This is a genomic window from Bradyrhizobium sp. 44, assembly GCF_023073095.1.
In the GTDB taxonomy this organism is placed as follows: Bacteria; Pseudomonadota; Alphaproteobacteria; order Rhizobiales; family Xanthobacteraceae; genus Bradyrhizobium.
In genome coordinates this window covers 1-112,569 of the sequence record NZ_JADPIY010000027.1, presented here as the reverse complement: position 1 = coordinate 112,569, position 112,569 = coordinate 1, and the positions used below count along the sequence as shown (strand labels likewise).

The 112,569-nt window shown below is 63.1% G+C and carries 105 protein-coding genes and 7 pseudogenes (1 of these 112 only partly in view); 65 read left to right on the top strand and 47 right to left on the bottom strand.

Annotation, left to right across the window (positions count from 1 at the left end; translation table 11 throughout):
* Positions 1 to 480: pseudogene (locus tag IVB41_RS25510) on the top strand (IS1182 family transposase); its annotated part reaches 589 nt to the left of the window's first position; the annotation flags it as partial.
* 100 nt (positions 481 to 580) lie between these two features.
* Here the strand turns inward: IVB41_RS25510 and IVB41_RS25505 are convergent.
* A pseudogene (locus IVB41_RS25505) lies at positions 581 to 712 on the bottom strand (hypothetical protein); the annotation flags it as partial.
* A gap of 203 nt (positions 713 to 915) precedes the next feature.
* Between IVB41_RS25505 and IVB41_RS25500 the strand changes: the two are divergent.
* The 5 genes and pseudogenes from IVB41_RS25500 to IVB41_RS25480 all read left to right on the top strand — a co-directional run bounded on the left by IVB41_RS25500 (position 916) and on the right by IVB41_RS25480 (position 5,608).
* Positions 916 to 1,924: pseudogene (locus IVB41_RS25500) on the top strand (IS110 family transposase).
* Between the two features lie 446 nt (positions 1,925 to 2,370).
* Entirely contained in the window at positions 2,371 to 2,649 is a 279-nt protein-coding gene (locus tag IVB41_RS25495; RefSeq protein ID WP_027568089.1) for a hypothetical protein, read from the top strand.
* Positions 2,650 to 3,465, top strand: a pseudogene (locus IVB41_RS25490) (helix-hairpin-helix domain-containing protein); the annotation flags it as partial.
* Between the two features lie 165 nt (positions 3,466 to 3,630).
* Positions 3,631 to 5,127 carry a hypothetical protein gene (locus IVB41_RS25485; RefSeq protein WP_247436039.1) on the top strand — a complete coding sequence of 499 codons (1,497 nt, stop codon included), beginning with the start codon at positions 3,631 to 3,633 and terminating at the stop codon, positions 5,125 to 5,127.
* Between the two features lie 157 nt (positions 5,128 to 5,284).
* Complete coding sequence (locus tag IVB41_RS25480) at positions 5,285 to 5,608, top strand: hypothetical protein (RefSeq protein WP_247436037.1); 324 nt, start codon at positions 5,285 to 5,287, stop codon at positions 5,606 to 5,608.
* Positions 5,609 to 5,742: 134 nt separating this feature from the next.
* On the opposite strand, the gene IVB41_RS25475 is transcribed toward IVB41_RS25480, so the two are convergent.
* Complete coding sequence (locus IVB41_RS25475; protein ID WP_027568126.1) at positions 5,743 to 7,317, bottom strand: winged helix-turn-helix domain-containing protein; 1,575 nt, start codon at positions 7,315 to 7,317, stop codon at positions 5,743 to 5,745.
* Between the two features lie 158 nt (positions 7,318 to 7,475).
* On the opposite strand from IVB41_RS25475, the gene IVB41_RS25470 reads away from it, so the two are divergent.
* The 6 genes from IVB41_RS25470 to IVB41_RS35680 all read left to right on the top strand — a co-directional run bounded on the left by IVB41_RS25470 (position 7,476) and on the right by IVB41_RS35680 (position 15,555).
* Complete coding sequence (locus tag IVB41_RS25470; RefSeq protein WP_081747878.1) at positions 7,476 to 7,718, top strand: DUF1127 domain-containing protein; 243 nt, start codon at positions 7,476 to 7,478, stop codon at positions 7,716 to 7,718.
* A 233-nt stretch (positions 7,719 to 7,951) separates the two neighbouring features.
* Entirely contained in the window at positions 7,952 to 8,152 is a 201-nt protein-coding gene (locus tag IVB41_RS25465) for a hypothetical protein (protein ID WP_247436067.1), read from the top strand.
* A 1,463-nt stretch (positions 8,153 to 9,615) separates the two neighbouring features.
* Complete coding sequence (locus IVB41_RS25455) at positions 9,616 to 11,274, top strand: hypothetical protein (protein WP_155809780.1); 1,659 nt, start codon at positions 9,616 to 9,618, stop codon at positions 11,272 to 11,274.
* A 59-nt stretch (positions 11,275 to 11,333) separates the two neighbouring features.
* On the top strand, positions 11,334 to 12,362 hold the full coding sequence (locus IVB41_RS25450; RefSeq protein WP_247436035.1) for a TAXI family TRAP transporter solute-binding subunit: 1,029 nt from the start codon (positions 11,334 to 11,336) through the stop codon (positions 12,360 to 12,362).
* 555 nt (positions 12,363 to 12,917) lie between these two features.
* Positions 12,918 to 13,412, top strand: a complete 495-nt coding sequence (locus tag IVB41_RS25445; protein ID WP_027568129.1) for a hypothetical protein — start codon at positions 12,918 to 12,920, stop codon at positions 13,410 to 13,412.
* A 1,912-nt stretch (positions 13,413 to 15,324) separates the two neighbouring features.
* On the top strand, positions 15,325 to 15,555 hold the full coding sequence (locus tag IVB41_RS35680) for an FAD-binding protein (RefSeq protein ID WP_346770870.1): 231 nt from the start codon (positions 15,325 to 15,327) through the stop codon (positions 15,553 to 15,555).
* 759 nt (positions 15,556 to 16,314) lie between these two features.
* Here IVB41_RS35680 and IVB41_RS25435 read toward each other — a convergent pair.
* The 3 genes and pseudogenes from IVB41_RS25435 to IVB41_RS25420 all read right to left on the bottom strand — a co-directional run.
* Positions 16,315 to 16,638 (bottom strand): annotated as a pseudogene (locus IVB41_RS25435) (recombinase family protein); the annotation flags it as partial.
* Positions 16,639 to 16,714: 76 nt separating this feature from the next.
* Complete coding sequence (locus IVB41_RS25430; protein ID WP_081747880.1) at positions 16,715 to 16,903, bottom strand: hypothetical protein; 189 nt, start codon at positions 16,901 to 16,903, stop codon at positions 16,715 to 16,717.
* A gap of 1,752 nt (positions 16,904 to 18,655) precedes the next feature.
* Positions 18,656 to 18,904, bottom strand: a complete 249-nt coding sequence (locus tag IVB41_RS25420; RefSeq protein WP_247436033.1) for a hypothetical protein — start codon at positions 18,902 to 18,904, stop codon at positions 18,656 to 18,658.
* 1,596 nt (positions 18,905 to 20,500) lie between these two features.
* Between IVB41_RS25420 and IVB41_RS25415 the strand changes: the two genes are divergently transcribed.
* The 5 genes from IVB41_RS25415 (at position 20,501) to IVB41_RS25395 (ending at position 23,597) form a co-directional block, all read left to right on the top strand.
* On the top strand, positions 20,501 to 20,797 hold the full coding sequence (locus IVB41_RS25415) for a hypothetical protein (protein WP_155809782.1): 297 nt from the start codon (positions 20,501 to 20,503) through the stop codon (positions 20,795 to 20,797).
* A 158-nt stretch (positions 20,798 to 20,955) separates the two neighbouring features.
* The gene (locus tag IVB41_RS25410) at positions 20,956 to 21,177 is read left to right on the top strand and encodes a hypothetical protein (protein ID WP_027568135.1); all 222 of its coding nucleotides are present in this window, start codon (positions 20,956 to 20,958) and stop codon (positions 21,175 to 21,177) included.
* 817 nt (positions 21,178 to 21,994) lie between these two features.
* Positions 21,995 to 22,252, top strand: a complete 258-nt coding sequence (locus tag IVB41_RS25405; protein WP_081747882.1) for a helix-turn-helix domain-containing protein — start codon at positions 21,995 to 21,997, stop codon at positions 22,250 to 22,252.
* An 876-nt stretch (positions 22,253 to 23,128) separates the two neighbouring features.
* Positions 23,129 to 23,341: a hypothetical protein gene (locus tag IVB41_RS25400; RefSeq protein WP_027568137.1), complete on the top strand. Its 213-nt coding sequence runs from the start codon at positions 23,129 to 23,131 to the stop codon at positions 23,339 to 23,341.
* A gap of 67 nt (positions 23,342 to 23,408) precedes the next feature.
* A complete protein-coding gene (locus tag IVB41_RS25395) occupies positions 23,409 to 23,597 on the top strand; it encodes a hypothetical protein (RefSeq protein WP_081747883.1) in 189 nt (62 codons plus the stop codon).
* Positions 23,598 to 24,519: 922 nt separating this feature from the next.
* Here IVB41_RS25395 and IVB41_RS25390 read toward each other — a convergent pair.
* Entirely contained in the window at positions 24,520 to 24,699 is a 180-nt protein-coding gene (locus IVB41_RS25390) for a hypothetical protein (protein WP_027568138.1), read from the bottom strand.
* 220 nt (positions 24,700 to 24,919) lie between these two features.
* On the opposite strand from IVB41_RS25390, the gene IVB41_RS25385 reads away from it, so the two are divergent.
* The 3 genes from IVB41_RS25385 (at position 24,920) to IVB41_RS25375 (ending at position 26,702) form a co-directional block, all read left to right on the top strand.
* Positions 24,920 to 25,105 carry a hypothetical protein gene (locus IVB41_RS25385; RefSeq protein ID WP_155809783.1) on the top strand — a complete coding sequence of 62 codons (186 nt, stop codon included), beginning with the start codon at positions 24,920 to 24,922 and terminating at the stop codon, positions 25,103 to 25,105.
* 356 nt (positions 25,106 to 25,461) lie between these two features.
* A complete protein-coding gene (locus tag IVB41_RS25380) occupies positions 25,462 to 25,611 on the top strand; it encodes a hypothetical protein (RefSeq protein WP_155809784.1) in 150 nt (49 codons plus the stop codon).
* Between the two features lie 809 nt (positions 25,612 to 26,420).
* Positions 26,421 to 26,702 carry a hypothetical protein gene (locus tag IVB41_RS25375; protein WP_027568139.1) on the top strand — a complete coding sequence of 94 codons (282 nt, stop codon included), beginning with the start codon at positions 26,421 to 26,423 and terminating at the stop codon, positions 26,700 to 26,702.
* A gap of 11 nt (positions 26,703 to 26,713) precedes the next feature.
* Here the strand turns inward: IVB41_RS25375 and IVB41_RS25370 are convergent, their stop codons facing one another.
* Complete coding sequence (locus IVB41_RS25370) at positions 26,714 to 26,992, bottom strand: hypothetical protein (protein WP_155809785.1); 279 nt, start codon at positions 26,990 to 26,992, stop codon at positions 26,714 to 26,716.
* The gene (locus IVB41_RS25365; protein WP_155809786.1) at positions 26,977 to 27,555 is read right to left on the bottom strand and encodes a hypothetical protein; all 579 of its coding nucleotides are present in this window, start codon (positions 27,553 to 27,555) and stop codon (positions 26,977 to 26,979) included. Before IVB41_RS25365 ends, IVB41_RS25370 begins: the two co-directional genes overlap by 16 nt.
* A 509-nt stretch (positions 27,556 to 28,064) precedes the next feature.
* On the opposite strand from IVB41_RS25365, the gene IVB41_RS25360 reads away from it, so the two are divergent.
* From IVB41_RS25360 to IVB41_RS35675, 5 genes are all read left to right on the top strand, one after another.
* Positions 28,065 to 28,427, top strand: coding sequence for a hypothetical protein (locus IVB41_RS25360; RefSeq protein WP_155809787.1), 363 nt, complete (start codon positions 28,065 to 28,067; stop codon positions 28,425 to 28,427).
* Between the two features lie 970 nt (positions 28,428 to 29,397).
* On the top strand, positions 29,398 to 29,715 hold the full coding sequence (locus IVB41_RS25355) for a hypothetical protein (protein ID WP_245287809.1): 318 nt from the start codon (positions 29,398 to 29,400) through the stop codon (positions 29,713 to 29,715).
* A 22-nt stretch (positions 29,716 to 29,737) separates the two neighbouring features.
* Entirely contained in the window at positions 29,738 to 30,019 is a 282-nt protein-coding gene (locus IVB41_RS25350) for an amidohydrolase family protein (RefSeq protein WP_247436031.1), read from the top strand.
* A 168-nt stretch (positions 30,020 to 30,187) separates the two neighbouring features.
* The gene (locus tag IVB41_RS25345; protein ID WP_027568143.1) at positions 30,188 to 30,415 is read left to right on the top strand and encodes a hypothetical protein; all 228 of its coding nucleotides are present in this window, start codon (positions 30,188 to 30,190) and stop codon (positions 30,413 to 30,415) included.
* A 106-nt stretch (positions 30,416 to 30,521) separates the two neighbouring features.
* On the top strand, positions 30,522 to 30,650 hold the full coding sequence (locus tag IVB41_RS35675) for a hypothetical protein (protein WP_007600646.1): 129 nt from the start codon (positions 30,522 to 30,524) through the stop codon (positions 30,648 to 30,650).
* Positions 30,651 to 30,685: 35 nt separating this feature from the next.
* On the opposite strand, the gene IVB41_RS25340 is transcribed toward IVB41_RS35675, so the two are convergent.
* Positions 30,686 to 32,098 (bottom strand): NAD(P)/FAD-dependent oxidoreductase, encoded by a 1,413-nt coding sequence (locus tag IVB41_RS25340; RefSeq protein WP_247436029.1) that lies wholly within the window; start codon positions 32,096 to 32,098, stop codon positions 30,686 to 30,688.
* Between the two features lie 245 nt (positions 32,099 to 32,343).
* Between IVB41_RS25340 and IVB41_RS25335 the strand changes: the two genes are divergently transcribed.
* From IVB41_RS25335 to IVB41_RS25320, 4 genes are all read left to right on the top strand, one after another.
* A complete protein-coding gene (locus tag IVB41_RS25335; protein ID WP_247436027.1) occupies positions 32,344 to 32,553 on the top strand; it encodes a hypothetical protein in 210 nt (69 codons plus the stop codon).
* Between the two features lie 111 nt (positions 32,554 to 32,664).
* Positions 32,665 to 32,844 carry a hypothetical protein gene (locus IVB41_RS25330; RefSeq protein WP_027568146.1) on the top strand — a complete coding sequence of 60 codons (180 nt, stop codon included), beginning with the start codon at positions 32,665 to 32,667 and terminating at the stop codon, positions 32,842 to 32,844.
* A 242-nt stretch (positions 32,845 to 33,086) separates the two neighbouring features.
* Positions 33,087 to 33,299, top strand: coding sequence for a hypothetical protein (locus tag IVB41_RS25325; protein ID WP_245287811.1), 213 nt, complete (start codon positions 33,087 to 33,089; stop codon positions 33,297 to 33,299).
* A 101-nt stretch (positions 33,300 to 33,400) separates the two neighbouring features.
* Positions 33,401 to 33,694: a hypothetical protein gene (locus IVB41_RS25320; protein ID WP_027568148.1), complete on the top strand. Its 294-nt coding sequence runs from the start codon at positions 33,401 to 33,403 to the stop codon at positions 33,692 to 33,694.
* Positions 33,695 to 33,937: 243 nt separating this feature from the next.
* Here IVB41_RS25320 and IVB41_RS25315 read toward each other — a convergent pair whose 3' ends face one another.
* Positions 33,938 to 34,489, bottom strand: a complete 552-nt coding sequence (locus IVB41_RS25315) for a TetR/AcrR family transcriptional regulator (protein WP_027568149.1) — start codon at positions 34,487 to 34,489, stop codon at positions 33,938 to 33,940.
* A 129-nt stretch (positions 34,490 to 34,618) separates the two neighbouring features.
* Here IVB41_RS25315 and IVB41_RS25310 point away from each other — a divergent pair, with 129 nt between their 5' ends.
* Positions 34,619 to 35,476 (top strand): oxidoreductase, encoded by an 858-nt coding sequence (locus IVB41_RS25310; protein WP_027568150.1) that lies wholly within the window; start codon positions 34,619 to 34,621, stop codon positions 35,474 to 35,476.
* A gap of 7 nt (positions 35,477 to 35,483) precedes the next feature.
* Here IVB41_RS25310 and IVB41_RS25305 read toward each other — a convergent pair whose 3' ends face one another.
* On the bottom strand, positions 35,484 to 36,281 hold the full coding sequence (locus tag IVB41_RS25305) for an adenylate/guanylate cyclase domain-containing protein (RefSeq protein ID WP_247436025.1): 798 nt from the start codon (positions 36,279 to 36,281) through the stop codon (positions 35,484 to 35,486).
* Positions 36,282 to 36,397: 116 nt separating this feature from the next.
* Here IVB41_RS25305 and IVB41_RS25300 point away from each other — a divergent pair, with 116 nt between their 5' ends.
* Positions 36,398 to 36,901, top strand: a complete 504-nt coding sequence (locus tag IVB41_RS25300; RefSeq protein WP_027568152.1) for a hypothetical protein — start codon at positions 36,398 to 36,400, stop codon at positions 36,899 to 36,901.
* A gap of 21 nt (positions 36,902 to 36,922) precedes the next feature.
* Here the strand turns inward: IVB41_RS25300 and IVB41_RS25295 are convergent, their stop codons facing one another.
* The 3 genes from IVB41_RS25295 to IVB41_RS25285 form a co-directional block, all read right to left on the bottom strand.
* Complete coding sequence (locus IVB41_RS25295; protein WP_247436022.1) at positions 36,923 to 38,110, bottom strand: adenylate/guanylate cyclase domain-containing protein; 1,188 nt, start codon at positions 38,108 to 38,110, stop codon at positions 36,923 to 36,925.
* 141 nt (positions 38,111 to 38,251) lie between these two features.
* Positions 38,252 to 38,836 (bottom strand): HutD family protein, encoded by a 585-nt coding sequence (locus IVB41_RS25290; RefSeq protein WP_247436019.1) that lies wholly within the window; start codon positions 38,834 to 38,836, stop codon positions 38,252 to 38,254.
* A gap of 103 nt (positions 38,837 to 38,939) precedes the next feature.
* Positions 38,940 to 41,033, bottom strand: a complete 2,094-nt coding sequence (locus IVB41_RS25285; protein WP_247436016.1) for an adenylate/guanylate cyclase domain-containing protein — start codon at positions 41,031 to 41,033, stop codon at positions 38,940 to 38,942.
* Between the two features lie 318 nt (positions 41,034 to 41,351).
* On the opposite strand from IVB41_RS25285, the gene IVB41_RS25280 reads away from it, so the two are divergent.
* Genes IVB41_RS25280 through IVB41_RS25265 form a run of 4 tightly spaced genes read left to right on the top strand, consistent with a single transcriptional unit; the run spans position 41,352 to position 43,896 of the window.
* Positions 41,352 to 41,657, top strand: coding sequence for a DUF2282 domain-containing protein (locus IVB41_RS25280; protein ID WP_027568156.1), 306 nt, complete (start codon positions 41,352 to 41,354; stop codon positions 41,655 to 41,657).
* 46 nt (positions 41,658 to 41,703) lie between these two features.
* Entirely contained in the window at positions 41,704 to 42,618 is a 915-nt protein-coding gene (locus IVB41_RS25275) for a DUF692 domain-containing protein (RefSeq protein WP_247436013.1), read from the top strand.
* Positions 42,608 to 43,387 (top strand): DNA-binding domain-containing protein, encoded by a 780-nt coding sequence (locus tag IVB41_RS25270; RefSeq protein ID WP_027568158.1) that lies wholly within the window; start codon positions 42,608 to 42,610, stop codon positions 43,385 to 43,387. The genes IVB41_RS25275 and IVB41_RS25270 overlap by 11 nt, the downstream gene beginning before the upstream one ends.
* The gene (locus IVB41_RS25265) at positions 43,387 to 43,896 is read left to right on the top strand and encodes a DoxX family protein (RefSeq protein WP_247436010.1); all 510 of its coding nucleotides are present in this window, start codon (positions 43,387 to 43,389) and stop codon (positions 43,894 to 43,896) included. Before IVB41_RS25270 ends, IVB41_RS25265 begins: the two co-directional genes overlap by 1 nt.
* Before the next feature lie 12 nt (positions 43,897 to 43,908).
* Here IVB41_RS25265 and IVB41_RS25260 read toward each other — a convergent pair whose 3' ends face one another.
* From IVB41_RS25260 to IVB41_RS25250, 3 genes are read right to left on the bottom strand one after another with little or no spacing between them, the layout of a single operon-like run.
* Positions 43,909 to 44,757, bottom strand: a complete 849-nt coding sequence (locus tag IVB41_RS25260; RefSeq protein WP_247436007.1) for an SDR family NAD(P)-dependent oxidoreductase — start codon at positions 44,755 to 44,757, stop codon at positions 43,909 to 43,911.
* A gap of 9 nt (positions 44,758 to 44,766) precedes the next feature.
* Positions 44,767 to 45,318, bottom strand: coding sequence for a carboxymuconolactone decarboxylase family protein (locus IVB41_RS25255; protein ID WP_247398776.1), 552 nt, complete (start codon positions 45,316 to 45,318; stop codon positions 44,767 to 44,769).
* Positions 45,296 to 45,997 carry a TetR/AcrR family transcriptional regulator gene (locus tag IVB41_RS25250; RefSeq protein WP_247398778.1) on the bottom strand — a complete coding sequence of 234 codons (702 nt, stop codon included), beginning with the start codon at positions 45,995 to 45,997 and terminating at the stop codon, positions 45,296 to 45,298. Before IVB41_RS25250 ends, IVB41_RS25255 begins: the two co-directional genes overlap by 23 nt.
* Positions 45,998 to 46,101: 104 nt before the next feature.
* Between IVB41_RS25250 and IVB41_RS25245 the strand changes: the two genes are divergently transcribed.
* The 3 genes from IVB41_RS25245 (at position 46,102) to IVB41_RS25235 (ending at position 48,608) form a co-directional block, all read left to right on the top strand.
* On the top strand, positions 46,102 to 47,091 hold the full coding sequence (locus tag IVB41_RS25245) for a tripartite tricarboxylate transporter substrate binding protein (RefSeq protein ID WP_247436003.1): 990 nt from the start codon (positions 46,102 to 46,104) through the stop codon (positions 47,089 to 47,091).
* A 55-nt stretch (positions 47,092 to 47,146) separates the two neighbouring features.
* Positions 47,147 to 47,683, top strand: coding sequence for a VOC family protein (locus IVB41_RS25240; protein WP_247436000.1), 537 nt, complete (start codon positions 47,147 to 47,149; stop codon positions 47,681 to 47,683).
* A 112-nt stretch (positions 47,684 to 47,795) separates the two neighbouring features.
* A complete protein-coding gene (locus IVB41_RS25235; protein WP_247435997.1) occupies positions 47,796 to 48,608 on the top strand; it encodes a class I SAM-dependent methyltransferase in 813 nt (270 codons plus the stop codon).
* Positions 48,609 to 48,633: 25 nt separating this feature from the next.
* Here the strand turns inward: IVB41_RS25235 and IVB41_RS25230 are convergent, their stop codons facing one another.
* The 3 genes from IVB41_RS25230 to IVB41_RS25220 form a co-directional block, all read right to left on the bottom strand.
* Entirely contained in the window at positions 48,634 to 50,190 is a 1,557-nt protein-coding gene (locus IVB41_RS25230) for a L,D-transpeptidase (RefSeq protein ID WP_247435994.1), read from the bottom strand.
* Between the two features lie 358 nt (positions 50,191 to 50,548).
* Positions 50,549 to 51,574 (bottom strand): fatty acid desaturase, encoded by a 1,026-nt coding sequence (locus tag IVB41_RS25225; protein WP_247357265.1) that lies wholly within the window; start codon positions 51,572 to 51,574, stop codon positions 50,549 to 50,551.
* A gap of 167 nt (positions 51,575 to 51,741) precedes the next feature.
* Complete coding sequence (locus IVB41_RS25220) at positions 51,742 to 53,178, bottom strand: lipopolysaccharide biosynthesis protein (RefSeq protein ID WP_247282597.1); 1,437 nt, start codon at positions 53,176 to 53,178, stop codon at positions 51,742 to 51,744.
* Between the two features lie 307 nt (positions 53,179 to 53,485).
* Here IVB41_RS25220 and IVB41_RS25215 point away from each other — a divergent pair, with 307 nt between their 5' ends.
* Positions 53,486 to 54,553, top strand: coding sequence for an endo-1,4-beta-xylanase (locus IVB41_RS25215; RefSeq protein ID WP_247435991.1), 1,068 nt, complete (start codon positions 53,486 to 53,488; stop codon positions 54,551 to 54,553).
* A gap of 61 nt (positions 54,554 to 54,614) precedes the next feature.
* Here the strand turns inward: IVB41_RS25215 and IVB41_RS25210 are convergent, their stop codons facing one another.
* The 3 genes from IVB41_RS25210 to IVB41_RS25200 form a co-directional block, all read right to left on the bottom strand.
* On the bottom strand, positions 54,615 to 55,568 hold the full coding sequence (locus IVB41_RS25210; protein ID WP_027568169.1) for a DUF6492 family protein: 954 nt from the start codon (positions 55,566 to 55,568) through the stop codon (positions 54,615 to 54,617).
* Positions 55,569 to 55,663: 95 nt separating this feature from the next.
* The gene (locus IVB41_RS25205; RefSeq protein ID WP_247357219.1) at positions 55,664 to 56,458 is read right to left on the bottom strand and encodes a protein-L-isoaspartate O-methyltransferase; all 795 of its coding nucleotides are present in this window, start codon (positions 56,456 to 56,458) and stop codon (positions 55,664 to 55,666) included.
* Between the two features lies 1 nt (position 56,459).
* A complete protein-coding gene (locus IVB41_RS25200) occupies positions 56,460 to 59,924 on the bottom strand; it encodes an AAA family ATPase (protein ID WP_247435988.1) in 3,465 nt (1,154 codons plus the stop codon).
* 142 nt (positions 59,925 to 60,066) lie between these two features.
* Here IVB41_RS25200 and IVB41_RS25195 point away from each other — a divergent pair, with 142 nt between their 5' ends.
* The 4 genes from IVB41_RS25195 (at position 60,067) to IVB41_RS25180 (ending at position 68,788) form a co-directional block, all read left to right on the top strand.
* Positions 60,067 to 66,522 carry a non-ribosomal peptide synthetase gene (locus tag IVB41_RS25195; protein WP_247435986.1) on the top strand — a complete coding sequence of 2,152 codons (6,456 nt, stop codon included), beginning with the start codon at positions 60,067 to 60,069 and terminating at the stop codon, positions 66,520 to 66,522.
* Between the two features lie 141 nt (positions 66,523 to 66,663).
* Positions 66,664 to 66,834: a hypothetical protein gene (locus IVB41_RS25190; RefSeq protein ID WP_162847227.1), complete on the top strand. Its 171-nt coding sequence runs from the start codon at positions 66,664 to 66,666 to the stop codon at positions 66,832 to 66,834.
* A gap of 245 nt (positions 66,835 to 67,079) precedes the next feature.
* On the top strand, positions 67,080 to 67,811 hold the full coding sequence (locus tag IVB41_RS25185; protein ID WP_247435981.1) for a 4'-phosphopantetheinyl transferase superfamily protein: 732 nt from the start codon (positions 67,080 to 67,082) through the stop codon (positions 67,809 to 67,811).
* On the top strand, positions 67,808 to 68,788 hold the full coding sequence (locus tag IVB41_RS25180) for an LLM class flavin-dependent oxidoreductase (RefSeq protein WP_027568174.1): 981 nt from the start codon (positions 67,808 to 67,810) through the stop codon (positions 68,786 to 68,788). Before IVB41_RS25185 ends, IVB41_RS25180 begins: the two co-directional genes overlap by 4 nt.
* Positions 68,789 to 68,926: 138 nt before the next feature.
* Here IVB41_RS25180 and IVB41_RS25175 read toward each other — a convergent pair whose 3' ends face one another.
* The 3 genes from IVB41_RS25175 to IVB41_RS25165 all read right to left on the bottom strand — a co-directional run bounded on the left by IVB41_RS25175 (position 68,927) and on the right by IVB41_RS25165 (position 73,049).
* A complete protein-coding gene (locus IVB41_RS25175; protein WP_247435978.1) occupies positions 68,927 to 69,952 on the bottom strand; it encodes a histone deacetylase family protein in 1,026 nt (341 codons plus the stop codon).
* Positions 69,953 to 70,078: 126 nt separating this feature from the next.
* Entirely contained in the window at positions 70,079 to 71,020 is a 942-nt protein-coding gene (locus IVB41_RS25170; RefSeq protein ID WP_247435975.1) for an SMP-30/gluconolactonase/LRE family protein, read from the bottom strand.
* Positions 70,977 to 73,049: a PQQ-dependent sugar dehydrogenase gene (locus IVB41_RS25165; RefSeq protein ID WP_247435970.1), complete on the bottom strand. Its 2,073-nt coding sequence runs from the start codon at positions 73,047 to 73,049 to the stop codon at positions 70,977 to 70,979. The genes IVB41_RS25170 and IVB41_RS25165 overlap by 44 nt, the downstream gene beginning before the upstream one ends.
* A gap of 206 nt (positions 73,050 to 73,255) precedes the next feature.
* Here IVB41_RS25165 and IVB41_RS25160 point away from each other — a divergent pair, with 206 nt between their 5' ends.
* From IVB41_RS25160 to IVB41_RS25150, 3 genes are all read left to right on the top strand, one after another.
* Positions 73,256 to 73,489 (top strand): DUF6894 family protein, encoded by a 234-nt coding sequence (locus IVB41_RS25160; RefSeq protein WP_007606355.1) that lies wholly within the window; start codon positions 73,256 to 73,258, stop codon positions 73,487 to 73,489.
* Positions 73,490 to 73,498: 9 nt separating this feature from the next.
* Positions 73,499 to 73,675, top strand: coding sequence for a hypothetical protein (locus IVB41_RS25155; RefSeq protein ID WP_247357227.1), 177 nt, complete (start codon positions 73,499 to 73,501; stop codon positions 73,673 to 73,675).
* Positions 73,676 to 73,919: 244 nt separating this feature from the next.
* On the top strand, positions 73,920 to 75,509 hold the full coding sequence (locus IVB41_RS25150; RefSeq protein WP_247435967.1) for a gamma-glutamyltransferase family protein: 1,590 nt from the start codon (positions 73,920 to 73,922) through the stop codon (positions 75,507 to 75,509).
* Positions 75,510 to 75,511: 2 nt separating this feature from the next.
* On the opposite strand, the gene IVB41_RS25145 is transcribed toward IVB41_RS25150, so the two are convergent.
* The 4 genes from IVB41_RS25145 to IVB41_RS25130 are packed head-to-tail and all read right to left on the bottom strand — an operon-like array spanning position 75,512 to position 78,982.
* On the bottom strand, positions 75,512 to 76,798 hold the full coding sequence (locus IVB41_RS25145; protein ID WP_247435964.1) for an FAD-binding oxidoreductase: 1,287 nt from the start codon (positions 76,796 to 76,798) through the stop codon (positions 75,512 to 75,514).
* Positions 76,799 to 76,810: 12 nt separating this feature from the next.
* Positions 76,811 to 77,542, bottom strand: a complete 732-nt coding sequence (locus IVB41_RS25140; RefSeq protein WP_027516072.1) for an amino acid ABC transporter ATP-binding protein — start codon at positions 77,540 to 77,542, stop codon at positions 76,811 to 76,813.
* Positions 77,539 to 78,192, bottom strand: coding sequence for an amino acid ABC transporter permease (locus IVB41_RS25135; protein ID WP_007600584.1), 654 nt, complete (start codon positions 78,190 to 78,192; stop codon positions 77,539 to 77,541). The genes IVB41_RS25140 and IVB41_RS25135 overlap by 4 nt, the downstream gene beginning before the upstream one ends.
* A 31-nt stretch (positions 78,193 to 78,223) precedes the next feature.
* A complete protein-coding gene (locus IVB41_RS25130; protein ID WP_247282586.1) occupies positions 78,224 to 78,982 on the bottom strand; it encodes an ABC transporter substrate-binding protein in 759 nt (252 codons plus the stop codon).
* 180 nt (positions 78,983 to 79,162) lie between these two features.
* On the opposite strand from IVB41_RS25130, the gene IVB41_RS25125 reads away from it, so the two are divergent.
* Entirely contained in the window at positions 79,163 to 79,837 is a 675-nt protein-coding gene (locus IVB41_RS25125) for a helix-turn-helix domain-containing protein (protein ID WP_247435960.1), read from the top strand.
* Between the two features lie 100 nt (positions 79,838 to 79,937).
* Here the strand turns inward: IVB41_RS25125 and IVB41_RS25120 are convergent, their stop codons facing one another.
* Together IVB41_RS25120 and IVB41_RS25115 are read right to left on the bottom strand one after the other, a co-directional pair.
* Positions 79,938 to 81,203, bottom strand: a complete 1,266-nt coding sequence (locus tag IVB41_RS25120; protein ID WP_247357233.1) for a D-amino acid dehydrogenase — start codon at positions 81,201 to 81,203, stop codon at positions 79,938 to 79,940.
* 70 nt (positions 81,204 to 81,273) lie between these two features.
* A complete protein-coding gene (locus tag IVB41_RS25115) occupies positions 81,274 to 82,602 on the bottom strand; it encodes an aspartate aminotransferase family protein (protein WP_247435957.1) in 1,329 nt (442 codons plus the stop codon).
* 149 nt (positions 82,603 to 82,751) lie between these two features.
* Between IVB41_RS25115 and IVB41_RS25110 the strand changes: the two genes are divergently transcribed.
* Positions 82,752 to 83,300: a cupin domain-containing protein gene (locus IVB41_RS25110; RefSeq protein ID WP_007606338.1), complete on the top strand. Its 549-nt coding sequence runs from the start codon at positions 82,752 to 82,754 to the stop codon at positions 83,298 to 83,300.
* A 140-nt stretch (positions 83,301 to 83,440) separates the two neighbouring features.
* The gene (locus IVB41_RS25105; protein ID WP_197031157.1) at positions 83,441 to 83,593 is read left to right on the top strand and encodes a hypothetical protein; all 153 of its coding nucleotides are present in this window, start codon (positions 83,441 to 83,443) and stop codon (positions 83,591 to 83,593) included.
* A 40-nt stretch (positions 83,594 to 83,633) separates the two neighbouring features.
* Here the strand turns inward: IVB41_RS25105 and IVB41_RS25100 are convergent, their stop codons facing one another.
* Genes IVB41_RS25100 through IVB41_RS25090 form a run of 3 tightly spaced genes read right to left on the bottom strand, consistent with a single transcriptional unit; the run spans position 83,634 to position 87,431 of the window.
* Positions 83,634 to 85,889: a xanthine dehydrogenase family protein molybdopterin-binding subunit gene (locus IVB41_RS25100; protein WP_247435954.1), complete on the bottom strand. Its 2,256-nt coding sequence runs from the start codon at positions 85,887 to 85,889 to the stop codon at positions 83,634 to 83,636.
* Positions 85,876 to 86,937: a xanthine dehydrogenase family protein subunit M gene (locus tag IVB41_RS25095; RefSeq protein ID WP_247435951.1), complete on the bottom strand. Its 1,062-nt coding sequence runs from the start codon at positions 86,935 to 86,937 to the stop codon at positions 85,876 to 85,878. Before IVB41_RS25095 ends, IVB41_RS25100 begins: the two co-directional genes overlap by 14 nt.
* Positions 86,934 to 87,431, bottom strand: coding sequence for a (2Fe-2S)-binding protein (locus IVB41_RS25090; RefSeq protein WP_247282581.1), 498 nt, complete (start codon positions 87,429 to 87,431; stop codon positions 86,934 to 86,936). The genes IVB41_RS25095 and IVB41_RS25090 overlap by 4 nt, the downstream gene beginning before the upstream one ends.
* Before the next feature lie 232 nt (positions 87,432 to 87,663).
* Here IVB41_RS25090 and IVB41_RS25085 point away from each other — a divergent pair, with 232 nt between their 5' ends.
* Positions 87,664 to 88,305 carry a TetR/AcrR family transcriptional regulator gene (locus IVB41_RS25085; RefSeq protein WP_247357266.1) on the top strand — a complete coding sequence of 214 codons (642 nt, stop codon included), beginning with the start codon at positions 87,664 to 87,666 and terminating at the stop codon, positions 88,303 to 88,305.
* 2 nt (positions 88,306 to 88,307) lie between these two features.
* On the opposite strand, the gene IVB41_RS25080 is transcribed toward IVB41_RS25085, so the two are convergent.
* The gene (locus tag IVB41_RS25080; protein ID WP_247435948.1) at positions 88,308 to 89,198 is read right to left on the bottom strand and encodes a LysR family transcriptional regulator; all 891 of its coding nucleotides are present in this window, start codon (positions 89,196 to 89,198) and stop codon (positions 88,308 to 88,310) included.
* A gap of 108 nt (positions 89,199 to 89,306) precedes the next feature.
* Here IVB41_RS25080 and IVB41_RS25075 point away from each other — a divergent pair, with 108 nt between their 5' ends.
* Together IVB41_RS25075 and IVB41_RS25070 are read left to right on the top strand one after the other, a co-directional pair.
* Complete coding sequence (locus IVB41_RS25075) at positions 89,307 to 89,723, top strand: cupin domain-containing protein (RefSeq protein WP_051462822.1); 417 nt, start codon at positions 89,307 to 89,309, stop codon at positions 89,721 to 89,723.
* 66 nt (positions 89,724 to 89,789) lie between these two features.
* Complete coding sequence (locus IVB41_RS25070) at positions 89,790 to 90,191, top strand: DUF4864 domain-containing protein (protein WP_247357237.1); 402 nt, start codon at positions 89,790 to 89,792, stop codon at positions 90,189 to 90,191.
* Here IVB41_RS25070 and IVB41_RS25065 read toward each other — a convergent pair.
* On the bottom strand, positions 90,188 to 91,453 hold the full coding sequence (locus IVB41_RS25065; protein ID WP_247435945.1) for an MFS transporter: 1,266 nt from the start codon (positions 91,451 to 91,453) through the stop codon (positions 90,188 to 90,190). The genes IVB41_RS25070 and IVB41_RS25065 overlap by 4 nt on opposite strands.
* Positions 91,454 to 91,605: 152 nt before the next feature.
* Between IVB41_RS25065 and IVB41_RS25060 the strand changes: the two genes are divergently transcribed.
* The 9 genes from IVB41_RS25060 to IVB41_RS25020 all read left to right on the top strand — a co-directional run bounded on the left by IVB41_RS25060 (position 91,606) and on the right by IVB41_RS25020 (position 99,864).
* Positions 91,606 to 92,052, top strand: coding sequence for a hypothetical protein (locus tag IVB41_RS25060; RefSeq protein ID WP_346770869.1), 447 nt, complete (start codon positions 91,606 to 91,608; stop codon positions 92,050 to 92,052).
* 79 nt (positions 92,053 to 92,131) lie between these two features.
* Positions 92,132 to 92,416, top strand: a complete 285-nt coding sequence (locus IVB41_RS25055) for a hypothetical protein (RefSeq protein WP_247435939.1) — start codon at positions 92,132 to 92,134, stop codon at positions 92,414 to 92,416.
* Positions 92,417 to 92,425: 9 nt separating this feature from the next.
* Complete coding sequence (locus IVB41_RS25050; RefSeq protein ID WP_247435937.1) at positions 92,426 to 93,847, top strand: TolC family protein; 1,422 nt, start codon at positions 92,426 to 92,428, stop codon at positions 93,845 to 93,847.
* Positions 93,848 to 93,860: 13 nt separating this feature from the next.
* On the top strand, positions 93,861 to 95,198 hold the full coding sequence (locus tag IVB41_RS25045) for a copper oxidase (RefSeq protein WP_247357240.1): 1,338 nt from the start codon (positions 93,861 to 93,863) through the stop codon (positions 95,196 to 95,198).
* Between the two features lie 35 nt (positions 95,199 to 95,233).
* A complete protein-coding gene (locus tag IVB41_RS25040; RefSeq protein WP_027568196.1) occupies positions 95,234 to 95,689 on the top strand; it encodes a cupredoxin domain-containing protein in 456 nt (151 codons plus the stop codon).
* A gap of 16 nt (positions 95,690 to 95,705) precedes the next feature.
* Complete coding sequence (locus IVB41_RS25035; RefSeq protein ID WP_247282573.1) at positions 95,706 to 96,008, top strand: copper-binding protein; 303 nt, start codon at positions 95,706 to 95,708, stop codon at positions 96,006 to 96,008.
* Between the two features lie 158 nt (positions 96,009 to 96,166).
* Positions 96,167 to 96,919, top strand: coding sequence for a hypothetical protein (locus IVB41_RS25030; RefSeq protein ID WP_247435933.1), 753 nt, complete (start codon positions 96,167 to 96,169; stop codon positions 96,917 to 96,919).
* Positions 96,920 to 97,227: 308 nt separating this feature from the next.
* Positions 97,228 to 99,369, top strand: a complete 2,142-nt coding sequence (gene flhA / locus IVB41_RS25025) for a flagellar biosynthesis protein FlhA (protein WP_027568198.1) — start codon at positions 97,228 to 97,230, stop codon at positions 99,367 to 99,369.
* 294 nt (positions 99,370 to 99,663) lie between these two features.
* The gene (locus IVB41_RS25020) at positions 99,664 to 99,864 is read left to right on the top strand and encodes a hypothetical protein (RefSeq protein WP_247357243.1); all 201 of its coding nucleotides are present in this window, start codon (positions 99,664 to 99,666) and stop codon (positions 99,862 to 99,864) included.
* Between the two features lie 298 nt (positions 99,865 to 100,162).
* Here IVB41_RS25020 and IVB41_RS25015 read toward each other — a convergent pair.
* The 6 genes and pseudogenes from IVB41_RS25015 to fliI form a co-directional block, all read right to left on the bottom strand.
* Positions 100,163 to 101,383, bottom strand: a pseudogene (locus IVB41_RS25015) (NAD(P)/FAD-dependent oxidoreductase).
* 142 nt (positions 101,384 to 101,525) lie between these two features.
* Complete coding sequence (locus IVB41_RS25010; RefSeq protein ID WP_247435930.1) at positions 101,526 to 102,485, bottom strand: AraC family transcriptional regulator; 960 nt, start codon at positions 102,483 to 102,485, stop codon at positions 101,526 to 101,528.
* Between the two features lie 349 nt (positions 102,486 to 102,834).
* A complete protein-coding gene (locus IVB41_RS25005) occupies positions 102,835 to 103,887 on the bottom strand; it encodes an anti-sigma factor domain-containing protein (RefSeq protein ID WP_247435927.1) in 1,053 nt (350 codons plus the stop codon).
* A 51-nt stretch (positions 103,888 to 103,938) separates the two neighbouring features.
* On the bottom strand, positions 103,939 to 104,484 hold the full coding sequence (locus IVB41_RS25000; RefSeq protein WP_027568201.1) for a sigma-70 family RNA polymerase sigma factor: 546 nt from the start codon (positions 104,482 to 104,484) through the stop codon (positions 103,939 to 103,941).
* Between the two features lie 179 nt (positions 104,485 to 104,663).
* Positions 104,664 to 105,083: a flagellar export protein FliJ gene (fliJ, locus tag IVB41_RS24995; protein ID WP_007600546.1), complete on the bottom strand. Its 420-nt coding sequence runs from the start codon at positions 105,081 to 105,083 to the stop codon at positions 104,664 to 104,666.
* A 133-nt stretch (positions 105,084 to 105,216) separates the two neighbouring features.
* Positions 105,217 to 106,542 (bottom strand): flagellar protein export ATPase FliI, encoded by a 1,326-nt coding sequence (gene fliI / locus IVB41_RS24990; protein ID WP_247435922.1) that lies wholly within the window; start codon positions 106,540 to 106,542, stop codon positions 105,217 to 105,219.
* Between the two features lie 415 nt (positions 106,543 to 106,957).
* On the opposite strand from fliI, the gene ctrA reads away from it, so the two are divergent.
* From ctrA to IVB41_RS24970, 4 genes are all read left to right on the top strand, one after another.
* Entirely contained in the window at positions 106,958 to 107,659 is a 702-nt protein-coding gene (ctrA, locus tag IVB41_RS24985; RefSeq protein WP_007600544.1) for a response regulator transcription factor CtrA, read from the top strand.
* A 169-nt stretch (positions 107,660 to 107,828) separates the two neighbouring features.
* Positions 107,829 to 108,233: a DUF350 domain-containing protein gene (locus tag IVB41_RS24980; protein WP_027568203.1), complete on the top strand. Its 405-nt coding sequence runs from the start codon at positions 107,829 to 107,831 to the stop codon at positions 108,231 to 108,233.
* A gap of 1 nt (position 108,234) precedes the next feature.
* Positions 108,235 to 108,657, top strand: a complete 423-nt coding sequence (locus tag IVB41_RS24975; protein ID WP_247435919.1) for a hypothetical protein — start codon at positions 108,235 to 108,237, stop codon at positions 108,655 to 108,657.
* A 3-nt stretch (positions 108,658 to 108,660) separates the two neighbouring features.
* Positions 108,661 to 109,821, top strand: a complete 1,161-nt coding sequence (locus tag IVB41_RS24970) for a glutathionylspermidine synthase family protein (RefSeq protein WP_247435915.1) — start codon at positions 108,661 to 108,663, stop codon at positions 109,819 to 109,821.
* A gap of 41 nt (positions 109,822 to 109,862) precedes the next feature.
* On the opposite strand, the gene IVB41_RS24965 is transcribed toward IVB41_RS24970, so the two are convergent.
* From IVB41_RS24965 to IVB41_RS24950, 4 genes and pseudogenes are all read right to left on the bottom strand, one after another.
* Positions 109,863 to 110,735, bottom strand: coding sequence for a protein-glutamate O-methyltransferase CheR (locus IVB41_RS24965; protein ID WP_247398857.1), 873 nt, complete (start codon positions 110,733 to 110,735; stop codon positions 109,863 to 109,865).
* Positions 110,732 to 111,934: a chemotaxis response regulator protein-glutamate methylesterase gene (locus tag IVB41_RS24960; RefSeq protein ID WP_247398860.1), complete on the bottom strand. Its 1,203-nt coding sequence runs from the start codon at positions 111,932 to 111,934 to the stop codon at positions 110,732 to 110,734. The genes IVB41_RS24965 and IVB41_RS24960 overlap by 4 nt, the downstream gene beginning before the upstream one ends.
* 74 nt (positions 111,935 to 112,008) lie before the next feature.
* A complete protein-coding gene (locus IVB41_RS24955; RefSeq protein WP_007600538.1) occupies positions 112,009 to 112,374 on the bottom strand; it encodes a PleD family two-component system response regulator in 366 nt (121 codons plus the stop codon).
* Between the two features lie 72 nt (positions 112,375 to 112,446).
* Positions 112,447 to 112,569, bottom strand: a pseudogene (locus IVB41_RS24950) (chemotaxis protein CheW); the annotation flags it as partial.

Here is a 112,569-nt window from a genome sequence, read left to right as displayed (position 1 = left end):
AATGAGAAGCTCACAAAACTGAAGGACGAAATGGGCAAGCTTGCTACTTACGAAAAGCGGATGCTGGCTTCGGCCGACCAGCAAATCTCCCTGACTGATCCCGACAGCCGCTCGATGGCTACCAGCGGCCGCGGGTCCGGCGTTGTCGGATACAACGTGCAAGTCGCCGTGGATACCGAGCACCATCTGATTGTCACGCATGAGGTAACGAACAGTGGCTCGGATCGGGATCAGCTTGCCAATATGGCCAGGCAGGCGAAGGCTGTTCTAACGACCGAGACGCTCAAGGTCGTTGCCGATCGCGGTTACTTCAGCAGTCCGGAGATCCTCGCGCGCCACGAGGTCGGCATCACGGTAACTGTGCCCAAGCCGCAGACGTCTGGTGCCAAATCCGAGGGGCGCTTCGGCAAGCAGGATTTTGTCCATTTGCCGGAGGAAGACGCATATCGCTGTCCGGCTGGGGAGCAACTGCCGTACCGCCCGTCGAGCTAGTAGCTGGATGCAAAACTCCGCCAGAAGCGCAGCCGACGCGCTCGAGCACACGTTGGCGGCGCATATCTTTCCGCCATTGCTCTGGACCATGGTAGCGGTCACCGTCACACTCGACCGCCCGCCGTCGGCCGTTGGCGCCTTCAACCACCATGTCAATGCGATAACCCAACGAACCTACTTGCGGTCGAACGCTACAGCCGAGCTGGAGCAAGCGTCCCATCACGGCGCGCTCGAAATCCGAGACGCACAAAGCCAATGCATCAGCGCTCGCTTCGACATCGGGCATCGGGTTTTCGAAGTGGGCAGTCAGTCGCGCTTTCAGGTCGTTTGGATTTAGCTCGTCGCGTCGAACGGACCGCATGAGAGCGACCCGGCCGTTGAACCGTTGCTCGAAGCGCAGCATCGTAAGCGCCGTCTTGTTGATTGGATATCGCGAAGTCGGTCTTTCAAGTGCATGGGGTCGATGCAGCCGGCCAGGTGGTCATACGTCGTCAGCTCAATCGCCGTTTGGTGCTGTCCTTCTTTGAGAAGTTGCCGCCGTGCCTCGTGGGGATCGAGGCTTGCGCGTCCTCGCATTATTGGTCGCGCGAGCTGCAGGCGTTGGGGCATACGGTGCGATTGATGCCTCCGGCCTATGTGAAGCCCCTACGTTAAGCGGCAGAAGAACGACAGCACCGACGCAGAGGCTATTTGCGAGGCGGTCACAAGGCCCAACATGCGGTTCGTGCCGACCAAGACCATCGAACAACAGAGCTGTCTGATGCTTCATCGCGTGCGCCATCTCTTCATTCGCCAGCAGACTGCCGTCATCAACTCGATCCGCGCATATCTGGCCGAGTTCGGGATTGTTGCTCCCGTCGGGCGCAGGGGTGTCGAACAGCTGTTAGAAGTCGTCGCCGATCCAGCCGACCGCCGAGTTCCGGAGGTGGCCCGCGCGTGTCTGGCGGCTCTCGGCGGCCAGTTGCGGGCACTGAAGGCTCAAATCCTGGAGTTCGATAGGCGCATTATTGCCTGGCATCGATCAAACGCGACGAGCAAGCGACTGGATGCGATCCCTGGCGTCGGTCCAGCACTGGCAACGGCGCTAGTCGCGAGCGTTGCCGATGCCAAGACCTTCCGATCGGGGCGGGACTTCTCGGCTTGGGTCGGGCTCGTGCCGAAGCAGAACTCGAGTGGGGGCAAGGACAAGCTTGGCCGGATCAGCAAGCAAGGCGATCGCTATTTACGCAGCCTATTCACAGCGGGCGCACTCGCCGTGATCCGCTATGCCAAGATCCATGGCACAAGCCATCGGCCTTGGCTCACTGCGTTGTTGGCACGGCGCCCTACCAAGGTCGCAGCCATCGCACTCGCCAATAAGCTCGCCCGGATGGCATGGGCGATGATGGCCAGGAACGAACCCAACAAGGAACCCGCCGGCCTTACGGCGTGAACGAGATCACAGCCGGTCATCCGGCTGTGACGTAACGGTTGGAAGGGCGAACAGCACCAATGCAGCGCCGGTCGATCCGGCGATCAGGACAACCCACATGGGCCAGGGCATCTTCGAATGCGTGCTTTTGATCGGGACCTGATCCGCGGAGGGCATTATGGCCAGCGGTCATGAGTACCGCACAAGAAGGCCGAACACATGGCTGCTCCGACCAACGCCGCAAGTGAAGGTTCTCCTTGCCAACCCGGAGCCGTCCACACATGGCCCAAAACGGACATGCCGTAATCAGCTCCGCTGCGTCCGCTATCGGCGGTTAAGCTGACATCGGCTTTTCATACGCTGTGGCACGCCCGAAAAGTTTCGCATACCCCTCGGTTCCCACTTGGTCGCGGATTAGTCGTCCGATGCGGACGAACTATCGACGAAGACTGTCGTTTACAGACATCATGTCCGACGCATTCGACTATTTCCGCGCCTACGCCGTCCGAGCTCTCTGCAAGGCGAGATCCATGCCGCGGGGCAAGATGAAGCATCTGCAACTGGTGGCCGGTCGGATCTACAATCTCCTCAAGAAGGAGGCTGCCTACGGCCCCAATGTCCAGCACCTCGAGGACTTTCGCGCAGCCCAGAAGCTCGAGGCCTCTCTCGATCGCCGGCCAAGTGACCGCTCCGGTGGTCGCCTTGCTCCGGCGGCGCCGCAAAGCTCGGACTGGGAGGCTCGCTGAATGGCTTCGCTCGATGCCCGTTCTGTGGCAAGTCTTCTGCGAGAGTACGCGCAGCGCACCGCCTTGCGTGGCGGCAATCCCTACCGTGCAAAAGCCCATTCCCGGGCGGCGGATAGCCTGGCCGCCATTGCCGTTCCCCTCGATGTCCTCGTTGCCGAAGACCGCCTCACCGAGATCCCGGGCGTAGGCGACGCAATCGCCGACATCATCACCAAGCTCCACAGGACGGGTACTCATCCGAGTCTCGAAAAGCTCCGGAAGGAAATTCCCGCGGGTGTGCTTGAGATGCTCGCCGTGCCCGGCCTCCGCCCCGAGAAGGTGCTGCGGCTCTACAAGGACCTCGGCATCACATCGCTGGCGGAATTGGAGGCCGCCGCGAAGGACGATCGCATCAAGAAGGCCAAGGGGCTCGGTGCCCCGCTGCAGACCAAGATCCTGCAGAATCTGGCGATCGCGAAAAGCGGAGAAGGACGCCTCCACCTGCACCGTGCCGCCGCCCTGCTGGCACACGCCAAGGATTCGATCCGTAAATCCCGACCCGAGCTGAAGCGGGTCACGATCGCCGGCGACTTCCGCCGAGGCTGCGAGCTCGTCGGCGATCTCACCATCGTTGCGGAAGCACCGAAGGCCGAAAAGGCACCGAAGCCATCGCCGGGGGACGGACTGCAAATCCGTCTGTCCGACCGAAAGCACTTCGGCGCTGCCCTTCTCTTCGCGACAGGCTCCGCCGCTCATATCGAGCAACTCCAAGCCTTGGCGGCGGAGAAGGGGATGCGATTGGAGGCCGACGGCTTACACAAGGGCCGGACCCTGATTACCCGCCTCTTGTAGTTCTGGGCGCTCGTACAGCGGTTTGGCGGCGAAAAACACGGAAACCGTGCGCTAAACCGCCCCTACCCCCGTTCGCGCCGACCGCTATTTTGGACTTCGATGGTACGGCAGTGGTACATTCCCGTTCCTTGCCTGGGAAAGGAACGGAAGATGTCCTCCGTGCGGCTCGACCTTACGCCCGAGGTCGTCAAGACAGCCCTCAAGCGCGCGCTGGACGGGCAAAAGGGAATCCATGACTTCTGCGACAAGCGGCAGCCGTACCTGGTGCTGCGGGTCCGCGGCCACTCGGCCTCATGGCTGGTCAAGACGCGCGAACGGACGATAAAGATCGGCGACGCCATGCCGGCCGCGACTGCGGGCAAGGTGCCGCAGCGCCGCAAACGGGGCAGCGCCGCAGGCGAACGAATCCTTGGGTTGCGCGGGGCGCGCGAAGCCGCCAAGCGCGAATGGGCCAGGATGGGCAATCCCACGAACGCGGCCGAGCCGCCGGCGGGCTGGACCTGGGCCAGGCTGGCCGATGAATACAAGGCCCACATCGCCGGCATGCGCGAGGATTCCTCCGGCCGCCCGATCTATCCGTCGGCGGAAACCCAGAGCGACGTCCGCCAGATCTTCGGCCGCAAGGAGGTCGAAAAGCACGAGACGCGCCTGCTCGCTTCCCTCGACGAGAACTGGTTCGAAGAGGTGCAGGAAGCGCTGCACGAGGAATACGGCTACGACGCTTACCGCAAGTTCCGCGCCTACGGCCAAGCGGCTCTGAACTGGGCGGCGGCCTTCAGGCGCAAGGAGAGCGGCCTCGCCGGGCGCAAATGGTGGCTGCTCGCCGAGCGGCGCCGGCGGACCAAGGAGGAGATCGAAAAGAAGGTCGTGCGCGACAAGGCGCGGGCGAAGAAAAAGGACGATTTCAAGGTGGAGCATCTCGGCATGCTGCTGGCCGAGCACGAACGCTTTTGCGCCTCGCGCAGCGGCAACGAGCGCATCTCGCCGGGCGTGCGCTGGGGGCTGTGGTGGGACGCCTTGACGGGCCACCGCCGGAGCTCCGGGACGTGGATCGCCCAGGAGGATCTCGACTACTCCGACCCGCGGGGCGAGCCGGGCTGGGGCCTCGCGACATGGCAGCCCGAAGTCATGAAGGCGCAAAATCCCTTCACGCTACCCATTCCGCAGTTCGGGCTGCACATCGCCGGTTGCTGCAAGCGCGATTGGACCCGAGCGGCCGAGCGCGCCGGCATCTGGAATCGGAAGAGCAAGTGGGTGTTCGCCTCGCGCGTGATGCAGTCCGAGGCCGGCGACATCGCCGTCTCTGGATCCGCACTGGCCAATCATCTGCGCAACATGCGCGGCCTGCGCGAGGGCAATCATCGGGATGTGTTGCGCGGAATCCCTCTGTTCTCCATGCACATCATCCGCTCCACGATGGGGGACTACATACTCGACGAGACCGGACTTCCCCCCGGCACCGCATCGTTGATGATCGGCCATGAGATCGCGGGCGACCGCAGGAACGAGCTCGACCGCGTCGGACAGACCGGCAAACGCTGGTACTTTCAGGCACAGCGGATTCCGGAAAAAACCGCGGCGATGGCCTTGTGGAGCGATGCACTGCTCAAGGCGTTCAAGGAAGCAGGCGGCGTCTATCCTGACTAAATCAAATCAATCACGTAGACCTGGACCGTCGCGGAAGGCATTCCGCTCATCGACCGTGCGCCTTAATCAATCCTTCTTTTCCTGGACGCATTGCTCTCGACCCGGTCGAGGCGGAGTTTTTCCAAGGAGCCAGGTGTGCTCCCGTCAGTCCCGGACCTTGCTTGGCCTGATTGCGGTCGCGACACCGGTGCTCGCCCGCGATGACGGACGCTACGCCAATTCGCTGCTGAAGCCATGGTTCGAGAGCTTGCAGAGTGAGTTTGGGCAATGCTGTACGAACGCCGATGGATACATAGTCTTTGACGCCGATTGGGGATCTGACCGTGGCCATTGGCGCGTCCGCATCGAAGGCGAGTGGGTCGTGGTTCCTGAGGTCGCCGTGATAAAGGAGCCGAACCGCGCCGGCCGGACTATGGTATGGAAGCACTATATCGATGGCCATCCGCGCGTTCGCTCCTTTCTGCCCGGCAGCATGATCTGACGCCGGAATTCAATGCAGGCAAGTCGGAGGTGAGGGAATGCCATGATCATATGCAGCGGGCCAGAACCGAACGCTCAAAGTGCGCGGTCATGGGAATTGAATGAGATCAGCACTTCCCGAACAACCGTACGGAATTAGGGGGGCAGGCCCATGATACGACAGGCTCGCGCAATCTTTTCGAGGTGCTCCGGCCTGTAAATTCTAGCAAGCTTGGGAACGAGCGCGGAAACACGGACAGCCGGCCTCGCTTCCGTCAGGCGTGCTCCGATCATCCGGGCGTCCTCGACCCTGCCAGACAAAGCGTGACATGCCGCCAGAATGAATTGAGCGATGAGATAATTGGGCCGGTGCAGCACAGCCGATTTGGCCCAGGATGCCCCCTCCTCGTATCGATCTGTCAGAAAATGCCCACACGCTATTCCGGTTTGCATCAGAAAGAGGAACGGATCCATGGGACTTAAACGCACCCCGGCATGAAATTGCTTGAGCGCCTCCTCGACATTGCCGCGGCGAATGTGATCCCAGCCGATAGTATACCGTGCAACAGCCAAATTCGGATTGAGCTCGTGAGCCTGGAAAACAAGGGTTATGCCCTCGTCGAACTCATACAGTACGGCGGCGATAGCCTGCCCGACCCTCACAAGGACAGTTGGGTCTTCCTTATCGAGTTCAATTGCGCGCCTCGCCAGCCCTCGCGTCTCATCGCGTTCCTGATCCGCATCGACCGTCCAGCCGAAGACCTTTCGTTGCAGGCAGCAATAAGCCCCCAGTGCGTATGCTGCGGCCAATTCGGGATCGATCTCGACGGCAAGGCGGGTCAGTCTGAGGGCTTCAATGTTTTGTTCGCGAGTGAATTGATAGAAGCTTGAGAGTGCACGAAGATAGTAATCGTAGGCCTGAAGATTTTCGGTTGGCTTGCGTTTTGCGCGCTCTATCTCGGCCCGCTCCAATTGAGGAAAGAGTGCGCCAATCACGCTGTTGGTCACTTGGTCCTGCAGATCGAAGATATCGCTGAGTTGGCTGTCGAAGCGGTCCGCCCAAAGATGGGCCCCGGTCGTGGCCTCGATCAACTGTCCGGAAATGCGAACTCGATCGCCGAATTTGCGCACACTGCCTTCGAGCACGTACCGAACGCCTAGCTCGCGCCCGACCTGCCTAATGTCGATAGGCTTGCTCTTATAGCTAAAAGTAGATTGTCGCGCGATGACGAACAGGGATTTGGACCGAGAAAGGCCAGTGATGATGTCCTCGACCATGCCATCGGCGAAATACTCCTGCTCTGGATCCGAGCTCAGGTTGATGAATGGGATAACGGCGAGCGAGGGCTTGTCGGGAAGGGTGAGGGCAGGTTTAGCGGTCTCCCTTTGGAATGCGTTTACTGCCACCGTTAGGGCTCTGTCGGTTTCCTGCACCGTACCGATAAAGCGATAGCCCTTCCTCGGCAGCGTCTTGATCAGACGCTGGCCCTCCCCGGAATCGCCAATTGCGGATCGAGCCGCATTGAGCCGGGTCGTCAGCGCGGCATCGGACACGCACCGCCCCTTCCAAATGGCGGTGATGAGCTCGTCCTTGCTAACCACGCGCTCGCGGTTGCGGATGAGATGGTCGAGCAGGTCAAAGGTCTGTGGCGCCACGGCAACGACGTTTGTGTCGCGGTATAGCTCGCGGCGGCCGCAATCTAGTTCATAATCTTCGAAGAGATAGCGCAAGATGCGAAATCCCTGTAGCCGGTCGCCGGTTGGAGCCGGCAACAAATCGGAAGTAAAGAATAAGCTGGCTGTAAGGAAAATGTAAGCAGCACGTCAAGCGTGTTGGACAAAATCTTGGCAGCTTATCTGGGTGGAAACAAGGCACCCAGGATGCTGCAATGAACACGATTTATCAGACAACGGGCTTGGTCCAGACGACATTAGCGCAGCCGAGCAATGTGGGCCCGTCCAAGAATTGTTGGACGGCCTTTCAGGAATGGCGAAAATGGGATCGGCTGCGGCGCAATCTTTGCAACCTGAGTGATCGGGAGTTGATGGATATCGGGATTACGCATGGCGAGATCGACTACGTGACCTCAAACCGAAATACTGACCCGCGAGGCATACGATCGGCCGAATGATGTCGACGGCCGGCAGCGATGGACGGTCCTCGGGAACTGGTCAACGCGAGCCGCGTCGCGGCCCAGGCACCGACCTCCGGAATGGGTCACGGGGGACTGCGACACGCGGCCGGCTCGATGTCCGCCATGAGTATCGAAGCGGAAGCTGGCCGGCTTGGTATCTCCAGCGCTTCTGGTTCACTAGATTCCGCGCATTTTCCGCAAAGCTTAACATGCCTGAATCCCCAAACTTCATGTTCGACACGGAAACCACCGCGCTTTTGCGCGCGGTCCTCGATGAAGTCTGCGAAAGCGTTTCGCACCGCGAGATCGGAGCGCGGACTCACGTCGCGTCGAAAATCCTGGAGGCCGCCACCAGAGGCGAGGTTTCGGTCGATGGCCTCAGGCAGGTCGGCCGCGACGACCTATCCCACGCACCCACGATGTGGCGCTGATTGATCCGGAGGGAGAGTGTCCAGGTAACTGTCCCCAAGATCCTGGTAAGCCATCCGGGTGGCTTTGCCCTTATGAGGACCTCAAGCGCGACTTGGCCATCCTGGCGACGAGTGGCCTCGAATGGGCGGACCGGACCAAGCGCCTTGCCGCGCGGCTGCCTGATGTCGACATCTTTTCCCACGGCCTGGTCGTACGCAGCAGCGGCGAATGGCAGATCACGGCCAAGGGACGGGCGGCGCTCGAGTTCATTGAAGCTCGCCCCCTGCGCCCGAACCGATCCAGGCGCCTTTGGTCGAGGAGGCTCCGGCTGCGATAGTCGCTGCGACGCAGGTTCCTCCGCTGCGGCAGCCCCCTGACCGTGCAAAGCGGCGGCGCGAACGCCGCGAACGGCTGCGCAAAGCGCGAACGCTCGAGGGCGAACGCCTCCTGAAGTCTCCTACAGAGCCGGCGAGGCGCGAAAAGAGGAGGATGAGAGCCCTATCGCCAGCCGCGACCGCTCCGCCGGCCTTGACCACGCCCAGCACCCCGCATTTGAATGAGGGCCCGTTGCCCGTGGATGTCCTTTCGGTGGAACGACGCTGCTATCGAGGTTACAGGCGATGCCGCCCGCTGCCGTCACATCGCTTTGCCCTCAATGCCGAGGAGCAACGGCCATAAAAAGAGTTTGGCTGCCTGCCTTCCGCAGTGCTCCCCGGTTTCAGCCGTCCAGCACAATCGCAAGGAGGCGCCGGTTCCAAGACACACGCCGGTTCGGGGCCGCGCGCTAGACGGCCCCAGCTTGATCGAATTGCAGATGAAACCAGAATCCACGGATAGCCCCACATCAAAAGAGTTGACGAGGTCAGCTTGTCATAATTCGGACCCCCGAAGCAAAGCCGGTCTTGACCGACGCCACAGGCCGGCCATTCCATTCCATGAAGTAGCTCTTTGCAATGCCGAGCCGGGCCCACCTTCTAAGGCGAAGCAGCCTGGCCGGCAACGGAACTGGCGTCTGAAGCAACGCTTGCCGTTTTGATGAGCGAACCAGCCGCCGCTGGAATTGTGTTTACCGAACGCGACGTTGAATTTCGGAAGTGGCCAGCGAAGGCGTACGTCCCTACTTGGATGAAACCAGGGGAATTGACGGTCAAAGGTTGGAAGATTGGGAACTGACGTGAAGTTCGATAGCGAAGGCGGGGTAAGAACTCCGACCAGTACTCCTCAGCAGTTCCGACCTGGGAACTGTCGTTGAGAACTCCGTCTCCCGAGCAAGATCCCTTGATTGTCGATCGAGATCGCCGACCCACCGGTCAATTGGTTTGCAATCTCAGCTTAAAGAGGGATATGATTTAATTTATTAAATTATGAGCCTGAGGCTCCTCGCCAAAATAAGTCATAGATTAATCCATTCTTGCAAACTACCCCCAACCTCTGCTGGAAAATTGGAGAAGAAACGCAACTATAAATTTTGGATGAGTCTTTCATGCGCAACGCAATTGGGACTGCACCTAAGAACCAAGAACCAATTATTATTGAAGACGAAGTGACGGAGGCTTTCGAAAAAGTCTCTTGGTCCTCTGCCGGTTACTGGGCCAACGAAAGTGGAGAGCCAACCGAAATCACGCCGACACATTGGCGGGCCTTACCCTTATATCTACGTGTCCAGAACCCTGATCTCGACACCAACTTGGATGCGGATCGAACCAGACTTGATTTCTTGGTTGGTCAAGTTTCGACACGCCTCCATCCTGCCGAGCGATGTTCGCGACGACCGCGACGATGGATCTTTCTGGCGATAGCGATAGGTGTAGGGGGCATCGCCCTTGGCGCCCATCCGGACATCCGATCTTCTCCGTACGTTCAACATTCAGCAGCGCGACTATCCGATTGGCGCCTCACTTTCCAGAAGGCTTTAGCAAGCCTATTCCAGCGAGACGGCCGCAAGCCACTGCCCCTTGAAACGCCTCAGCAGAGCACAACGTCGCAAGACTCAATCAGGCGGTCTGCACTTGAGGACGACGGGATCGCGAAATCAAGTACGCACCTCACGATGGCTTCCGACTTCCAACGACAACAGCACGAAATCGCCGCCCTGAAAGAGCAGCTCGATGCCGCCCGCCGCGACGTTAAAGTAATGGCAGCCCAGGCGAGCGAGCCCAAGCAACGCGTCGATCAACTCAACAAGGCAATCGAAGCGGCTCTTGCTCAACTGCAACAGCAACGTCAGGCTGCAGATGCGTTGACAACCGAATTGAATGTTGCTCACCGCAATCTACAGACTAACGTCGAGCAATTAGCCGACTCCAAGAAAAACGCCGAAACAACAGCGTCAGAGCTTCGACGAGAGCAGGGAAAGGCAAAAGCGCTTTCAGCCGAGCTCTCAAATGCACGCAGTGAGTTAGAAGGTATATCAGCGCAAGCACGCAGGGCGAATGAAGAGACAGATTTCCTTAAAAGCGCAAAGGAGTCGATAACGACCGATCTGCAACAGGAGCGCCAAAGAACTGTGGCGCTGACAAATGATGTTGTCGAAAATCTGGGAAAGTACGAGAGAGCCAACTCGGAGGCAACCGAAGCGCAAAATACAATAACGAAGCTTGCCGCCGAGCTTAAGACAGAGCGACAAAAATCTGCTGCGTTAGAAACTCAAATAAATACCGCTCGAAAGGACGCGGCAGCGCAATCTAGGAAAACAGGGGAAGCCCCTTCCGCAAACAATTACTCAGATCGAAAAGCAACGCAAGTTATCGACTCCGAGAATGTCCCTCCAACGACATCCTCATTCCCTTCCAGCGCAGAAGCAGGCGAGGCGACTTCGGCGGGCTCGAAAGCTATCCCAACGCAACCGCGCGCCCCGGCCCAACCAAACGTCAACCCCGAGGCCTCGCGATTGCTAGCACGCGCTAATGGCCTGCTCTTACAAGGCAGCATTACTGAAGCCCGGATTGTTCTTGACCGAGCCGCCGAAATGGGGAGCGCTCAGGCTAGCTTCGTGATCGCGGAAACCTACGACCCGCATATTTTATCAAACTGGAAAACGGTTGGCACTCGGCCAAATGTTGCAGCAGCACGCGAGTTTTACTTGAAGGCGGCCGCTGGCGGCGTCGTGGAGGCGAAGAACCGGTTGGAATCGCTGCGATAGCGACGCACATGCAAGTTTGGCCGCTTGCATGTTTTGCAGATAAATTTCGGGAGATACTAGTGCGTAAGTTTGGTTTTTCAGCATCGCGCGGCACCTGCTTCATGGGAGGCGTTTTGCTGGCAATTGCGGCGCTTTTTCCCAATCGCAGTGAGACACAAACTGCAACAGCCCCTTCGAAACTCAATTCGCCACAGTCATTGAGTGACAGAATGAACACGTGGTCAGTTGGTCTCGCCGGCGGCCAGCTCGAAGGCGCGCCAATAAGGTTTGCAGCGGAAATTGCCCGAGTCGTGGATGACGGACCGAATATGCTTGTGTTGCCGATTGTCACGCGAGGACCCGTAGAAAACCTAAATGCACTCCTAAAACTTCGAGGCGTCGATCTCGCGATTGTAAATTCCGATGCACTTGAAGAATACAAGGCCCAAGTTCCCGATATCGCTAAGCGCGTCGTTTACGTTTTAAACTTATTTCCTTCGGAGCTTCATATCTTTGTCCGACCGGAAATAAAGAGTCTCCAGGATCTCGCGGGCAAGAAAGTCAATTTCAATACGTTCGGAACAGCTGCAGCTTATACCGGGCCCCTCGTGCTCAGTCGGCTCGGCATTGATGTTGAAAAGACTTTCATTCCCCATCCCGTCGCGCTCGAACAGATGCGCAAAGGAGAGCTGGCTGCAGTGGTCTTTATCACGTCCAAACCGATCGACGCATTCGTTCGAGGACGCTGGGATCCCGGCTTTAAATTTCTGCCGGTTCCCTACGATAGCAAGTTCGAAGACTACTACCTACCATCCGCACTAACCGCCGCGGATTATCCCAACCTAATCAAGCAAGACGAAAGCGTCTCTACTATCGCAGTCCCGGCCGTCTTGCTTTCCTTCAATTGGCCCGCCAACTCAAACCGCTATCAACGTGTCTCTCGGTTCGTGGATTACCTCTTCTCCCGGATCGATCGATTGCAGGCACCTGGATTCGATCCAAAATGGAAATCGATCAATCTCGCAGCAAGTGTTCCAGGAATGACTCGATCGCCCTCGGCGCAAATGTGGCTTGATCGACAATCGCGCTCCCAGCGTACACCGCAATGAACACGCGGAACGCATCTTCAGTTCTAATGGTTCTCGTCCTCACGGGCGGAAGCCTGCGTGCAGAGGAAATAGGATTGCAATCCATTGGCAATTGGGTCGTCAGCGAAACCAACTCGCCGCTGGACTACACGCCACTCATTGCCGCAATAAACCGCCCCAGAGATGGAGCGACAGATTCGGCTCAGCTCTTGCTCCGTTGTCGGACTGGACGAACATCGCTCGCTTGGAACCTGTTCAAGCTTTCGGAAAACGACCGAGACTACACAATTTTCTATAGCGTTAACAACTCCGGGCTCTTAGTCGCAGGAAAAGGCACACGGGCCGCCGGCAATGAAGTTTTGCTCCAAGGCGATGCCGAGCGAATTCTTCGGTCGCTTCCCGATGAGGGCGACCTAAACTTTAGGCTCGTAACGCGCTCAGGCTTGGCGGTTGAAAGTACGTTCGCCCTTCATGGGTGGGCAATCGTGAAAACAAAGCTGGCGGCAGCCTGCCGTTGGCTTCCGGTATCAACGCATCCCCGCAATTGATCAGACGATTTGTGACCTGGAGTTAAAGATGACAAAGCTTGTGAAGTTTGCGTCCTCAATTTTGTTGGTGGCACTAATGACCGTGACATCCGCGGTCGCCAAGGAACAGAGATCAACGTCTGTCCTGACCCCCAAGAGCAGTGCTTTGGCAAAGAAGCAGCATCGACTTATCTTGCAAGTTAATAGTAACGATCCAGCGATGATGAACTTGGTCCTCAATAACGCCACGAATGTCGTCCAGTACTACAAAGACGCAGGGCAGACCGTGGCCATCGAGATCGTTACGTTTGGGCCAGGCCTGCATATGCTCCGGGACGACACATCACCGGTAAAAGGACGAATTGAGGTCCTAGCATTGAGCTCGCCCGAAATTTCCTTTAAGGCGTGCGGTAACACTCAGGAGAATATGAAGAAGGCGGAGCTAAAGGACATCCCCCTAATACCGCAAGCACAGACGGTGAGTTCCGGCGTCGTAAGAGTTATTGAATTACAAGAGCAGGGGTGGTCGTACGTAAAGCCGTAGGCGGCATTTCTTAAGCTTGGATCGCACATTCTCTTTCGCGAACCTCGTGGTTGACCCGCTGTGCTGAGGCCGCTGACGCCTCGGCAATGTCGTTGAAAATCTCCGCAACCCAGTCCCCCAGCGCCGCGCACACTTTCGAGATTGCGGCCCCTTACCGCATGGGTCAATACCTCGCTAAGATCTCGAAATGGAGATTTCAGCGCTATCGCGTGGCTTTTTGCAGCCGAACGCCTCCTACATTGATCATTCGAAGTATACCCCCGTCCCCGGGGTCGTTCCACAGCTTGCATTGGAGTTGTCGCCCCTGTGGTGAGCCTCAAGTATCCGGCTCGGGCAGCCTGTTCGGGAGTTGGAAAGCAACTTGGATCGAAGCGGCGCGATCGAGCGACGAGAGAGACATGCACCTTGTTATCAAGTGTGATTGCGAACGTGGGCAGACCTGCTGACGAGAATGTCGCCTCCAAGGTCTCAGGCCCCTCACGCGATAAGAAAACGCCAATCTCAGCGCAGCACCCGACTTCGATGCCAAGGACTGCAGTATTCCTGCGCGATCTGTCATCGAGTGGACCTGCGCTACAATAGTGGCCGGTAGTAGAAGTGAGGCGGCGTGAACAGACCCTAAGGACTGTTCCTGAGCAAAGCATGGCCCGAAGGAAAACAGGATAATAAGTGCTGCGGTAGTCGAATAATTGGGCATCTGGTCACTTGGAAAAATCAGGCACGAGCCAGACCACATCAGGATGGAAAGCGCAACGGTCCGTAGAGTGAGCCATTGGAGTGCGAGCCAGCCCAGGCGGCACTCTCCCTCAGCACATATGGTTCAGATTAATGACTAATTGCTTTGTAATTTGGATCATATTGCCGTTGCTCAATGGCCCGCTATGATGCCTTCACCGGGGCTGGCTCCATATTTTACTTAGACCTTTTCCACCCGGTTTTTTTGACCGCGCTGGGTCGCAGCAGTCCCCCCTGCTGCGACCTACGCTCGCCGGGGGCGCCCATGGATTTCTCAAACAGCGATCGCGACACGCTTCGTCTGGTCAGTGCTTTCAAACAGATCAAGAGCCGAGGCACACGTCGCGCAGTTCTCCTGCTCCTGGAGGAGCTGGTCCAGAAGGATGGCGTAACCTCAAATGCCGATCGCAAAGGCCATTAGCAGCGATGTGGTGGTGGTTAGCTGCATTCGTTCTGCTGCTCGTTTCGGGAGCAGTCGCGCTGATATATTCTGCCTTCACTGCTCTGCCCGAGGATGATCAGGTGTTTCCCTTCGACGAGTGAATCAAAAGCCCCGCCGACCTTGGCGGGAGTTTGAGACTTGAAGACCGGCGACCGGGGCTGCCAATCGCCACTGGAGATGCTAACATGACTGGTTAGCGGCGTTGTAAATGCCCCTAGGCGCGCAAGCGAGCCCACCTGAGCCGCTGGAGTGCCCATAGAGCCTGGATCAGGCGCATCAGGTTGTCACCACGTCGTCATGATGATGAGGCCGGTGATGGCCGCTCCACGACCTGTCGGCGCTTCATGCCGCTCGGCCCGTGCAGAAAGCGCCGGTAGTGTTCAACCCGACCGATGAGGCGCTCGGGCGGAGCTTCGTCCGTAAGCACTGAGAACGGGCGTCGATCGCGTCGAACTCCGACCGGCGCGCGCAACTCTCTAGCCGGAGCGTGAGCGCAACGAGATTGTCGGCTAAAGCGAGGCTTTGTGCGACCGCGCGATTACCGACCGGAGTCCGGCCGCCGATCTCACAAAGTTACGTTTGCCTGCATCAGCCTCAGCTCCAAATTGTCACCTTCGCTTACTCTTTGGGGAAGAGCCGAAAATCACCGAGGGCACAAGGAACGCACTTTAACATGTGTAGTTTTGTGCCGATTGATGTCGTGAAACGATCTCATCTTTGGCCGGGATTCTGCTAGTGATTGCATATGGCCTTGATGGCCTCACCTCAAACAACGCTGACGTGACGGTGATCGGGGCAGGTCCCGCCGGCATCACGCTCGCACTCGAGTGTGCTCGGCTTGGGAGGTCGGTCCTGTTGCTTGAAAGCGGCGCGAAGAGCCGATCGTACGAAACGCAACAACCAACTCTCCTCCGCGAGGATAATCGAAACAAGCAGTCACCACGACATGGCGGCTTGCATTGCTAGACGCTTTAGCGGGACCTCAAACCTTTGGGGCGCGAGGTGCCAGCGACTCGATCCTATCGACTTTACAGCACGGCCAGGGATCGACCCGAAATGGCCTATCGCGTTCAATGAACTCCTTCCATTTTACGAAGCCAGCTGTACGTACGCTTCGTGTGGTGAGCCGGCCTTCACCGCTGCCGTAACGAATGACGTGCTTCACGACCGCACGCTGGTCGATTCTCATCGGCTAGAGCGATTTTCCGACAAACCGAGATTTCAAAGAGCCCACTGAAGGTCGCTATCATCTTCGCACATCGATGTCCGTCTCAATGCGACGGTAGTTGAGTTCGTCCTTCGAGAGAATGGATCGATTGGAGAAATCGTCTTGGCCGGACCTCGTCCGGCATAGCCTGCGGAGGACTCGAAAGCGCTAGGCTACTACTAACGATTCAGCGCAAACAACCGGCCATAGCATGCCACATCCGCGTCCTCTCACCACATCAAAGGTTAAGGGGGACGCGGCAGCACTATCTGCCGCAAGGTCGCGGCCACCCACAGCAGGTTCTCCCAGTCGTCGGATTGCTGCGCAAGGGCAGCCGGTGCTCGATCCGATCAGCACGATCTTCGCCCAAAGCCCCGCCGCAATCTGCGGCGGCTTCAGTTCGTCTGCCGCCGGGCTCGCCAAGCCGGTCTTGCCGTGATTGATACGGTACCTGTCAACTTCACGCCTTCTCCGTTCATCGCGGAGTGTATCCAATCTCTATTCCTTGAACGTGCAGCTATCCCTGCCTGACGGCAGGTGAACTCACAATAGGCGCTTTCATCGACGTCCTGAAATCGCCCCCATCGGCTCACGTCATAGACGAGAATGTGATCGAACTCGGCCCGGCCGCTACGCACGTCGTCAATTAGCTCGATCAACTCGCGAAGCTCGATCCGAAGACCACTTCGGCCTTCGTCCGTATAAGTGCGAACGATTGTGAGGTCATGCTGCGCGGCATAGACAGCAATGGCGGCAGCCTGGTTCTGAGTGGAGAAATGCTGGTGGTCCGTTGACATCCGGACGTATTGGGCCGCCCGCCCCGCATTTGTCGGCGACAGCAGATCATGCGCACCTCCGCTACAAAGCCGCTCCCCTTCCGTTGGCGCGATCACCAGGGAAATGAAAAGCCGTGCTTGCTCAGCCACCCAAGCACGGCTGAGCAGGAGAGGGAAACAGTCCGCCCCACAGCCACGAGCGCCAGCGCGCCGCGCTGATGGAGCGAAGATACAGGAGCGCTCCAAGCAAGGTTCCGTAGTTTCTTCTGAAGTCGCCGTTGAGCTTGGCAATCTTCGACAGATCGCAAGAAGTCTCGACCTCGTCGGCCAATCGCTGGCCTCCCAATGGTTAGAGCCAGCACCCTATAACACCTGCTTTGCCCGACGGCTCAAGTCAAAATTCGGCAATATCGAATTTAATGTTTTGAGGCAGAAGTCTCTCTTGACCAAGCCGGGGCGCACATTCTCCAATACCTCCAGCTCTATGCAGACGTTCTAGCGACGGAGAAAAGGCCCGACAGCGTGAACCGACCGGCTCTGAGTTGTTGACAGCCAGACACCTAGGCACGAAGCTTGCTCCCATTAGACGTCGCCAATCTTGCTTTTCTACTCTAGATTTCTTGTATCCATATGGAGGCACCGTGACCGACGAGAAAATCGCCCGTCTGCGCGCTCATGACAGTAACATCAGTCGATATCGACGACTGCTTAAAACTAATCTCTCAGACCCTGAGCGCCGGTTTTTGGAACAGCGCCTGAGCGAGGAAAGGTCGGCAGTCGAGAGCTTGGCTCATCCTGCTCCCACCTCACGGGCTGAGCACGGCCAGTCAGTCTGAGTTCGGCGCTTTCGTTTGGGCCCCGTTTGTCACCCCGCGATGGGCAGTATCTCGCGCGTATTTAGAGCTACTAGCAATGGATAATTTGCGACGTACTTACGATGCCGCTTTGATGACGGCATGCGCAGTCAACGTCTATACACGAAATGGGCCGGATATTATCCGCCCCGCAGCCCCGCTGAGTGGTTGGCTGACGGGCATGTGACATGCGGCATAGTGTCTGAACGGGCCGCTACGATCCCATGGTCGACGTACGGCTTGATACGCTCCCGCACAGGATCAGCGGTGGTCGTGCGTAGGCTTGCGCCTGGTCTGCTCAGCACGCGGCACCGCAGGATCTGTGCATATCGTCCCGAACTGGCATGACAGTCGCGGGCAAGTCAGGCCAAGCATGGGCGCTTGAGTTTTGATTCCAGCGATGAAGCACGTCACCGATCGCCCTTTTGCCGCTCCACAAGCAGCAGCCCGTAAGCTGATCGAGCTCGCCGCCAGCATCGATCCGGAGTAGGATGGCCGCATCATCCAAATTGAGAAGATCAACAACCCCTTCCTCTCGACGCTGAAGGGGAGCGGCACGGAGTTCGGCGCCGGCATCAGGTGCGCTGTCGAAAAGAGCTGGCTCGAGCTCCACGAAAGCGGGACCTATGTGCGCCTGCTGACAACTGGCGATGGTCCGTTCGGTCAATAGATCAGCGTTAAGGAGAACCACGCCGCGAGTGACGCGCAGACACAAATTCCAAGATAAGGCAATGCAAGGCACATCGGGCTTATCCCTCCGAAACGCAAATATGAGTCATTATGTCATGTTTGGACGACGAATGCTACTGGCTGGCTGGCGGAGCGTCCCCGGCCTAACCTACCCAAGACCCTCCAGACGGGCCGTCTCTCCTTCGATGGAGGCCGCGTCTAGCTTTGCTCGGTGGATCGTGCGGCTAATTCCCGGCCCAGCTCCTTCAAGCGGCTGCCGATCCAATTGCGAGTACCGGCCTAGGCCGCGCGCGATGCAGCGGGAACATCGCATCCACCGAACCGTTGATGCCTGCTGGTTCCCCTCCGCAACAGCCATCCGCATGCAAAACCTGATTTCGGTGTCGATCCTATTAGTGGGTTTAGCGCTCGCTCTCCTGGGCGCGTGGCTTCTTTGGGGGCCACTGAGCGTGCTCGTTGTTTCTGGCGCAGCACTCTTCGCATATGGCCTGGCCTCGATCGATTAGGAGAGGCCGAAGAGGCCTCCCACTGAGGGCGCGTTAATGCTCCTTACGGAGCTTTTTGATGAGTTCCTTCTGGTCCTCGATGTGCTCTTGCACGGCCTGCCGGGCTTCATCCTCCCGGGTGGGCTGGGGCTTGGGCTGCGGCGGTTCATTGTTACTCACGCATAGAGCCTTAGAACAAGACAGGCCGCTGCGAAAATCAACTTGGGCTATCATGGATAGGAACAGGCCAGCACCCGGAACGCCAGCAAACAGGGAAAAGCCGCAGCGTGGTTCCAGCGCCACTGCGGCATTCCCGGACAACTTGAAATCGGATGGTATTTAAATCGCGCCGGTGTTCTCACAGTAGAACACCCCGTTCCGAAATGGAGTCGGTAGAACTACCGGAGTCCGCTGTTCTACCGATTGTCGTTAAAGGGCGGAGATGACATCGCTCGCTCTCCAACCCCCAATGCTGCCGGCTGCCGGCTGCCGATCCAATTGCGGATTGGAGCGCCGAGAGTGCCAGGCCGGAAGAAAAACCCGCCGACCTTGTGAGCCGACGGGGAGTTGGAGATAGCGAGAGGCGGACACCTATCGCTTCGCCATGTGTAGCACAGCAGCCCATCCACACGCCGGCGCACTCAACTCAACCTTAACGACTTAAGAATAATCTCGGTCGCTGGGACGGGGCCGTGGGGGACATACGCGGCCTTGTGCTTGTGGTTGAGGGCCTGCCAGCTCAGCCAGCCCCGGCGGGCCCTCCCACACCTTGATGCACGTTAAGCCTGCCGCCGATTGTGAACTAGATCATATTGCAACGGAGGAATGTGCGGTACGATTATTTTACCGGGGTTGGCTCCATATTTTACTTAGACCTTTTCCACCCGGATTTTTTTGACCGCGCTGGGCCGCAGCAGTATCCCCCTGCTGCGGCCTTCGCCGTGCCGGCTGCGGCCCTCTGGATAACGGCATGGTGAACGAAACCGTTTGCCGCCTCGCGCGAAGCACTCCCGAAATGGTCCGGGTCTAACCTCCATTCATTGACGAGGGGCTTTCAAAATGATCACGCTCAAAGCAATTGCGCTTCTTGTCGGTGCCGGGTGTATCCTCGCAGTTTATTCGGGTGAGTTGGGTGCTGACGTGGTTCTCGCCATCGTCTCTTGCTTCTCGTAGCGAAAAGGCCCGCCAGCGTAAGCCAGCGGCCCGTGTCGGTCGGGTCTACCAGGCGGCGAAGCGCTTGCCGCAGGTCGTCTGCTTCTTTGCCGCCCATAAATTCGAGGAGCAGATGACGGGCCATCATTGTATCCCAGTCGGCATCCTTGTCGGTATCTATGCAACACGCAACGAGCACTTCAAATTTCGCTCGTCTGCCGTCTGCTGTGCGCGTTCACCAGCTCTTCAATTTCGTCATGGTAGGGCTCGGTGAGCTTAACCAGACGCTCGTGCTCTTTGCTTTCAGCGTCTGGGTGATGAAGTTCCAGTGCTGCTTGCTGTCCATGTCTGGCCGAGTCAGGCTGAGGGCCTTGTTGGGTTACCGCTGGCGGTCTGCGGCGTGGTCCGGAACGTGCAGGCCAACAATTCTTATGATGCATCTCTAGCCACCGACAAGGACTGCTTGGCCCGCTTAGGCGCAACCGGCCGTGAGGAGGCTCAGAGGTCGGCGATGGATACTGATGTCGAACCTTCAGCGCACAATCAAACGTACAATCAACTCGCGGCATCGCCAGCCTGACATCGAGTCAGTCTGTCGCACGTTGCCGGCCGAGACTAAAGATCTGGTAGAGCGTGCAGCGCTGCTTAAGATCGCCGACAATTACAGGCGTCGCTCGGAAACGTAGGCAGTAGCGAGCGGGCAGCCCTTGGTTCCAAGCGCGCTGCCTCGGCTCTGGCCTGAGCTCAATGAAAAACCCCAGTGCCTTGGAGCGCGCACTGGGGTGTTCGAAAAAGGAACTGGTCAAGCAATGGTCTTTGATAGCAGCAAGCACGCTCATCACCTGTGAGCTAGTTCGTACGTGGCCGATTTCATCACCCACGACGCGCACCGCTGAGCTTCAGGAACGCATGGCGTCAATCGCGTGGGCAATCAGGATTGCAACGCTGAGCCCGATTACGATTACTATCAGCCAAGTGATCACGTTCGTCTCCAGTTATGGAGTGAACGCGCTCAACCGCGCACAGTCAAAAACAACTCGCTGAAAAGCTCAATTCGGCGCTGCGCTGAGGATTCCTGACAATCTTGCGCCCGCAGTCAGCCCTATCGGCGGAAGGCCAGCAAAAGAAGGACACCAACAACGCACGCTGCGAGTAACAGTAGCAAAGTACTCACGGCCTCCCCCGAATCATCAGGGATTTGCATGGGGACTTACATCTTCCGCGAGCGGGCCCAAGCTCCTCACGACAAACCCGAGGCCCAGAAGGCGACTATCCAGACGATGGCACCCGATCCCGTCCGCATCCGTAAGCACGAGGCTGCACCCCAAACCGGCAGCTACGAAGTCTGCTTCGCCGATGGTCGGCCGTGCGTTTGCATCTATTGGACGATCTCGCCGGACGGCGCCTCGGGGCTGATCGGCTGACCGGAGCAGAAGCGCTACAGAAGGCCCGCGCACTCGCACGAGCGGAGTTGCCCGCTATCGAAAGACGAAATGAACAAAGGCTGGGGGCGGCCGTTCGGAGATCCGATCGAAGTGGCCGGCACAAAGCTGGTGACGCTGCTCGACGCAGCCAAGTACATCACAGCGCTACCGAGGAAAGAGCACTCCGCGCCGGAATGGCAAGCTGCGATGGGAGCGCTATCCTGGTTGCAGAACGCGGCGGCCCGGCGATGTTCGCCCGTATCAGGGTCATGCGGGCCTTGAACCGGCACTACTTCGCCGAATTGAATCCGAAAAGCAACGAGCGGCATTGGAGCCGCCGCAAGCTGAAGAGGGACAAATGAAAAAGGCCGCCAACTGAGGCGGCCCAACGCTCGTCCTATTGGACTAATCTAGCCGATGTTATTCCAAGTACCTGAACTGCCTTGCGATCCGCGTTGCCAAATGGGATCGCTCCCTGGCTAGCTCACTTCGATACTCGGACACGTCATGTCCATCCTGCTCAAGAACCTCGATCAGAAGTGTCTGATCGTGCACATAAGTCGCCTTGTCAGCGAACTCTCGCGTCAAAAGAGTGAGCTCATCATCTGCGGTCACGGCAATCTCATTGTACAATGGTGCGGCGCTGAAGGGCCTTTATCTTGCATCCATAGTACTTACAGAGAGTTACGCGCGTCCCGTGGACCGCCCTACCTTGGGACGGCCGGCGCGGCAACGAAACAAGCTCGGTCCGCAAAGCAAGTCCGGACACGTTCACTCCTGAACACCTTGAACGCGTCATTTACCATCTTGATGTAGCATGATGGTCCGCAGCGCTTTTGCTGGCTTGAAATCAATGTCCAACAATCGACAAGAAGTCCGTCCGTGGTCACATGAAGAAGAGGCACAACTGCTTGCGCTGCTCGATCAAGGGAAGACTGCAACCGAGATCGGCGAGCGGCTTGGTCGGTCGCGTCAGGCCGTCTATGGTCGACTGCAACGTTTCCACAAGCAGCGAGGTCGAGTAAGCCGCACCAGCGGACGTGCGTTCGCCCAATGGATCGGTCAGCCCATCTAGGAAGCGCCGTGCAGTCGGGCATGGCGACGCGGGCTGACCTGGAGGACGCAACGCTACGAACGGCAATCTCGGCGCGACCGGGGTCGGCTTAACCCTACTGCTCTAGCTTAATTCCAGAGTTCGGTTGCGCGGTTCGATCGCCCTATTGCGGTGCTGCTACCGGACAATTGCCCCCGATAGCCCCTGTCCGGGTCTACCATGCGAAGTCGGCGCGCCATCATATCCGGCGCGTCGGCCTCGTTTCTCTGAACACGGTTGCTCGGCATGGAATTGGAGCAGTTGAGCGATACTAGCCTTCTCGCACGAGATCGCGCAGGCGCTCGGCAGAACAGAGAAGGCGGTACGAGGCCGCGTCCAGCTACACAACATCCCGTCAACTGTTGACTTTGAAGAGAAGAAGCTAGGCTTCCGATTCAAAGAGGCCAGTGCCCAGATCGCCCAAACAGGGAAAAGCCGTTCCACACAGACGCCGCGGCCAACTCAGCAGGTGGCGCACCAGCCATCAGGAAATGGTAACAGAGGCCAGACGTCCGTGTTGTCATTCGCAGCCTTGGGCTCGGCGTCGATTGGCCGAGTTAGTGAACGACGCCGCGCAGGAGACGCACCCAGCCCCCCAAAAAAGCGCTTGTCGGAAGGCCCTGTGCTGAAGTGCGGGAACTCTATCGCTTTTAAATAGCCACATCAAATAGATTAAATATTTGACTTGCGCATTCACGAAATGGTTGAATGGCTCCGTCCTGCCGCCATGCGCGGTATTTAGGGCAGACGATTGTCCTTTGAATTTTCCCAGTGGCTGATGATCGCAGGGGATCTGTCGGCTTTGCCGCTCCTCGACTCCCATGATCCGCAATTGCTTGCGCGAAGCGAGGGTTAGTGATGGCTGTCAAACTCGAATGGGGGCTGCTTGAGGCCATGACGAACGTCCGCAACGAAGCGAGCAAGGCCCGAGACTTTATCATCCAATCCCATGATGGATACGTGCAGGGGCAGATCGTCGTGCCTGACGACGCCGATCAGTTCGTCATGGTAGCATGTGAAATCCGGCTTCTCGAGCTGTTAAAGGATGCCATCAAGGAACTGGAACGGTGAAAGCGTCGAGGGTCCGCTACGTCACGCGTCCGTTAATTTCATCGAGTCTTCGAGACGCTTTGTCGGCATGAGTTTTGAGAAACTGAGCGATGCCAGCGTTCTTCATCTTTATGAAAACATCAGGCAGCAACTAGATTCCGACATCAGAAATGGTCGTTACCGATTCATGGGTGAAGCGGCTAAACGGCGAGCCGAGGATCTACGCGCGGAGATCGATCGCCGGCAACTGTATGCGCCGCCGATCGATTGGCCGTAATGCGCGAAATTACGGAAAGGATGAAATTCATTCATGCGCTGGTCACGATCTGAGGATGAGCAATTTCAGTCACTCGTTGAATCAGGCGCGTCAATTGACGACATAGCTAATTCATTGATGAGGACGGCCGCGCAGCTCCGTGCGCGAGCTTACCATTTGGGATTCCCGCTCAAGTGGTTTAGGCGGACGACCGCCTCAAAATAGTCAGTTAACCGGCGGTGTCGAAGAATGGATCTTGAACTGACAAACTTGCACCGGGCACTTGGATATCTCAGCGAAACACCAGCGTTGCGAGAGTGCGATGTTCACGACATACGTAGGCTTTGTCGTCGGCGCCATGTGCCGCCGGGGCGCTGTTGCGCTGTCCTCGCCACTGTTCGCAAACCGAGGATGCTTTGTTCTCTCCTCATTGGAGTGTGAGCCATGTGCAAAAAATGCGCAAAGATCCATGATAAGATTGCCCAGTTTCGCACACTCGGAGTGATCCTTAGTACTCAACAGCAAAAAGAAGCAGCGACCCAAAAGGCAAAGGATCTTGAGATACTAAAATTAGCGCTCCACAAGACATTACCCTTTGAAGCGAGGTAACTTTCCAAGATCGATCCGGCCGGAGCTTCGAGACGGAGAAAGTCGAGACCAACCGATCCCTTTCGGGCGTAACACTCGCACGTTAGAGCGTCGAAGTTCAGTCTCGAGTTCAGTCACCGCGACCTCAAGGCGCAAACTTCGAAGCTCGTCCATAGTCTTGCGAATTTCTTCTTCCGACAGTCGCGTGGGCTTTGAAAAAAAGGGTAGCCACATGAAATCGCCTCTCTTTGTCGAAAGACGCCGGGCGGCTCATTTAGTTGCTCTTAGGTCCAAAAAAAGAAGTGGAACCTGGAAACTTGATTCGAGTTTGGAGTTAGCAAACGGTCTCCATGCTTCATTCAAAAAGCTGGACGTAGAGGTATCCCAAGGGCTGCCAGATCAACCATCCGATGGTGGCAAGCCAAACCAGCGTGACAACGCCCGCTCCCGCGGTGAATGCGAGGGCGATCCAAAAGTCGACCGCCTTCCGATGGTCATTCGGAGCGTCGACTCGCCCTTGTGTTTTTTCCAGCATGTAAAAGTCCTATTTCGACGACTTCCAGTGCGCGGCGCAGGTCAACAGACGCCGCCTGAAATATACGTCATTACTCAACGTTAAGGGCCGCTGGCCGCCCCTCTCATAGGAGCGGGACTGAACGGACTACCGCCTCCGCATAAACCGTGCAGCCGTCGTGCCGAGATCGCCGCGCGCAGCCGTAGCCGCACAGCCCGCTGGCAAGAATGCGCGGAGCGCGATGGCGACATTCGAATTGAGATCGATCAAAAGCCGTCCCTTTGCCAAGTTTCCCCTACGCCGTGCTGGCCGTAAGCGTTCCTCCATGCGGCATTCTCTTTGCCGCCTCGGCGGCTTTATGCTGTTCGGCCAGCCGGTCTACTCCTCCGCCAATCCATGGCAGATGACGTTCGGCATTGAGGTCTGATCCGTGACACTCGTCCGTACCGCGCTGCGCGTCGCCGTTTCTCCACAAGGCTTGACTCTCCGAAGCTGGCGCCCCGTAATTATGGTTTTGGAGTGCTGGTTATGGACAACCGCTTTTTGCTCTCGGCATTCGTTGGTGTCTTTTTCTTCGTTCTTATCGTGGCATCGATCACAACTTACCGGCACATTTCGCATCGGTGGGAGCCAGTGATTTCTCGGCCGAGTTGACGATCGCGACAAAACAAAGAGACCAGCGAAGGCGTTCCCTGAGAGAGTCGGCCCCGAGCTCCAGGCTAAGATGGTCAAGGCCATCCCTGCGAAGATGCTGGGGCGCCTGCTGACGCAGGACGTCTCGGCATGGTCCTGCTCCAGATCGCGCCGACCTCCTGCTGCCCATCCTGCTTGGCTGTGGTGGTGGTCGAGGCTTCCGAGGGACGGCTCGTCGTCGAGGTCATTCTCTGCGGGGTCGTCGTCCCCGCCTGGGTTGTCGTCCTCCCGGTCGGCTGAAACGTCGTCCTCCAGCTCGGTCATGACGTAAGGGTCTGATTGATCAAGGAAGGATATCAGGCCGGTCGATCTCCGCCTCTGCCTTCTTCCTGAGTCTGCGGAGGCGCCTGAGGGCTGTTTCTCTGGTGCGCTGTTGGATAGCCGAGGCGTGCCATAATCTCGCCGGAGGAGTCCTCTGGCCGTTGTAGGGTTATAATCATGGTGGATGCTCACTGGATTGGCTTTCAAGGGCCATTGTCGGGGTCAGACCGGCAGCCGGGGGCTAGAAACCTGCCAGTGAGACAGACCCGGCGCTTTTGGGCCTTGCGGCCTTGGACATAACGGCGGCCCCCCGGCCAAAGGCCGGACAGCACATGGCACACGGGCATTTGCCGCCGGGATAGCGGTTAAGATTCAGCATGTGACACGGGCAGCACTGGTTTGGGTTTCTAGGCCCACCCGAATCATGCACTTACTGCGTCTGATTTTTAAGGACTACTTTCGAGCGAGGCTTCACATGGGAAGGCCTGCCGTAGTTCGGACCATTACAATCACAATCGATGGTGTTGCGCATCACGGGACATATTTCGTCCAGAACTGCGCCGTGTACGTGCAATCGGTTCTCGGAAGCAAGGCAACCCACGTAGGCGGGTCGCCCCCGGAATCTGTTGCGAAGCTGCTCCTCTCGGAAATCATTCGCAGCCGTATTGAGGCAGTAGGGCGCGCCTGAGTCGCGGCGGGCGGGTGGCAGGAGCTTGCCTTTGAGTGCTTCCGATTGAGTCCCCCTCCGCAGGATCTTACGGCTTAAACGCTGTGGAAATGGGGGCGCCGTGACAGAACGCGATGTACTTGCCGAACTCGACGAGCAGGTAATAAAGATTTCGGCCGAAACCCTTGCGATGCAGTTCGTCTTAACTTGCCTGCTTCAGAGGCTTGGCGCACTCAACGTGGGCTTCACCATTTTGCAAGCGTTCGATGATGCCGCGAACCACTCTGAGCAATTCAGTATTGGCGCTGGGAAGAAAGCCGGTCACCTGCCGGAAACGCTCCGCATCATCGAGCAAATGAGGTTGATGCTGGTAGGCGAAGGCAAGCCTCGCCGCGAGGTTTAGGTCACTCGGCGTCATTTAAGCCAACCCCATCGTCGGGTAGACCAGCGGCCGGTTGAAGTTGCTGTTTGCGACCACGGGCGCGCCGCCGGGTTCGCTGAGCACAGTGCCACCGCATCCCCTTCGTCCGGGCTCGGCATGCCCCGTTTCTTCATGTCGTCCTTGCTCTCCAGCACAAGCCGGCCATCACTCATGTAGCGGTAGCCAGGGCCGCAGATGTCGGTTTGCAGGCTGTCGCTATCCGGCAGGGAGAAGCTGGAGCCCTCCAGAGCGCTCTTCAGATGCGACCACATCTCGGCCCTGCGGTTGGCAGGGCCGCCAGACGGCTTGCCGCTTTCATCCAAGGGCGGAGACTGGGGGGCTTTGAACCGAAGTTGACGGCATTGAGCAAGCCGCTGCCGAACGAGCCGCCATAGCCTTGCTCCACCATCCGGTCATAGATGCCGGCGCCAAGGCCGCCCACGTCGATATTCACCTTGGCGGGCTTGCCGTCCCGCATGATCTGAGCAACCCAGCCGGCAACCTGCATCGCGTCGAGGTGCTTTCGCTTCTCGATCCCGCTCGATACGCTGCCGCGATGCCACGCAATGGCCGTGCTGTCAGCACCGAACGGGGCTGAATTGACGCCAACGATCAGCGGTCCGGTTCCCTTGTGCTCGCGCTTCCGAGCCCGCAGCACCAGCTCGTGCGGAATGAAGCTGTCGAAGCTGGAGGCCAGGAAGGCCTCATCCGGGGTCGGCGATATCCCTGCGAGCGCCATTAGGTCAGGGCGTGACCGTTCAGCGCCGAGCCCCACAGCTAGGCGATCCCTTTGTGCCGGCGAGCCGGCCAGACATTCAAAGGCCAGTTCCAGCACATGGCAGCTCCAGGGGTTACGGAGAAGCAACGCTAACAGCCCGTCTTAGAACAGTGTCTCGTCCAGGACACCGACAGGCTGTCACCTCGCGCTCCGACATCCTCCCGATTTTCCGCGCATTGAAGTCAACGCTCTGCATTTACCCTACCCCTCAAGCTTAATTTCGGAGTTCGGTTGCGCTGATAGCAGCACAGACTAGGGTTGAATTCACCGGACATTGCCCCCTTACCCGTCCGGGCCTGCCCCAACGAAGCCGGTGAGCCATCATATTCGGCTGACCGGCTTTGGCTCTTAAAAGCAGAGCAGTGCGCAGGAAGGACGAATCGAGGCAACACGTGATCGCTCAATAGCGCCGCGCGCTTGTCTTGCGTGTCGAGCACCGAAAGAGGACGATCCGCCCGAGCCGCCGAAGAAACCCATCTGACAGCTATCGAGCAGAGCCCGACCAGTCATCTAAATTCGCCATAACACACCCGCGAGCGCGGATTGCCAAAAAGAGTTTTGAGAAGTTGAGCGACGCCAGCCTTCTGTATCTCTACGAGAACATCCGACAGCAGGCCGCAGCCGACATACGCAACGGTCCATACCATTTTTTGGGTGAAGCGGCCAAAGAGCGAGCCGAGGAAATCCGCAGGGAGAATGATCGCCGGGATCTCTTTGCGCTGCCATCAACTGGCCATCTCGGTCGGAGTAGTCAATTCAGCCTTGCAGAGACCATTTGCCAAGGCTTAATCCACATCAAGTTCCCGGCTCCGCTTTTTTTTGACCTGGAGCAACCAAACAAGCCACCCGGCGTCTTTTGGAGAGTGAGGCGACTTCGATGTGACTATCTTTTTCTCAAAGCCGGCGCGGCTGTCGGAAGAAGAGATTAGCAAGGCTATGGATGAGCATCGGAACTTGCGGCTTGAGGTCGCGGTGACGGAACTCCAGTCTGCAATTTGGCATGTTAAGGTGCGAGTGTTACTCCCGAGAGGAGTCAACGGGTCCCGCGCTTGCCCGTTGTCAACCTACGGCCGATCGCATCGGTAGGTGAGTGGCGTCGCAACCGGACCAGTAACGTGAAGTTTGATTTCCCAACGATCACCACGGCGAATGAATTTAAACGCACGCGAACAGGCGAGGACGGGTTGCGTGGCGGATGCGGTGAACATTGAGCGGCAGCGCACAAGCCGACGCCGCTCGCATGTCCAGATCACTTGGGCCGTCGCAGTTGTCGTAGCAATGTTAGGATGGATCAGCGCGATCGGCTGGGCATTCTGGAACACGGTGCAGTGGCTTTTTAGATAAAAACGGCAGCCGGCTTTAGAACCAAATCTGCGCCAGCTTGACGGCCGCGCAGATGATCATTCCCCATAGCGCAATGTTGATCTGTATCGTTCGGGCCATGAACCACCTGACGCGTTGGTGAATACGTGTGCTTTGACGATGGCAAGAGAATGTCAACGATTCGCTAAGTTCCACATTTGAGCACCAGTGTGATGCAACCACCAGCATCTTTCATTTCGCTCTTGCGAAGTCGCGCGACATTGGAGCTGGCAGACTCTGTTCGACGGTATGATTTCTCAGAATTCGATGTCGCGGCTGTCCACCCCCAAACGATTGACCTGACCTCCGCGGCGAACTGGATACCGCGGGTCCCTTCGCTGCGGCCCGCGATCAAAAAGGCCGGGTTCAAGATGTACAAGAGCTAGCCGGCCCCGCCCGCAAATTTGGCGGAACCGAAAGCTGCTTATCGCGCATTGCGTTCGGAATTGGGAGGCGCGGCTAGCAGTGTTTTAGATCCTGTCATCCAGCGGCAGCCGCTTGGCTACCTCCGCGACCGATGCGCGGCTACAGCCCGTCATGTCCTGTATAAAGCTCCATGAGCGCCCCTCGGCGATCAGGCTGGCAATCCCCCGGGACGAGGTCAACAAGGAGACGCCGCTCGCGCCGTTGCGCTGGTCCATCGCCCATCTCGACAACACCTCGCCCCAAACGCTGGCGCGCATGAAAGCCCTTGGTGTCGGCTGGACCATGCAGGACGCGATGTATCTCGGAGGCGACCGTATCGTGGCGCAGGCCGGCGAAGCCGCGCGCAGCATGCCGCCCATCGTCACGGCGTTACGCATTGGGGTCCATGTCGGGGCCGGCACGGATGCCGCATCGGGTCGCATCCTATAATCCGTTCGTGGCGCTGCAATGGATGCTCGACGGCAAGACCGTCGGCGGACTGTCGACGCGCGGCCCGGACGAAACACCTGGCCGAGAAGACGCCTTGCGGCTGTATACCGTTGGAAGCGCGTGGTTCTGCTTCAACGAGACGCGGCCCGGCACGCTGGACACCGGCAAGCTCGCCGACTTCGCGATTCTCGATCGGGATTTCATGTCCGTCCGCGTCGAGCAGATTGGCGCCACGGCGTCCCTGCTGACGGTCGTGGGCGGCAAGGTCGTCTACGCGGCGGATGCTTTCGCGAGCGCGAAATGAGAGCTGGAGGCCTGAAGGCGAGCATCTGAGCCCTGCGAGCTTCGCGTGGCGCAGCCGCGCGGAGAACGAGGGGCGACGCGTGGTGTGCGGCGCAGCCTGAACCAGGTGAGAGCAACTAAATCCCCGATCCGGCATTATCCTCGCGAGCCGTTTCGCGGAGGTCTCACGATGGAAGACCAGAATCGGATGACCCTGGTTTTGAGTGCTGTCGCCCTCGCCGTTGCCATCGTGGCCACGATCACGATGGAGCGCGTCAACATGCCTGCGCTCAGCAACGACGCAGCTCCCGGAACAGTCGGCCTAGCCAGGCCGCACCCACCACTGGACCGCGCGGCCGGTGAGCCGATCCAGACGGTCGGCGGCCCCTCCAGCGCGAGTATTCGCGGACGTCCCTGATCGAACGCCGGTATTACGGCACAGCACTCTTGATGATTTCTGCCGCTTTCGCGGGTTCAATATCCTATACAAGGCGCCCGTCCCCCTACCGCGGCAGGAGCCATCCATGACCAGTGAAAAAGGCCCGAACATCAAGAAAAAGCAGAAATGCAAGAACTGCGAGGGCAAAGGCCTGCTCAAGAAGGGCGACAAGGTGGTGAAGTGCCAGCGCTGCAAGGGCACGGGCGTGCGGTGATGATGGGGTGATGGGGTGATGACCTCCTCGCCCCGCTATGCCGCGCGGACGCCGCCGGCAAAATGCTTCTCGACGATATATTTCGAGTAGACGACGATCGGCTCGACCAGCTCGAAGTCGGTCGCGCCGCCGACATAGAATGTGCGGTCGGCGCCCTGCATACGAGCGAGGTCGGCGTAGATGCCGGTCTTGATCTGGTCCGGGGTGAAGTGCTGGAAGTAGGTGAACTCGTCGAACGTGTGCCAGCGCGGCTGGCTGGTGTCGATCGTGCCGCCGAGCAGCTTGGTCAGGCGCTTGACCTCCGCGATGGCCTCATCGCCGGTCTGCTTGTCCCTGGGGCGCGTGTAGAACTGCGTGAACATGTTGCCGCTGTCCTGAAACTGCCGCGCGACCGCCCACGGCGTGCCCTGTTCGGTGAGCGGCAGCACCGGCGCGACCGGCGCCTTCATCGTCATGTCGATCCAGAACGTCGTGATGCAATACGGATTGAACTTGATCTCGTGATTCACTTTCTGCTCCGCGTCATTGGGAGCAAGGCCGAGCTGCGTGAACACATCCTTCGTCAACGGACAGGCGAGCACCAGATAATCATAGAGCTTGCTGTCCTTGACGATCTTGAGGTCGTTCAGATCCTGTTCGGGATACTCCATGTCGATCCGGACACCGGCGGCCGTGCGCTCGATTTTGGTGATGTTGACATTGAGCCGGACGTTGAGGCGCCAGGACACCCGTTCCCACAGCCGCTGAAACCCGTCGGTGAAGCGCCGCGGCCAGCTCCCGATGATCCAGTTGACCGGGCCGAGCCCGAACACCATCGGAAAGAACGTCCGAACCGACATGTAGCGTAGCGCATAGGGCGTCGCGATGTCGTCGAGCTGGCCGTAGCCCATGATCGTGATCGGAAACTGGAACAGGGTGGCGAGCGGCATCAGATCCTGTTTTGCGAGCCAGGACTTGAAGTCGACGCAGAGCTCGGGGCGCTCGTGGATCTTGTCGAGATAGTCAGGTGCATCGATGACGCCGCTCAGCTGCCAGCGGATATAGAGATATCGAACCGCCGCCCAGAGGAAGGTCCACACCGAGATCGTGGACTTGGTGTAGGGGTCGTTTAGCACAGCCTCCATGAGCGATCGGTACGTAAAGCTGTTGCCATCAGGCGCGATGTCGATCGAGGTATAGGGCTCTTCGGCATAGGTGGTCGCGCCGACCTCCTCCGCGATCTCCAGCGTCTCCTGGTAGGCCCAGGTGACGTAATTGGCGCCGAGGTCATAGCTCATGCCGTCGACGGTGAGACTCTTGCAGAGCCCGCCGATCTGGCCGAGCTTCTCCAGCACCGTGACATTGTGAAACCCGTTCTTCGACAGGAACCATGCGGTCGACAGGCCCGCCGGGCCCGCGCCGATGACGGCAATGGTCGCGTGGCAGTCGACGGCGTCGATGCGGGTCATGGTTTTTCCAGGGTGAAGCGCGGATGTGTCGGGCCGATCCCGACGATGACGCCGTGACGCGGTGGTATCGTTCAACTTGAGATCGGTCATGAGCCGGCATGCATACTGCTGGTTTTTCCGCGGCCGCGCAAGCTGTGGTTGTGATCGATTCCGCCATCCCGCAATGGGAGCCGTCCCGGCGTGTGCAACCTCGATTGGCACTTCCGGCGGCAAGGCGCGTTGCGGTCTTTTCGAGGGAGATGCAGATGACCAAGACCGACGCGCAAGGCGCCAAGACCGGGACATCGCCGACGGATTCGCCGGTGCTCAACCCCGGCGATGAAGCCGCACCGGGGACGACGGGCACCGGCGAAGACGTGTGCCCCGATTGCCATGGCAAGGGGCGGATCGACGGCGCTCCCTGCGCGACGTGCGGCGGCAGCGGCACCGTGATCCGGGCCGTCGGCGGGGCCTGAGCAGCTCGGGGCGCTTGCGCCCGGCTGTGACTCTCGATCGCAGCTTCATTGTTCCAGCAACGAACAGCCTGCATCCGTGTTTTCGGGATGCGAGACACAATGAGGCGCGCCATGACCAGGGATCCCGGACTGAAGCCCGACGATTTTCCCATCGAAGCCGACAAGGACAAGCTCAGGACCCACAAGGGCGAGCCGGTGGCCTCGGCCGAGTCGGAGAAGATCGCGGATCAGATCGCCGAACGGCTGAACGAGCATGCCCACCGGGAAGAGCAGGATCGTTGGTCGGCCTAGGCGCTTCGCCTTGCCCGGCATCCATCCGGGAAGAGCAATGCCGATAGGAACGGCTTTGTAGGAACGACCTGGGGCCGTTGCGTATTGGGCCGCGCCGGGTCCTTGCGATTCCGGCACTGGCGGCCTCGGCTCGAAGCCCCGCCCCCGGGCCACAGGCCGGGGCCGCCTGATGGGGATCAGCCCGTCATCTCAACCCATCATGGAGCGCTGCGCGAAAGACCATGGAGGCGCCCACACCAGGGATGCAAAACCCGCTTCGACAGGCGCGGCTCTACGGCTACCTGATCGAACGCGAGGGCGCGCTGTTTCATCCCGGCGGCGGCCACCCGCTGTGCAGCGCAGGCATGACGCGACGCATGATCGAGGCTGGCTGGCTGGTGAAAGCCGGCGACCACTATGAGCTGACGCCGCAAGCGCAGGAAATGATCGCCTCGCGCGCGATGAGTTCGGGGTGAGTCGTCGGCGCTGGTGCGGCATTTCCGCGCCCGCGCAGGAACGGGTGCGTGCCGAGATCTTTGCCTCGACACGACATGCGACGTCAAGCAAAGGAGCGCACATGAAAAAGCTGGTTCTCGCAGGGCTCGTTGCGGCTCTCGCATTGCCTCCTTCCGCATTCGCGCAAGGCGCGGGTGCCTCCAGGACCGGGTCGAGCATCGACTCGCCGGGCACCGGCGGCACGACGGGAGCGGGAGCCTCCAGCCTCAACACGTCATCGGACAACAACGGCGGCGGCGCGAACGCACCGGCCAAGTCATCGACGACGCGGCCAGGCGACAACGACACAAGGCAAACGCAAGGAGGCCAGCAGGCCATCCCAGGCTCCGGCTCCACGGGAGCGAACCGCAAATAGGCGCGCCGCGAACGATTGACCGATTGCCCTCACGCTAAAGGCCCGGATGATGATCCGGGCCTTGTCTCGTCACCACCAGGGATCCCAATAGGGCGGCGGAGCGTAGGCGTAAGGCACATAATAGGCCCGCCGCACGACGCGCGGTCCATAATAGCCGTAGGGCGGGCCATAGTAGCGCGGGCCATAATAGGCATCGGCCGGAATTTTATTCCGACCTTTCGGCGCCCCCGCCGTGGCGCGCCATCACCCCGCCAGCGACTTCCTCGTCGCGCGAAGAATATCATCCGACAGCTTGGGATCGTCCACGGCGCGGGCGAGCACGAGGGCTCCCACCATTGAAGCGGCCGCCGCGAGCGCCTTGTCCTCACGCTGCCGCGGCTTCAGCGTGGCGGCCATCCGGCTGCTCAGCAGGGCGATCGTGCCGCGCACGCCGGCGGTGAAGCGCGCCCTCAGGCCGCTGCCTTGACGTGACACTTCACAGGCGAGCGCAGCGAAGGGACAGCCGGCGGCGGGATCGTCGCGATGCCCCGGCGAGAGATATTGCGAAACATAGTCCTCGAGTTCGAAGGCCTCGGGCAATTCCTGGCCTTTGGCCTCGATCGCATGGGCCACGGCTTCCTCGACCAGCCGCTCCTTGGAGCCGAACTGACTGTACAGGCTGCCGTGGGTCATCCCGGCCGCCTCGGCGAGCGCGTCGACACCGACACCGGCGATGCCGCGCTCCCGCAGCAGGCGCGAGGCGGTCTCGAGAATATGCTCGCGATTTTTGGCGGCCTGTTCCTTTGAGACGCGCATGGGACTGATCCTTGGATGCCGGGATTGGGCACTCGGGCTTGACTTTTATGATTACGATCGTCATGTATATCAATAGTTACGATCGTAATCAAACGATTTCAAGCCCGGTAGTGGCGTCGGAGAGGCATTATGAACAGGATTACACCGAAGATCGCCCTGGTGACCGGCGCCTCCTCAGGCATCGGCCAGGCCACGGCGGAGCGGCTCGCGAACGCCGGCTACAAGGTGTTCGGCACCAGCAGGCGGGGCGCGCAGCCGGGCAAGCAGGCCTTCGAGATGCTGGCCCTCGACGTCACCAGCGATGCATCGGTGGAAGCTGCCGTCGGCGAAGTGATCCGGCGCGAGGGCCGCATCGACCTGCTCGTCAACAACGCCGGTTTCGGCGTTGCCCCTGCCGGCGCGGAAGAGAGCTCGATGGAGCAGGCGCGCGCGATTTTCGAGACGAACTTTTTCGGCCTGATCCGGATGACGCGCGCCGTGGTGCCGCACATGCGCCGCCAGGGAAATGGCCGCATCATCAATATCGGCTCGGTGCTCGGCTTCCTGCCGATGCCTTATGGCGCGCTCTATGCCGCGACCAAGCATGCGGTGGCGGGCTATTCGGAATCGCTCGACCATGAACTGCGCACGCGGGGCATCCGGGTCTCCGTGGTCGAGCCCGCCTATACCAAGACGCCGTTCGACGCGAACTTCATGGAGCCCGACGCCACGCTCGACGAATATCGCGAGGCGCGCGCCGGCGTGACCAAGCGGGTGAACGAGGTGATGGCGACGGCCGAACAGCCTGGCGTCGTGGCCGAGACGGTGCTGAAGGCCGCGAGCGCGGCGCGCCCGCAACTCAAATACGCGGCCGGCAGCCTTGCGAAGCGCCTGCGATTGCTACGCAGGTTTGCGCCCGCAGCCCTGGTGGATGCCGGGATCCGAAAGGATTTGCGGCTCGATGCGACGGCGGCGCCGCAGCCCGCCCGCACCGCGCGGGCTTTCTGAGGGCGACTCAGCCCTCCACCCGCCACAGCCGCCAGCGCTCCGGCACGCCCTTGAGCTGGTGTACGCCGTGATCGGCGAAGCGGATCTCGGACTTCGGCGCCAGCAGCTCCTTCACCGCGCTGGAGACCAAGACCTCGCCGGCGCGTGCCTTGGCGGCGACGCGGGTGCCGATGTGAAAGGCGAGGCCGACCGCCTCGGTGCCGCTCACGGTGTATTCGCCCGCATGCAGGCCGACCCTGATCTCGAGGCCGAGCGTACGCACCGCCTTCTGGATCGCGGCCGCGCAACCGATGCCGGCAGCCGGCGTCTTGAACGTCGCCAGCACGCCGTCGCCCGTTGTCGTGACTTCCTTGCCGCGCGAATTCTTCAGCTCCTTGCGGACCGCCGCGTAATAATGGCCCATGATCTTGGTCCAGCGGACATCGCCGAGCTTTGCAGCCTTCGCGGTGGAGCCGACGATATCGACGATCAGGATCGTGGCGAGCGCCCGCTTGAGCTCGCTGTTGCCCGCGGCCGGTCGGCGACGGAGCACGATCGCGCCGGCCAGCGGTTCATAGCGATGGTTGCGTCGCCGCGCGATCGCGGCCTTGGCGTAATCCTGGGCACGCTGCGCGCTGCCGCAGCGAATGGTCTTCTCCTGCGGCAGACGGGTCCAGTAAACCTTGCGTCCGTCACCGGCGCCCTGGACCTCCACGGCGCCCCATTTCAGGAGGATCGCCGCGCCAACGCGCCGGACACACCACGCCTTCGACGTGTAACCCGATACGTTCGACTGATGGACTCCGATGCGGAGGAATTTTGGCATGAACGTGCGGCCGATCGAAGCAACGTTTGGGCGACCCAGGGTCAAGGGTAGTGACACACTCCGGCATTGGCAATACGATCCGCGGTCTAGACCTGTTCATTTCAAACCAGTGCAATATGCAAAACTATTTCCGCGCTTCTTATGAAGCCGCCCTGTTGTCGGCCGCGCTCGCAATCGTCGCCTTGCCCGACATGGCGCGTGCGCAGTCGGGAAGCGCCGGCGGCAGCATCGGCAATGACGAAAAATCGCTGTCCGGTTCGCGCGAGACGCCGCGGACGGCCGAGCCTTCGAAGCCGGCACGGCGCAGCAAGCCCGCGGACGACGAGCCGCGCCGCGCGCCGCAAAAGAGCGGCGGAGGCAGCAATCTCGACGGAGCATGGGTTCTGACCAGTGTCGGCACGCCCTGCGGCACCTCCTCCGACTCGGTGGTCATCACCGGCGGCAAGTTGGTCGGACAGTACGGCACCGCTCAAGTCAGTCCGAACGGCTCCACCTCCGGGGTCGGTGCCGCCGGAAGCCTGACCTGGACCATGTCCGGGCGGTTCTCAGGCCGCAGCGGCTCCGGGTCGTTCCGGCGATCCGATGGATGCGTCGGAAGCTGGACCGGATCGAAACAGTGATCGTCGCATATCGGCTTTGCCTCACCCCTGATACGCAAACAGCTCGATCGGCTCGCTGAAGCCGCGCACACCGTGCTCGCCAACGCGCTCCAGATCGAACTGGCCGCCGACGAGATCGGCGAAGTCGCGTGACAGCAGCACCGTCTTTCCCAATTGCTTGGTCAAGGCTTCGAGGCGCGAGGCCATGTTGACGGCGGGACCGATCACGGTGAAGTCGAGCCGGGTGGACGATCCGATATTGCCGTACATGACGTCGCCGACATGGACGCCGATGCCGTAGTTCAGCGGCGCGCGGCCGGTGCCGTCGTTGCGCGCGTTCAACGCGATCATGGCCTGACGGGCTTCGGTCACGGCATGCAGCAGGTTTGCGCCGGCCTCGGGCTCGCTCAGCGGAAAGATGGCGAGCAGGCCGTCACCGATGAATTTCAGGATCTCGCCGCCATGCCGCGCGATCGGCTCCGACATCGCGTCGAAATAGTCGTTGAGCAGATCGATGACGTCGTCGCGCGGCCAATTGTCGGAAATCTTGGTGAACTCGCGCAGATCGCAGATCATGATCGCGGCGCGCACCGTCGTGCCGGTGCCGCGCCGCGTGGCGCCGGCCAGGATGAGCTCGCCGGCATGGGAGCCAACATAGGTCTCGAGCAGCGTTCGCGCCAGCCGGTTCTTGATGCGAATCTCGCTGACCAGCGCCAGCACAGGCAATATATTCTTCAGGGCGGCGACATGGGCGTCGTCGAAACCGTCGGGCCGGTCGGTCGCGAAGGTGACGAGATGGCGCTTGCCGAGCGTATGATAGAGCGGCCAAGCCACATAGTCGGTCAGGCCCTGCGCGCGCATCTCGCGATAGAGCGCGTGCTTGCGGCCGAGCGCTGGGTCCTGCTCGAGATTCTCGCGCACCTCGGTTGCGCCGTCGAACATTTCGTTGGCGGGACTGCCGATGTATTCGGACCGCTCGCGGACGTCGTAGTCGACCCGCGCAATCTCCGCCTCGCGCATGCCGTCGGCCCACATGAAGCGAGCGCCCAGCCATTGCGGATGCTGGATCAGCACGTGAACCGTCGACCGCGCCAGCGGAATGCCGGCCTGCTGAAGCCGGATGCACATCTCGGCAAAGATCTTGTCGATGAAGCGCTCGTCGCGCGTGCCGTTGATCAGCCAATCGACGACACCGTCGGATAGCGTGGCGTTCTTGTCTCGCGCGGTCATATCTGCCCGTTCATATCGTGGCTGCCCATATCGTGCTCTGGGCAGCGGCTGCATCAGGGCAGATATCGTGCTCCGGCGCGACGGCGTCAACCTAGCCAGTTGCACGGATTGTGCGCACCGCTCCGGCGGCGGGAACGCGGTTCAGCCGACGATCTGAATAGAGCTCAGCACGGCCAGCCCCGACACAAGCGCAAGCGTCGACGCCCCCGTCAGTTCGACCTTCAACGTGTTTTCGTGCGAAATCGAAAAATCCGTGCCGTCGAGACGGATGCCGCAGTCGCCGCGCGCCGCATAGATCAGATGCGTGCCGGCGGACAATCGCCGCTCACCGGGCGCCTTAAGCGCTTCGAGCTCAAGCGCCACCGCACCGCGCCGGCCCATCAAATTCACCACCTCGACTGGCCCTTCCTCGAGCCTGGTCACGATCTCGAGTTCGCCGGTGAATCGCACCGTCGTGAACGGCTCGCGCTCGTGGAATTCCTGGGTGGGCGATTTCAGCACCAGCCCGCGGCCGCCGACCACCATTTGCAAACGGTCGATGCCGGGCATATGGGAGAACGGCCCGGGTGCCACGATTGGCGTGGCCGCGAAGCGCCACAGCAGGCTGTCCCAATCCTTCACATTGGACTCAGCGCGATGGGCATCCGCGATATCGGTAAAGATGCCGCCGCCGTTCTTCCAGGGCGAGCGGGCATAGTCTTCGGATTTCAGCAGTGTGGTTTTCATGAATTGAGGTGGTCCGGGAGCGCGAGAGGGCGGGTGTCAGTTACGTATCATGCAGGCAGAATCGTCGCCAGCTCTCGTCCGTCAGCACGCCAATCTTTCGCGACTACTTCGTCGTCAGTGCCGCGACCGGGCGCCACGCAACATCAGGCGCGCTCTCAACCAACTGCCGGCAGCGGTCGCGCATCAGTTCAGCAGGGCGATCCGGGCCGCGCATATTCAGCACGGCTTCGAAATCAGCGAGTGCAGCCGCAAACCGGCGCGCGCGGTAGCTGGCGAGCCCCTGCTCGTAGCGCCCGATCCAGCAGGCCGTCTCGTCGCCGCCGCTCTCCCCGGCAAGTCCGATCAATTCGTAGACCGCAAAGCCCTCCTCACGTCCATACACGGCGATGCTGTCGATCTCGCGCGTGACGATGACGCCGCGCGCGAGACGTTCGGTCGCTTCGCCAATGAGGATTTGCGTGCCGTAGGATTTGTTGGCGCCCTCGAGGCGGCTCGCGACGTTCACGGCATCGCCGATCACGGTATAGTTCAGGCGCAGCTCGGAACCGATATTGCCGACCAACATGCGGCCGGAATTGATACCGATCCGGATCTGGAGCGGCTGGCCAAGATCGTCGGCAAGGCCCGAGGCCGCGATCGCCCTGCAACAGCCGAGCGCCGCACGGCAGCAGCGTAGCGCGTGGTCGGCCTGCGGCTGCGGCGCACCCCAGAACGCCATGACGGCGTCGCCGATGAACTTGTCGATGGTGCCGCCATTGGCGACGACGGCCGCGGAGGCGAGGTCGAGATAGCGCGACAACAACGGCACCACGCGATCGCCCAGCCGCTCGGACAGCCCGGTGAAGCCGGCGATGTCGACGAACATCACGCTGAGCTCCTGCATGCTGCCACCTGGCCTTGCCTCGACGCCCTGGCGCAACAGCGAGCGGACCAGATCGGCCGGGATGAACTTGCGAAACGCGGAAAGGCCGGCCGCCATCTCGGCGATCGCGCCGGACAGGCTCGCGATCTCCTTGAGCCGCGACGGATGGCGGCGGACCTGCTCCAGTGCGAAGGCTTCGACATGGCGGAGCTCGCCGACGACGCGCGACAGCGGTGCGGCGATGACGGAACGCGCCAGCATCGCCGAGGCCAACGCTGCGAGCACGGCGCCGATGCCAAGGCCGATGATCAGGCGGCGCAATGTCGTCTCGACCGGACCGAGGAACTCGGCCTCGGGGATCACGGTTGCGAGCGACCAGCCGGGAAACGGCAGCGGCGTGAGCGCCACTTCGTAAGCGCCGCCAGCCGATGTCAGCCGACTTCGCCAGGCTGCCTTGCGGCCATCCTCGCCCGCCTTCACGAGTGCCATCCGCGCCAGCGGTAGCAGCGTCGTATCGCCCTTCGCAGCGTGCAGCTCGTCGGCGTCCTTGTCGGGCGCCGCGATCAGCTCGCCGCTGCCGTCGATGATGAAAGCCGTTCCGGTGCGCCCGACCTCGAGCTGCGACAGGAAGCGCGCGAGCCTGGTGTATTCGATGACGATGGCGAGGACGCCTTGCCGCTCCTGGTAGACATCGATCGGACCGGCAAAGGCAATCGATGGCCGCTCGCCGGTCGGATGGTCCATGACCTTGAACCACTCCGGCTCCCCGGCCGCCAGCCCGGTCTTGAACCAGGCGCGATCGGCGACGCGAAAATCGGTCGGCTCGAAACGGCGATTGGCGAATTCGATATCGCCGGGCACCACCTCGTATTCGTCGATGCGGCGCTGGCCGGCATGATCGGTCAGCGAGATCTCCATCATCTCCAGGCGGCGGTCGCCGAGCTTGTGCGCGGCGAAGAAGGTCCCGTCGGGCCAGCCAAAGGCGACCCAGGAGATCGTCGCCTGCGACTGCAGTTGCGACAGGAACACGAATTCGCGCTTGTCGGCCTCGCGGGTGTCGAGCACGTTCTGCAAGAACAGCGTTCGAATGGCGGTGTGGGCCGCACGCGCCTCGTCCACAATCGCGGCGACTTCCTTGCGGACAGCGGCCACGATCTGCTCGTTGATGGTCGATGCGAGCTGCCGGCTCGCCGCCTCCGCCGTGCGCCACCACAACAGGCTGGAGAGGGCGGCGGTCAAAAGGATCGCGGTCAGGACCAACGCCGAGATGGCGAGGCGGATGCTGACCGTCAGCTTCGCGATCGCGCGCAGGTGCCGTCCGGGATCAACATTCATAGCTGTTTCCGTTCTCCGGCAAAGCGGCGACCGACCATCTCCTGTTACCGCTCTACGTGGCACGCGTGCATTCGTTACCTGTGGCAGGCGCCGCGCGTCGCCGCCAATGCTCTCCGGCTAAGGTCTCGATAGAGACTAGGCATTGGATTGACCGGCCCGTCACCCGCTAATCCGATCCAAGCGCACAGCCCGTGCGCTCATCTGACGGCCTCACGAACTCGTGACCTGCTCGATCGGTAACGCGAGCGGCTGCGGGGCGAACCGAAGAAGGCGCTCTTCGCCTGCCAGGCGATGCCATCTCGAACAGGAGAAACTTCGATGTCTGCCAAACTTGCCGTGACCACGCTCGTTCTCGCCGGCGCCATGTCGACCGCACTTGCCACGCTGGCCACTGCTGCTCCGCTGACCAAGGCCGAGGGCGACGCGGCCGTCGCCGCCAAGAAGGAAAAATGCTTCGGCGTCGCGCTGAAGGGCCAGAACGATTGCGCGGCCGGACCGGGTACGACCTGCCAGGGCACCTCGACCGCCGACTTCCAGGGCAATGCATGGAAATTCGTCCAGGGCGGCACCTGCACCAGCATCGACCTGCCGGGTGGCAAGAAGGGCTCGCTGAAGCCGGTCTGACGCGCTGCGTCGCGACCATCACAACACGGAAGAGCGGAGAGAAACCATGACGACGGCAATCGCGCCTGACATGTCTGCGGTGCCCCTCCGCTATTCCGCGCCGATCGGCGGCGTCGCCGGGACCAGCTTCAAGCCCGAACATCTTCAGGCGATCCTGGGCGCGAAACCACAGCGCGGCTTCTTCGAAGTCCACGCCGAGAACTACATGGGCGCAGGCGGACCGCCGCACCGCGCGCTCGAAGCGATCCGCCGCGACCATCCCATCTCACTGCATGGCGTGTGCATGTCGATCGGCGGACCACAGCCGCTCGACAAGGCGCATCTGGCCCGCTTTCGCGGGCTGGTGGCGCGTTACCAGCCCGCGCTGGTATCCGAGCATCTCGCCTGGTCGACGCATGAGACCAGCTTCTTCAACGATCTGTTGCCGCTGCCCTATACCGCGGCAACGCTCCGGAACGTCTGCGATCACATCGATCAGGTGCAGGACGCGATCCGCCGCCCGCTGCTGCTGGAAAACCCGTCGACCTATGTCGCTTTTCGCGAATCGTCGATGAGCGAGACCGATTTCATCCGCACTGTTGCCGAACGGACCGGCTGCGGGCTGCTGCTCGACATCAACAATGTATTCGTATCAGCGACCAATCACGGCTTCTCGGCACTCGACTACCTCGCGGACTTTCCGCTGCCGCGCGTCGGGGAGATCCATCTCGCCGGCCATGCCAAGCAGGTCGACGACGAAGGCGATCTGCTGCTGATCGACAGCCATGACGGCCCGGTCGCGGACGCCGTGTGGAAGCTGTACGAGATCGTCGTCCGGCGCCGCGGCGGCGTGCCGACGCTGATCGAGTGGGACAGCAAGATCCCGGACTGGCCGGTCCTACGAGCGGAGGCGGCCGCTGCGCAGGCGATCCTCGACCGTTGCCGCCCGGTCGGGCTGACGGGAGATCGTCATGCCGCCTGAGCCTGACCTTTGCTTTGCCGCAGCCTTTGCACCGGCGCTGCTGGACCCGGTGCGCCCTGCGCCCGAGATCGTGACCGGTCCGAACGGCAAGGCACCTGGCAAGCGCTACGATGTCTACCGCAACAACGTCACGGTCAGCCTGATCGACGCGCTCGCCGCGATCTATCCGGCGGTGCAGCGCATCGCCGGCGCCGACTTCTTCCGTGCCATGGCGCGCTTCCATGTTCGCCAGACGCCACCGATCTCACCCCTGCTGTTCGACTACGGCCGCGACTTTCCCGCCTTCATCGCGCAATATGAACATGCGCAGATGATGCCATGGCTCGCAGATGTCGCACGCATCGAGCGAGCCTGGCTCGATGCCTATCACGCCGCCGACGCCGCACCGCTGTCGCCGGCGCAGCTTGCCGCGGTTGCGCCGGATCGGCTGGGCGATCTCGTTCTCCTACCGCACCCGGCGGTGGGAATCGTGCGGTCGCAATTCGCGGCGGTGACGATATTCGCCGCCAACCGCGACACGTCGCCGGTCGGGCGCATCGACGCTGCGACACCGGAAGACGCGTTGGTCACGCGCGCCGAATTCGATGTCGTGGTCCGGCACCTGCCGCCGGGCGGAGCGGCATTCGCGAGCAGCCTGATGTCGGGTCGGCCGCTCGGCGAGGCCGCCGCACGCGCGCTGGACGCGGCGGCCGACTTCGACATCGCTTCGAACATCACCGGCCTGATCGAGGCGGGCGCCTTCACCTCATTCGCTTTCGGAGACGTCTGATGATCACGGACCAACGCATGCAGGCGGGCGGCGGCCTGCCCTCACTCGGACTCCTCGTCGACAAGGCCAATCATCTCGTGGAGAACATCGCCTCGCCGTCAGTCGTTCAGCTCGTGCTCCGCATCGCGCTGGCGGTGCCGTTCTGGCGTTCCGGCATGCTCAAATGGGCAGGCTTCCTCAGGCTCAACGACACCGCGGTGACGTTGTTCAGCGACGAGTTCATGCTGCATCTGCCGGGCGGGCCCTATCACTATCCGGCGCCGACCGTCATGGCCTTTCTCTCCGGATGCGGGGAAATCATGTTCCCGATCCTCCTCCTGCTCGGCCTCGGCACGCGGTTTGCGGCGCTCGGACTGCTGTTCATGACGGTCATCGTCGAGCTGACCGTGCCTGACGGCTGGCCGATCCACATCACCTGGGCAGCGATGGCGCTCGGCATCATGGCCTACGGGCCGGGCAGGGTCTCGCTGGACCACCTCATCTGCCGAGCGCGTGCGAACGGGCCATAGGCGCGAGCCGCCTCACATCCCGCTCAGGCCGCTATCGACCGCGAGCGTCTGCGCGGTGACGTAGACGCTCTCGTCCGAGAGGAAGAACAGCACGGCATAGGCGATTTCCCAGGCGGTGGCCTGGCGGCCGAACGGGACGTGGCCCTTGCCGCGCGAGGGGCGGCCGGCGCCGGCCTCGCGGCCATTCGGCGTGTCGACGAGGCCGGGATAGACCAGGTTGGCGCGGATGCCGCGGCGCGAGCCGAAATGGGCGATGTTGCGCATGAGGCCGCCGAGCGCGGCTTTCGAGGAATCATACACCGCCATTTGCGAGCCGGCTTTCAGCGCGGCGATGGAAGAGATGAACACGATCGATCCGCCGCTGTCGAATTTCGGCAGGCCTGCGCGGCAGCACAGCATCGGGCCGCGAACGTTGACGTCGTAGATCGCATTCCACTCCTCGGGGCTGACGGCATCGAGCCCGACTTTGCCGAAGGTGCCGATGTTGAGCACCATGCCGTCGAGCCCGCCCATGGCGCGATGCGCCTCGTCGATCATGCGCAGGACGTCGGCCTCCGCCGTGACGTCGGCGGCAATCGCAAAGGCTTCACCGCCTTCGTCGGTGATGCGCTTGACGGTGTGCTCGGCCGAGGTTCGGTTGAGATCGGCGACCGCGACCTTCGCACCCTCGCGCGCGCAAAGAATGCTCATGGCGCGGCCGTTGCCGATCGGATCGGTGGCGGCGTCGAACACACGCTGGCCACCGCCGACGATCAGGATGCGGCGGCACTCGAGACGTCCCCTGCCCGGCGCTTCGCCCAGCGACTCCGCGCTTGGCGGACGGACATAGCGCTCCGGCCTGGTCTCGGAATTCTCACGCATGCGACCCGCCTATTTCCTGCCGCCGTCATAGACCTTCATGCCGGCTGCCGGATCGAGATCGGTCTCGGTCGCCTCGGTGACACGCGCCATCATCATGTAGAAGCCGAGCGCGACGATGGATTCGACGATCTCCTGGTCGCTGAAATGCTCGCGCATGGCGGCGAAGGTCGGCGCGGGAACGCGGACGTTCTCGACCACTTCGCGGCCGAATTTCAGCAGCGCGCGCTCGGCCTCGCTCAAGCCGGCGGCATCATAGTCGGTGCGCTCGACCGCATCGATCTGGGCTTGCGTGCAGCCGATTCCGAGCGCGATTGGCACATGCTGGCGCCATTCATAGGCGCCGCCTTCGAGCTGGGCGGCCTGGAGGATCAGGAGCTCGCGGTTGACCGCACTGAGCTTCTGCTTGTGCAGGATCGAATTGCCGAGCCGCATCGCCGGGATCATGTTGGCCTCGGCATGGGCCATCATGCGGAAAATATTCAGCTTGACCGGCATGCGGTCGAACGAGGCGCGGATGTCGCCGCTGGTCGTCTCCGGATCAATCAGGGGCAGCCTTGCCACGATTCTCTCCCTTGGCTTTTCGTTTCTTGTTGTCTCGCGTCCCGCCATCCGCCGCGATCAGCGACAGGAAGAAGGCGAGATAGCGGTCGATCGCCTCGATCACCTTCGGCCGCGGCGACGGTTCCGCGCCCATCACGTAATGCTCGAGACGGATGTAGATCAGCCCGGCGGCGAACAGCCGCGCGGTCTCGCGCGGGTCCGGCGTCGAGACCAGGCCGGCGAGCGCAAAACCGCGGAAATAATCCGTCATCATGCTCTGCTCGCGCGCGTAGAAATGATCGGCGAATTTGGCGCGGATGCCGGGCACGCGGTTGCGCTCGGCGGTGATGACTTTCTGGAACTGGTGCTCGCGCGGATCGGACCATTGCTCGACGAGGTCCAGTGCAAACTGCCGGCAGAACGCGGCGGGCTGGCGCGCGAGCTGCTTGTAGCGAGGCTCTTCCAGCCGGCTCGCCGAACTGGCCGGACCGTGCTCGCTGACGATCGCCTCGAGGATCGCGGCCTTGCCGGCGAAGTGATTGTAGAGGCTGCTCTCGCGAATGCCGACGCGACGCGCGAGCTCGCGCATCGAGGCGCCGCCATAGCCGCTCTGCGCGAACAGATCGAGCGCCTCGGCGAGGATGCGCGCGCGGGTCGTGGGCGCAGCTGCTTCCGCCGCGCTGGTGGTGTGGACAGCCATGCAACTTGACTAACGAACGATCGTTCGCTAGTCAATCGTACGAACGATCGTTCGTTTCAACTCCGCTGTCAAAGAAGCGGAGAGCAATCTGGGGAGACTGGGTCATGGCGCGCTTCGTCCATTTTCGTCTGCTGCGCGCCGCGACATTGTCATTGGTCGTAACGTCCTCGGCAATGCTGCCTGCGCGCGCCGAGGACCCGGCCGCCTATCCCACTCACAAGATCAGGATGCTGCTGCCTTATGCGGCCGGTGGCGGCGGCGACGTGATCGGGCGGCTGCTCGGCGACAGGATGGGCAAGACGCTCGGACAGAGCGTCTATATCGAGAACCACACCGGGGCTGCCGGCACGCTCGGCACCCAGATGGTCGCGGCGTCGGCGAACGACGGCTACACCATCACCGTCGGCGGCATGACCACCCATGTGCTGGCGCCGGCGATCTATCCAAAACTGCCCTACGATTCGGTCAAGGACTTCACCACGATCGGGCGCATCGGTACGTCCTCGATCATGCTGGTGGCGACCAAGGATTTTGCCGCCAACGACATCAAGGGCCTGATCGCGCTGGCCAAGAAGGGCGAGCCGATCCAGTACGGTAGCTGGGGCGTGGGCTCGACCAGACAATTCTGCGCGGAAATCCTGATGCAGCAGACCGGAATCAAGATGGACCACGTGCCGTTCAACGGCATCGCCAAACTGGCCGGCGATCTGCTCGGCGGCCACATCTCGCTGGCGACACTCGACATGGCGACCGCGACGCCGCTGGTGAAGGACGGTTCGATCAAGGCGCTGGCCGCCTGCGGCGAGCGCTCGCCGAGCCTGCCGGATGTCGCCAGCTACAAGGAACAAGGCGTGCCGTTCGACCGCAGCCTGTCCTGGGCGATGTATGCGCCTGCGGGCGTTGCCGAACCGATCGCAAGAAAGCTGTCGGCGGCGCTGAAGGACGCGCTCGCCGATGCCGAGGTGAAGGAGAAGCTGCTGGGGCTCGGCATCACGCCGCAATTCGTGCCGGGCGACGAGCAGCGTGACATCAACGCGCGCGACATCGCGGCCTGGAAGCAGGTTGCCAAGGACGCGGGCATTGAAGTGAAGTGAAGTGAAGTGAAGTGAATCGAGATCAGGTGAACGAGGTGACAACGGGGGCGCCGATATGAGCCGCATCTTCGGCGCGGTTCGCCAGAACGGATATGTGGTGCGGGACATCCACGCCGCGATGAAGCACTGGATCGAGGTGATGGGCGTCGGTCCGTGGTACTACATGGACCGCGTCAAGACCGACTGGTTTCGCCATCGCGGCGAAAACTCTGCCGTCGAGATGAGCATCGCGCTGGCCAATTCCGGCGATCTCCAGATCGAGCTGATCCAGCAGCGCAACGACGCGCCCTCGCTGTACAGGGAGTTCCTCGAGTCCGGCCACGAAGGCCTTCAGCACATGTCCTACTGGAGCCACGACTACCAGGCGCTCTACGACAGGGCGCTCGGGCTCGGCTACAGGATCGGCCACGAGGGCCAGATCGGCGGCGACAAGGGGCGCTTTGCCTATTTCGACACCCAGGCCCATCCGGGCACCGTGATCGAGATCTCCGACATCAGCGGCACCAAGGGGCCGTTCTTCGACAAGATCCGGCAGGCTGCTTTGAGCTGGGACGGCACGCGGCCGATCCGCGAGGTCGGTGGGAGCCGATGACGCCAGCCCGCAAGGCGATGCAGGAACCGGCCGGGTTCACCGCGCTGCTGGCGCGGTAGACTGCAATCCGTGGTAACGTGAGCCTCGTGTCCGAACCTTCAGCGAGGCAAGCATGTCCAACACTGACAAGGTTTTCGCCGGCTCGATCCCAAAGCTCTACGACGAATATCTGGTGCCGATGATCTTCGCCGTCTACGCCGACGACATCGCAAGACGTGTCGCGGCCCGGTCCCCCTCCGTGCTGCTCGAGATCGCGGCAGGCACCGGCGCCGTGACGCGCGCGGTCGCGGCGGCGCTGCCGCGCGGCGTCCGTTATGTCGCCACCGACCTCAACGAGCCGATGCTCGCCGTCGCGGCGCAGCGTCAGGCAGACGACGATCGCATCTCGTGGCGCCAGGCCGATGGATCGGCCCTGCCCTTCGACGATGCCGCCTTCGACGTGGTCTGCTGCCAATTCGGCGCCATGTTCTTTCCGGACCGCGTCAAGGCCTACGGCGAAGTGAAGCGCGTCCTGAAGGATGGCGGCACGTTCGTGTTCAACGTCTGGGATCGCATCGAGGACAATGTGCTGACGCATGAAGCAACCGTCGCACTCGAAAAGCTGTTTCCCGACGACCCGCCCCGTTTCATGGCCCGGACGCCGCACGGCTATCACGACAAGGCGGTCATCAGAACCGACCTCGAACGCGCAGGCTTCCGTGACATATCAATCGAAACGCGAGCTGAAATAAGCCGCGCGCCGTCGCCCGAGCACGTCGCGATCGCACTCTGCCAGGGCACGCCGCTGCGCAGCGAGATCGAGGCACGCGATGCCAGCAAGCTTCAGGCTGCGACCGAGATTGTTGCCGAGGCGATCCGGACGCGCCATGGGTCCGGACCGATCGAGGGCAAGATCCAGGCTATCGTGATCGAGGCGCGGCGATAGTGGCGGGCTTCGATCTGTCCGCCTCCTACCAGAAGCCCCGCTGCATCGGCTGTGCCGGCTGATAGTATTGATACTGGCCACGCCGGCGCGGATTGACGGGCTGCGGGTTCGGATCGCGCTGGAAGAAGAAGCCGAAACCGTTGCCGCCATTGTCCCAGCCGTCGTCGCTCGCCATGGCCATCGGAGGCGCGGTCGGCTTGCGCGTGATGAAACCGCCCTGGGGCTGGTTGCTCAGCACCGCGACGAACTCGGTGCGGTAGTTGGTCTCGCTGCTCAGCGGCTCGTCCGAGATGATGATCGAGGACCGCGGCAACGCGGTCGGCGCGATGCGATCGAGCACCTCCTGCGGAATGGTGATGCGGTCGAGTGCGTTCCTGGCGTTGTCGCCGTCTTCGATCGTGACCACGCTCCAGCGCAGGCCGGTGTCGTTCTTCGCCATCGCGGTGAAGATATGCGTGCCGAGCGGCTGATCCGGATTGCGGATCGTGACGGGAACCTCGATGCTGGTGTCGAACACCTCGCCGCCGCCGTCAGGTGCCGGCTTGTGCGTGTTCCGCCGCACATAGAGCTTCTGCGTCGCGCGGCTGATGTAGACCGAGACCGGTTCGAGCGCGAGCTTTGCGTCGGTCGCAGCCTTCACGGCGTCGGCCTTCCTGGCCGCTGCCGCCTTGGCGGCCTCTTTCGTGGCAGCCACCGCGTCGCGCTTCGGCTGTGCGGCGGCCTTGGCGGCATCGAGCTGCGCCGCCGCGTCGGCGGCCTTGGTGGCGGCCTTCTGCTTCAGCTCCTCGGCCTTGGCGCGGGCTTGATCGGTCTTGGCGGCCGCGAGCTGCTTGTCGGCGAAGGCGAACTCGGCGTCGGCGCGGGTCTTCTGCTGTTCCAGCTTGCGCAGCGAGGCGGGCAGCGAGGCCGCCTCTTTCGCGGCCAAAGTCGCAGCCTTCTTGGCCTCGTCGGCCGCCCTTGTGGCCTCCTCGGCCTCGCCGGAGAGCTTGCCGATCTGGCCCGGCGCCGCCGCAATGGCGTCCCGCTTCGGCATGAACAATGCGGGATGAACGATGTCGATCGGAGCCGCGTCGTTCGGCGAGATGATCACGCGCATCCCGATGTTGGTCTTGTCAAACAGGCCCTCCGCGAAGCCGAACGGCATCCGCACGCAGCCATGCGAAGCGGCGTAGCCGGGCAGCGGCCCGCCATGCAGCGCGATGCCGTTCCAGGTGATGCGCTGCATGTTCGGCATCCAGGCGTCGTCATACATGGTCGAGTGGTGGTCCTTGTCCTTCTCGACGATCGCGAAGACGCCGGCCGGCGTCTCGCGTCCCGTCGTGCCGGTGGATACCGGCGCGCGAAAAATCCAGCCCTCGGCGTCGTAGAAGGTGACCTGCTGGCTCTTGATCGAGACGATCGCCATGATCGGTTCGCCGGCCTCGCGCGGCGCCACCGCCTCGGCCGGCTGACGCGCCTGCTTGGCCGCGGTCGCCGGGCCCACGGCCGCAAAGGCGAGCATCGCCGCCAAGGTCACAATTCCGGGAGGCCCCCAACGCCGCATCGCCACGGTGGATTGCGCCGTTGTCATCAGGTTTCTCATGCCATCCTCGGTCGAAATGCCAGTCCGCCGGTCATTGATCAGATTGCGATCATTGAATTAAGAAATCGCAGCCGCCTTACGTTCCGTCTGTGGCGACATTCGGCACGTTCCGGCGATAAATCTCATATACGACGGTTGACGCAGGCGGAAGGGCGGCGCGCGGCCGAAGCTCGCGCTCTATCGCTGCGACAGAATGACCGGGGGTCGGTGACACGGCTGCCAGCGCCTGACGTCGGACGGCGAGGCCACCTTGAACGGGCGCTGAACGCCCATCGCCTTTCCGATCGCGCGGATTCACGCCATTCGGCGGCCGCGCGGGGGTGGCGTAAGCGAAATCGCGGGGACCAAGGCTGCCTTTTCAAACAAGCTTGGCTCCCTTTCCAAACAAGGCCGCCTCTCCAAAAGAGACGAGCCGCTGCCGCTCCTCATCCCACAAGGTCAGCCGCACGGTCCGCAAACTCTGGAGCAGCGTAATCCGCCCGACACCAGCGAACTGCGGATTGTCGCGCAAGACGTCCTGCAAGCGATAGTAGGGAATTCGACTGGACAAATGATGGATGTGGTGGACGCCGATATTGGCCGTGAACCATCGCAAGACAGCCGGCAGTTGGTAGTGAGAGCTGCCGTGCAGCGCGGCGTCGTGAAAATTCCAGGTCTCGTCATGGGCCCAGTGCGTGTGCTCGAACTGATGCTGGACGTAGAACAGCCAGACGCCGATCGACGCCGCCAGAACAATGATCGGCAGATGCACGAGCAGGAACGGCCCATAGCCGACCAGCTGGATCATCGTGACGACGAGAACCGCGAGGGCCATGTTCGTGCCCATCGTGCTCAGCCAGGGTTTCCAGCCGCGACGCATCATCCCGACCGGCAATCGGTGCTTCAAGATGAACAAATACGAGGGGCCGACGCCAAACATCACCAGGGGATGTCGATACAAGCGATACAGCGTCCGACGCCATCGGGACCGCCCGAGAAATTCACGCGTGGTCAGCGTATCGATGTCGCCCAAGCCCCTTTGATCGAGATTGCCGGAGTTCGCATGATGGCCTGCATGGTTACGCCGCCAGTAGCCGTATGGCGTCAGTGTCATCACGCCGAGGGCACGGCCGACCCAATCGTTGGCAACGCGGCCGCGGAAGAACGAGCCGTGTCCGCAATCATGTTGGATCATGAAGAGGCGGACCAGCAAACCCGCCGCGGGCACCTCCAGCAGGAGGGCAAACCAATAGCCCTGGTCCAGAGCGGCCCAGATCAGAGCCCAGATGACGACGAACGGTATCGCCGTAATCGCCAGTTCGAGGACACCCCGTGCATTGTCGGGCTCGCGATAGCGGGCGAGCAACTGCGCCGATGCGCGGATTTCCGGTATTCCCTGGGTCATAGTCTGCTCTGCTCCCGACATTCGGCCCAAGAAGCACGGTTATGGCCAAGGATGCAACAAAATCACCCACCACCTGGACCGCTTCCGGCCGAAACCGAGCCATCGCCAAGTCAAGCGGCGCTTTCAGGGCTTCAGACGGTGAGGACGAGCCTCGTCAGACGCCGCGGCTAAACGCCTAACGCCTTCCGATTGAAGGTTCGCAGGAAACGCAACGACAGCGTCCGGACATTTGCGACGTTCAGCAACCACGCTGCGGCGGCATAAGCGAGGCCGCCCGCAAGGCTCACAACCATGAGCGGGACGAGGCCGATGCCATTGACCTGGGATCGTGCAACGAGAATCGCAGCCGCCATCGCCGCGGCGGAGACGGCAACGCCGGCGAGGCGGTGGAGGTCGAACGGAACCGGATGGGCGCGATGCATCAGGGCGACGGCAACGAGGAAGCCGATCGCCTCGGTCGCAAGCGTTGCCAGCGCCGCGCCGTAGAGGCCATGGCCGGCCACCAGCACGAACATCAACGCCACGCTGACGACCAGCGTCAGGAACGACTGCGCCGCCAGCATGAACGGCCGCTCGGCAAGCTGGAAGCTGATCTGCACGTAGAATTGATTGGCGATGCCGAACAACCGGGCGAGCACCAGGGTCGGCAGCAGCGCCGATACGCCGGCGCGGAAGTCGACGCCGACGAGTGTGCCGGCGACCTGGTCGGCTGCGAGCGCGAGCCAGACGGCGACGGGCGCGACCACGACGAGCAGAAGTTCGAGGCTCTCAGTCAGCCGCTCTCGCGTCGTCTCGTTGTTTTTCTCCGACAATGACCGGAACACCAGCGGCACTGTTGCCGCGGCGACGCTGGAGGCGATCATGACCATGAACTGTCGCGGCAGATCGGCAGCGACGCCAAAGATGCCTGCGGCGTCCTTGCCGAGCAAATATGCCACGATGAGGCGGTCGCAGGCCGAGTAGACCGCGACGGACAATCCGGCCAGCGTCAGCGGCAGGCCGTAGCGCGCGAGCTGCACGAACTGGCTGCGCTGAAAACGCGCGATCCTGGTGCGGTCACCGACGAGGTTCAGGATAATCCCTGCAAGCGAACCCAGGCCGAATGCGGCGAGCAGTCCCAGTCCACCCCAGCCGAGCCAGATGCCGAGCAGGCCGAAACCGACGCTCGACACGCTGCGCACGATCGAGATCGCCGCGAATCTGTAAGGGCGCAATTTTGCGCGCTCGAACTCCTGGCCGACATCGACGGCATTCGCCATGATCGCGACGAACATGCTGGCAAGCAGCAGCCCAACGCTGAGATCACTGCGGAACAGGAAGACCAGCGGCGTGGTGGCGCAGAGGACGGCGACGGTAAGCGCGAAGGCGACCATTGCGGTGCCGCGGAAATCCACCTCGGCCGACATCGCCTGATAGCGCGACACCGACAGCTTGATCCAGGCGAAGAAGATCGCACCCAGAATGCCGGCCAGGCTGATGCCGACGACATAGACGCCGTACTCCGCCGGCGTGAGCAGCCGCGTGTAGGCCGTGACGGCGAAGAAGCCCACCGCCGCAGGCAGGATGTAGGCGACGAGATAAATCGAGAAATGGCGGTTCAGCATGCGAGCACGGGACCGGCAACATTGTTGCGAGTGTGACGGCCGTTCATCAATTGGACCATGGCGGGGCGAACGAATTGCGCCGCAGCATCCCTCAAGAGTGTCACATAAGTCTGGAGATCGGGCGGCGAAGGCGGCTTTGAGGCCGCTTTCGCGGGTTAGCGTTAAATTTGCCCTTCCCTGACGGGGCGTGGCCACCGAAAGGAACCGTGATTTCGCAGATGGCAAAGTTAACCGAACGAGGGGAAAACCCCGGCGTTGCAAGGCGTCGCTTGGTACGATGGCGCGTTGGCTCCGATTAAGGAATGCCGTGACCAGGCTCGACAGACGCGAATTTCTCCTCGGCAGCGCCGCCGCACTTGCGGCGGGCGCATCGGCGTCCGCAGCGCCGGCATCGAAACTCGCCCAGCGCCATCAGGGATTTGGTGCCGCGGCCACGCTCTGGGATCTGCAAGCCGATCCCAGGCTCGGCGAAGCCATCAGCACGTATTGCACGCAGGTGGTTCCGGTGCTCGAGCTGAAATGGCCGATGCTGCGTCCGGACGCGCACACCTTTGCCTTTGAACGCGCCGACGCGATACTGGATTTCGCCCGGCAGAACGACCTGACGATGCGCGGGCACGCGCTCGCTTGGTATCACGATATTCCGGACTGGACCAAGCAGATCAAGGATGCCAAGGGCGTCGAGCGCGCCTATGTCGACCACATCGGCACGGTCGTCTCCTATTACAAGGACAAGCTGACGTCGTGGGACGTCGTCAACGAGCCGATCCCCGACAATCCGCGCAGTCCAAAAGACCGGCGCGACTCGTTCTGGACGCAGCATCTGGGCAATCGCTGGATTCCGCTGGCGTTTCGCACGGCGGCCGCGGCCGACCCCTTCGTCAAGCTCGCGATCAACGAATATGACATCGAGTCGGCCAAGGACACGTTCATTGCGAAGCGCGCGGCCTACCGCCAACTCATCATGGAGCTGCTCGACCAGGGCGTGCCGCTGCACGCCGTGGGACTGCAATCGCATCTGCATGCCGAGCTCGAGATCGACACCCATGGGCTCGCCGAATTCGTCACCGAGCTGCGCGCCTTGGGCCTCGAGGTGTATGTCACCGAGCTTGATGTCGACGACCAGAAGCTGACGGGGACGCCGGCGGAGCGCGATGCCATCGTCGCCAAGCGCGTCGACGATCTCCTGACCGCGATCTCGACCAGCGGACCGGTGCGCTCGATCCTGACCTGGGGTCTCTCGGACCGCTATAGCTGGATCAACGGCACCTTTGCCCGCGCCGACAAGCAGCCGAACCGTCCTCTGCCGCTCGACGGCGAGTTCAAGCCGAAGCCGTTCATGAACGTGATCAACAAGTTCACGAGGGACGCTTAAACGGCTTTATTTTGAGCATGATCTTTTCGGAAAACCGCTGCACACTTTTCCGGATCATGCCCTAGCGCGTCTTCGTCGGTGCTTCGAACTCAACCGCATCGCCCATGTGATCGGGCGAAAGGCTCGGACTACGACGGTCGCGCGAGCTGAGGCGGAACACGTCGCGGATGTCGTCGATCGAGGTCGACGAATAGGACTGGATGCACAGCGCCACCTGGTCGGGCGAAGCGGCGCGCATCATCGCTTCGATGGCCGGGCGGTCGAGGCGCGTGTCATCCCAGTGCGAGACCGCGATGCTATCCTCGGTGACCCGATGAGTGGCCAGATGCGCGGGCGCGTTCGCGACGAAATGGCCGTACATGAGATATTCCGAGAACTTCTTTTTCCGGCACAGCGCCAGAACCCAGTTCAATCCCGTCGCCGACTTGATCGCGTCGGTCATCGCGCGCGCGGTGTCCTTGTCCCACACCAGTGCGTTGCCGACATAGTCGTCCGCGGGGAAGGACCTTTCCTTGATGCCAAGGAGCTGATCGACGGTGCGGAGCCACAGGACATGCAAGGGGTGGGCGGCGTCGATCCCGTTGCGCGTGACGAACAGCGGCGTCTTCTCGCCGCCGGCATACTGGCCGACGTCGAATTCGCGGAAGAACAGATTGTCCGAATCCAGGATGCAGACGCGCTGCTCGGGCGCGTTGAGGACGCCGGCGATCTTGAGGATCTGCTGGATGTGCCAGCCATGAACGGGTGACGACAGCAGCGACAGCCAGACGCGCCGTTTGCTGATGAACTGCAGAGCCGGCGGCAGCGCCCACAGCCATTTCGGCAAGTAGCGCGAGGCCGGAACGATGACACGCTTGTCGGAAGCGAACCGCGCGAACAGCGGCAGATCCTCATCGTTAACGAGAACATAATGCCGCGTGTAGCCCGTCAACCAGGTGTCGATGCTCTCGCTGAGCAGCGAAAAACGCTCGATATCCTTGGCGTAGCTGGCGGTCAGCAGGGCAACGGAATGCATGGCGCGCGCTCGTATGGCGATCAGGCCGTACTCATAGCGGCGCCGAGGCGCGTTGAATACTTACATTCGCAATCAAGGTAAAATGAAACGAAGCATTAGCCATCCGACGGCAGCCCCTGCTCGATGCCGCGAAAGCGCAGCGGCGCCAGCGCGGAGGCGCGCTGCCACCAGTCGGCGACGCGGTCGTCGAGCGCGGTCACGCCTCGACCCTGACCGGGGAAGATCCGGATCTGCTGCACCGCCTCGGCTTCGAACCCCTTGCCCTTGCGGGTGATCTTGAGCGCGGCGCCTTCGCGGTCCCGCTGGGTCAGCGGCACCAGAAGCCGGCCGCGCGGACGAATCGACCGAAGCCAGAGCGGATGCGGCTGCGAGAAGCCGGCATGAACGATGATCACGTCGGCGGGTTCGCCGATGTCCTCGCATCCGTCGCCATGGACGACCGCGACGTTGCGATAGGCGCCAAGATAGGTCGCGGCGCGCGCCGCAAGCCGCTCGTCGCATTCGATTGCCTGCACCCTGCCCTTGGGGCCCACGATCTTCGACAGCACGGCCGAGAAATAGCCGAGCCCGCAGCCGATCTGGACCACACGGTCTTTCTCCCCGACGTCGAGCACATCGATGAAGTGCGCCCACAGGCTCGGCAGTCCGGTGTCGAGCTTGCGGCGCGCATCGATCGCGACCAGCACATTGTCCTGGAGATGAACGGGATCGGCATCCGGCGTCAGCCGATAGAAGCGCGCCGCCTCGCTCTTGATGCGCCAGGGTCCCTTCGCCAGAAACTTTTCGCGCGGAACGGTGGCGAGGGCTTCTAGCAGGCGCATTGAGGAGATCTGCTCGCGCTTTGCGATCAGCTCCACGTAACGCGCACGCGCGGCGGCAAGATCACTCATCTCACGGGATCGACTGTGCACGAACAGGCGCGTCCGCGCCGAGCTCGTCGATCAGTTGCATCGCCTGTTTCAGGTCCGGCGTGGAAAAGCCCTCGCTGAACCTGCCGACGATCGGTACGAGCAGGAGACGAGCGTGCTCGCGCTTGCCGGCTTGGTGCGACAGGCGCGCGAGGCTGACGGCGGTGCGAAGCTCCCACGACAGCGCGCCCTGCTTGCGCGCGATCTCCAGCGACAGGTTGAACAGGTCCTCGGCCTCCTGCACCGAGGCCGGATCCCCGTCCAAGAGCGTGATCTCGCCTTGCAGGCGGTAGACTTCGGCGAGGTAGGAGTGATCGCCGGTCCGTCTTGCGGTCGCGAGCGCACCGTCCAGCGCGCGCAAGGCGGCATCGCGCATCCCGACCTTGGCGTAGGCCTCCGCGAGCAGGCAGCGGAACCAGCAGCCGGCGAGCCAGGAATCCATCGCTTCGTATTCGTCGAGACCGAACCGCATCTGACTGAGGCCTTCGTCGGCCTCGCCGAGCTGCGCCAGCGCCCAGCCGCGCAGGATCGCGGCCTGCTGCTTCCAGTGCAGGAAATTGTGCTCGGTGGCGATGATCATGGCGCGGTTGGCGTGGTCGCGCGTGCCCTCGACATCGCGCAAATGCTGACAGAGATAGGCGCCGAACACGAGCGCGAAGGCTAGCGTGAAGGGGTGGCGGATCTTCTCGGCGTTCGCGATCGCCTGCTCGCTGTGCTGCCGCGCCGCGTCGGGCCGGCCGAGGAACCACAAGAGGTAGCCGAGATAGGACAGCGAGACGACGCCGGGATCGGTGCCGTGCCGCTCCATCAGATCGGAGTGCAGATCGGGGCTGTAGAGGTTGATGCAGCGATGCAGATGGTGCTGGGACACAGCAAAGCGCCCGCGATAGAGCATGGTCATCGCGATCGAGCGATGCGCCTCGATCAGATAGCCGGTCTGCTGTGCCGGCAGCGTTCCCTCGTTCAGCCGCTCGCGCTTGGCGAACTTCAACAGCTCGACGCTGAGATCGTGCGCGCGGGTCAGATCGGCGCGGATGAAATGACAGACCCAGAGCCCGCGCGTGGCGGCGAAGGCCTTTTCGTCGTCGTCGAGCTGCTGGCCGAGCTCGAGGGCGCGGACGTAGTTCTCCTCGACCTCCTGCACGGCATAGCCCTTGGCGGCGATCAGCGCGTTGCCGAGCGCGATGCGCAGCTCCAGCTCCATCTCGTCGGCGCCCTGCATGCGCGCATTGGCCTGCACGACGCTGAGGCCGCGGCGCAGATGGCCAATCGCCTCCAGATTGGCGCCGCTCTTGGCCGCCTGCTTGCCGGCCTTGAGCCAGAAGCTGGCAGCGCCCTCGCTCTGGCCGGATTCGGTCAAATGATGGGCAAGCAGCTCCGGTTCGCGCTCGGTCTTCTCGGGATACATCTCGGCGAGCACCTGGGCGATCCGGGAATGCAGCTTGCGTCGCTCGCTGTGCAGCAAGCTCGCATGCGCTGCGTTCTGGATCATCACGTGCTTGAAGGAGTAGAGCGCGTCGGGCGGGTGGCCGCGGCGCATGATCAGCCCGGCCTCCTCCAGGTGATTGAGCGCGGCCTCGATCTGTTCGGCGGGCGTGTTGGCGACCGCGTGCAGAGTCTCGTAGGAGAATTCGCGGCCGATGGTGGCGCCGATCTGCGCGATCCGCTTGAACGGCCCCATCCGGTCCAGCCGCGCCATCAGCGAGTCCGTCAGCGTCGCCGGGATCGCGAGCTGCCGCCACGGGCCCGACAGCACGTAGCGCCCGTGCCGTTCGGTCAGGAGGTTGGATTCGAGCACCGTCTTGGTCAGCTCCTCCAGGAACAACGGCACGCCGTCGGTCTTGACGATGATTTCCTCGATGACTTCCTTGGGAAGCTCGCGTCCCGCCACGCGTTCGACCAGCGTCGCGCGCAACTGCCGGCTCAACCGGCTCAGGACCAGGGTCGTGATATGCGAGTGGGCGTTCCAGCTCGGCTGGAATTCGGTCCGCGCGGTGATGATGACCAGGATTGCCCGGTTCTGTGCCCGGTCTACCAGGAGATCGATCACCTCACGGGACGTCGGGTCGATCCAGTGCAGATCCTCGAATGCGATCACCAGCGGCTGCTCGCGCGCAAGGCCGAGGAAATGATTGACCAGCGCCGCGACGGTCGCATCCTTTTGCTGCTGCGGCGACAGCTCCAGCGGCGGATAGTGGTCACCGGTCGGAATGGACAACAGCGCGGCAAGCAGCGGAGCAACCTGCTCGATGTCGCCATGAGCGGCAGCGATCGCGGTCTCCAGGCTCGCCAGCGACTGCACGGACGCATCCTCGCGATCGAGACCGAGAGAGAATTTGAGCTGCTCGGCGAACGGATAGAACGCCGTGGAGGTGTAATAGGGCGAGCACTGGAACGAGACCTGTCCATGGCGGTCGCCCGCGATCCGCTCGAAGATTTCCTGGATGATGCGCGACTTGCCGATGCCGGGCTCGCCGAACTTGACCACGACCTGGCCCTCGCCGTCCTTGGCCTGCTGCCAGCGCCCCATCAGCAGCGCAATCTCCTCCTCGCGGTTGACGAGCGGGGTCAGCCGCGTGCCCATCGCGGCGGCGAAGCGGGTCTCCACCCGCGAGGCGCGCATCACATGCCAGGCCTGGGCTTTCTCCGAGATGCCCTTGAGCGCGTGGACGCCGAGATCGCGGTAGTCGAACTTCCCCTTCAACAGCGACTGGGTCGACGTGGAAATCACCACACCGTTGGGCGGCGCCAGGCCTTGCAGGCGCGCGGCGAGATTGACGGTTTCTCCGACCGCGGAGTCGCGCTCTTCGGTGCCCTGTCCGACGAGGTCGCCAACCACGACGAGACCGGTCGCGATGCCGATGCGGACGGCGGGTGAGTGGCTGAGCGCACCACGCGGCTCGATCGCGCGGGCGGTCGACAACACCCGGACGATTTCCAGCCCCGCTCGCACGGCGCGCTCGGCGTCGTCCTCATGTGCGGTCGGATAGCCGAAATAGACCAAAATACCGTCCCCGACGAAGCGGGCGGCAAAACCTTCGTAATGCTTCACCACGCGGACACAGGTTTCGCGGAAGCTCGCGATCATGTCGCGCACGTCTTCCGGATCGAACTGCACCGAGAGCGAGGTGGAATCCACCATGTCGCAGAACATGGTGGTGAGCTGACGCCGCTCCGCGCCGACCTCCTTCCGGATTTGCGGGCGCGCCGTCCCGTCGGGCTTCTCCGCGGTTTCGGCCCGGAACAACGCGGTCATGGCCCGCTGGAGCCGCTTCCGATCGCCGAGTGGCAATCCGAGCTCGACCAGATCGGATTCGGTCAGGTCTCCCATGACATCGAGATCGAGACGGTGCTCCGCGAAGAGATCGGTATAATGGCTAAGACCGATACCATCGAGCCAGCGCTTCAGCCCGCCTTCCGTTCCCGTGCCCGGCTCATTCTCCAGCATGGTGATTCCGCCCGACCAATCACTCCGTCGAAGGGCTCAGGGCCCCGCAACCACAGATTTTGGGGCCAAAACTTCACCTCAGACTGGACGCGTTCCCTAACTTCTTGGAAGAATAGCCCAATCGGATCAAAAGGGAACGGAATTGTCGGACGTCACACGCCCAACGCCGCAGGAATTGGCCAGCGCGACGGCCGAAACGAGGATATTCGCGGATATCGGCGGCCTTCTTGATTTCCATGCCCGCAAGAGGCCGGCAGCCCCGGCCCTCCTCGCCCCTGGCCGGCCGGTCCTCAACTACGGCGGGATTGGCGCGCGGACGCAGGATCTCGTCCGGACGCTGCGCGGGCTTGGCATTACCCCTGCCGACCGTATTGCGGTTGCGCTGCCGCGCGGTGCCGACAGCGCACTGGCGTTGATCGCGGTCGCCTCGAGCTGCGCTTGCGTGCCCGTCAATCCCGATCTGACGGCGGACGAGCTGCAACGCTATTTCAGCGAATTGAAGCTGAGCGCGCTCGTCACCCGGGCCGACACGAACTCGGCGGCCCGCGATGTCGCCAAGGCGCTCAATATTGCCGTGATCGATTTCGTGCCGGGGTCGCAAGACGATCTCGGCGGCTGCACGTTTGTCGGGCCGGCGCTTGGACCGGCGAGCAGCAGCGGCGCCTCGCGCGGCGACGACGACGCGTTCATCCTGCTGACCTCGGGCACGGCGGCGCGACCGAAGATGGTGCCGCTGACGCATCGCAATGTGTGCCTCTCCGCCTACAACGCCGGCCGCGCGCTGTCGCTCGCGTCCCACGATCGTCTGCTTAACGTCCTGCCGCTGTTTCACGCCCATGGTTTGATTTCCGGCCTGCTGACGGCGCTGGCCGCGGGCTCCAGCGTGATCTGTACGGAAAGTTTCGACGCAGCCTCCTTCTTCGGCTGGATGCGGCAGCTGCAACCGACCTTGTACACGGCAGTGCCGACCATCCATCGCGCGCTGCTGACGGCGGCGGAAGCCAACCCGGATCTTGCCCGATCGTCCTCGCTGCGCGTGATCCGCTCCGCCTCGGCGTCGCTTGCGCCTGCGATCCTCGACGGGCTGGAGGCGACGTTCGGCGTTCCCGTGCTCGAAACCTACGGCATGACGGAGGCGGCCTCGCAGATCGCGGCCAACCCGTTCGAGCTGCGCAAGGTCGGATCGGTCGGCCGCGCCGCGGGCCCGGAGATCGCCGTCATGGACGAGACGGGCCGCGCGCTCGCCAGCGGCGAGCACGGCGAGATCATGCTGCGCGGACCGAACATGAGCCGCGGCTACTATAATGACGAGGCGGCGACGCAGGCTGCCTTCCGCAACGGCTGGTTCCGGACCGGCGATCTCGGCTATCTCGATGCCGACGGCTATCTCTTCATCGTCGGCCGTATCAAGGACGTCATCAACCGCGGCGGACAGAAGATCTCGCCTCTGGAGGTGGAAGATGTCCTGCTCAGCCATCCGGCGGTGCTGGAGGCCGGCGTGTTTGCCGTCCCGCACCCGAAGCTCGGCGAGAACGTCGCCGCAATCGTGGTGCTGCGGCCGAATTCCGAGGCGACCTCGGACCAGTTGCGCCAGTTCGCCCGGAAACGGCTCGCGGCCTACAAGGTGCCGAGCCTGATCCGCAGCGTGGCGACGCTGCCGAAAGGCGCCAGCGGCAAGGTCAAGCGCAATGCGCTGGCCGAGCTGATCGCAACGGTGGGCGGCGGCGAGGAGGAGGCGCGTCTGCCGCGCAACGCACTGGAGACCGAGCTCGCCGGGATCTGGGCCAATTTGCTGGAGCTGCCGCAGGTCGGGAGCGATCAGGACGTTTTCGCGCTCGGCGCCGACTCGCTCGCGGTGACGCAGATACGCTCGCGCCTGCGCGAACGCTTCAACGTCGATTTCTCGTTCGAGGACGTTTTTGATTGCGCCACGGCCGCCGCGCTTGCGGCCCGGATCGAGACCGCCGCAATTCATCGCGAAACGATGTTGCCGGCCTGGCGCCAGGCCATGAAAGCAGACGCGCCGCTGTCGTTCCAGCAGCAGCGGATGTACGTGCTCTCGCGACTGGACCCCACGCGCTACAATTATAACGTCGTCGAAGTCGCGCTCCTCAAGGGTGGGCTCGATGTCGCCGCACTTTCTGCTGGCCTCGCTGCGGTGTCGGCGCGCCATGAGGCGTTGCGGTCGGTCATCGTTGAACATGAGGGCGAGCCGGTGCAGCTTGTGCTGCAATCGCCGCCGCAGTTCGAGCGGATCAAGCTCAAGGCCTGCCCTGCGGACAAGCGGGCCGCTGTGGTCAGGCGCGAAGCGCTCCGGCTCGCGCAACATCCGTTCGACCTCGCGCACGAGGCGCCGCTGAAGGTCACGTTGCTCTCGTTCGACAAGAGCAGCCACGCGCTCGTGGTCAACGTCCATCATCTCGTCACCGACGGCTGGTCGCAGCGGCTGTTCTGGGAAGAACTCGCCGCCCATTATTCGGCAGCGCGCAAGAAGGACGTGGCGGCACTGCCTTCGCCAGCCTTCCAGTACCGCGACTTTGCGCTCTGGCAGCAGAGCTGGGCGCAGACGCCGGCCGCCAAGGAGCAGCTCGATTACTGGCGGACGCAGCTCGACGGCGTCACCACACTGCCGCTGCGAACCGACCGACCAAGGCCGGAGGTCTGGAGCGGCCATGGTGCCCGTCACTATCTCGAATTCTCCAAAACTCTGTCGGCCGACCTGCGTGCGCTGAGCCAGAACCAGGGCGTCACGCCCTTCATGACCTTGCTCGCAGTGTTCCAGTGCCTGCTGTTCCGCCACACCGGACACGAGGATGTCGCGACTGGATCGCTGATCGCCAACCGCAACCAGATCGAGAGCGAGCGCCTGATCGGATTGTTCGCCAACACCCTGATCCTGCGCAATGATTTTGGCGGCGATCCGAGCTTCGGCGACATGTTGCGCCGGGTACGGCAGGTCACGCTCGATGCCTATCGCAACCAGGACCTCCCGATCGAAGAGGTCCTGCGCGCGCTTCAAATCGCGCGAAGGACCGACGGCAATCCGCTGTTCCGGATCATGTTCATCCTCCAGAATGCCTCGATCGAGGCGGCGTCTTTCCCCGGTCTGTCGACGCGGCGGATCGAGATCGATCCAAAAGTGGCGCGATTCGACATCACGCTCGAACTGGTCGAGGCCGACGGCCGTTTCACCGGCTTCTTCGAATACGCCACCGATCTGTTCGACGCGGCGACGATCGAGGGCATAGCCGCTCAGTTCAAAACCCTGCTCAAATCCGTCATCGCCGATCCCGAGCAGCGCATCTCTCACTTGGCACTCCTGACCGAGACCGAACGCCGGCAGCTGGTGGCGCAGGGCCGGGGCGTGCCGGCCAATTTCGCCACGCGCGGCAGTCCGAGCGAACGTTTCGACCGCCAGGTCAAGAAGACGCCGAACGCGATCGCCGTGTCGGACGGCCGCACATCCGTGAGCTACCGCGAGCTGGCGCGCCGCAGCCAGGCGGCCGCGCGCTGGCTGGCCCGCGAAGGCGTCGGCGCCGAGGCCGTGGTCGCCTTGCTTGCGGAGCGCGGGCCCGACCTGCTCGCGGCGATGATCGCCGTGCAACGCGTGGGCGCTGCCTTCCTCAATCTCGATCCCGACCAGCCGCCGGCACGGCTCGCAACCATCCTCGGATCGAGCGGCGCCCGCATGCTGCTCAACGGACGGGCGCAGTCGTCCATGGCGGAGGCGCTGCTCGAACCGCTGGTCGAGCGCATCCAAATGGCCGAGCTCGAAGACGCGATCGCGCCAGCGTCGACCAAGCCGGCCCGCGCGGCGCGGCGCGCGGCCTCAAGCCTTGCCTATCTCATCTACACCTCCGGGTCCTCCGGCGCGCCCAAGGGCGTCATGATCGAGCAGCGCGGGCTTTCGAACCATCTGGCCTCGCTCATCTCCGAGCTGAACCTCTCGTCCCGGGATGTGATCGCGCAGACTGCGCCGCAGAGTTTTGTCATCTCGGTGTGGCAGTTCCTCGCGGGGCCCATGGTGGGCGCGCGCGTCCATGTCTGCGGTACCGCGATCGTGCGGGACCCGATTTTGCTCGCGCGGGAGATCGAGCGCGAGGGCATCACGGTGCTGGAGATCGTCCCGTCGCTGCTGCGCGTGATCCTCGATCGCATGGACGAGGCACAGGTCCGACGCGCCTTTGCGAGGCTGCGCCTTCTGATCTCGACGGGCGAGCCACTGCCGGTCGATCTCTGCAACGCCTGGTTCGCGCGCTGCCCGAAAGTGCCGCTGATCAACGCCTACGGTGCGTCGGAATGTTCCGACGACGCCTCGCTGCATCGCCTGACCAAGGCGCCGGCGACCACGACGAGCAACGTCCCCGTCGGCGCGCCGCTGCCGAACATGCAGCTCTACGTGCTCGACGCAAGCCTGCAGCCGCAGCCGGTCGGCGTGACCGGCGAGCTCTGCATCGGCGGCGCCGGTGTCGGCCGCGGCTATGTCAACGATCCCGCACAGAACCGGCAGCCCTTCCTGCCCGATCCGTTCTCGCGCAAAGCAAGCAGCCGGCTGTACCGGACCGGCGACCTCGCCCGCCGCCGTGCCGACGGCACGATCGAATGCCTCGGTCGCGCCGACCATCAGGTCAAGGTCCGCGGCTACCGGATCGAGCTCAAGGAGATCGAGAACGCGCTTGCCGACCATCCGGATGTGCACGCCGGCATCGTCGAACCGCGCCGCGAAGCGAGCGGCGATGTCAGGCTGATTGCCCACATCGTCGCGAGATCCGGCAGCCGGAGCAGCGCCAGCGAGCTGCGCGACTTCCTGAAGAGCCGGCTGCCGGGCCATGCCATCCCGTCCGCGTTCCTGTTCCTGGATCAGGTGCCGCTCAATGCCCATGGCAAAATCGACCGGAGCGCGCTGCTGGCGCCGGCGCAGCAGGAAAGCTCCGGACCGGATGCGACTGTGCCGGCGCGGCGCTTCACCGAAAAGGTGCTGTCCGACATCTGGATCGACCTGCTGAAGGTCGAGAGCCTCGGCGTGACCGACAATTTCTTCGACCTCGGCGGTCATTCGCTGCTGGCGGGCCAAGTCATGGCGCGCGTCGCCCGGGCGCTTGGCGTGTCGCTGCCGATCAAGACCATCTTCGAGGCACCGACGATCGACGAGCTTGCCCGGCGGGTCGACGAGGCCGTGGCGGCAAAGCCGCGCAAGCCGGCCGCAAGTTTAGCAAGGCTGGTTGGAGCGAGCCTGGCCGAAGGCAGCCCTCCCACGCTCTCGATCGCGCAGGACCAGATGCTGCGGATCGAGCAGAATCTTTCGGGTTTGCCGCTGTTCAACCTGCCTTTCGCCTTCCGTCTTCAGGGGCCGCTGAATCTGGTCGCTCTGGCGCAGGCGATCGACGACATCGTGCGTCGACACGAATCGCTGCGGACCCATTTCGGCTGGAGCGGCGGGGAGCCCGTCAGCCACGTCGCCGCGCCCGGCGCCCTCGGCCGTGTCCTGACCATCGAGACGATCGGCGACGGTCAGCCCCACAACAACAAGCGGCGCAAGGCGCTGGAGCTCCGCAAGATCAATCTCCTGATCGAACAGGAGACCTATGCCCCGATCGACACCACGCGCGCGCCGCTGCTGCGCGCCCGGCTGTTGCGGCTCCACGATGACGATCACGTGTTGCTGCTGACTTTGCACCACGCCGTCGTCGACGGCTGGTCGATCGGCGTGCTGTTCGAGGAATTGTCCAACCGCTATGCCACGCTGGCTGGCTATCCGTCGGTGCCGCTGCCGAAACAGCCGCCGGCCTTTTCGGACGTGGCGCGCTGGCAGCGCTGGTGGTGCGGGACCGATGCCGCCCGCCGTCAGGCCGCTGAATGGACGGAGAATTTGCGCGGGGCGGCTCCCCTCTTCGAGGGCGAATCAAGGCCGGGCTCGTCCAGGGGGCACCATCCGGTCAGTTTCGAGCGTGAGCTGATCGGCCGGCTCGCGGCCTTCGCCGGCCAGCACAATTGCACGCTGTTCATGTGCCTGCTGACCGGCTTGAAAGCCCTGCTGCTGGCGCGGACCGGCCGCCACGACATCTCGATCGCCACTGCCATGGCCAATCGCGCCCAGCCGGACACCGACCGGATCGTCGGCCCGTTCGAGAACACAGTGATCGTTCGCACCAAAATCACGCCGGAGCTGTCGTTCGCGCAGGCCGTGGCCCTGGTCCGCCAGAGCGTGCTTGACGCGCATGCGCGCCAGGAGCTGCCGTTCAACATCCTGGCCGACCATCTGGAGCAGGAGGGGGACAATCCAGCCTCGCTGCTCCAGGTCTATTTCACCCTGCAAAATCCGCTGCGCCAACCGCTCGATCTGCCTGATCTCACGACAGGATCGATCGGCAACATCGCCCGCGAAGGCCAGCCGGTGCTGCCGATCGACCAGACCTGGCTGTCGCTAATGCTCAAGGAGCGGCCGACGGGAATCACCGGTTCATGCAATTACAAGAGCGAGCTGCTCGACGGCGCTACGGTCGGCCAGTGGATGGAGGATCTCGTCGCGCTGCTCGGGGCTGCTCTCGTCCAACCCAATGCGCCACTCGGCCGGCTGCTCAATCGCAGGGCGGCATGACCGACCGCAGAGCACGGGCGAATACGGGGTCACTCGTCAAAGCTGTGAATGACCAAGTTGCATCTTGATTATTTGGCGCCATCGCGCAAGATTATTCTCGCGTTTTGATTTGGACGATTATTTTCAACCGGGGAGTTCGTTATGGGTTTCATCAAATTTACCAAAGGCACCTCCCTGAGCGACAAGGACCGCAAGGCCCTGCAGAAGTTGCTCGGCGCCGAGAAGAAGAAGCTGCAGTCCGCGCTGAAGGACGTCGACGCCAGCATTTCGATGCTGGGCGGCTCCAAGAAGTCCAAGAAGAAGAAGACGTAAGACTCGTCGGCCGGGACGCCGCACGAGCCTTCAGGCTTCAGTTTTCGGGCTTCAGTTTTCAGATTTGGCCGCTCGCGTGTCGAGTTGGGGTCTCGCACAAGCTTGCGCCCGTAAACCGGCCAGCAATCGACAAGGATTCGCCCGAGTGGACCGCTAGAAGCGGTCCGCTCACCTGATTCTTGCTCAGTTGATTCTTCCGTCATGGCAGGGGATTTGGCCCCGGCCTGACGCCATGGGCCCAATTGATGGCAGACGACAGAATTGAACTGTTTGTCGGACTGATCGAGACTTTTGACGCGCCGGATGGGGTTGATGCGTGCCGGCGCTTGCTCTCGGTCGACGAACGGGTACGAGCCGACCGCTTCATGTTCGAGCGGCACCAGCGGCAATATATTTTCGCGCACGCGATGTTGCGCCTCGCGCTCTCGCACGCCGCACCTGATGTCGCCCCCACAGACTGGTCATTTGCGGCCGGGCGTTACGGGCGGCCGTTTGTCGCATCGCCCAAGACCTCGAGCACGCTGCATTTCAGCCTGTCGCACGCCGACGGCTGCGTCGCCTGCGTCGTATCGGGGCATGAGACCGTCGGCGTCGACGTCGAGACCGTGTCGCGTCGGGTGGCGCCACTGTCGACCGCGCTTCGGTTCTTCGCGCCGGAAGAGGTCGAAACGCTGCGCGGACTGCCGGAGCCCGCTGCGACCGAGCGCTTCTTCGACTACTGGACGCTGAAGGAAGCCTATCTGAAGGCCAGAGGTTTCGGCCTCAATTTGCCGCTCGACGCCTTCGCGATGCAGGTATCGCGCGAGGCCATCGAGATCAGCTTCAAGCCCGATATCGCCGACGATCCGGAAGGCTGGCGATTCCAGCTGATCTCGCCGTCGCCCTCGCATCGTCTCGCGATCGCCGACGGCTCCCGCGCCACCGGCGGCCTTCCCATCACCCGCAATGCATGGCCGCTGCAGGAGGCGGCTGAATGACACTGCCGCGGCTGCGCGTCTTTCCCGCGATTTCGCGCAACCGCGACCCTAAGAAATATGCCGGCGAGCTGATGCGAGTGGCGCAGTTCGCCGACCGCAACGGCTTCGAAGGCATCCTGCTGTTCGAAGGCAACGACGTGTTCGTCGAGCCTTGGGCGATGGCCCAGCACATCATCGGCGAGACGACCCGATCCTCGCCGCTGATCGCCGTCAATCCCGTCTACATGCACCCGTTCACGGCGGCAAAATTCGTCTCGTCCTTTGCGCAGCTCCACGGCCGCAAGGTCTATCTCAACATGATCACGGGGACGGCGGTCAGCGATCTGCAGGGGCTCGGCGACGAGCAGTCGCATGCCGATCGTTATGTCCGGCTCGGCGAATTCGTTGCGCTGATGCGCCAGCTGCTGGCAAGCCCGCGGCCGGCGACTTTCGAGGGCCGGTTCTACCGCGCGAGCAACCTGCAACTGCGACCGCGCCTGCCGCCGGAGCTGATGCCGGAATTTCTGGTCGCAGGCCAGTCCGAGCCGGCACAGCGCGTCGCAAAGGAGACCGGCTGCATCAAGATGCAGATGCTGCCGCCCGATCTCGATCTCGGCCTCGATGTATCAGGCGTGAATTTTGGAATTTTCGCCCGCGAGGGACGCGAGGAGGCACGGCAAGCGGCAAAGGCGCGTTTCCGCGATAATGCCGACGATCGCGAGCTGCTCGTGCTCACGGTGGAGAACAGCGATTCCGTGTGGAAACGGCGCCTCTACGAGGGCCAGAGCGGCGAACTCGCGGACAATGGCTATTGGCTGCTGCCGTTCCTGACCTTCCAGGCCGACTGCCCCTACCTCGTCGGCAGCTACGCGGAGATCGGCGCGAAGCTGAAGGAGTTTTCCGCCAAGGGGCTGACCACGATCATGCTCGACATGGTCGCGGACGAGACCGAGATGCAGCACGTCTGCAAGGCGCTCGCGGCGAGCGGGATGTTTTGAGTTGTTGATGAAGTCGACCTAACCATCCACATCGTCATTGCGAGCATAGCGAAGCAACCCAGAGTCCCTCCGCGGAAAGATTCTGGATTGCTTCGCTACGCTCGCAATGACGGAGAATGATGGGCTACTCAGCGAGCATCACCGCGCCTCTTCGAATCCGGCCAGCACCGAGGTCAAATTCGCGCCGAGAATATCCGAGAGATAGCCGCCCTCCTGCACGAACACCGTCGGCAAGCCCATCTTCGCGATGGCCTGTCCGATGCGGCGGAAGCCGGGCGTGGTGACGGCGAGACCCTTCAGCGGATCGTGCTCGGAGGCGTCGAGGCCGAGTGCGATGACGAGGGCACCGGGCGCAAAGGACTCGATCGCCTTGCGTGCGACGTTCATTGCCTGGATGTAGCCGTCATCGCCGGTGCCGATCGCCAGGGGAATGTTGAAGTTGGCGCCGAGGCCGGGACCTTCGCCGCGCTCATGCGCGTAGCCCCACACGTAAGGATAATAGGCGACGGGATCGGCATGGATCGAGACCGTGTAGACGTCCGGCCGCGCATAGAAGATTCCTTGCGTGCCGTTGCCGTGATGGACGTCGACGTCGAGGATCACGACACGCTCGTGCCTCTGCCGCAGATGCGCAGCCGCGATCGCGCTGTTGTTGAGGAAGCAGAAGCCGCCGGCCATGTCGCGATAGGCGTGATGGCCGGGCGGCCGGCAAAGCGCATAGGTCGCATCCTCGCCGTCCATCACCATCTGTGCCGCGGTGACCGCGACGTCGGTCGCAGCGCAGGCCGCGGCCCAGGTGCCGGGGCCGATCGGCGCCGCGGTATCGGCGGTGTGCCAGCCGAGCTTGCCGATGATATGGGTGGGATAGGTCGCGGCATGGCGCACCGGATGGATATTGCCGATCATCTCCGGGCCGGAATCGCCGAGCGCGGTCCAGGCCTCCCAGGCCTCGCTCAGGAACGACAGATATTCCGGACTATGGATGCGCGCACGCGGCTCCTGCCCGAATGTGTTGGGCTCGACCAGTTGATGCTTGCCGTCCTTCAATCCCTTGAGCAGGCGGTCGGCACGCTCGGGCTGCTCGGTGGTGCGCTTGACCACGCCGCGAACCAGGAAGAATTGCGGATCGTGGCTGCGGTGCAGTTCGGTATGGACGGCTTTCACTCGAACACTCCGTGGTCGCTTTGACGGTGCCACAGATGTCTAAATCCCCGCGGCGGAGAGATGCAAGCAAGAAGAATGCCGCCCCTGTCGCACCGCCCTGCGCCGCAAGCAGATCGCTCGTGAAGCTCAGCAGCGCCCGCGCTGAAGGCAGTGCTCGCGGCCCTCCTGGTCGGTGCGGAAAGCCTCGACGAAGCCGCCCTGACGCTGGGTGACGAAGATCGTCTTGCCGTCTCGGCCGCCGAAGGCAAGATTGGTCGGCTCCTTCGCCCTCAGCGCGATCTCCCGCTCGACCGCGCCATTGGCCTTCATCAACGTGATCGTGCCCTTGAGGATGCGCGCGACGTAGAGGCGGCCGGCCATGTCGGTGCGCAGGCCGTCGACGGTGTCGGGCTGAAACGCCTTGACGAGTCTTGGACTGGTGAGCTCGTTGCCGCCGACCGTGTAGGACCAGATCTGGCCGCTGCTGGATTCCCCGACATAGAGCGTCTTGTCATCAGGGCTGAGGTCGATGCCGTTGGTCGTGCCCATCGCGCGCGGCGCCGACATGAGCTGTCCCTGCACCGTTCCGTCGGCACCCTTCGCGATGCGCCAGATGTGGCCTTCGCGACCTTTCCAGTTCGGATCGCTCGCGTAGATCGTGCCGTCGCGGGCGATGGTGATGTCGTTGGGCTGGTTCATCTCGTCGGAGTGAAACCAGATGGCGGGCTCGGTCGATCCCTTCGGGATCGCGAAGATGTTGTGCTTCTTGTAGTCGGCGATGAACATGGTGCCGTCGCGGGCGAAGCGGATGGCATTGCCGACGCTGCCCTCGGGCAAAGCCGTGAACGGCTCGGACGCCGCGCCGCCGACAGGCAGCTTGCCGATGGTGCCGGGCTTGCCGAAATTGACGACGAAGAGATTGCCGTCGAGATCGGCGGCCGGCCCTTCGATTCCGAAGGTGTATTCGCCTGATGGCGTCACCTGCACGCTTTCGAACAGTTTCGTTTCCGCTCGGACCGGTGCCATCGCAAGGACGAGAACAACGCTACTGCACAGGCACCAGAAATTCCTGCCGGATGTAATAGCCATCGCCGTCGCTGCACTCGCCATTCAGATAGGGATCGGCCGGCCGGAAGAAGCGGCTGAAGCCGGGTTTGTCTACAGCGTTCCTTTGTGTCACGACGACGACCTTGGCGGCCGGTATTTCGCCGCATTCCTTGTTGGTTTTGCCAAAGAACTTGCGCTGCGGCGGGCCGGACCTGATCCGCATCCGGATGCCTGGAACCATTTTTGACGCCAGCAGATCCGCCGTGTCGAGCAGGCGCGTGTAACCAGGCTCGGCCTTCGGCAGGCCTTCGCCACCCGGCGGCATCAGCTTCTCCGCGCCTAACCCGCGAAGCCGCGTGCGCAACTTGCCGGAGCCGGGATCACCAGGATAGATCCAGCCATCCTGCGCCAGCATGAAGCGAAGCACCGTCGCGTCCTTCTGAGCGTCAGATTGGCCCGGCTTCAGGCCGAAATCCGAGTGACAGCCGACGCAATGCTTTTCGACGAGGCCCTTGCGCAAATTGGTGAGCCGGACGCTGTTCGGCGCGTCCCTGGCCACGAAGACCGCCAGTTGATCGATCAGCGCCTGGCTCCGCATGTCGCAGGGCAACGGCGGCGGCGCATCGCCCGCGGCGCGGTCGATCCGGATCACGGTCTGGTTCTTGTCCTCGACCAGCCAGATGGCGCCGTCCTCCGCGACCGTCATGCCGACCGGGGCGCCTTGCGGCCGGGCGCCGTTGACGCGGTGCCAGCCTGCGATCAGTTCCTCGAACGGCGCGGCGGCGACGTCGCCGCCTTCGGTCTGAAAGCTGTGGGCCGGATCGGCCGCGCAGCTGACATGATAAGACACCGGCGCCGGGACGGGCTTCGGGAAGCCGTGGTCGTCGACGTCATAGACGATGACGCGGCTGCCGGTCGGGCGATAGCCATGCAGGCCAACCACCAGCTTGCCTTCGAGCTCCGGAAATTTCGCCCCGTGATAATAGAGCATCGCGAGCGGCGCGCCGTGCGGTGGAAGCAGCGAGAACGGCGCCTTGTAGAGAGCGTTGGCGGTGCACAGCGCTTTGTAGACCCCCGACTGCAACACGATCCTGAATTCGGGACTGGGCGTCGACAGATCGTAGCAATAAGGCCAGCCGTAATGCCTGCCCGGCTCGATCGCGTTGATCTCCTCGTTCGGCTTGAAAATATCGGGCAGGTCGCGGCCGTTCTCGCCTTGCAGGAAAGCATAGCCCGCATCGGGGAAGTTCGGATGCAGTGCCAGCGCCATCGAGTTGCGCAGGCCGCGCGCATAGACGCTGTGCGGCGGGTCGGTCTCGCCAGGCTTCAACGCCGGAAAGATACCGCCCGGGGGCGGCGTGAACAGCCAGATCGATGCCATCGCGGAAGCGCCCTCGGCCGCCGCGCAAGATCTCGTGATCGGCGCCGGCGTGATGCAGTCGTCGCTGTGCGAGCCGACATTGACGAACAGCCGGCCGTTCTTATCAAAGACAAACTGCTTGAGTGGATGCGCGCTCTCGTCGAGCCTGCCGCCGTCGGGCAATGTGATCCGGCGGCCGGGCATGTGACGGACGATGGCCTCGACCGTGTCGCGCGGATTGTCGGCGAGCGGATCGAACCGGAATATCGTCTCCGCGCTCGAGGCATAGAGCTTCTTGTCCGGGCCGATCACCAGGCCGAACGGATACTCGATTGCAGTCAGCAGCTCCTTGAACCGCTGTCCCTGGGGCGCGCGCGGGTCGAGCAACAGCAGCCGGCCATCGGTATGGCCCCAGCCTGCCATATCGGCGACCACGAACAGGTCACGACCGGGCACCTGGATGATCGAGCGCGGGAATTTCAGCCGATCCTCCTCGCTGGCGACGAGGCCGGCGCAAAATCCCGCCTTCATGTCGATCTGGATTCTGGGAAAAGCCAGATCGGCACTGCCACAGGTCTCCGTGCCGATCGCATAGCCGCTCTTGCGGACCGGTTCTGATGAGCCTACCGAGGTGAGGGTCAGGAGGACCACCAAGGCGACCGCGCATGCGCGCAGGCTTCGGCTTTCACGCCAAAATGTGAGGTGGTTCACGGCGCCTCCCGGACTTTCCGTCCAGGGTTGTTCCATGCCGTGGGAATGCCGTCCAGTTGATCAACACCCCCTTGTGATCAAACCGGCAGGGGGCTTGGCGCCGACCAATCTCCGTAGATTCCCTTACCGGGCTCGACCCGAATGTTTCGCGAAGGCTTGGAATGGTATCGGTTTGCCGTCCCAATCGCTCCCAATAGGAGACGCATATGGTCCAGGTCTATTTTCACTGCTCCAACTTGGACGGCACGCTGATCGATCGCAGCGGCACAGCCGTGACCAACCTGACCGAGGCGCGCGACCGTGCCGCCCAGATCATGAACGCGATGATCCTGACGCCCGGCGCTGAGGATTGGCGCGACTGGGTGATCCATGTCAGCGGCTCCGATGGCGAGGAGATCTTCGATCTCCCCTTCACTGCCATGCTCGGCAAGCCGCACTGAGGTGATGCCATGTTGCTCGCGTCACTGACCCTGCTCCGCCAGCCCCTGAACTTCATCGCCAGCAAATGGCAGACGCTGATGCGGGTCGCGGGCAATCCCTACCGCCCCGAGCTTCACTACATGCGCGGGCCTGGCCCGAAATGGCACGCCAAGTATCAGGCCAGCCGGCTGGATCGCGCGCGCTGAGCCCTGCGGCTCCTGCTTCCCACTGATCGGTCTCTCAATGCGTCATGCCCGGGCCTGTCCCGGGCATTCTCGTCTTGGCATCTACGTCTTGCCGACTGCGCCTCCCCCGCCTGTTTCACACCAGCCATGCCACGCCGCCCTTTCGATGTTCTCGGTGGGGGCGATGTGCCATTCTTCGCGCGTTCCGCCGAATGCGGAGCTCAGCGCAACGAAGCCAAACCGAAGACAGCACACAGACATCATCATGCCTCACCAGTTCAGCCACGCCCAAACCGTCCGCAAGCCCGCCATCACATCCAAAGGCGGCATCGTCGCCACGCAATCGCGGCGGGCGGCCGAAGTGGGGGCGCAAGTGCTGGCAGCGGGCGGCGACTGCGTGGATGCGATCGTCGCCACCACCTTCGCGCTCAACGTGCTGGAGCCCTGGAACAGCGGCATGGGCGGCGGCGGCGCGATGGTGCTCTACCGTGCCGCGGAAAATCGCTATGAGGTGATCGACTACGGCATGTGCGCGCCGCAAAGCCTGCGCACCGCCGACTATCCGCTCAGCGGCGAAGGTGCGGCTTCCGACCTGTTTCCCTGGCAGCGGGTCAAGGGCGACCGCAATATCCACGGCCCCGGCTCCATCGCCGTGCCCGGGGTCGTCGCCGGCATGGACGAGGCGCATCGCCGCCACGCCAGGCTGCCATGGAAAGATCTCGTCGCGCCGGCCGTCGCCCTCGCCGGTGAAGGCCTGCTGGTCGACTGGTGGACTACGCTGACGATCGCGGCATCGGCGGCCGATCTTCGGCGCTATCCGGGAAGCGCGGCCACGTTCCTGAAGGATGGCCTGCCTCCGAGCGCGCCATGGGGTATCAAGTCCGAGACGCGGCTGCCGCTGGACGCGCTGAAGGCGACACTGGCGCACCTCGCCGACGCCGGTCCGCGCGATTTCTACCAGGGCGACCTCGCCAGAAGCATCGCGTCCGACATCAAGGCAGACGGCGGCGCCCTATCGGTGGAGGACCTCGCCGCGTTCCGAGCCCATCTGCGCGATCCGCTGGCGATCCCCTATCGCGGCGGCAAGGTGTTTGCGACGCCGGAGCTGACGGCCGGACCGACCATGGCGCATGCGCTGCGCCTGTTGCAGCAGAACCTGAAGCCGGGAAGCGCGCCCGATGCGGCCGCCTACGCCGAATATGCTGCCGCGCTGCAATCGGCTTATCGCGAGCGGCTCAAGGATATGGGGGATGCCGACGGCAAGCGCTCGCTCGGCGCGGACTATCTGGCGCCCTCCTGCACCACGCACTTCTCCGTGGTCGACCGCCACGGCAACATCGCGGCGGTGACGCAGACGCTGCTGTCGTCCTTCGGCTCGAAATACGTCACGCCGCACACCGGCATCGCCATGAACAACGGCATCATGTGGTTCGACCCGATGCCGGGCACCACCAACTCGCTCGCCCCAGGCAAGCGCTGTCTCACCAACTACACGCCTGTCATCGCCGAGGCCAAGGACGGCAGACGGCTCGCGGTCGGCGCCTCCGGCGGTCGCCGCATCCTGCCGTCGGTGATGCAGATCGTGTCGTTTGCGATGGATTTCGGCATGGATCTCGATGCCGCGATCCACCAACCGCGCATCGACGCCAGCGAAGGCGCGATCGTGATCGGCGATACCAGGTTGCCGGCGGACACACGTGAGACGCTCGCGGCGCGATTCGACTATGAGGAAGCACGGGTGCAGTCCTTGCCGCAGAAGTTCGCCTGCCCGAGCGTCGTGATGCGCGACGGCGACACCAATTCCGGCGCGGTCGAGATCTTCCAGCCCTGGGCCGACGCGGTGGCGGAGGGCTGAGCCTAGATCCCCAGCCGGTCGCGCACGCGACCAGCGATCACTGCCGTCGTCACGCCGACCGGCCAGAAGGCATGCATCGGGATCGGCTTGATGCCGGTGACGGGCATGTCGATCTCGGCCTTGGCGCCGCCGATCAGACGCCGCGCCAGCTGCGCGCCCATCGCGGTCGAGAGCGCGACGCCGCGGCCATTGCAGCCGAGCGAGATCAGGATGTTGTCCGCGGGCTCGTGCACATGCGGGTAATGATCCGCGGTGATGGCGAGCCGGCTGTTCCAGCCATGGGTCCAGGCAACGCCCTTGAGCTGCGGCCATAGCCGCTCGGCGTATCGCATGAGATAGGCGACGTCGCGCGGCGAACTGATCCAGCGCATCGGCCCGCGGCCGCCCATCAAGAGGCGGTTCTGCTGATCGATGCGGTAATAGACGGTGATGTGGCCGCTCTCGTAAAGGACGGGACGCGTCGGCATGATCGAACGGGCCACGTCGTCAGACAGCGGGGCCGTGGCCGCGATCGAGGAAAACACCGGCACGATGGTGCGGCGAAGCGCCGGCCAGAGATCGTCGGTAAAACCGTTGGTCGCGAGCAGCACCTTGTCGGCATGCACCACCGCGCGCGGCGTCTCGATGCGCCAGCGGCTGCCTTCGCGACGGAGTGATAGTGCGGGTGTTTCGCCATACACCTTCGCGCCCGCGGAGATCGCGGCGCGCGCGAGGCCGCGGGCATAGCTGAGCGGATGCAGATCGCCGCCGCGGGTATCGAGCATGGCGCCGATGTAGCGATCCGTGCCCGTCATCTCGCGCAATTGCTCGCGATTGAGGTACGACACCGGCATGCCACGGGCGATGCACTGCTGTGCGGTTGTCTCGATCGCGGCGGCGCTCGCCTCGTTATAGGCCGCGCGCAGCGTGCCGTTCTGCCGTGCTTCGCACGGGATCTGGTAGCGGCGGATCAAATCGTGGGTGAAGTTCGTCGTGCCGTAGGAGAACGCGACCATGCGGCGGCCGAGCTCTGCGCCGAAATCGGCCTCGATCTGATCGGGGTCGTGCTTCAGTCCCGGATTGGTGTGACCGCCATTGTTGCCGGATGCGCCCCAGCCCGGCTCCTGCGCCTCCAGCACCAGTGCCTCGACACCCTGCTCCGCCAGATGCAACGCGGTGGACAGGCCGGTGTAGCCGCCGCCGATGATGGCGACCGAGACCCTCTTGTCGATCTCGAGCGGCGGCGTGGCCACCGGCGCAACGGCGGTGTCGGCATAGAGAGACGGCGGCAGAGTCAGGCGCGTGGTCATGGCGAAGACCGATCAGAGCGGATGCAGCACGCGGCGCAGAAAATCCTGCGTCCGCGCATGCTGCGGTTGGTTGAGCACCGATTTCGCCGGTCCCTGCTCGACGATGACGCCGCCGTCGATGAACAGCACGCGGTCGGCGACGTCGCGGGCAAAGCCCATCTCGTGGGTGACGACGACCATGGTCATGCCGTCGTCGGCGAGCTTGCGCATCACGCCGAGAACGTCGCCGACCAATTCAGGATCGAGCGCCGAGGTCGGTTCGTCGAACAGGATGGCCTTGGGCTGCATCGCCAGCGCCCGCGCGATCGCGACGCGTTGCTGCTGGCCGCCGGAGAGCTGCGGCGGATGTTCGTTGGCTTTCTCGGCAAGGCCCACCTGGGCGAGCAGCGCGCGGCCACGCTCGAATGCCTGCGCACGCGGCTCCTTCTTCACATAGAGCGGACCTTCGACCACGTTTTCCAGCACGGTCCGATGCGGAAACAGGTTGAAGCGCTGGAACACCATCGAGACCTGGGTACGGACTTGCACGATCGACGGCGCGTCGCGGTCGACCTTCAATCCCTCGACGCTGATCTCGCCGCGGTCGTAGCTTTCGAGACCGTTGATACAGCGCAAGATGGTGGACTTGCCGGAGCCGGAGGGGCCGACGATGCAGACCACCTCGCCCTTCTGGACGGACGCCGTGATGCCCTTGAGCACCTCGTTCTCGCCAAAGCTCTTGTGGACGTCGGTCAGCTCGATCATTTCTTGCCGGCCCGCTTCTCGAAGTGACGGACCAGCAGGATCAGCGGAATGCTCATGGTGAGATACATCAGCGCAACCATCGTAAACACGTTGGTGTTCTTGAAGGTCGAGGACGCGATCAGCTTGCCCTGAAGGGCGAGCTCGGCGACCGTGATGGTCGAGGCCTGCGAGGAATCCTTCAGCATCATGATCATGACGTTGCCGTAGGGCGGCAGCACGATGCGCACCGCCTGCGGCAGCACGACCCGGCGCATGGTCAGCCACCAGCCCATGCCGATCGATTGCGCCGCCTCGATCTGCCCCTTGTCGATGGCCTCGATGCCGGCGCGGAAATTTTCCGCCTGATAGGCCGAGTAGGCGATGCCAAGCCCGAGGATCGCGGCCTGCAACGCGCTGAGCGTGACGCCGAGATCAGGCATCACGAAGTAGAGGTAGAACAACAGCACGATGATCGGAATGCCGCGGATCACGTTGATCAGGCTGGCGCTGAGCAGCGACAGGACGCGGATGCCGGAGACCCGCATCATCGCCCAGACGAGGCCAAGCACCGTCGAGAGCAGCAGCGAGCCGATGGTGACGACGATCGTCAGCACGACGCCGCTCATCAGGATCGGGAAGAATTCGGCCGCGTCGTGCCAGAAGCCTTTCATCGATCAGCTTTCATCGATTGGCCGCTGGCGATCAACCCTGTGCTTTCAGACCCCATTTATCAAGGATCTTGTCGATGGTGCCGTTGGCCTTCAGCTTGGCGAGCGAGGCATTGATCTTGCCGAGCAGCGCGGCTTCGCCCTTGCGCACGCCGATGCCGACCGAGCCGACGGTGACGGGCTTGTAGCCGTCGACCAGGCGCACCTCGGGGAAGCCGCCCTGCTTCAGATTGTAGGCGAGGATTGGATAGTCGGCGTAACCGGCCTTGAGGCGGCCGGTGTTCACGTCGCGCAGGATGTCGGGGATGGTGTCGTAGGCCTTGACGTCGGCGAACAGGCCGGACTTCTTGAGCGCGTCGACGAAGGCGGTGCCGACCTGGGCGCCGACCGTCTCACCCTTCAGATCGTCCTGGGTGGCGTAGGCCTTGGTGTCGCTCTTCGGGACCACGAGGCCTTCGCCATAGGTGTAGATCGGGTCGGAGAAGTCGACGACCTCCTTGCGCGGCGCCGTGATGAACATCGCGGCCGCAATGATGTCGATCTTGCTCGATGTCAGCGACGGGATCAGCGCCGAGAACTGCATCGGCTCGATCTGCACGTTGAAGCCGGCATCCTTGCCCACTTCAGTGACGAGATCGACCATGATGCCCTGAATGCTATTGGTCTTGGTGTCGAGGAAGGTGAAGGGAATGCCTGTCGGCGTCGAGCCGACCTTCAGCACTTGCTGCGCCGAAGCCGGCGCTGCTGCGGCAATCGCGAGTGCCGCGACCGCGGCCAGACCAAAACGCTTCATCGCATCCCCCTTGGGCCCGGCCGATGGCGGCGCTCGCAGATCTCGTCATCGCAGACGTTGCGGGCCAAGCCGTTTCGGCCTATTTTCACCAATATGAAAATTTGGTCACACTTTCGCGGCCGTTGCAAGCGGTTTTCATACACATGAAGGAAGCGGTTTGACGTGAGCGGTGGCAAGAGAATGCGCAGGCCGGCCGGCGCAAAGCCGGCGAAGAAGGTGCAGATAAAGGTGAAGGTGAAAGCCAAGGCCAGCACCAGCGCTTTCGCCAAATCGGCCGAGCCGGCGATGGATGTCGCGGTCGGCCGCCGCATCCGCGATCTCAGGCGGATCAGGCAATTCTCGCTCGAGACGGTCGCCTCGCGCACGGAGCTTTCGATCGGCTTCCTCAGCCAGATCGAGCGCGGCCTGTCGTCGCCGTCGCTGCGCGTGCTGGCCACGCTCGCCGACGTGCTCGGCGTCGGCATCGCCGCGCTGTTCGGCGCGAGCCCGAACGCCGACGGTGCATCCGACCAAATCGTCACGCGCGGGCCGCAACGGCCCGAACTGAAGCTCTGGCGCACCGGCGTGTCGAAGCAATTGCTGAGCCCGGCCAGCGCCGACAACCGGCTCAATCTATTCCTGGTACATCTGGAGCCCGGCGGCTCCACCGGCGACGAACTCTACACCCATGACGGCGAAGAAGCCGGCCTCGTGCTCGAAGGCGAGATGATGCTGACGGTGGACAGCGAGACATGGTCGCTGAAGACGGGCGACAGTTTTCGGTTTGCAAGCCGGAGGCCGCACCGATTTTCAAATCCGGCCGAGGATGCCAAGGCGGTGGTGCTGTGGGTAAATTGCGTGACGGGGACGGGGTAGCGGCAGCGGTCATTGCGAGCGAAGCGAAGCAATCCAGGGTCTTTCCGAGGAGGCAGTCTGGATTGCTTCGCTTCGCTCGCAATGACGGGAGGATAGAGTCTTAACCGAACCGGTACTTGTACCGGTCCACCGTCAGCGCACTCACATCAATGTCCGGCTTCTTGCCCGACAGCATGTCGGCGAGCACGCGGCCGGAGCCGCAGGACATGGTCCAGCCGAGCGTGCCGTGGCCGGTGTTGAGGTGAAGGTTGGCGTACTGCGTCGAGCCGATCACGGGCGGGCCGTCGGGCGTCATCGGGCGCAGGCCGCTCCAGAACGTTGCCTTGGAGAGATCGCCGCCGCGCGGAAACAGATCGGTCAGCGAGTGATCGAGCGTGGCGCGCCGCGCCTCGTAGAGCTGGCTCGAGAAGCCCGAGATTTCGGCGGTGCCGCCGACGCGGATGCGATTGCCGAGGCGCGTGATGGCGACCTTGTAGCTCTCGTCCATCACGGTCGATTCCGGCGCGCCGGAAGCGTCCTTGATCGGCACCGTGATTGAATAGCCCTTCACGGGATAGACCGGCAGCGAAATATCGAGCGGCGCGACCAGCCGCGACGACCAGCTTCCGAGCGCGAGCACGTAAGCGTCGGCCTGCAACATACCGGCGCTGGTCACGACGCCGCTGACGCGCCCGCCGTCGGTGACGATGCGGTCGATGCTGGTGTTGAACATGAAGCGCACGCCGAGCGCTTCGGCATGCTTGGCCAGCGCCTGCGTGAACATGTGGCAGTCGCCGGTCTCGTCCTGCGGCAAACGCAGTCCGCCCGCGAACTTCTCCTTCACGCCCGCCAGAGCCGGCTCGGCCGCGATGCAGCCCTCACGGCTGAGCACCTCGAACGGCACACCGTATTGCTTGAGCACGGCGATGTCCTCACCGGTGCCGTCGAGCTGGGCCTGATAGCGGAACAGCTGCAGCGTGCCCTGCGAGCGCTCGTCATATTGAATGCCGATGTCGCGGCGCAGGTCGCGCAGGCAATCGCGACTATATTCCGCGATCGGGATCATCCGGCTCTTGTTGATCGCGTAGCGTTCGCTGGTGCAATTGCGCAGCATCTTGAGCAGCCAGACCCACATCACGGGATCGAGCTTCGGCCGGATCACCAGCGGGCCGTGCTTCATCAGCAGCCATTTGACCGCCTTCACCGGTACGCCGGGACCGGCCCAGGGCGAGGAATAGCCGGGCGACACCTCGCCGGCATTGGCAAAGGAGGTCTCGAGCGCCGGTTCGGGCTGACGGTCGACGACCGTCACCTCATGGCCGGCACGTGCGAGGTAGTAGGCAGAGGTGACACCGATGACACCGCTGCCGAGGATCAGAACTTTCACGCTTGGTCAAACTCCCGCGGCATCACGCTCGCCGCTGCAAGAGGGAACTCCGCAACGGCGAGAGCAATTATCAGGCCACCCGCTTGATGGCATCGCCGAGGATCGACACGATATCGTCGATGTGGCTCTTCTCGACGATGAGCGGAGGCGACAGCGCAAAGCTATCGCCGCTCATGCGGAAGTACAGCCCGCGATTGAAGCAGTCGACCATGACGTCGTAGCCACGCACGCCGACCGTACCGTCACGCGGCGACAACTCGACCGCGCCCATCAGGCCGCAATTGCGGATGTCGACGACATTGGGCAAGCCTTTCAGCGAATGCAGCGCATCGCGCCAATATTCGGAGATCGACGCACCGCGGGTCAGCAGGCCTTCGTCCTTGTAGATGTCGAGCGTGGCGATGCCCGCGGCGCAGGCGACCGGATGCGCCGAATAGGTGTAGCCGTGGAACAGCTCCATCGCGTTCTCCGGGCCGACCATCAGGCCGTCGTGAACCTTGCGGCTCGCGAACACGGCGCCGCAGGGAATGGTGCCGTTGGTGATGCCCTTGGCCGTCGTCATCATGTCAGGCGTGGCGCCGAAGAAATTGGCGGCGAACGGCGTGCCGAGCCGGCCGAAGCCGGTGATGACCTCGTCGAAGATCAGGAGGATGCCGTGCTTGTCGCAGATCTCGCGCAGGCGCTGGAGATAGCCCTTCGGCGGCGGCAACACCGCAGTCGAGCCCGGCACCGGCTCGACGATGACGGCAGCAATGGTCTCGGCGCCGTGCAGGGCCACCAGCCGCTCGAGATCATCGGCGAGCTCGGCGCCATGCTCGGGCTGATCCTTGGCGAAGGCGTTGCGGGTGAGATCGTGGGTGTGGCGGATGTGGTCGACGCCCGGCAGCAGGGTGGCGAAGGCGCGGCGGTTGGCGACCATGCCGCCGACCGAGGTGCCGCCGAATCCGACGCCGTGATAGCCGCGCTCGCGGCCGATCAGGCGGGTGCGGCTCGCCTGGCCGTTGGCGCGATGATAGGCGAGCGCGATCTTCAGCGCGGTGTCGACCGACTCGGAGCCGGAATTGGTGAAGAAGATGCGATCGAGGCCCTTCGGCGCGATCTCGGCCAGACGCTCGGCGAAGTCGAATGCCAGCGGATGGCCCATCTGGAACGACGGTGCGAAATCCAGCGTCATCAGCTGGCGCTCGACGGCGGCGGCGATCTGCTTGCGGCCGTGGCCGGCATTGACGCACCAGAGGCCGGCGGAGGCATCGATCACCTTGCGGCCGTCGACAGTGGTGTAGTGCATGCCTTCGGCCGAGGAGAACAGGCGGGGCGCCTTCTTGAACTGCCGGTTGGCCGTGAACGGCATCCAGAACGAGTCGGTCTTGATCGTGTTCGGAATCTGATGAAGGGTCACGGGCCACGCTCCTTTGCTGACCTGGTACCAGAGGCACGGCTTGAAAAGCGCAACAAGTCCTTTTCTGATGAGCTGCAAGCCATTGATTTGACTAGGCCCGCCGGTCCATATTTGCGCGATCCGCAACACTTGCAACACGGGCCAGGGACATGAGCGTCGATATCGGTGGACGGCTGCGATTCATCCGGGCGCGCCAGAAGCTGTCGCAGCGCGAACTCGCCAAACGCGCCGGCGTCACCAATTCGACGATCTCGCTGATCGAATCCAACCAGATGAACCCGTCGGTGGGGGCGCTGAAGCGCATCCTCGACGGCATTCCGATGGGGCTCGCCGAATTCTTCGCGCTGGAGCCGGAGAGCCGGCGCAAGATCTTCTACCGCGGCGAAGAGCTGACCGAGGTCGGCAAGAAGCCGATCTCCTATCGGCAAGTCGGCGACAATCTATTCGGTCGCAGCCTGCAAATCCTGAAGGAGCGCTACGAGCCCGGCAGCGACACCGGACGCGTTCACCTCGTCCATGACGGCGAAGAAGGCGGCATTGTGATTTCAGGAAAGCTCGAAGTCACCGTCGAGGACGAGCGCCGCATCCTCAATCCGGGCGATGCCTACTACTTCGAAAGCCGTCGCCCGCATCGCTTCCGCTGTGTCGGCGGCAAGCCGTGCGAGGTGATCTCGGCCTGCACACCGCCGACGTTTTGAAGTTGTCCGCAATCCTACGGAGCCACCGGTATCTTACGGAGGTTGAGCCATCTCAATTTCCGCAGCCTGATCCTCTATATGTTTCGAGCCATAGCCAAGCAGCCTCCGCTTTCCGGAGCCGCTTCGTAACAGGGCTCGCTATGAAGATCACGCTCGCAAATGCAGAGGCCGCACTCGATGAAGTGCAGCGCGACAGCGACAAGCTCCATTCGGAGGAGCTGCGCAAGACCATCGCGAATTACATCGAGTCGCAGCGAGAGGCGCTCAAGGCTCTTCGCAAGAAGCTGCACTAGCAGGCGGGGAGGGACGGGCCCGCCCGCCGCTGCTTGAAGGCTACGTCAGCAACTCCTCGATCCGGATCGGGAAGCGGCGGACACGCACGCCCGTCGCATGCCAGACGGCGTTAGCGACTGCCCCTGCACTGCCGGTGATGCCGATCTCGCCGACACCCTTGATGCCGAGCGCGTTCACGTGCGGATCGTGCTCATCGACCGTGATCACGTCGAGCGGCGGCACGTCGGCATTCACCGGGATATGGTACTCGCCGAGATTGGCGTTCATGATCCGGCCGGTGCGGCGGTCGGTGATGGCTTCCTCGTGCAAGGCGAAGGACAGGCCCCAGATCATGCCACCGAACAGCTGGCTCTGCACCATGCGCGGGTTGATGATCCGTCCCGCGCCGAAAGCGCCGACCATGCGGGTGACGCGGACCTGGCCGAGTTCGGGATCGACCTTCACCTCCGCGAACACCGCGCCATGGGCGTGCATCGCATACTCCTCCATCGCCGTCGGATTCGGCGCGCCGGTGCCGCGCGCCTCGACCTCGGCCATGCCTGCGCGGGCAAGAATCTCGGAGTAGCTTTCGCCGCAGCTCTCGTCGTCGCGCCGGATCAACCTGCCATCGCGCGCGATCACGCCGGCGTTGCCGGCGCCGAACAGCGGCGAGTGCTCGTCACTCGTGGCGAGATCGGCGAGTTTCGCAATCACGGCCGCGCCTGCGCTGTGGATCGCGGCACCCGCGGTCGCGGTATGCGCGGAGCCGCCGGCAATGCCGGCGTCGGGCAGGTCGGACGACCCCGCCTTGAACTCGACGCGGTCGATATCAAGCCCGAGTTCGTCGGCCGCAATCTGCGCCAGCGCCGTCCAGGCACCCTGCCCCATGTCATGCGCGCCGATCTCCATGGCACCGGAACCGTCGCGGCGAAGCACGGCACGTGCCTCGGCCTGGAACATCAGCGCCGGGAACGTCGCGGTACCCATGCCCCAGCCGACCAGAAGACCATCGTCGTCGCGCATCTGCCGCGGCTGGAGCGGTCGCTTCGCCCAGCCGAAGCGCGCAGCGCCTTGCTCGTAGCAGGCGCGCAGCGCCTTGGACGAGAACGGTTTGCCGGTGATGGGCTCGACCTCGGCATAGTTCTTCAGACGAAAGGCGAGCGGATCGATGCCGCAGTCCCAGGCCATCTCGTCGATCGCGCTCTCCAGCGCGATCGAGCCGGTCGCCTCGCCGGGCGCGCGCATGAACAAAGGCGTACCCGTGTTGACACGCACGGCGTCATGCGAGGTGCGGATCGCAGGTGCCGCATAGAGCGTGTGCGAGGCATCGGCCGCGGGCTCGTAGAAATCGTCGAACGTGCTCGACACGGTGCGCGCGTGGTGATCGAGCGCGGTCAGGCGCCCCTCGCCATCGGTGCCGATGCGCAGCCGCTGCCGCGTCGGCGCGCGATGGCCGACCGGGCCGTACATCTGCTCACGGCGCAGCACCAGCTTGACCGGTTTGCCGACGAGCTTTGCCGCCATGATGCCGAGGACCGGCGGGCCGGCCATGAGTCCCTTCGAGCCAAACCCGCCGCCGAGGAACGGGCTGCGGATGTGGATCTTGTCGTGCGCGATGCCGAACAATTCGGCAACACGCGCCAGCGACAGCATGAGACCCTGCGTCGGCATGTCGATCTGCAGGTTGTCGCCATCCCAGGCAGCCACGATCGCATGCGGCTCCATTGCATTGTGATACTGCGGCGGCGTTTCGTAGACCGCGTCGATACGCTTCTCGGCCGACGCAAGTCCCGCCTCCACATCGCCGCGATGATTTTCCGTGGGGTTGCCGACGCCGACGACCGGCGGCACGAAGCTTTCACCCGCATCGAGCCCAATGAGCGCAGGCAGCGTCTCGTAGCGCGGCGCCAGCAGCGCGGCGCCTTCCGTGGCCGCCTCGAGCGTTTCGGCGATCACGACGGCGATCGGCTGGTTGGCGTAGCGGACCTCGTTGCTCTGCAACACCTCCATCCGGAACACGAAAGGATTGGTCTTGATCTCGGGGTCGATCGCGAGCTCAGGCTTGTGGTCTGACGTCATGACATCGACGACGCCGGGGTGGCGCTTGGCAGCGCTGACATCGAGCGAGGTCACGCGGCCGCGCGAAATGCTGGCGACGGCCATTACCGCAAACAGCATGCCGGGCGGATGATTGTCGGCGGCGTAGGTCGCCTGGCCCTTGACCTTGAGGACCCCGTCGCGGCGGGTCAACGGCTGGCCGATGTTCGAGCCGTGACGCAGATGAGCGGGCGCGCTGGTGAGATTAAGTTCGGGCATGAATGGCTCCGGACGTCGAGGCAAAGGGAGAGGCCGGCAGCGCGGGGATGCGCACGGGCGTACCGGCGGCAGCGAGGCTCAGCGCGCGCACGATGATGCGGCGCGCGAGCTCGATCTTGAAGGCGTTGTCGCCGGACGGTTTTGCGTCGGCGAGCGCGCGCGAGGCGGCTTCCTGGAAAGCGTCCACCGTGGGCGCGACGTTCCTGAGCACGTCCTCCCCAGCGCGGGCGCGCCAGGGCTTTGCGGCGACACCGCCGAGCGCAAGCCGCGCCTCCGCGATCTTGCCGTTCTCGATCCGCAGCGCGGCCGCAGCCGAGACGACGGCAAACGCGTAGGACGTTCGATCGCGGACCTTGAGATAGCGCACATGCGCGGCAAAGCCCTGCGCAGCGGGCGGCAGACGCACCGCCACGATCAGATCCCCCGGTTCAAGCGCCGATTCACGCTCGGGCGTATCTCCGGGCAAGCGATGAAGTTCGTCGAGCGCGATCTCGCGCCGCCCGCTCCTGCCTTCGATCTCGACGATGGCGTCAAGCGCGACCAAGGGTACGCAGAAGTCGGATGGGTGCGTTGCGATGCAGTTTTCGCTCCAGCCGAGCACGGCGTGGGTGCGGTTCTCGCCGTCACGCGCGTCGCAACCGCTGCCGGCCTCGCGCTTGTTGCAGCGGCTGGCGGTGTCGTAGAAATACGCGCAGCGGGTCCGTTGCAGCAAATTGCCGCCGACGGTCGCGGCATTGCGCAATTGCGCCGATGCGCCGGAGAGCAGCGCTTCGGCGACGGCCGGATAGGACTTTGCGAAGTCGGCGTCATGCGCAAGATCGGCGTTGCTCACCAGTGCGCCGATACGCATACCACCGTCGGCGAGACGCTCGATCCGATCGAGGCCGTCGAGATGGGTGACGTCGACCAGACGATCCGGACGGCTGACGCCGCCCTTCATCAGATCGAGCAGATTAGTGCCGGCGGCGAGATAGGCGGCGCCCGGCTGCGCGGCGGCGGCGACGGCCTCGGCGACCGTGGCCGGCCTGACGTAATCAAACTGCTTCATGCGGAGCGCCTCTGGTTGGATTCGTCCATGCCGGCCTGCGCGTCGAGCACGGCATCGACGATGCCGGCATAGGCGCCGCAGCGGCACAGATTGCCGCTCATGCATTCGCGAATGCGCTCGGGATCGTTGCCGGCCTGCGCCTCGCTCATCATGCCGATCGCGCTCATGATCTGGCCGGGCGTGCAGAAGCCGCACTGAAATCCGTCATGGGCGATGAAGGCGGCCTGCACGGGGTGAAGTTGGTCGCCGCGCGCGATGCCTTCGATTGTGAGGATGTCGGCGCCGTCATGACTGATCGCGAGCGCGAGGCAGGAGTTGATGCGCTTGCCGTCGACGAGAATGGTGCAGGCGCCGCATTGGCCGCGGTCGCATCCCTTCTTGGTTCCGGTCAGATGGAGGCGCTCACGCAGGAGATCGAGCAGCGTGACGCGCGGATCGTCGAGGACGAAGTCGCGCCGCGCACCGTTCACGGTGAGGCTGATGGAGTGGTTCATATAAGGCTCCGATCAGATATGGACATGAGTGATCGCGCAGCGCGCCACCGCCGTGGCCGCCGTCGACATGCGCTCCGAACATCGGCAACGACTTCAGCGAAGATACGGAGGCAGCCTCCGCTTAACAAGGGCCGGCGGGAAATATTTGGAATTCGTCAAAAGCCCGTGCGCATCAACGCGATGCAGCCCCGTAAGGGTTCAATCTAACCAATTCGTGATCTACATTGCGTGGATGGACGACCACACCACCGACCAGACCCGGAAGCCCCGCGCCGATGCCGTGCGCAATCGCGAGCGCGTGCTTGAGGCGGCAAAGGCCGTGTTCAACGCGGGTGGTCCCGAGGCGAGCCTGGAGGCGGTGGCAAAACGTGCCGGCGTCGGCATCGGCACGCTCTATCGGCATTTCCCGACGCGCGAGGATTTGTTCGAGGCGGTGTACCGGCGCGAGGTCGAACAGCTCAGCGAGCTCGCCGAGCAGTTGAAGAACGGGGACCCGGTCGATGCGCTCAGGCGCTGGCTGCACTCAGGCGTCGAGTTCGTTGCCACCAAAAAGGGCATGGTCGCAGCCTTGGCACTCGCGGTGCAGAGCGGGTCGGAGTTGCATGCCTTTTCCTTTGAGCGCCTGACCAAGGCGATCGGCTCGCTGCTCGATCGCGCAGCCGCGGCCGGCGCGATGCGCGCAGACATAAGTCCTGAGGACTTGCTGCGCGCGTTCTTCGGCATGTGCTACATGCACGACCAGCCCGGCTGGCAATCCTCGGTGCTGCGGATGCTCGACGTGTTCGTCGACGGGTTGCGGGTGCAGCCTGTCGTGAAGGCTAAGGTCCGCGCGGCCGCAAAGCCCGCGAAGCCGGCTGCAAAGCGGAACCGATAGCGTCACCCTGTCAGGATCGGCCTCAGTGCCTCGCGGTGATGCACGATGAAGTCGAAGAAGGCCGCGATCCGCGGTACACGCCGGAGATCGGGATGCGTCAGGATGCGCCAGCTTCGCGTCAATTCCGGAATCGGGCCAAGGACGCACACGAGATCGGCTTCGGCATCGCCGAGCGCGACGGGAAGCGGACCGATGCCGACGCCGGACTTGATCGCGGAAACGAGGCCAAGCACGCTGTTGACGCGCGCAGCCATCTGAGCATTGGGCGCGACCTCCTTCAGCCATGTGACGGCGCGGTGCTTGGAGAGGGATTCGTCCAGCCCGACCAGCAAATGAGACGTGAGGTCCTCGACACGATCCGGGCTGCTGTGCCGGTGAAGATAGTCGCGGCTGGCGTAAACCGCCCAGATCGACTCGGCGATCTTGCGTCCGACCAGCTCGTCGTCGGTATCGCCCGAGCGAAAAGCGATATCGACCTCGCCCTTCGACAGATCGAGATAGCCATCGCTCATCACGAATTCGACCCGCAGCGAGGGATGCAGCGTGTGAAAGTCGCCGACGAGGCCGGACTGGATGAGCCGGGCGACAATCGGCTCGGGACAGGTGACGCGGATCACACCCTTCATGTCCTGCTCGGCGTCAGCCGTCCGACGCTGGAAGTCGCCAATGGTGGCTTCGACCCGTTCGGCATAGGGCAGCATGATGTGACCGAATTCGGTGAGGCGGTAGCCGCTCGGCTGACGCATCACCAGTGCGCGGCCGACCCGCCGCTCCAGCTCCTCAAGCCGCCGCTGCACGGTCGACTGGCTGAGGCCGAGCGCCTTGCCGGCGGCAATGGTGCTGCCATGCCGCGCGACCGCCAGGAAATATTTGAGGTCGTTCCAGTCGAACATGGAGCGATTATGCACTTCTGCGGCCGCCGGCCGCAATGTTGCGGCTGCCGGGCCCGAACCGCGGCACCTAGGTTGGTGTCTTCAGCGACTTTAGAATGGAGACTTTGGATGCGCCCCCATTTCACTTTCGGCGCCGTAATCGTTCTGGGATGGTCGACCGCAGCCACTGCGCAGGACCATCGGACACAGGACATCGCCAAACCGAATCTGGTGCTTCAACAAGTGGTTGAGGGCTTGCCGAAGGACGAGAAGCAGTCCGTGCGGGTGATGACCGCGTCGTTCAAGCCGGGCGACAAGACGGTCCATCATACCCACCGCTTCCCGGTGACCGTCTACGTGCTGGAAGGCGCCTTCACACTCGAACTCGAGGGCAAGCCGCCGCTGACGGTCAAGGCCGGCGAGGCAATGGTGGAACCGCCGAACGTGGCGATGACCGGCTACAATCGGACGACGGGCGAGACCAGGGTCGTGATCTTCTATGTCAGCGCGGTCGACACGCCTTTCCTCGACCCGCTGTCGCATTAGGCTGTTTGCCCGAACATCCGCGTGGCGATATCCTCGCTGACCGGGATGACCAAGCGAGGTTTTGCCATGCGTGTGCTCCTTGTCCTGATTTTTGCGCTGCTGGCTGGCGCTTCAGCACGCGCCGACGATGTCGCGACGGCACAGGATATCATCCGCGCCCAGGAGCAGGCATTCGGCCGCGACGACGCGCGCGCGGCCTACTCCTACGCCGCGCCGGCGATCCGGGAGATCTTCCCCGCGCCCGACATCTTCATGTCCATGGTGCAAAACGGCTACCCGCCGGTCTATCGGCACAAGAGCTTTGAATTTGGCGACAGCAAGAGCGAGGGCAGCCGCATTGCCCAGCACGTCCATATCATCGATGCCAATGGCGAAGCCTGGGAAGCGCTCTACACGCTCGAGCAGCAGGCGGACGGCAGCTACAAGATCACGGGTTGTTCGCTGCTGAAGGCGGGACAGGCAGTCTAGGTCGCAAAACCCGGGCCGGTCCTGACGGCATTCATCCGCGAGCGGATCAGCAGCGTCAACACGATGCCGATATTGAGTGCGTTCCACGCCACGCCGTTGGTGAACGCCGCTGCGTAGGAGCCCGTGGCGTCGAAGATGACGCCCGAGACCCAGCCGCCGAACGACATGCCGAACACGGACGCGAAGATCACGATGCCGACTCGGGTTGCGGCCTCGCTCGCAGGCATCGCCTCGCGCACGATGATGGCATAGCTCGGCACGATGCCGCCCTGGAACAGGCCGAACATCGCGGAGATCAGATAGAGCGAGGTCAGGCTGTCAAAGAACAGGTAGAATACGAGCGCGAAGCCCTGCGCCAGCGCACCGATCAGAAGCGTCGGGATGCCGCCGATCTTGTCGGCGAGATAGCCCGAGCCGATCCGGCTGACGATGCCGCAGGCCATCATCAGCGACAGCATCTCGGCGCCGCGCGCCACGCCATATCCGAGATCGCCGCAATAGGCGACGATATGCACTTGCGGCATTGCCATGGCGACGCAACAGGAAATGCTGGCGATCGAGAGCAGCACCGTCAGCGTGTTGGTCGAGAGCTTGAGGTCGACCCGCGGCGGCGCTGCATTGGCATGATCGTGGACCTTGTCGTGGCCCATCTGCGCGCGCAGGACCAGCACCAGGATGGTCATCAGGCTGACGCAGACGAGGCCGATGCCGATATGAGTGAAGCGCCAGCCGATCGTCTGCATCCCCGTGCTCACGAGCGGCGGCCACATCGTGCCGGCGACATAATTGCCGCTCGCGACGATGGTCACGGCCAGGCCGCGATAGCGCTCGAACCAGTGCGAGGCCTCCGCCATCAGCGGCGCGAAGGTCGCGGAGGTGCCGAGCCCGATCAGGAAATACGCCGCCACGAACTGCCAGAGCTGGGTGGACAGACCCGCCAGCACATTGGCGACCCCGAGGAAGGCGATGCTGATCGCCATCGCCGCCACGATACCGAACCGGTCGGTGATCCTGCCGGCGATGACGCCGCCAAGCCCGAAGCCGAACATCATCAGGGTGAAAGCCAGCGACACCGCACCGCGCGTCGCGGAGAATTCGGCCTGCACCGCAGGAATCATGACGACGATCGCCCACATGCCGACGCCGCCGATCGAGCCGATCAGAAGCGCAATGACGAGGCGCACCCAGGCCTGACGCGAATCAGGGGTGAATGCTTCGGGTGTTTGTCCTGATTGATTTGGTGCGTGCACGGGCGGGACCATGGCCCGCGGATCACCACAGGGTCAACCATTGTGGCGCGATATTGGGCATGCACGGTGCACTGCGGTAAGATGGAGCTTGGCGAACGCGCGTTTTGTCATTATTTTGCAAATCAGCGCGTGCAACATTGCCGCGCGAAGAGCATGTCGGCGGAATGTTGCTGCGATTGACACGATCGATGCGGATCAGGGTGGGGCGCGTTATTGCCCTCGCCTATCTGTTCTGCGTGCTCGCGCCGGCCGCAAGCCTCGCCTGGGGTAGCGCTCCAGCACCGTGCCTCGACGACGCGCTTGTCGCCGACCGCGTGCCGGTGCATCACCAGATGCAGGCCGGCCACACGCATGACGGCGCCTCGCATGACCACGCCGGGCCGCATGCGCATCACCAGGCCGCCGCGCAGGACGTGCCCCCGGCCCCTCATCATCACGGCGGCAAGGGTATGGCGGGACCGTGCTGCGCGATGATGTGCGTGAGCGCGTTGCCGGCCGACCTGCCCAGCGTCGCAAAGCCGCTTCAGCCGGTTTCCGCCTGCTCGCCCGAGATCGTGGCCAGCCTGCACAGCGCGGCGCCGCCCCTGCACTACCGCCCTCCCATCGCCTGATCTGACACGCGACGACGTCAGGCCGAGCGCGCATCCGCGCGCGCGAGCCTGTGGTCTCCAGACAGATCAGGGATGACTCATGCTTACGCTTTCCGGGGCGAAGTCCGCCGCTGCATTCGCGGCGCGGGGACGACACTTTCCATTCGATTGGCCGCTGCTGGCCGCGACTGCATTGGCGTTATCCGGCTGCATGCCGGCAACGATACAAGTCGCCGGCGCTGATCCTGCCGATCCCACGGCCAAGGTCGCGCGCGCCGGCTATCGTTCGATGATTGCGCCCTACACCAGCCTGCGGCCCGCGACGCCGGCATCCTGGCGCGAGCGCAACGAGAGCGTCGCGCCGCAACCCAAACAAGACCGGTAGGAGCGCGCCATGACACACCGTCTCGCGCCAAGCCTGCTCGTTCTTGCCTCGCTCGGCTTGTCGGGCTGTGCGGCCTTCTCGCCCGACAGCGGCATGAATGCCGTCTCGGAGCTGACGAGCCAGACCATCAAAAAGGATGTCGCCTTCGTGCGGACGGCCGAGGGAGCCGGCGCGGTCGACGCGCGCGTTCGCCAGCTGCTGTCGCGAACACTCAGCGTCGAGACCGCCGTGCAGATCGCACTGCTCAACAACAAGGGGCTTCAAGCCGCCTATAACGAGCTCGCGCTGGCCGAGACCGATCTCGTCGAGCAGAGCCTGCCGCCCAACCCCGTGTTCTCGGTCTCGCGGATCTCGGGCAATGGCGCCAGCGAAATCGAACGTCAAGTTGTCGGCGACATCCTCGCGCTCGCCAGCCTGCCGTTCCGCTCGGAGATCGCCCGCGACCGTTTCCGCCAGGCGCAATTGCGAGCTAGCCTCGCGACGTTGCGGCTTGCCGCCGATGTCCGCCGCGTCTATTGGCGCGCCGTTGGCGGCAACGAGATGGTGGCGTTGCTGACGGATGCGAAGGCGACGGCGGAATCGACCGCACAGCTCGCGGTCAAGCTCGGTGAAACCGGCTCGATCAACAAGCTCGATCAGGCCCGTGAACAGGTGTTTTACGCCGAAACCACCGCCGACCTCGCCACCGCGCGACAGACGGCGACGAGCGCGCGCGAAAAGCTGGCGCGCCTGATGGGGCTGTGGGACGGCGGCCTCGACTTCCGGCTGCCCAATCAACTGCCGCCGCTGCCGCGCCGGCCGCAGGCTTTGCCGTCGATTGAAGCCGACGCGGTCGCCCATCGCATCGACCTGCAGATCGCGCGGCTCGAGCTGACGGCGCTGGCGAAGTCGCTGAACCTCACCGAGGCGACGCGCTTCGTGACACTGCTCGATCTCGCCGGCATCTCCCGCCGCACCCGGGATCCGGAAGGCGCGCCGTTCCGCGAGCGCGGCTTCGACGTGCAGTTTCAGATCCCCATCTTCGACGGCGGCGAGGTGCGGGTGCGGCAGGCGGCGGAGACCTACAATTTCGCCTTCAACCGGCTGACCGAACGCGCCGTGAATGTACGCTCCGAGGCGCGCGATGCTTATCGGGTCTATCGCTCCGGCTACGACATCGCCAGCCACTATCAGCGCGAGATCATCCCCTTGCGAAAGATCATCACCGAGGAGATGCAGCTCCGTTTCTCCAGCATGCAGGTCGACATTTTCGCGCTGCTCACCGAGGCGCGACAGCGGCTCGCGTCGCTGCGCGGCGCAATCGATGCCAGGCAAAGATTTTTCCTTGCCCAATCCGACTTGCAGACCGCCGTGAACGGCGGCGGCGCGCCCGCTGACGGCGACAATTCAACCACTCTCGCCGCGGCAGCGCCTGCCGATGGCGGTCACTGACATGGAGGCCAACATGTTTTCCCGCCGAGGATTTTTGGGTAGCGCCGCGCTCGCCGGCGCATCCGTCGTCAGCGGCCGCACACAGGCCGCCTCCATTCCGGAAGCCCCGCACATGGACAAGGTGGTGATGCAGCCGCCGCTGCACCCGATCAGTGGGCCGGACTATCGCCCCGTCGTCACGCTGAACGGCTGGTCGCTGCCGTTCCGGATGAACGGCGACTGGAAGGAATTTCATCTCGTCGCCGAGCCCGTGGTGCGCGAATTCGCCGAGGGCATGAAGGTGAATCTGTGGGGCTATAACGGCCAGTCGCCGGGCCCGACGATCGAGGCCGTCGAGGGCGACAAGGTCCGCATCTTCGTGACCAACAGACTGCCCGAATACACCACCGTGCACTGGCACGGCATGATCATTCCCAGCGGCATGGACGGTGTCGGCGGATTGACGCAGCCGCACATCCAGCCGGGGAAAACCTTCGTCTACGAGTTCGAGATGAGGAAGAGCGGGACCTTCATGTACCACCCGCATTCCGACGAGATGGTGCAGATGGCGATGGGCATGATGGGCATGGTCGTCGTGCATCCGCGCGACCCGAGCTTTCGCCCGGTCGACCGCGACTTCGTCTTCGTCATGAGCACCTATCGCGTCGATCCCGGCACTTATCTGCCGCGCGTCAACGAGATGACTGACTTCAACATGTGGACCTGGAATGCGCGGGTGTTTCCCGGCATCGATCCGCTGCCGGTCAGGCTCGGCGACAAGGTGCGCGTGCGCATCGGCAATCTCAGCATGACCAACCATCCGATCCATTTGCACGGCCACAGCTTTGCGGTGACCTGCACCGACGGCGGCTGGATTCCGGAGAGCGCGCAATATCCGGAGACGACGACGGACGTACCGGTCGGCGCTGTCAGAGTGTTCGACGTGCTCGCCGACAACCCCGGCGACTGGGCGTTTCACTGCCACAAGTCGCATCACACCATGAATGCGATGGGACACGACATGCGCAACATGATCGGGGTGTCGCGCAAGGATCTCGCCAAGGCCGTCGGCAAGCTCGCGCCTGACGGCATGGCGATGGGCTCGACCGGCATGGCGATGGGCAACATGGAGATGCCCGCGCCCGACAACACGCTGCCGATGATGACCGGCACCGGTCAGTTCGGCCCGATCGAGATGGGCGGCATGTTCACCGTGATGAAAATCCGCGAGGGCCTCGCTCGCGACGATTATCGCGATCCGGGCCCCTACCAATTCCCGCAGGGCACCGTCGCCTACGAAGTCACGCCGCCGGCCCCGGAGCCCGTGCGGCAACAACCAGGCGGACCGCCGATGAAGAACATGAAGATGTGAGCGTTTCGATGAACCACCACCAACTGGAGACACCAATGAAGACGACGATCAAGCTCGGTCTCGCGCTGGCCGCGCTTTCCACCGCGCCGGCCTTTGCCCACGACCAGCACGGGCACGGCACCTTTTCGGCCGGCGAGCCCGGCGATCCCAAGAAGCCCGCGCGCACGATCGAGATCCTGCTGAACGAGATGGACTATGCCCCCGCCAGGATCGAGGTCAAACGCGGCGAGCAGATCCGCTTCGTGCTGCGCAACGTCGGCAAGGAGGACCATGAATTCCTGCTCGCCACCACCAAAGAGAATCTCGCGCATGCGGTGGAGATGAAGAAGCATCCGCACATGGAGCACGACGATCCCAACGGTGTCAGGCTCGCACCGAGCAAGACAGCCGAGATCCTCTGGAAGTTCAGCAAGGCCGGCACGTTCGAATTTTCCTGCCTGATACCCGACCACCGCGACTACGGCATGGTCGGCCACGTCACCGTGAAATAACGCAAGGGAGGTCACCATGAATCGCATCATCCGCATCGCCGCCGCACTGTCGCTGGCCGTCGGCCTTGCCACAGGTGCCCTGGCAGCCCAGGGCGCCGCCATCAGCGGCGAGGTCAAGAAGATCGACGAGGGCGCCGGCAAGATCACGCTCAAGCACGGGGCCGCGAAGAACCTCGGCATGGATGAACCCATGACCATGGTCTACCGCGTCAAGGACCCGGCCGTGCTCAAGCAGGTGAAGGTCGGCGACAAGGTGACCTTCGAAGCCGAGGAGGCGACTTCGGGATACATGGTGACGAAGATGCAGAAGGCGAAGTAGGCGGTCCTCGTCCTTCAAGGGCGATGCGCTGCATCGCCCTTCGGAATCTCGGGGTTCGCCACCACGACTAGAATGGCGACGCCCCAAGCGATATCTCTCCCTTTTCCACAACTTTAAATAATGCCAAGATGACCCTTATTTGAGTCATGGAGCGCATCATGGAACAGGATCATATCGACAAGGCTATTGTTGAAAACTACAGGAAGTTGCGAACCCGAATGGGCGCGCTGACCGCGGCTTTCCCTGTCGTCGTTATCGTGACCGGGCTTCTTTGGGAAATTCGCCTCCAGCCTTCATTGAGCGATTACTATTTTGCCCAAACCCCTGCTCAAGGCGTGGCGGATCTCTATCCCGTCCGGCTTTGGTTCTGCGGTCTCCTCTTCGCCGTCGGCGTGTTCCTCTACCGCTACACGGGTTTCTCGAAAAATGAAGACCGCTGGCTCAGCCTGACCGGCGCATTCGTCTTGGGCGTTGCGATCTTTCCGATGGGGGTCTCCGGCAAGACGAGTCCATTCACCCTCGCATCTTTCGGCCTTCCCAACGTCACGCTGCACGGCATCAGCGCGGTGCTGGCATTCATATGTATCGGCATCATCATATTTTGGTACTCGGACTCGACGCTGTCGAAGCTCAAGAAAGACGGTGCGGCTCGCAAATGGTTCAGGAGAGCCTACTTCCTGATTGGCGCCTACATGTTGCTGGCGATGGCAGGCTCGGTCATCATGCATTTCCTGCATACGGATCGGGAGAACGATTCCTACATCCTGTATGTCGAGTGGTCCGGGCTGTGGGCCTTTGCGATCTACTGGTTCGTGAAGAACTGGGAGCTTCGCTACGTCGCGGAGTCGATCAGGAAGGGGACGACCGCTGCTTCTCCCATGGGCCATGCCGACGTCGTGGACGCGCTCTAGATCTGGCGCGTGATGTCACAGTCCGCCTAGGGCGTGAGACTGGGCAGCTATCGGCAGCCGCTCAGACGGTTTCCGCCTGGAATGAAGTCTTAGGGACCCGACGCCCCCATGCCCCACCCTCTGTTAACCGTTTGCTAACCATACACCCGGCAAGAATTGCCCAGTGGAGTCGAGTGTCGTCAGCCGCGTAGAACGGGGATTGCCCTGTGGACGCCAGTGCGGTGCCTCACTTTCGGAACGGCGGCCCTTCGGCCGTCGGGCAGACGTTTGGGGCGCGCGGACGGCAGTCGCGCGGAGGGGCAGCTACCATGGTCGACGTCACCGCGGGACAGGGCGTAGGCGGCACAAACGCCGGTTTCCCCACCCTTGCCGAGATCGGCAACATCCTCAAGCGCGGCGATATCGCGCTCGCGCTCGGCGTCCTCACCATCCTGGTGGTACTGATCCTTCCGCTGCCCGCGATCGTGCTGGACCTGTTCCTGGCGATTTCGATCACGCTCTCGATCCTGATCCTGATGACGTCGCTGTTCATCCAGGCGCCGCTGGAATTCTCCGCTTTCCCGACCGTCCTGCTGATCTCGACCATGCTGCGGCTGTCGCTGAACATGGCCTCGACCCGGCTGATCCTGTCGCACGGGCACGAGGGCACGGATGCCGCCGGTCACGTCATCGAGGCCTTCGGCAGCTTCGTGATGGGCGGCAATTTCGTCATCGGCATCATCGTTTTCGCCATCCTGATCATCGTCAACTTCGTCGTCATCACCAAGGGTTCGGGCCGTATCGCCGAAGTCGCGGCGCGCTTCCACCTCGACGCCATGCCCGGCAAGCAGATGGCGATCGACGCCGACCTCTCCGCCGGACTGATCGACGAGGCGGTCGCCAAGCAGCGGCGCAAGGATTTGGAGGACGAGAGCGGCTTCTTCGGCGCCATGGACGGTGCCTCCAAATTCGTCCGCGGCGACGCCATCGCCGGCCTCCTGATCGTCTTCATCAACGTCGTCGGCGGCATGATCATCGGCGTGGCGCAGCAGGGCCTGTCCTTTGCCGACGCCGGCCGCAGCTACACGCTGCTGACCGTGGGTGACGGCCTCGTCACCCAGGTGCCGGCGCTGATCGTTTCGACCGCGGCCGGCCTGCTCGTCTCCAAGGCCGGCGTGTCCGGCGCCGCCGACAAGGCGCTGATGAAGCAGTTCTCCGGATATCCGCAGGCGCTGGCGATGTCCGCGGCGGTCATGCTGGTGCTGGCGGCCCTGCCGGGCATCCCGACCCTCCCCTTCCTGGCGCTCGGCTCCGGCGCCGGTGCGCTCGCCTGGCACGCCCGCAACCGCAACCGGGCAACTGCCAGGGCTGAGGAAGTTGCGAAGACCGCACCTGCGCCGGGAACGCCGGGTGCAGCCGGCTCCGCTGCGGCGGAGGAGCCGATCTCCGCGGCGTTGAAGATCGACGACCTCAAAATCGAGCTCGGCTATGCCCTGCTGCCGCTGGTCAACGGTCCCGACGGCACCGATCGCCTCACCGAGCAGATCAAGGCGCTGCGCCGCTCGCTCGCGATCGAGATGGGTTTCGTGATGCCCGCCGTGCGCATCCTCGACAACGTCCAGCTCGAAGCCAACACCTACATCATCAAGATCAAGGAGGTCGACGCCGGCACCGGCAAGATCTGGCCGAGCCAGTTCATGGTCATGGACCCCGGCGGCAGCCAGGTGCAGGTGCCCGGCATCCACACCACCGAGCCGACCTTCGGCCTGCCCGCGACCTGGGTCGATGCCAGCCTCAAGGAGGAGGCCTCGCTCAAGGGCTATACCGTCGTCGACGCCGCGACCGTGCTCTCGACCCACCTCACCGAGCTGCTCAAGGCCAACATGTCGGACCTGCTCTCCTATGGCGAGGTGCAGAAGCTGCTCAAGGAGCTGCCGAAGGAGCAGGGCGAGCTGGTCAAGGACATCGTGCCGGGACAGGTCACCGTCTCCGGCATCCAGCGTGTGCTGCAGCTGCTGCTCGCCGAGCGCATCTCGATCCGCGACCTCTCGACCATCCTCGAAGGCATCGCCGACTCGCTCGCCTTCTCGCGCAATCCGGCCACCATGGTCGAGCACGTCCGCGCCCGCCTGGCACGGCAGATCTGTGCGCAGAACACCTCTTACAGCGGCTACCTGCCGCTGATCGCGCTGTCGGCGCGGTGGGAACAAGCCTTCGCCGAATCCATTATCGGCCAGGGCGAGGAGCGCAGCCTCGCGATGCAGCCCTCGAAGCTGTCGGAGTTCATGACCGGCGTGCGCGAGGCCTTCGAGCGCGCCGCCCGCGAAGGCGAGGCCCCGGTGCTGGTCACCTCTGCGGCAATTCGTCCCTTCGTGCGTTCCCTGGTCGAGCGGTTCCGGGCCCAGACGACCGTGCTGTCGCAGGCTGAAATCCATCCCAGGGCGAGACTGAAAACGGTCGGAAGCATCTGATTTGCCTTAAGAAGCCGTGTGTTTTTTGGCCACATGCAAATGGTTTTTAAGCTTTTGGCGCCTTGCCGATCAACGGTCGGGAAGGCGCCTGACAGACACATTACAGCTTTGAAATAATTGCAAAATTGCACGATCTAGAGTCGTTTTTGATCGCGGCTTCTCACGTCCTGTCACGCTCTTGTGATCACCTCTTGGGAACGAATCCTCCCAATACTAGGTTGTTGGGCACCGGAAGCTTGAACCTGCCCAAACACGCAGGCGACTACTTCGGGTAGATGGCGGCAGGAGCCTTCCATGAACCACTCGATTTACAGCGCAGATCGCTCGACCCACCTCAAGATCGTGGTTGTCGCGCTCGTTGCCGGCATCGCGGTGGCGGGTCTCGGGATCACCGCGCGTACGAGTTCAGATGAAGGCCTGACCCAGACCGCTCGCGTCATGAAGGCCGGCAAGCCGATCGCCATCACCAGTGCGAACGTGTCCCTCGTTCGCTAAGGAGATTTGAGTTTCAGGAATTCACGCGGCTCTTTATCAGCCCCCCAAAGTCGCCACGTGGATATGTAGACGACCCCAACCCCAAGTCGACTACAGAAAGCGCCCGCCCCCCACGGGCGCTTTCTCATGTCCGGGGTATGCCGTCATCGTGAGCGCACGCGCGTCCAGCTCCGTCATTGCGAGGAGCTCTTGCGATGAAGCAATCCAAAACCCCTCCGCAGAGACATTCTGGATTGCTTCGCTACGTCTCGCAAGACGAAGGAAAACGTACCGCCGTCACCCCCTAACAAGCACGATACTACCGCGCCCCATAAGTCGGCGGCGGCGCCTGCACGGTTGGCGCAGCAGCCGCGAACAGCTCGTCCTTGCTCCCGCTGAGTGGCGGATAAATGCGCTTGCGGTTGATGGTCTGCTTGGTCGCCTTCGCGGCGGCGCCAGTGGCGCGGACTTCGCGGTCCCACCCTTCCGTATAGAGCGCGCCCCATCAGCCGGGATCGAGCACGGTCACGTACCAGTCGATCCGTAGCGGCAGCATCGGCAGGCCCGCGAGATCGGCGACCACATTGTGGCCGGCGAAGCGGCCCATGGGACGCGCGAACTGGCAGGACATCACGGTCGGATGCAAGCCGTCGACCACGCTCGAGGCGACGTCGCCGGCCGCGAATACGCCGCCGACATCCGCGACCCGCATCATGGGATCGACCAGAAGCCGTCCAAGGCGATCGCGTGCGTCCGGGAAGCTCGCGGCCAAAGGGCTCGCGCGCATCCCCGCACACCAGATCACCGTCCGCGTCGGAATGAACTCGCCCGAGCTCAGGCGCAGGCCGGCGGCCTCGACGGAGACGACGCGGACGCCAAGCCGTGTCTCGACGTCGAGCGAGGCCAGCGCCGTCTCGATGACGGGACGCGCATGCGCACCGATGGTAGCGCCAACAGCCGGATTGGGATCGACCAGGATGATGCGGCGGCTGCCCGTGATGCCGGCGCGCGCCAGCCTGTCGGGCATCTCGGCCGCGACCTCGATGCCGGTGAAGCCGGCGCCGACCACGACGATCGTCGAGCGCCCCGGTGCGGGCACGCTGCGTCCGAGCGAGGTGAGATGATCCTCGAGGTGCAGCGCTGCTGCATAAGTGTCGACATCGAAAGCATGCTCGGCAAGGCCGGGAATGTCCGGACGCATCACTTCGCTGCCGAGCGCCAGCACCAGCCCGTCATAAGCCAGCGTCTCGTCGCCGCCACCCGTGACCAGCGAAATCTCGCGCCGTGCCGGATCGATGGCTTCGACCTCGCCGATCCCGTGACTGACGCCGATCGGATCGAGCAGTTGCGGCAGCGGAAGCGCGACCTCGCTGAGATCGGCCTCGTAATTGCGGACGCGGATGTCGTGATACGGATTGCGATCGATGACACGAATCTCGAAGTCACCGCCGGCCGCCCCGATCTCCTCGCGCTTGCGTGCGGCACCGATGGCCGCCCACAGACCCGCAAACCCGGCGCCAAGCACGACGATACGCGCCATGTCCGTTGACTGCATTTCCCAAGAGAGCGACGACGAAGCGACGAACGATCAAGCCGTCTGACCGCGCAGACAGATATAACTCATCCGGCCGGGCGGACCAACTGCGGCGCCAGCGGCGCGCCGCACAAATTCTCGGCGCGGCTCAGGTCTCGCGCAGTTCCGACGGCGTCGCGGCAAAGCGCTTGCGGAAAGCGCGGTTGAAATAGGACAGATCGGAGAAGCCTGACGAATGCGCGATGTCGCTGATCTTGCGGGTCCTGGCGCGAGGGTCGCCGAGCAGCTTGCGCGCCTGCAGCAGGCGCTGCTCCAGCACGAACTCGGTGAAGGTCGTTCCGGCCTGCTCGAACAGGCGCTGTGCCTGGCGCGGGCTCAGGCCGGAGCGCGTGGCAATTTCAGACAGGCAGAGATCGTTGCGGCCAAGCGCAGCCATCACGTCGGCCCGCATGAGATCGAGACGGGCCGCCGCATGACCTCGCCCGCGCGCAAGACTCGCATGCTCGGCGTCGGTGCCGAGCAGCAGGCCGACGAGATCGACCATGTGCTGCGCCGTGAGGCGCTGGCCGACGGCGTCGAGATGCGGCGCGTGATGGGCGGCAAGCGAGTGGTAGCGCAAGATCGTCTCGGCGACCGCGCCGTCCGAGAGCACTTGCGACAGCTTGTCCTCGGCGCGCGGATTGATGTCGAGCAGCGCGCGGCGCGGCATGCGGATGGTGGTGAAGCGATCTTCCTCGGTGTGACCGACGGTGCCGGTGATGCCCATGTCGACGAGCACCATCTGCGCCGGCGCAAGCTCCACCGCATGGCCGTTCTGCCCGACGCGGACGAGACCCGCATGCGCCGCGATCAGGACGAGATCGTCGCTGCCGTCGGCAAGGTGGCTTTGGGTGCGTGAATATTGCGCGGAGGCGCCTTCGGGAATGGCAAGCGCGATATTGTCGACCACGCTGACCTGGAGCCGGCAATCGATGCTGTCGCCCCGGCTCGGCCCAATATCCAGGCCGCAGGCCCCGAAAGTCCGCTCGCGCCAATGTTCGAAGGCCGGGCCGTGTGGCAATCCCGCGTATTGGTGAATGAAGATGCCCGACGTTTTCGCTGCATCCATCTGATTTCTCGCCCCTCTCCGGCACCATGATTGGGGGCGCCGACTGCAAATTCCGGGCATTTGACGCCGCGAAACGCGGAGAGGTTCAAATCGGGGGGCGGATTTGGCGGGATTTGTCGGAAGACGACGGTGGGACGGACCGTGGCGACAGAAACCGATCAGGCATTGCTACGACGATGTTGAAGCGTCCAATGCCCCCGATGTCGTCCTGGACAAGCGAGCAGAGCGAGCGCCGATCCAGGACCCATTACGCCAGATTGAGTGGTTGCCCACCCGTGTGGCCACCGCTCACTCTTGCAACAAGCTCTTGGGGTAAGGTCCCGGCTTTCGCCAGGACGACAATGGAAACCTACTTCTTGGCGGGCGGCTGTGACGGCGGCACGGTTTCGATCAGCTTGCCGGAAAACACCGGCGCCGAGGTCGGCTGGCCGTTGGGCGAACCGCCCGCCTGCTCGACGGTGACGGCGTAGGTCGCGCCGTTGACGACGTCGGCATCGTACGAACCGAGCACCGGTCGTGCGGTGAAATCGCCGGCGCCGATCACGCCGAGCGAGCGCGGACGCGGCAGCTTGTCGGAGATCAGCCAGAGCTCGAAGCTCTTGCCGGGCTCCGGTGTCGCGCCGACCTTGCGCACCGTAAAGTTCTTGGTCGCACCGTCGATGGTGAGGATGAAGGCGGGACCTCCGCCCTGGCCCTGCAACAGCGCGACATATTGCGACGATACCGGGAGCGGCGCCGGTGTCTTCACCTCGACCGTCTGGATGCGCGCTGGCGGTCGCAAGCCGCCCGGCAGCGCGTCGGGCAGGAAGATCTGAAGCGACAGCGTCACGAGCAGCGCGGCCGCGAGCGCGCCGACGGCGGATGCGATGGTGCGCCAGCGCTTCACGCGGCCCTCGAGCCGGATCACGTTGCTGTTGTCGGCAACCGGCGGCGGTGGCGCACGCACGACATCCGGGTTCGGCGCGTGGACCTGCGGCATGAAGATCGGCACGACGTCGGGTATCGCATCGGACTCAAGTCGCGCCGCGGCGGGCTGCTCCACTTCGGGAGGCTGCGGCGGCGGTTGCTGCATAGTCTCCGCCGGCACCTGCGGAGGCATGGTGTCGGGCGAGGAAAACTCCGGCACGGGTGGCGGCGGTGCTGCGTCCGGCAGTGCTGGCGGATCCTGCGCAAAGCCCGTCCGCGCGAGCTCGGACCTGATGTTCTCCCACACGATCGGACGCGGCTCGATCGAGCCGACCATCTGGTTGAGGACGCCGAGGCGGAATGCCCACGCCTGCACGACATCGGCGAACGCCTTGTCCACCGCCATCATGGTCTCGACCTGCGCGCGCTCGCCGGCGTCGAGCGTGCCGAGCGCATATTCCGCGGCGAGCGCGATATGGTCCTCCGTATAGGCCATCACTTGCGGTCCAGACCCACCCTCACCGTATGAGCTCTCATAGTCCGAATCTCATAACCCGAGACATTCGCGAATATCCAACATGCTGCGCCGAAGCCACGTCTTCACCGTGTTGACGGGCGCCGCGAATTTCTCCGCCAGTTGCTCGCGGCTCCAGCCGTTGTAATAGGCGAGAAGCACGAGCCTCTGACGATCCGGCTCGAGCCGGCCGATACATTCGAGCAGCCGTCTCAATTCCTCAGTCATCTCCCGCCGCGCCAGCGGATCGGGGCTGTCGCTTGCGACTTCCATCGCCTGCGGCTCTTCCTCGATGGAGACTTCCGTCTTCTTGCGCACGATGTCGATGGCGCGGTTGCGCGCGATCGACGCCATCCAAGTGATCGGGGACGCGAGAGCGGGATTGAACTGGCCGGCGCTGTTCCAGATCTTGACGTAGGTCTCCTGAATGACCTCCTCTGCGAGATCCTGTCGGCGCAAGATACGGAGCACGACGCCGTAGAGTTTCGCGCGCGTGGCGACGTAGAGGCGCTCGAACGCGGCCTGATCGCCCTGCGCCACCGCCCCAATCAGCCCGACCAGCTCTGCTGGCGTCAGCATTCAGCCCCCCAATGCGCAGCCCGTCGCGTTCCGCGCAGGCCCTGGCACTCCGCCACCATAGCGCGCGACAAAGCCGACCACCAAGGGGGCGCGGCGGCACACTGTGGACAGCACATGCGAAAACCCGGACCCATGGGGTCCGGGTTCTGCAAATTCTCGCAGGTCTGGCGGCTAGCGTCTCAGGCGACGGCGCCCATGCGGGCACGCATCAGGCCGATGCTGTCGAGATCGGCCTGCTCGCGGGCGTTTTCCTCGGCGCGTTCGCGGGCTTGATCGCGCTCGTCGAGGAGCTCGACCTTCTTCAGCTCCTCGAAGGCTTCGGCCAGTGCAGCCTTGGCTTCGTCGAGCTGGCCCTTTAGCTCGTCGGCCGAGCGGGTCAGGTTCTCGCGACGCTGGATGGCAGCCTTGGCATAGGTCGGATAGGCGAAGTGCGAGGGATCGTTGATCCCGGCGCGCTCCTGCTCGGTCGAGATCTCGCGTTCAAGATCGGTCGACATCCGCTGGAAGTCGGCGATCATGGTCTCGATCTGGCTGACCCGGCGGCGCTTCTCGTCGACCTGAAACTTCTTCAGGCGGATGAGGGTATCACGTGACTTCATCGACTCGTACTCCCCAGAAGTCCCTTGGCTGCAAGAAACACACACATTGGGACAACACCGGTCTCCCCACAGGCCCGACGGGGACCAAGACCGGCTCTGCTACTCTGTGGGATGGGATGATGACGGGACAAAGTTAGCGTTCCGTTTCCAAATTGCCGAGGATTTGCGCCAACTGGCGGTAGCCGTCCGCCAGCGATGCATTTTCGTCCTTGCGTTGGCGCAGGAAGGCTTCCAGCGGCTCGTGCAGGCGGATCGCCTCGTCGACCTCGGGGCTGGAGCCGGCGCGGTAGGCGCCCAGACGGATCAATTCCTCCATGTCGGCATAGGTCGCCATCACCGTCCGCGCCTTCTGGATGGTCGGCCAGAACTGCGGGTCGGCCGATTTCGGCATGGTGCGGGAGACGGATTTGAGGATGTTGATGGCGGGGTAGCGGCCGCGCTCGGCGATCGAGCGCTGCATCACGATGTGGCCGTCAAGGATGCCGCGGACGGCATCCGCGATCGGCTCGTTATGGTCGTCGCCATCGACCAGCACCGTGAAGATCGCGGTGATGGCGCCCTCGCCCAAGCCCGGGCCGGCGCGCTCCAGAAGCTTCGGCAGCTCGGTGAACACGGTCGGCGTGTAACCCTTGGCGGTCGGCGGCTCGCCTGCGGACAGGCCGATCTCGCGCTGGGCCATGGCAAAGCGCGTCACCGAATCCATCAGGCAAAGGACGTCTTGCTCTTCGTCGCGAAAATATTCGGCGACCGCGAGCGTCAGATACGCGGCCTGGCGGCGCATCAGCGCCGGCTCGTCGGAGGTCGCGACCACGACCACGGAACGCGCGAGGCCCTCCTCGCCGAGGTCGTCCTGCAAGAATTCCTGCACCTCGCGGCCGCGTTCGCCGATCAGCCCGATGACGCTGACGGCGGCATCGACGTTGCGCGCAAGCATCGACAGCAGCACCGACTTGCCGACGCCGGAGCCTGCGAAGATGCCCATGCGCTGGCCGCGGCAGCAGGTCAGGAAGGTGTTCATCGCGCGCACGCCGAGATCGAGCGGCGCGCCGACGCGCTTGCGCGAGTGCGCCGGCGGCGGCGAATTGCGGTACGGCATCGGCGCCGGGCCCTGCGGCAGCGGCCCCTTGCCGTCGATCGGCTCACCCAGCGCATTGACGACGCGGCCAAGCCAGGCCGCGCAAGGCCGCACCTGATTTGCGGCATTGGCGATGACGGCCTTGCAGCCGCGCCGCACGCCGTCGAGGCCGGCGAACGGCATCACGACGGCGTTGTTGCCGGAGAAGCCGATCACCTCGCAGGGGATGGAACGGTTGCCGCCGGTCTCGATCACGAGCCGCGCGCCGACCGACATCGCGTGGATCGGTCCGGCCACCTCGACCATCAGGCCGCGCACGCCGACGACACGGCCATAAATATTGATGCCGTCAATATCGCCGATCTGTTCGGCAAGAGCCTTCATTAGAGGGCCTTCATGAGGTGATCGCCTTCATAATCCGGGGCTTCGTGGCGAAAACCTTAAGTTTCGCCATATTTCTGAACGGCGCTTAACTTCGTGTTTACCCGCATCGTTAATCATTGCGTCACTGTCTTTGTGACTGAGCGTGGCTCCCCTTCAGAAGAAGGCTGAGTCGCGGGAGTCGGTTAGGCCCGTCTCTTAAAGTGGAACTTGAACGCAACCGGATAACGAAAGCTGCTTCGCACACAAGACCTTAGGGCGATTCGACGAAAATTGCATCTACAGGGCTTGCGTTCCAGAATCAGAATTTGTTAACCATCTGTTGTCAGGATCCGAATCAGTTGTTCAAAGGCGTTTTGTTGTGTGCCGCGAATGCGGCCGACCTGACGCCCAGGAGCGGCGACTATGGGGAACTGGCATGCGCGTTTTGCTGATTGAAGATGACAGCGCCGTCGCGCAGTCGATCGAGCTGATGTTGAAGTCTGAGAGCTTCAACGTCTACACGACCGATTTGGGGGAAGAAGGCGTCGATCTCGGTAAATTATACGATTACGACATTATCCTTCTCGACCTCAACCTGCCCGACATGTCCGGCTACGACGTGCTCAAGCAGCTCCGGGTCTCCAAGATCAAGACACCCATTCTGATCCTCTCCGGCCTCGCCGGCATCGAGGACAAGGTCAAGGGTCTCGGCGTCGGCGCCGACGACTACATGACCAAGCCCTTCCACAAGGACGAGCTGGTTGCCCGCATCCACGCGATCGTGCGCCGCTCCAAGGGTCATGCCCAGTCGGTCATCCAGACCGGTGACCTCGTCGTCAACCTCGACACCAAGACGGTGGAAGTCGGCGGCCAGCGCGTGCATCTGACCGGCAAGGAATACCAGATGCTGGAGCTGCTCTCGCTCCGCAAGGGCACGACCCTCACCAAGGAAATGTTCCTTAACCACCTCTATGGCGGCATGGACGAGCCCGAGCTGAAGATCATCGACGTCTTCATCTGCAAGCTCCGCAAGAAGCTCGCGAATGCCTCGGAAGGCCGCAACTTCATCGAGACCGTTTGGGGCCGTGGCTACGTGCTGCGCGAGCCGCACGAGGTCGAAGAGCGCATTCCCGCCTGATCCTGGGTTTACCCGCGAGCCCTTCGGGGCTTGCTCCTCCCAGCCTGGACCCCGCCGCGAATGGCGGGGTTTTGTTTTTTGGGGACACGAACGCGGCCTCATCGTCCTGCCGCCGTTGAACCGCTATCCTTCCCCCGCCGACGAATGGTCGCTGCACGATGGGGGAACGATGATCCTGCAATCACTCGCCGGCCTGCCCGCCTTCCTGGTCTATTTCTGCACCGGGCTGATCGCGATCGTGACGTATCTGTTCGTCTACACCCGCATCACGCCCTACAACGAATTCCAGCTGATCCGGGACAACGAGCCGGCCGCGGCGATCGCACTCGGCCTCAGCCTGCTCGGCTTCGTGGCGCCGCTGGTCAGCGCCATCGCGCATTCGGCCAATGTGCTGGATTGCCTGATCTGGGCGGTCATCGCGCTGATCGTGCAGATCATCGTGCTCTTTCTGGTGAGGGTGCCGGTGCCGAATCTGCCGGCGCGGATCGCGGCCGGCGAGCTTGCACCCGCGATCTGGCTCGGCCTGTCCTCGCTCGCCGCGGGCCTGCTCAACGCCGCCTGCATGATCTACTGACATGGCCGACAAGCCCTCCAAAAAGGAGTTCGGCAAGCGCCGGCCGGCGGCCGGACCGCCGCCTGCACAACAGCCGGTGAAGCGCTCCCGCCATGTCGCGCTGCTGGTGATGGGCACGATTGCGGTCGGCACCACCGCCTACACGCTGATGCCGCGGCACAATTGCGAGCCCTCCGCAACCGGTGCGATAGTCCCCGGCGCCACGGTCCCCGGAGCCGCGCCGGTGCAGGCGAGCACCGCCTGCAGCAGCAGAAGCAGCTCGTCGGGCGGCGGCGGCAGCTCGCGCTGGTCGTCGCGATCGAGTTTCTTCAGCAGCGACTCCTCGAGCCATTCCTCGTCCGGAACGTCATCCGATTCAGGCTCCGGCGGCGTGAGCCGCGGTGGCTTCGGCTCGTTTGGCCATGGCTTCTCTGGCGGCGGCTGACCCATGCAACGCATCGTCTGCCCCGAGCGCGACGACTGGCGACAGACCGCCGAACAATGCGGCTTCGCCTTCCACACCATCGACGGCGAGCGCTATTGGGACGAGCGCGCCTACTACGCCTTCACGCTCGACGAGATCGAGCGCGGCATCGAGACGCCGACCGGCGAGATCGACGCGATGTGCCTGGAGCTCGCCGGCCGGGTCATCGGCGACGAGCGCCATCTGCAGCGCTTGAAGATACCGGACGCGTTCTGGAGCCTGATTGCCGAGAGCTGGGCACGAGACGACCGCAGCCTCTATGGCCGGCTCGATCTGAAATTCGACGGCAAGGGACCGGCAAAGCTGCTCGAATACAACGCCGACACGCCGACCTCGATTTTCGAAGCCGCTGTGTTTCAATGGACCTGGCTCGAACAAGCGATTGAACGGCGCATCATTCCGTCGCGCGCCGACCAGTTCAACTCCATCCACGAACGGCTGATCGAAGCCTGGAAGCAGATTGCAGCTAGCCGCCATGTCCATCTCACCGGCACCACGGGCAATGAGGAGGACGCCGGCACGCTCGCTTATCTCGAAGACACAGCGCGCCAAGCCGGACTGGCGACCACGCTGCTCGACATCGAGGCGATCGGCTGGCGCAATGACGCCGGCGGCTTCGTCGATCTCGACGACCGCGATATCGGGCTCGCCTTCAAGCTCTATCCCTGGGAATGGATGTTCCACGACAGCTTCGGCGCAAAGCTCAAGGACGCATCGACACGCTGGATCGAACCGCCGTGGAAGGCGGTGCTCTCCAACAAGGGAATCCTGCCGCTGCTCTGGGAGATGTTTCCGAACCATCCCAATCTGCTGCCGGCGTTCTTCGAGGACGATCCGCGGGCAGCCGAGCTCGGCAGCTCCTATGTGCGCAAGCCACTGCTGTCGCGCGAAGGCGCCAACGTCACGCTGGTATCAGGCGGAATGCCGCTCGACGAGCAGGCAGGCCCCTACGGCGCCGAAGGATTCGTGCGGCAAGCGCTCGCGCCGCTGCCGAACTTCTCAGACTTCTATCCGGTGGTGGGAAGCTGGCTGGTCGATCACGAACCCTGCGGCCTGTCGATCCGCGAGGACGAGAGCCCGATCACCGGCAACGGCTCGCGGTTTCTGCCCCATGCGATTCTGTGAGGTGCGCTCTTCTTCCCTTCTCCCCTGGGGAAGAACGCATCTCACCGCGCCGCGGCGACCTTCAACGACGGCGGCATCAATCCGCCCATCGGGCGGCCGGAGCGCGTCGGGTTGAGCTGATAGAGACCACGACGCTCGGCGATCGGGCGGAACGCGTCGGTGATGCCGACGACGGATTCGGCGGCGCCCAACAGCAGCGTACCGTCGGCTTCCAAAACCTTCGCCATGCGCTCGAAGATCACGGCCTTGGTGTCCTGGTCGAAATAGATCAGCACATTGCGGCAGAAGATCACGTCGAACGTGCCGAGATGGGAGAAGTCCTGCAACAGATTGAGCTGACGAAACTGCACCATCGCGCGGATGTCGGCATTGAGCTGCCAGACCTCCCCCGCTTGCGTGAAGTATTTCATCAGATGCTGGATCGGCAGGCCGCGCTGCACCTCGAACTGGCTGTAGACGCCGGCCTTGGATTTCTCCAGCACCTCCTGCGACAGATCGGTGGCGACGATCTCGATGCGCCAGCCGGCGAAGGCTGCGCCCATCTCCTTCACGCACATCGCGATCGAATAGGGCTCTTGTCCCGTCGACGAGGCCGCCGACCAGATGCGCAGCGACTTGCGCGCCGCGCGCGCCCGAAGCAGCCCCGGCAGGATCGTTTCGCGCAAATGATCGAACGGGATCTTGTCCCGGTAGAAGAAGGTCTCGTTGGTGGTCATCGCCTCGACCACGTCGCTCGCAAGCCGCCCGTCGCCATTCCTGATCTTCAGCACGAGATCGGGGATTCCGGCGAGGCTCGCCTTGCGGGCCAGCGGCAGAAGCCGGCTCTCGACCAGATACTGCTTGTCCGGCGAGAGATCGAGGCCGGAGCGCTCTTTCAGGAATTTGCGCAGATAGTCGTAGTCAACCGGCGTCACGAGCGGTCACCCGCGAACAGGCGATTGACCCGGCTGCCGATCTGGTTGAGCGGCAGGATCGCCGCGCAGATGCCGGCATTGGCCGCCGCGCCCGGCATGCCCCAGACCACGCTGGAAGCTTCGTCCTGCGCGATCACGCTACCGCCGGCGGCGACGATGTCCTTGCCGCCGCGCATGCCGTCCGAGCCCATGCCCGTCAGGATCACGGAGAGGATGGCGCCGTGCCAGATATCGATGGCGGAGGTGAACAGCGGATCGACCGCGGGCTTGCAGAAATTGACTGCGGGACCGTCGTCGAGCGCGATCGCCACGTCGGCGCCACTACGCACGACGCGCATGTGCTTGCCGCCCGGCGCAAGATAGATGCGACCCGGCTTCACCGGCTCGCCGTCGACGGCTTCGGCTGCCGGCTTGCGGCTCGTGCGTGCCAGATGCTCCGCGAGAATGGTGGTGAAGGTGGGCGGCATGTGCTGGGTGATCAGCACCGGGACGCGGTCGATCACGGGACCGAGCTCGGCGACGAGCGCCATCAGCGCCTGAGGACCGCCGGTCGATGAGCCGATCAGCAGCACCTTCGGTGCCTGGGTCGAGAACGGACGCGTGGACAGCGGCGAGGACGACGACGGCGCATGCAGGGCCGGAGCCGCCGCGGACGCGGCAGGCCGCGCGACAAGCGGTCCACGTGCAGCCGGAGCCGGGCTTGCGGGCGCGAGCGGCGGGCTCGCAACCGCGGGCTTGCGGCGCAGCCGTGCACCGAGGTGGCGGATTTTCTGGATCAGGTCGTGATGGAAGATGTCCGCAGCCGACGCCTCGCGCGTCGATTCCGGCTTCGGGATATAGTCGGCCGCGCCGAGCGACAGCGCCTTGAAACTGATCTCCGCGTTGCGGCGGGTCAGCGTCGAGGCCATGATGATGACGAGATCGCGCTTCTTCGCCAGCAGTTGCGGCAGCGCGGAGATGCCGTCGAGCTCGGGCATTTCGATATCGAGCACGGCAACGTCGGGGTTGATGCGTTCGATCTGGTTGACCGCCTCGAGCCCGGTACGCAGCGACGCCGCGACCTCCATGTCATGCTCGGCACCGATCCAGCGCGAGATCAGACCACGGATGACGACGGAGTCATCGACGACCATCACCCGCAACGGTCCGGCTTCCCGCGACGAGCCCGGGGTCGAATTACCTGCGAACGCAACACTCATTACTCACCAACTCAGACTGAAACGGTCAGTTGAAAACAAACGCCGAAGGAGCCGTTCAGCCTCCGGGCGATCGCTCAGATAAGGCCGACTTCCTGGAATTTCGCCGTCACGATGTCCTTGTCGAAAGGCTTCATGATGTACTCGTTGGCGCCCGCGTGCAGCGCGCGCGCGATATGCGCGACGTCGTTCTCGGTGGTGCAGAACACGACCTTGGGCTGGTCGCCACCAGGCATGCGCCGGAGATGGCCGAGGAACTCGTAGCCGTCCATCACCGGCATGTTCCAGTCGAGCAGGACCGCATCGGGCAAGCCGCGCTTGCAGGCCTCCAGCGCCTTCTCACCGTCCTCGGCTTCGAGGATCTGGAAGTCGAGGCCTTCCAGGATCCGGCGCGCAACCTTGCGGATGACGCTGGAATCATCAACGACGAGACAAGTTCGCATGTGAACCTCTGCTTCTCCCCCTTTTGCGGGGGCACTTCCAATTGCAGATACGTCGGCGGATGTGCCGGCGTATCAGGCCGCCATCATCTCGGGCGCGAGCTCGAGGACGCGATCGACGTCGAGGACGACCATGAGCTGGCCGTCGAGACGGTGGACACCGCCGGCGAGCTTGGCCATGCGGGGGTCGAGATTGAC

Excerpts from the sequence above, each read along its gene's own strand:
- IVB41_RS25125 (WP_247435960.1), top strand. The coding sequence starts at position 79,163 with ATGCGCAGGCCGGCCGGCGCAAAGCCGGCGAAGAAGGTGCAGATAAAG.
- IVB41_RS25060 (WP_346770869.1), top strand. The coding sequence starts at position 91,606 with ATGTTGCTGCGATTGACACGATCGATGCGGATCAGGGTGGGGCGCGTT.
- IVB41_RS25225 (WP_247357265.1), bottom strand. The coding sequence starts at position 51,574 with ATGACCCAGGGAATACCGGAAATCCGCGCATCGGCGCAGTTGCTCGCC.
- IVB41_RS25305 (WP_247436025.1), bottom strand. The coding sequence starts at position 36,281 with ATGCCAAAATTCCTCCGCATCGGAGTCCATCAGTCGAACGTATCGGGT.
- IVB41_RS25045 (WP_247357240.1), top strand. The coding sequence starts at position 93,861 with ATGTTTTCCCGCCGAGGATTTTTGGGTAGCGCCGCGCTCGCCGGCGCA.
- IVB41_RS25275 (WP_247436013.1), top strand. The coding sequence starts at position 41,704 with ATGACGACGGCAATCGCGCCTGACATGTCTGCGGTGCCCCTCCGCTAT.
- IVB41_RS25075 (WP_051462822.1), top strand. The coding sequence starts at position 89,307 with ATGCGCCCCCATTTCACTTTCGGCGCCGTAATCGTTCTGGGATGGTCG.
- IVB41_RS25160 (WP_007606355.1), top strand. The coding sequence starts at position 73,256 with ATGGTCCAGGTCTATTTTCACTGCTCCAACTTGGACGGCACGCTGATC.
- IVB41_RS25185 (WP_247435981.1), top strand. The coding sequence starts at position 67,080 with ATGGCAGACGACAGAATTGAACTGTTTGTCGGACTGATCGAGACTTTT.
- IVB41_RS25390 (WP_027568138.1), bottom strand. The coding sequence starts at position 24,699 with ATGCTGGAAAAAACACAAGGGCGAGTCGACGCTCCGAATGACCATCGG.
- IVB41_RS25030 (WP_247435933.1), top strand. The coding sequence starts at position 96,167 with ATGGAACAGGATCATATCGACAAGGCTATTGTTGAAAACTACAGGAAG.
- IVB41_RS25210 (WP_027568169.1), bottom strand. The coding sequence starts at position 55,568 with ATGCATTCCGTTGCCCTGCTGACCGCCAGCTACGCCAAGGATATCGAG.
- IVB41_RS25090 (WP_247282581.1), bottom strand. The coding sequence starts at position 87,431 with ATGAACCACTCCATCAGCCTCACCGTGAACGGTGCGCGGCGCGACTTC.
- IVB41_RS25260 (WP_247436007.1), bottom strand. The coding sequence starts at position 44,757 with ATGCGTGAGAATTCCGAGACCAGGCCGGAGCGCTATGTCCGTCCGCCA.
- IVB41_RS25320 (WP_027568148.1), top strand. The coding sequence starts at position 33,401 with ATGAAAAAGCTGGTTCTCGCAGGGCTCGTTGCGGCTCTCGCATTGCCT.
- IVB41_RS25465 (WP_247436067.1), top strand. The coding sequence starts at position 7,952 with ATGTTCGACACGGAAACCACCGCGCTTTTGCGCGCGGTCCTCGATGAA.
- IVB41_RS25455 (WP_155809780.1), top strand. The coding sequence starts at position 9,616 with ATGCGCAACGCAATTGGGACTGCACCTAAGAACCAAGAACCAATTATT.
- IVB41_RS25085 (WP_247357266.1), top strand. The coding sequence starts at position 87,664 with ATGGACGACCACACCACCGACCAGACCCGGAAGCCCCGCGCCGATGCC.
- IVB41_RS24980 (WP_027568203.1), top strand. The coding sequence starts at position 107,829 with ATGATCCTGCAATCACTCGCCGGCCTGCCCGCCTTCCTGGTCTATTTC.
- IVB41_RS25130 (WP_247282586.1), bottom strand. The coding sequence starts at position 78,982 with ATGAAGCGTTTTGGTCTGGCCGCGGTCGCGGCACTCGCGATTGCCGCA.
- IVB41_RS25050 (WP_247435937.1), top strand. The coding sequence starts at position 92,426 with ATGACACACCGTCTCGCGCCAAGCCTGCTCGTTCTTGCCTCGCTCGGC.
- IVB41_RS25385 (WP_155809783.1), top strand. The coding sequence starts at position 24,920 with ATGGCGACATTCGAATTGAGATCGATCAAAAGCCGTCCCTTTGCCAAG.
- IVB41_RS25235 (WP_247435997.1), top strand. The coding sequence starts at position 47,796 with ATGTCCAACACTGACAAGGTTTTCGCCGGCTCGATCCCAAAGCTCTAC.
- IVB41_RS25220 (WP_247282597.1), bottom strand. The coding sequence starts at position 53,178 with ATGCTGAACCGCCATTTCTCGATTTATCTCGTCGCCTACATCCTGCCT.
- IVB41_RS25350 (WP_247436031.1), top strand. The coding sequence starts at position 29,738 with ATGCTCGACGGCAAGACCGTCGGCGGACTGTCGACGCGCGGCCCGGAC.
- IVB41_RS25340 (WP_247436029.1), bottom strand. The coding sequence starts at position 32,098 with ATGACCCGCATCGACGCCGTCGACTGCCACGCGACCATTGCCGTCATC.
- fliJ (WP_007600546.1), bottom strand. The coding sequence starts at position 105,083 with ATGAAGTCACGTGATACCCTCATCCGCCTGAAGAAGTTTCAGGTCGAC.
- IVB41_RS25315 (WP_027568149.1), bottom strand. The coding sequence starts at position 34,489 with ATGCGCGTCTCAAAGGAACAGGCCGCCAAAAATCGCGAGCATATTCTC.
- IVB41_RS25205 (WP_247357219.1), bottom strand. The coding sequence starts at position 56,458 with ATGAGTGATCTTGCCGCCGCGCGTGCGCGTTACGTGGAGCTGATCGCA.
- IVB41_RS25470 (WP_081747878.1), top strand. The coding sequence starts at position 7,476 with ATGAACACGATTTATCAGACAACGGGCTTGGTCCAGACGACATTAGCG.
- flhA (WP_027568198.1), top strand. The coding sequence starts at position 97,228 with ATGGTCGACGTCACCGCGGGACAGGGCGTAGGCGGCACAAACGCCGGT.
- IVB41_RS25380 (WP_155809784.1), top strand. The coding sequence starts at position 25,462 with ATGGTCCTGCTCCAGATCGCGCCGACCTCCTGCTGCCCATCCTGCTTG.
- IVB41_RS25005 (WP_247435927.1), bottom strand. The coding sequence starts at position 103,887 with ATGGCCTATACGGAGGACCATATCGCGCTCGCCGCGGAATATGCGCTC.
- IVB41_RS24970 (WP_247435915.1), top strand. The coding sequence starts at position 108,661 with ATGCAACGCATCGTCTGCCCCGAGCGCGACGACTGGCGACAGACCGCC.
- IVB41_RS25330 (WP_027568146.1), top strand. The coding sequence starts at position 32,665 with ATGACCAGGGATCCCGGACTGAAGCCCGACGATTTTCCCATCGAAGCC.
- IVB41_RS25040 (WP_027568196.1), top strand. The coding sequence starts at position 95,234 with ATGAAGACGACGATCAAGCTCGGTCTCGCGCTGGCCGCGCTTTCCACC.
- IVB41_RS25105 (WP_197031157.1), top strand. The coding sequence starts at position 83,441 with ATGAAGATCACGCTCGCAAATGCAGAGGCCGCACTCGATGAAGTGCAG.
- IVB41_RS25410 (WP_027568135.1), top strand. The coding sequence starts at position 20,956 with ATGGGGACTTACATCTTCCGCGAGCGGGCCCAAGCTCCTCACGACAAA.
- IVB41_RS25335 (WP_247436027.1), top strand. The coding sequence starts at position 32,344 with ATGACCAAGACCGACGCGCAAGGCGCCAAGACCGGGACATCGCCGACG.
- IVB41_RS25355 (WP_245287809.1), top strand. The coding sequence starts at position 29,398 with ATGTCCTGTATAAAGCTCCATGAGCGCCCCTCGGCGATCAGGCTGGCA.
- IVB41_RS25445 (WP_027568129.1), top strand. The coding sequence starts at position 12,918 with ATGACAAAGCTTGTGAAGTTTGCGTCCTCAATTTTGTTGGTGGCACTA.
- IVB41_RS25070 (WP_247357237.1), top strand. The coding sequence starts at position 89,790 with ATGCGTGTGCTCCTTGTCCTGATTTTTGCGCTGCTGGCTGGCGCTTCA.
- IVB41_RS25035 (WP_247282573.1), top strand. The coding sequence starts at position 95,706 with ATGAATCGCATCATCCGCATCGCCGCCGCACTGTCGCTGGCCGTCGGC.
- IVB41_RS25140 (WP_027516072.1), bottom strand. The coding sequence starts at position 77,542 with ATGATCGAGCTGACCGACGTCCACAAGAGCTTTGGCGAGAACGAGGTG.
- IVB41_RS25230 (WP_247435994.1), bottom strand. The coding sequence starts at position 50,190 with ATGAGAAACCTGATGACAACGGCGCAATCCACCGTGGCGATGCGGCGT.
- ctrA (WP_007600544.1), top strand. The coding sequence starts at position 106,958 with ATGCGCGTTTTGCTGATTGAAGATGACAGCGCCGTCGCGCAGTCGATC.
- IVB41_RS25095 (WP_247435951.1), bottom strand. The coding sequence starts at position 86,937 with ATGAAGCAGTTTGATTACGTCAGGCCGGCCACGGTCGCCGAGGCCGTC.
- IVB41_RS25325 (WP_245287811.1), top strand. The coding sequence starts at position 33,087 with ATGCAAAACCCGCTTCGACAGGCGCGGCTCTACGGCTACCTGATCGAA.
- IVB41_RS25010 (WP_247435930.1), bottom strand. The coding sequence starts at position 102,485 with ATGGATGCAGCGAAAACGTCGGGCATCTTCATTCACCAATACGCGGGA.
- IVB41_RS25190 (WP_162847227.1), top strand. The coding sequence starts at position 66,664 with ATGGGTTTCATCAAATTTACCAAAGGCACCTCCCTGAGCGACAAGGAC.
- IVB41_RS25270 (WP_027568158.1), top strand. The coding sequence starts at position 42,608 with ATGCCGCCTGAGCCTGACCTTTGCTTTGCCGCAGCCTTTGCACCGGCG.
- IVB41_RS25065 (WP_247435945.1), bottom strand. The coding sequence starts at position 91,453 with ATGGTCCCGCCCGTGCACGCACCAAATCAATCAGGACAAACACCCGAA.
- IVB41_RS25240 (WP_247436000.1), top strand. The coding sequence starts at position 47,147 with ATGAGCCGCATCTTCGGCGCGGTTCGCCAGAACGGATATGTGGTGCGG.
- IVB41_RS25295 (WP_247436022.1), bottom strand. The coding sequence starts at position 38,110 with ATGACCGCGCGAGACAAGAACGCCACGCTATCCGACGGTGTCGTCGAT.
- IVB41_RS25485 (WP_247436039.1), top strand. The coding sequence starts at position 3,631 with ATGTCCTCCGTGCGGCTCGACCTTACGCCCGAGGTCGTCAAGACAGCC.
- IVB41_RS24960 (WP_247398860.1), bottom strand. The coding sequence starts at position 111,934 with ATGAGTGTTGCGTTCGCAGGTAATTCGACCCCGGGCTCGTCGCGGGAA.
- IVB41_RS25200 (WP_247435988.1), bottom strand. The coding sequence starts at position 59,924 with ATGCTGGAGAATGAGCCGGGCACGGGAACGGAAGGCGGGCTGAAGCGC.
- IVB41_RS25405 (WP_081747882.1), top strand. The coding sequence starts at position 21,995 with ATGATGGTCCGCAGCGCTTTTGCTGGCTTGAAATCAATGTCCAACAAT.
- IVB41_RS25495 (WP_027568089.1), top strand. The coding sequence starts at position 2,371 with ATGTCCGACGCATTCGACTATTTCCGCGCCTACGCCGTCCGAGCTCTC.
- IVB41_RS25400 (WP_027568137.1), top strand. The coding sequence starts at position 23,129 with ATGGCTGTCAAACTCGAATGGGGGCTGCTTGAGGCCATGACGAACGTC.
- IVB41_RS25000 (WP_027568201.1), bottom strand. The coding sequence starts at position 104,484 with ATGCTGACGCCAGCAGAGCTGGTCGGGCTGATTGGGGCGGTGGCGCAG.
- IVB41_RS25145 (WP_247435964.1), bottom strand. The coding sequence starts at position 76,798 with ATGACCACGCGCCTGACTCTGCCGCCGTCTCTCTATGCCGACACCGCC.
- IVB41_RS24955 (WP_007600538.1), bottom strand. The coding sequence starts at position 112,374 with ATGCGAACTTGTCTCGTCGTTGATGATTCCAGCGTCATCCGCAAGGTT.
- IVB41_RS25135 (WP_007600584.1), bottom strand. The coding sequence starts at position 78,192 with ATGAAAGGCTTCTGGCACGACGCGGCCGAATTCTTCCCGATCCTGATG.
- IVB41_RS25110 (WP_007606338.1), top strand. The coding sequence starts at position 82,752 with ATGAGCGTCGATATCGGTGGACGGCTGCGATTCATCCGGGCGCGCCAG.
- IVB41_RS25395 (WP_081747883.1), top strand. The coding sequence starts at position 23,409 with ATGAGTTTTGAGAAACTGAGCGATGCCAGCGTTCTTCATCTTTATGAA.
- IVB41_RS25265 (WP_247436010.1), top strand. The coding sequence starts at position 43,387 with ATGATCACGGACCAACGCATGCAGGCGGGCGGCGGCCTGCCCTCACTC.
- fliI (WP_247435922.1), bottom strand. The coding sequence starts at position 106,542 with ATGAAGGCTCTTGCCGAACAGATCGGCGATATTGACGGCATCAATATT.
- IVB41_RS25345 (WP_027568143.1), top strand. The coding sequence starts at position 30,188 with ATGGAAGACCAGAATCGGATGACCCTGGTTTTGAGTGCTGTCGCCCTC.
- IVB41_RS25280 (WP_027568156.1), top strand. The coding sequence starts at position 41,352 with ATGTCTGCCAAACTTGCCGTGACCACGCTCGTTCTCGCCGGCGCCATG.
- IVB41_RS25100 (WP_247435954.1), bottom strand. The coding sequence starts at position 85,889 with ATGCCCGAACTTAATCTCACCAGCGCGCCCGCTCATCTGCGTCACGGC.
- IVB41_RS25415 (WP_155809782.1), top strand. The coding sequence starts at position 20,501 with ATGAAAAACCCCAGTGCCTTGGAGCGCGCACTGGGGTGTTCGAAAAAG.
- IVB41_RS25250 (WP_247398778.1), bottom strand. The coding sequence starts at position 45,997 with ATGGCTGTCCACACCACCAGCGCGGCGGAAGCAGCTGCGCCCACGACC.
- IVB41_RS25370 (WP_155809785.1), bottom strand. The coding sequence starts at position 26,992 with ATGTGGTCGCATCTGAAGAGCGCTCTGGAGGGCTCCAGCTTCTCCCTG.
- IVB41_RS25285 (WP_247436016.1), bottom strand. The coding sequence starts at position 41,033 with ATGAATGTTGATCCCGGACGGCACCTGCGCGCGATCGCGAAGCTGACG.
- IVB41_RS25155 (WP_247357227.1), top strand. The coding sequence starts at position 73,499 with ATGTTGCTCGCGTCACTGACCCTGCTCCGCCAGCCCCTGAACTTCATC.
- IVB41_RS25080 (WP_247435948.1), bottom strand. The coding sequence starts at position 89,198 with ATGTTCGACTGGAACGACCTCAAATATTTCCTGGCGGTCGCGCGGCAT.
- IVB41_RS25055 (WP_247435939.1), top strand. The coding sequence starts at position 92,132 with ATGCTTACGCTTTCCGGGGCGAAGTCCGCCGCTGCATTCGCGGCGCGG.
- IVB41_RS25170 (WP_247435975.1), bottom strand. The coding sequence starts at position 71,020 with ATGGCTATTACATCCGGCAGGAATTTCTGGTGCCTGTGCAGTAGCGTT.
- IVB41_RS24975 (WP_247435919.1), top strand. The coding sequence starts at position 108,235 with ATGGCCGACAAGCCCTCCAAAAAGGAGTTCGGCAAGCGCCGGCCGGCG.
- IVB41_RS25290 (WP_247436019.1), bottom strand. The coding sequence starts at position 38,836 with ATGAAAACCACACTGCTGAAATCCGAAGACTATGCCCGCTCGCCCTGG.
- IVB41_RS25020 (WP_247357243.1), top strand. The coding sequence starts at position 99,664 with ATGAACCACTCGATTTACAGCGCAGATCGCTCGACCCACCTCAAGATC.
- IVB41_RS25150 (WP_247435967.1), top strand. The coding sequence starts at position 73,920 with ATGCCTCACCAGTTCAGCCACGCCCAAACCGTCCGCAAGCCCGCCATC.
- IVB41_RS25245 (WP_247436003.1), top strand. The coding sequence starts at position 46,102 with ATGGCGCGCTTCGTCCATTTTCGTCTGCTGCGCGCCGCGACATTGTCA.
- IVB41_RS25300 (WP_027568152.1), top strand. The coding sequence starts at position 36,398 with ATGCAAAACTATTTCCGCGCTTCTTATGAAGCCGCCCTGTTGTCGGCC.
- IVB41_RS35675 (WP_007600646.1), top strand. The coding sequence starts at position 30,522 with ATGACCAGTGAAAAAGGCCCGAACATCAAGAAAAAGCAGAAATGCAAG.
- IVB41_RS25310 (WP_027568150.1), top strand. The coding sequence starts at position 34,619 with ATGAACAGGATTACACCGAAGATCGCCCTGGTGACCGGCGCCTCCTCA.
- IVB41_RS25180 (WP_027568174.1), top strand. The coding sequence starts at position 67,808 with ATGACACTGCCGCGGCTGCGCGTCTTTCCCGCGATTTCGCGCAACCGC.